107 protein-coding genes and 7 pseudogenes (2 of these 114 cut by a window edge) are annotated in these 113,744 nt (G+C 59.4%); 52 read left to right on the top strand and 62 right to left on the bottom strand.

Features of this window, described 5'->3' with window-relative positions:
• The 4 genes in view from ACGYKA_RS15980 to ACGYKA_RS15965 are tightly spaced (at most 12 nt apart) and all read left to right on the top strand, a layout consistent with a single transcriptional unit that may run on beyond the window.
• Nucleotides 1-693: the 3' portion of an SDR family NAD(P)-dependent oxidoreductase gene (locus tag ACGYKA_RS15980; RefSeq protein WP_028288564.1), read on the top strand. 162 nt of this gene lie to the left of the window's left edge; only the last 693 of its 855 coding nucleotides appear in the window; the start codon falls outside the window, past its left edge; the stop codon is at nt 691-693.
• Nucleotides 686-1,489 carry an enoyl-CoA hydratase-related protein gene (locus ACGYKA_RS15975; protein WP_028288565.1) on the top strand — a complete coding sequence of 268 codons (804 nt, stop codon included), beginning with the start codon at nt 686-688 and terminating at the stop codon, nt 1,487-1,489. The genes ACGYKA_RS15980 and ACGYKA_RS15975 overlap by 8 nt, the downstream gene beginning before the upstream one ends.
• Nucleotides 1,490-1,501: 12 nt before the next feature.
• A complete protein-coding gene (locus ACGYKA_RS15970) occupies nt 1,502-1,984 on the top strand; it encodes a PaaI family thioesterase (protein WP_027264417.1) in 483 nt (160 codons plus the stop codon).
• Complete coding sequence (locus ACGYKA_RS15965) at nt 1,984-2,385, top strand: PaaI family thioesterase (RefSeq protein ID WP_028093915.1); 402 nt, start codon at nt 1,984-1,986, stop codon at nt 2,383-2,385. The genes ACGYKA_RS15970 and ACGYKA_RS15965 overlap by 1 nt, the downstream gene beginning before the upstream one ends.
• Here ACGYKA_RS15965 and ACGYKA_RS15960 read toward each other — a convergent pair.
• A complete protein-coding gene (locus ACGYKA_RS15960; RefSeq protein ID WP_084178536.1) occupies nt 2,367-3,731 on the bottom strand; it encodes a TetR/AcrR family transcriptional regulator in 1,365 nt (454 codons plus the stop codon). The genes ACGYKA_RS15965 and ACGYKA_RS15960 overlap by 19 nt on opposite strands.
• Before the next feature lie 127 nt (nt 3,732-3,858).
• On the opposite strand from ACGYKA_RS15960, the gene ACGYKA_RS15955 reads away from it, so the two are divergent.
• The 6 genes and pseudogenes from ACGYKA_RS15955 to ACGYKA_RS15930 all read left to right on the top strand — a co-directional run bounded on the left by ACGYKA_RS15955 (nt 3,859) and on the right by ACGYKA_RS15930 (nt 9,515).
• A complete protein-coding gene (locus ACGYKA_RS15955) occupies nt 3,859-4,620 on the top strand; it encodes a glucose 1-dehydrogenase (RefSeq protein ID WP_027264415.1) in 762 nt (253 codons plus the stop codon).
• Between the two features lie 113 nt (nt 4,621-4,733).
• Nucleotides 4,734-6,671, top strand: coding sequence for an AMP-binding protein (locus ACGYKA_RS15950; protein ID WP_394439198.1), 1,938 nt, complete (start codon nt 4,734-4,736; stop codon nt 6,669-6,671).
• On the top strand, nt 6,668-7,522 hold the full coding sequence (locus ACGYKA_RS15945; protein ID WP_028288567.1) for an SDR family oxidoreductase: 855 nt from the start codon (nt 6,668-6,670) through the stop codon (nt 7,520-7,522). The genes ACGYKA_RS15950 and ACGYKA_RS15945 overlap by 4 nt, the downstream gene beginning before the upstream one ends.
• A 4-nt stretch (nt 7,523-7,526) precedes the next feature.
• On the top strand, nt 7,527-8,231 hold the full coding sequence (locus ACGYKA_RS15940) for a helix-turn-helix domain-containing protein (protein WP_229669253.1): 705 nt from the start codon (nt 7,527-7,529) through the stop codon (nt 8,229-8,231).
• A gap of 21 nt (nt 8,232-8,252) precedes the next feature.
• Entirely contained in the window at nt 8,253-8,708 is a 456-nt protein-coding gene (locus tag ACGYKA_RS15935; RefSeq protein WP_027264411.1) for a PaaI family thioesterase, read from the top strand.
• A 305-nt stretch (nt 8,709-9,013) separates the two neighbouring features.
• A pseudogene (locus tag ACGYKA_RS15930) lies at nt 9,014-9,515 on the top strand (DNA-3-methyladenine glycosylase I).
• Nucleotides 9,516-9,602: 87 nt separating this feature from the next.
• On the opposite strand, the gene ACGYKA_RS15925 reads toward ACGYKA_RS15930, so the two are convergent.
• Nucleotides 9,603-10,031, bottom strand: a complete 429-nt coding sequence (locus ACGYKA_RS15925; protein ID WP_043753647.1) for a MarR family winged helix-turn-helix transcriptional regulator — start codon at nt 10,029-10,031, stop codon at nt 9,603-9,605.
• Between the two features lie 98 nt (nt 10,032-10,129).
• Here ACGYKA_RS15925 and ACGYKA_RS15920 point away from each other — a divergent pair, with 98 nt between their 5' ends.
• The gene (locus tag ACGYKA_RS15920; protein WP_028288569.1) at nt 10,130-10,564 is read left to right on the top strand and encodes a DoxX family protein; all 435 of its coding nucleotides are present in this window, start codon (nt 10,130-10,132) and stop codon (nt 10,562-10,564) included.
• The gene (locus ACGYKA_RS15915) at nt 10,561-11,265 is read left to right on the top strand and encodes a glutathione S-transferase family protein (RefSeq protein WP_028288570.1); all 705 of its coding nucleotides are present in this window, start codon (nt 10,561-10,563) and stop codon (nt 11,263-11,265) included. Before ACGYKA_RS15920 ends, ACGYKA_RS15915 begins: the two co-directional genes overlap by 4 nt.
• A gap of 461 nt (nt 11,266-11,726) precedes the next feature.
• Here ACGYKA_RS15915 and ACGYKA_RS15910 read toward each other — a convergent pair whose 3' ends face one another.
• Both ACGYKA_RS15910 and ACGYKA_RS15905 read right to left on the bottom strand, forming a co-directional pair.
• Nucleotides 11,727-13,247: a class I adenylate-forming enzyme family protein gene (locus tag ACGYKA_RS15910; RefSeq protein WP_028288571.1), complete on the bottom strand. Its 1,521-nt coding sequence runs from the start codon at nt 13,245-13,247 to the stop codon at nt 11,727-11,729.
• A 26-nt stretch (nt 13,248-13,273) separates the two neighbouring features.
• Nucleotides 13,274-15,274, bottom strand: coding sequence for an NADPH-dependent 2,4-dienoyl-CoA reductase (locus ACGYKA_RS15905; protein ID WP_036540255.1), 2,001 nt, complete (start codon nt 15,272-15,274; stop codon nt 13,274-13,276).
• A 126-nt stretch (nt 15,275-15,400) separates the two neighbouring features.
• Here ACGYKA_RS15905 and ACGYKA_RS15900 point away from each other — a divergent pair, with 126 nt between their 5' ends.
• The 18 genes from ACGYKA_RS15900 to ACGYKA_RS15815 all read left to right on the top strand — a co-directional run bounded on the left by ACGYKA_RS15900 (nt 15,401) and on the right by ACGYKA_RS15815 (nt 36,147).
• Complete coding sequence (locus tag ACGYKA_RS15900) at nt 15,401-16,582, top strand: acyl-CoA dehydrogenase family protein (RefSeq protein ID WP_028288573.1); 1,182 nt, start codon at nt 15,401-15,403, stop codon at nt 16,580-16,582.
• A complete protein-coding gene (locus ACGYKA_RS15895) occupies nt 16,579-17,358 on the top strand; it encodes an enoyl-CoA hydratase/isomerase family protein (protein WP_028288574.1) in 780 nt (259 codons plus the stop codon). Before ACGYKA_RS15900 ends, ACGYKA_RS15895 begins: the two co-directional genes overlap by 4 nt.
• A 9-nt stretch (nt 17,359-17,367) precedes the next feature.
• Nucleotides 17,368-18,528 (top strand): acyl-CoA dehydrogenase family protein, encoded by a 1,161-nt coding sequence (locus tag ACGYKA_RS15890; protein ID WP_028288575.1) that lies wholly within the window; start codon nt 17,368-17,370, stop codon nt 18,526-18,528.
• 27 nt (nt 18,529-18,555) lie between these two features.
• Nucleotides 18,556-19,947 carry a phenylacetate--CoA ligase family protein gene (locus ACGYKA_RS15885; protein ID WP_028288576.1) on the top strand — a complete coding sequence of 464 codons (1,392 nt, stop codon included), beginning with the start codon at nt 18,556-18,558 and terminating at the stop codon, nt 19,945-19,947.
• Entirely contained in the window at nt 19,944-21,551 is a 1,608-nt protein-coding gene (locus ACGYKA_RS15880) for an acyl-CoA carboxylase subunit beta (RefSeq protein ID WP_028288577.1), read from the top strand. Before ACGYKA_RS15885 ends, ACGYKA_RS15880 begins: the two co-directional genes overlap by 4 nt.
• Nucleotides 21,552-21,561: 10 nt before the next feature.
• Nucleotides 21,562-23,568, top strand: a complete 2,007-nt coding sequence (locus tag ACGYKA_RS15875; RefSeq protein ID WP_088626351.1) for a biotin carboxylase N-terminal domain-containing protein — start codon at nt 21,562-21,564, stop codon at nt 23,566-23,568.
• Between the two features lie 4 nt (nt 23,569-23,572).
• Nucleotides 23,573-24,532 carry a hydroxymethylglutaryl-CoA lyase gene (locus ACGYKA_RS15870; protein WP_028288579.1) on the top strand — a complete coding sequence of 320 codons (960 nt, stop codon included), beginning with the start codon at nt 23,573-23,575 and terminating at the stop codon, nt 24,530-24,532.
• Nucleotides 24,533-24,544: 12 nt separating this feature from the next.
• Nucleotides 24,545-25,459 (top strand): SDR family NAD(P)-dependent oxidoreductase, encoded by a 915-nt coding sequence (locus ACGYKA_RS15865; protein ID WP_028288580.1) that lies wholly within the window; start codon nt 24,545-24,547, stop codon nt 25,457-25,459.
• Complete coding sequence (locus ACGYKA_RS15860) at nt 25,459-26,253, top strand: citryl-CoA lyase (protein WP_100160969.1); 795 nt, start codon at nt 25,459-25,461, stop codon at nt 26,251-26,253. Before ACGYKA_RS15865 ends, ACGYKA_RS15860 begins: the two co-directional genes overlap by 1 nt.
• 3 nt (nt 26,254-26,256) lie before the next feature.
• Complete coding sequence (locus tag ACGYKA_RS15855; protein WP_028288582.1) at nt 26,257-27,420, top strand: acyl-CoA dehydrogenase family protein; 1,164 nt, start codon at nt 26,257-26,259, stop codon at nt 27,418-27,420.
• 10 nt (nt 27,421-27,430) lie between these two features.
• The gene (locus tag ACGYKA_RS15850) at nt 27,431-28,270 is read left to right on the top strand and encodes a MaoC family dehydratase N-terminal domain-containing protein (protein WP_028288583.1); all 840 of its coding nucleotides are present in this window, start codon (nt 27,431-27,433) and stop codon (nt 28,268-28,270) included.
• Between the two features lie 211 nt (nt 28,271-28,481).
• Nucleotides 28,482-29,261 carry an ABC transporter ATP-binding protein gene (locus ACGYKA_RS15845; protein WP_028288584.1) on the top strand — a complete coding sequence of 260 codons (780 nt, stop codon included), beginning with the start codon at nt 28,482-28,484 and terminating at the stop codon, nt 29,259-29,261.
• Nucleotides 29,262-29,307: 46 nt separating this feature from the next.
• Nucleotides 29,308-31,263, top strand: coding sequence for an AMP-binding protein (locus tag ACGYKA_RS15840; protein ID WP_271690101.1), 1,956 nt, complete (start codon nt 29,308-29,310; stop codon nt 31,261-31,263).
• 15 nt (nt 31,264-31,278) lie between these two features.
• Entirely contained in the window at nt 31,279-32,163 is an 885-nt protein-coding gene (locus ACGYKA_RS15835) for a branched-chain amino acid ABC transporter permease (RefSeq protein WP_028288586.1), read from the top strand.
• Between the two features lie 3 nt (nt 32,164-32,166).
• The gene (locus tag ACGYKA_RS15830; protein ID WP_028288587.1) at nt 32,167-33,219 is read left to right on the top strand and encodes a branched-chain amino acid ABC transporter permease; all 1,053 of its coding nucleotides are present in this window, start codon (nt 32,167-32,169) and stop codon (nt 33,217-33,219) included.
• A 34-nt stretch (nt 33,220-33,253) separates the two neighbouring features.
• A complete protein-coding gene (locus ACGYKA_RS15825) occupies nt 33,254-34,492 on the top strand; it encodes an ABC transporter substrate-binding protein (RefSeq protein WP_271690102.1) in 1,239 nt (412 codons plus the stop codon).
• Nucleotides 34,493-34,553: 61 nt separating this feature from the next.
• A complete protein-coding gene (locus ACGYKA_RS15820) occupies nt 34,554-35,345 on the top strand; it encodes an ABC transporter ATP-binding protein (protein ID WP_028288589.1) in 792 nt (263 codons plus the stop codon).
• 13 nt (nt 35,346-35,358) lie between these two features.
• The gene (locus tag ACGYKA_RS15815; protein ID WP_028288590.1) at nt 35,359-36,147 is read left to right on the top strand and encodes an SDR family NAD(P)-dependent oxidoreductase; all 789 of its coding nucleotides are present in this window, start codon (nt 35,359-35,361) and stop codon (nt 36,145-36,147) included.
• Nucleotides 36,148-36,172: 25 nt separating this feature from the next.
• Here ACGYKA_RS15815 and ACGYKA_RS15810 read toward each other — a convergent pair whose 3' ends face one another.
• Nucleotides 36,173-37,348, bottom strand: a complete 1,176-nt coding sequence (locus ACGYKA_RS15810) for a CaiB/BaiF CoA-transferase family protein (RefSeq protein ID WP_271690103.1) — start codon at nt 37,346-37,348, stop codon at nt 36,173-36,175.
• 41 nt (nt 37,349-37,389) lie between these two features.
• On the opposite strand from ACGYKA_RS15810, the gene ACGYKA_RS15805 reads away from it, so the two are divergent.
• From ACGYKA_RS15805 to ACGYKA_RS15795, 3 genes are read left to right on the top strand one after another with little or no spacing between them, the layout of a single operon-like run.
• Nucleotides 37,390-38,178 carry an enoyl-CoA hydratase/isomerase family protein gene (locus ACGYKA_RS15805; RefSeq protein ID WP_028288592.1) on the top strand — a complete coding sequence of 263 codons (789 nt, stop codon included), beginning with the start codon at nt 37,390-37,392 and terminating at the stop codon, nt 38,176-38,178.
• Nucleotides 38,179-38,194: 16 nt separating this feature from the next.
• On the top strand, nt 38,195-39,433 hold the full coding sequence (locus ACGYKA_RS15800) for a thiolase family protein (protein WP_027264384.1): 1,239 nt from the start codon (nt 38,195-38,197) through the stop codon (nt 39,431-39,433).
• Nucleotides 39,434-39,449: 16 nt separating this feature from the next.
• Entirely contained in the window at nt 39,450-40,616 is a 1,167-nt protein-coding gene (locus tag ACGYKA_RS15795; protein WP_036051588.1) for an acyl-CoA dehydrogenase family protein, read from the top strand.
• Between the two features lie 10 nt (nt 40,617-40,626).
• Here the strand turns inward: ACGYKA_RS15795 and ACGYKA_RS15790 are convergent, their stop codons facing one another.
• Nucleotides 40,627-41,283 (bottom strand): SDR family NAD(P)-dependent oxidoreductase, encoded by a 657-nt coding sequence (locus ACGYKA_RS15790; RefSeq protein WP_051630973.1) that lies wholly within the window; start codon nt 41,281-41,283, stop codon nt 40,627-40,629.
• On the opposite strand from ACGYKA_RS15790, the gene ACGYKA_RS15785 reads away from it, so the two are divergent.
• Nucleotides 41,234-42,211 carry an FAD-binding oxidoreductase gene (locus ACGYKA_RS15785; protein ID WP_169739214.1) on the top strand — a complete coding sequence of 326 codons (978 nt, stop codon included), beginning with the start codon at nt 41,234-41,236 and terminating at the stop codon, nt 42,209-42,211. The genes ACGYKA_RS15790 and ACGYKA_RS15785 overlap by 50 nt on opposite strands.
• Nucleotides 42,212-42,436: 225 nt before the next feature.
• Here ACGYKA_RS15785 and ACGYKA_RS15780 read toward each other — a convergent pair whose 3' ends face one another.
• The 10 genes from ACGYKA_RS15780 to ACGYKA_RS15735 all read right to left on the bottom strand — a co-directional run bounded on the left by ACGYKA_RS15780 (nt 42,437) and on the right by ACGYKA_RS15735 (nt 51,547).
• Entirely contained in the window at nt 42,437-43,633 is a 1,197-nt protein-coding gene (locus tag ACGYKA_RS15780; protein WP_229669281.1) for a phenylacetate--CoA ligase family protein, read from the bottom strand.
• A gap of 27 nt (nt 43,634-43,660) precedes the next feature.
• The gene (locus ACGYKA_RS15775) at nt 43,661-44,470 is read right to left on the bottom strand and encodes an enoyl-CoA hydratase/isomerase family protein (protein WP_028095226.1); all 810 of its coding nucleotides are present in this window, start codon (nt 44,468-44,470) and stop codon (nt 43,661-43,663) included.
• Nucleotides 44,471-44,498: 28 nt separating this feature from the next.
• Nucleotides 44,499-45,650 carry an acyl-CoA dehydrogenase family protein gene (locus tag ACGYKA_RS15770; RefSeq protein WP_028284914.1) on the bottom strand — a complete coding sequence of 384 codons (1,152 nt, stop codon included), beginning with the start codon at nt 45,648-45,650 and terminating at the stop codon, nt 44,499-44,501.
• Nucleotides 45,647-46,771, bottom strand: coding sequence for an acyl-CoA dehydrogenase family protein (locus ACGYKA_RS15765; protein ID WP_088626186.1), 1,125 nt, complete (start codon nt 46,769-46,771; stop codon nt 45,647-45,649). Before ACGYKA_RS15765 ends, ACGYKA_RS15770 begins: the two co-directional genes overlap by 4 nt.
• On the bottom strand, nt 46,758-47,207 hold the full coding sequence (locus tag ACGYKA_RS15760) for a MaoC family dehydratase (RefSeq protein ID WP_027264320.1): 450 nt from the start codon (nt 47,205-47,207) through the stop codon (nt 46,758-46,760). The genes ACGYKA_RS15765 and ACGYKA_RS15760 overlap by 14 nt, the downstream gene beginning before the upstream one ends.
• Nucleotides 47,204-47,923 carry a transglutaminase family protein gene (locus ACGYKA_RS15755; protein WP_088626187.1) on the bottom strand — a complete coding sequence of 240 codons (720 nt, stop codon included), beginning with the start codon at nt 47,921-47,923 and terminating at the stop codon, nt 47,204-47,206. Before ACGYKA_RS15755 ends, ACGYKA_RS15760 begins: the two co-directional genes overlap by 4 nt.
• A gap of 63 nt (nt 47,924-47,986) precedes the next feature.
• Nucleotides 47,987-49,123, bottom strand: coding sequence for a CaiB/BaiF CoA-transferase family protein (locus ACGYKA_RS15750; protein WP_028284917.1), 1,137 nt, complete (start codon nt 49,121-49,123; stop codon nt 47,987-47,989).
• Nucleotides 49,124-49,133: 10 nt separating this feature from the next.
• Nucleotides 49,134-49,991 carry a MaoC/PaaZ C-terminal domain-containing protein gene (locus tag ACGYKA_RS15745; RefSeq protein WP_028284918.1) on the bottom strand — a complete coding sequence of 286 codons (858 nt, stop codon included), beginning with the start codon at nt 49,989-49,991 and terminating at the stop codon, nt 49,134-49,136.
• 23 nt (nt 49,992-50,014) lie between these two features.
• On the bottom strand, nt 50,015-51,166 hold the full coding sequence (locus ACGYKA_RS15740) for an acetyl-CoA acetyltransferase (protein WP_028284919.1): 1,152 nt from the start codon (nt 51,164-51,166) through the stop codon (nt 50,015-50,017).
• A gap of 3 nt (nt 51,167-51,169) precedes the next feature.
• The gene (locus ACGYKA_RS15735) at nt 51,170-51,547 is read right to left on the bottom strand and encodes a Zn-ribbon domain-containing OB-fold protein (protein ID WP_036538078.1); all 378 of its coding nucleotides are present in this window, start codon (nt 51,545-51,547) and stop codon (nt 51,170-51,172) included.
• 104 nt (nt 51,548-51,651) lie between these two features.
• On the opposite strand from ACGYKA_RS15735, the gene ACGYKA_RS15730 reads away from it, so the two are divergent.
• Together ACGYKA_RS15730 and ACGYKA_RS15725 are read left to right on the top strand one after the other, a co-directional pair.
• Complete coding sequence (locus ACGYKA_RS15730; protein ID WP_028284921.1) at nt 51,652-52,797, top strand: CaiB/BaiF CoA-transferase family protein; 1,146 nt, start codon at nt 51,652-51,654, stop codon at nt 52,795-52,797.
• Nucleotides 52,798-52,830: 33 nt separating this feature from the next.
• Nucleotides 52,831-53,997, top strand: a complete 1,167-nt coding sequence (locus ACGYKA_RS15725) for a CaiB/BaiF CoA-transferase family protein (protein ID WP_028284922.1) — start codon at nt 52,831-52,833, stop codon at nt 53,995-53,997.
• A gap of 21 nt (nt 53,998-54,018) precedes the next feature.
• Here the strand turns inward: ACGYKA_RS15725 and ACGYKA_RS15720 are convergent, their stop codons facing one another.
• From ACGYKA_RS15720 to ACGYKA_RS15615, 22 genes and pseudogenes are all read right to left on the bottom strand, one after another.
• Entirely contained in the window at nt 54,019-55,176 is a 1,158-nt protein-coding gene (locus ACGYKA_RS15720) for an acyl-CoA dehydrogenase family protein (RefSeq protein ID WP_028284923.1), read from the bottom strand.
• 207 nt (nt 55,177-55,383) lie between these two features.
• Nucleotides 55,384-56,310 carry an electron transfer flavoprotein subunit alpha/FixB family protein gene (locus tag ACGYKA_RS15715; RefSeq protein WP_028284924.1) on the bottom strand — a complete coding sequence of 309 codons (927 nt, stop codon included), beginning with the start codon at nt 56,308-56,310 and terminating at the stop codon, nt 55,384-55,386.
• Nucleotides 56,310-57,068 carry an electron transfer flavoprotein subunit beta/FixA family protein gene (locus ACGYKA_RS15710; RefSeq protein WP_271690106.1) on the bottom strand — a complete coding sequence of 253 codons (759 nt, stop codon included), beginning with the start codon at nt 57,066-57,068 and terminating at the stop codon, nt 56,310-56,312. The genes ACGYKA_RS15715 and ACGYKA_RS15710 overlap by 1 nt, the downstream gene beginning before the upstream one ends.
• A gap of 42 nt (nt 57,069-57,110) precedes the next feature.
• Nucleotides 57,111-57,893, bottom strand: a complete 783-nt coding sequence (locus ACGYKA_RS15705; RefSeq protein ID WP_028284926.1) for an enoyl-CoA hydratase/isomerase family protein — start codon at nt 57,891-57,893, stop codon at nt 57,111-57,113.
• Nucleotides 57,894-57,904: 11 nt separating this feature from the next.
• The gene (locus tag ACGYKA_RS15700) at nt 57,905-58,681 is read right to left on the bottom strand and encodes an enoyl-CoA hydratase/isomerase family protein (protein WP_028284927.1); all 777 of its coding nucleotides are present in this window, start codon (nt 58,679-58,681) and stop codon (nt 57,905-57,907) included.
• A gap of 79 nt (nt 58,682-58,760) precedes the next feature.
• A complete protein-coding gene (locus ACGYKA_RS15695) occupies nt 58,761-60,011 on the bottom strand; it encodes an ABC transporter substrate-binding protein (protein WP_028284928.1) in 1,251 nt (416 codons plus the stop codon).
• A 102-nt stretch (nt 60,012-60,113) separates the two neighbouring features.
• Nucleotides 60,114-61,352, bottom strand: a complete 1,239-nt coding sequence (locus tag ACGYKA_RS15690) for an ABC transporter substrate-binding protein (protein WP_028284929.1) — start codon at nt 61,350-61,352, stop codon at nt 60,114-60,116.
• A gap of 33 nt (nt 61,353-61,385) precedes the next feature.
• Nucleotides 61,386-62,195, bottom strand: a complete 810-nt coding sequence (locus tag ACGYKA_RS15685; RefSeq protein ID WP_088626190.1) for an ABC transporter ATP-binding protein — start codon at nt 62,193-62,195, stop codon at nt 61,386-61,388.
• An 11-nt stretch (nt 62,196-62,206) separates the two neighbouring features.
• Complete coding sequence (locus ACGYKA_RS15680; RefSeq protein WP_028284931.1) at nt 62,207-63,280, bottom strand: branched-chain amino acid ABC transporter permease; 1,074 nt, start codon at nt 63,278-63,280, stop codon at nt 62,207-62,209.
• 3 nt (nt 63,281-63,283) lie between these two features.
• A complete protein-coding gene (locus ACGYKA_RS15675) occupies nt 63,284-64,171 on the bottom strand; it encodes a branched-chain amino acid ABC transporter permease (RefSeq protein WP_028284932.1) in 888 nt (295 codons plus the stop codon).
• The gene (locus tag ACGYKA_RS15670) at nt 64,172-66,091 is read right to left on the bottom strand and encodes a long-chain fatty acid--CoA ligase (RefSeq protein ID WP_028284933.1); all 1,920 of its coding nucleotides are present in this window, start codon (nt 66,089-66,091) and stop codon (nt 64,172-64,174) included. It lies immediately after the preceding gene.
• Nucleotides 66,084-66,890, bottom strand: coding sequence for an ABC transporter ATP-binding protein (locus tag ACGYKA_RS15665; RefSeq protein ID WP_036538081.1), 807 nt, complete (start codon nt 66,888-66,890; stop codon nt 66,084-66,086). Before ACGYKA_RS15665 ends, ACGYKA_RS15670 begins: the two co-directional genes overlap by 8 nt.
• A gap of 37 nt (nt 66,891-66,927) precedes the next feature.
• Nucleotides 66,928-67,782 carry an SDR family oxidoreductase gene (locus ACGYKA_RS15660; RefSeq protein WP_028284935.1) on the bottom strand — a complete coding sequence of 285 codons (855 nt, stop codon included), beginning with the start codon at nt 67,780-67,782 and terminating at the stop codon, nt 66,928-66,930.
• Nucleotides 67,783-67,886: 104 nt separating this feature from the next.
• Nucleotides 67,887-69,053 (bottom strand): acyl-CoA dehydrogenase family protein, encoded by a 1,167-nt coding sequence (locus ACGYKA_RS15655; RefSeq protein ID WP_176441060.1) that lies wholly within the window; start codon nt 69,051-69,053, stop codon nt 67,887-67,889.
• Nucleotides 69,050-70,261, bottom strand: coding sequence for a CaiB/BaiF CoA-transferase family protein (locus tag ACGYKA_RS15650; RefSeq protein ID WP_088626191.1), 1,212 nt, complete (start codon nt 70,259-70,261; stop codon nt 69,050-69,052). Before ACGYKA_RS15650 ends, ACGYKA_RS15655 begins: the two co-directional genes overlap by 4 nt.
• Before the next feature lie 123 nt (nt 70,262-70,384).
• Nucleotides 70,385-70,807, bottom strand: a pseudogene (locus ACGYKA_RS15645) (transposase); the annotation flags it as partial.
• Nucleotides 70,808-71,009: 202 nt separating this feature from the next.
• Nucleotides 71,010-74,090 (bottom strand): efflux RND transporter permease subunit, encoded by a 3,081-nt coding sequence (locus ACGYKA_RS15640; RefSeq protein ID WP_088626193.1) that lies wholly within the window; start codon nt 74,088-74,090, stop codon nt 71,010-71,012.
• 27 nt (nt 74,091-74,117) lie between these two features.
• Complete coding sequence (locus tag ACGYKA_RS15635; RefSeq protein WP_394439180.1) at nt 74,118-74,807, bottom strand: efflux RND transporter periplasmic adaptor subunit; 690 nt, start codon at nt 74,805-74,807, stop codon at nt 74,118-74,120.
• Nucleotides 74,785-75,267 carry a biotin/lipoyl-binding protein gene (locus ACGYKA_RS15630; RefSeq protein WP_394439178.1) on the bottom strand — a complete coding sequence of 161 codons (483 nt, stop codon included), beginning with the start codon at nt 75,265-75,267 and terminating at the stop codon, nt 74,785-74,787. The genes ACGYKA_RS15635 and ACGYKA_RS15630 overlap by 23 nt, the downstream gene beginning before the upstream one ends.
• Nucleotides 75,254-75,793, bottom strand: a complete 540-nt coding sequence (locus tag ACGYKA_RS15625) for a TetR/AcrR family transcriptional regulator (protein WP_088626210.1) — start codon at nt 75,791-75,793, stop codon at nt 75,254-75,256. Before ACGYKA_RS15625 ends, ACGYKA_RS15630 begins: the two co-directional genes overlap by 14 nt.
• Nucleotides 75,794-75,872: 79 nt before the next feature.
• The gene (locus tag ACGYKA_RS15620; protein ID WP_043753118.1) at nt 75,873-76,481 is read right to left on the bottom strand and encodes a TetR/AcrR family transcriptional regulator; all 609 of its coding nucleotides are present in this window, start codon (nt 76,479-76,481) and stop codon (nt 75,873-75,875) included.
• 237 nt (nt 76,482-76,718) lie between these two features.
• Nucleotides 76,719-77,072, bottom strand: coding sequence for a helix-turn-helix domain-containing protein (locus ACGYKA_RS15615; RefSeq protein ID WP_229737775.1), 354 nt, complete (start codon nt 77,070-77,072; stop codon nt 76,719-76,721).
• Nucleotides 77,073-77,315: 243 nt separating this feature from the next.
• Between ACGYKA_RS15615 and ACGYKA_RS15610 the strand changes: the two genes are divergently transcribed.
• From ACGYKA_RS15610 to ACGYKA_RS15590, 5 genes are all read left to right on the top strand, one after another.
• Nucleotides 77,316-77,612, top strand: a complete 297-nt coding sequence (locus tag ACGYKA_RS15610) for a hypothetical protein (RefSeq protein WP_233145771.1) — start codon at nt 77,316-77,318, stop codon at nt 77,610-77,612.
• 123 nt (nt 77,613-77,735) lie between these two features.
• Nucleotides 77,736-78,494 carry a class III extradiol ring-cleavage dioxygenase gene (locus ACGYKA_RS15605; protein ID WP_271690108.1) on the top strand — a complete coding sequence of 253 codons (759 nt, stop codon included), beginning with the start codon at nt 77,736-77,738 and terminating at the stop codon, nt 78,492-78,494.
• Nucleotides 78,495-78,502: 8 nt separating this feature from the next.
• Nucleotides 78,503-79,000 carry a luciferase family protein gene (locus ACGYKA_RS15600; RefSeq protein WP_088626197.1) on the top strand — a complete coding sequence of 166 codons (498 nt, stop codon included), beginning with the start codon at nt 78,503-78,505 and terminating at the stop codon, nt 78,998-79,000.
• 42 nt (nt 79,001-79,042) lie between these two features.
• Complete coding sequence (locus ACGYKA_RS15595; RefSeq protein ID WP_394439175.1) at nt 79,043-79,945, top strand: NAD(P)H-binding protein; 903 nt, start codon at nt 79,043-79,045, stop codon at nt 79,943-79,945.
• A gap of 14 nt (nt 79,946-79,959) precedes the next feature.
• Nucleotides 79,960-80,592 carry a glutathione S-transferase family protein gene (locus ACGYKA_RS15590; RefSeq protein ID WP_043753153.1) on the top strand — a complete coding sequence of 211 codons (633 nt, stop codon included), beginning with the start codon at nt 79,960-79,962 and terminating at the stop codon, nt 80,590-80,592.
• A gap of 575 nt (nt 80,593-81,167) precedes the next feature.
• On the opposite strand, the pseudogene ACGYKA_RS15585 reads toward ACGYKA_RS15590, so the two are convergent.
• The 12 genes and pseudogenes from ACGYKA_RS15585 to ACGYKA_RS15530 form a co-directional block, all read right to left on the bottom strand.
• Nucleotides 81,168-81,410 (bottom strand): annotated as a pseudogene (locus tag ACGYKA_RS15585) (integrase core domain-containing protein); the annotation flags it as partial.
• A gap of 48 nt (nt 81,411-81,458) precedes the next feature.
• Nucleotides 81,459-82,055 (bottom strand): transposase, encoded by a 597-nt coding sequence (locus ACGYKA_RS15580; RefSeq protein ID WP_394418305.1) that lies wholly within the window; start codon nt 82,053-82,055, stop codon nt 81,459-81,461.
• A gap of 11 nt (nt 82,056-82,066) precedes the next feature.
• Nucleotides 82,067-83,254: an acetyl-CoA C-acyltransferase family protein gene (locus ACGYKA_RS15575; protein WP_088626198.1), complete on the bottom strand. Its 1,188-nt coding sequence runs from the start codon at nt 83,252-83,254 to the stop codon at nt 82,067-82,069.
• 143 nt (nt 83,255-83,397) lie between these two features.
• Nucleotides 83,398-84,084, bottom strand: coding sequence for an OmpW family protein (locus tag ACGYKA_RS15570; RefSeq protein WP_088635908.1), 687 nt, complete (start codon nt 84,082-84,084; stop codon nt 83,398-83,400).
• Nucleotides 84,085-84,177: 93 nt separating this feature from the next.
• A complete protein-coding gene (locus tag ACGYKA_RS15565) occupies nt 84,178-85,800 on the bottom strand; it encodes a long-chain fatty acid--CoA ligase (protein WP_088626200.1) in 1,623 nt (540 codons plus the stop codon).
• 150 nt (nt 85,801-85,950) lie between these two features.
• Nucleotides 85,951-87,579 carry a GMC family oxidoreductase gene (locus ACGYKA_RS15560; RefSeq protein ID WP_088635906.1) on the bottom strand — a complete coding sequence of 543 codons (1,629 nt, stop codon included), beginning with the start codon at nt 87,577-87,579 and terminating at the stop codon, nt 85,951-85,953.
• Nucleotides 87,580-87,610: 31 nt separating this feature from the next.
• Complete coding sequence (locus ACGYKA_RS15555) at nt 87,611-88,243, bottom strand: aldehyde dehydrogenase family protein (RefSeq protein WP_394439171.1); 633 nt, start codon at nt 88,241-88,243, stop codon at nt 87,611-87,613.
• Nucleotides 88,244-88,264: 21 nt separating this feature from the next.
• Nucleotides 88,265-88,489, bottom strand: a pseudogene (locus ACGYKA_RS15550) (ATP-binding protein); the annotation flags it as partial.
• A 9-nt stretch (nt 88,490-88,498) separates the two neighbouring features.
• A protein-coding gene (locus ACGYKA_RS15545) for an IS5 family transposase (RefSeq protein WP_132446007.1) occupies nt 88,499-89,256 on the bottom strand; the annotation gives its coding sequence in 2 pieces (ribosomal slippage) (nt 88,499-88,935 and nt 88,935-89,256; 759 coding nt in all).
• Nucleotides 89,257-89,523: 267 nt separating this feature from the next.
• A complete protein-coding gene (locus tag ACGYKA_RS15540; protein WP_366142376.1) occupies nt 89,524-89,637 on the bottom strand; it encodes a hypothetical protein in 114 nt (37 codons plus the stop codon).
• 5 nt (nt 89,638-89,642) lie between these two features.
• Nucleotides 89,643-91,496, bottom strand: coding sequence for a dihydroxy-acid dehydratase (gene ilvD / locus ACGYKA_RS15535; RefSeq protein ID WP_067626124.1), 1,854 nt, complete (start codon nt 91,494-91,496; stop codon nt 89,643-89,645).
• Nucleotides 91,497-91,717: 221 nt separating this feature from the next.
• Nucleotides 91,718-92,212, bottom strand: a pseudogene (locus tag ACGYKA_RS15530) (transposase); the annotation flags it as partial.
• A 50-nt stretch (nt 92,213-92,262) separates the two neighbouring features.
• Here ACGYKA_RS15530 and ACGYKA_RS15525 point away from each other — a divergent pair.
• From ACGYKA_RS15525 to rfbA, 10 genes and pseudogenes are all read left to right on the top strand, one after another.
• A complete protein-coding gene (locus ACGYKA_RS15525) occupies nt 92,263-92,973 on the top strand; it encodes an IS6 family transposase (RefSeq protein ID WP_271690109.1) in 711 nt (236 codons plus the stop codon).
• Between the two features lie 231 nt (nt 92,974-93,204).
• Nucleotides 93,205-93,624, top strand: a complete 420-nt coding sequence (locus tag ACGYKA_RS15520) for a hypothetical protein (RefSeq protein ID WP_271690110.1) — start codon at nt 93,205-93,207, stop codon at nt 93,622-93,624.
• A gap of 530 nt (nt 93,625-94,154) precedes the next feature.
• Nucleotides 94,155-94,631 carry a MarR family winged helix-turn-helix transcriptional regulator gene (locus ACGYKA_RS15515; protein WP_271690111.1) on the top strand — a complete coding sequence of 159 codons (477 nt, stop codon included), beginning with the start codon at nt 94,155-94,157 and terminating at the stop codon, nt 94,629-94,631.
• A 222-nt stretch (nt 94,632-94,853) separates the two neighbouring features.
• A pseudogene (locus ACGYKA_RS15510) lies at nt 94,854-94,991 on the top strand (IS5/IS1182 family transposase); the annotation flags it as partial.
• A 349-nt stretch (nt 94,992-95,340) separates the two neighbouring features.
• Nucleotides 95,341-96,369 (top strand): IS110 family transposase, encoded by a 1,029-nt coding sequence (locus tag ACGYKA_RS15505; RefSeq protein ID WP_271690112.1) that lies wholly within the window; start codon nt 95,341-95,343, stop codon nt 96,367-96,369.
• Nucleotides 96,370-96,656: 287 nt separating this feature from the next.
• A pseudogene (locus ACGYKA_RS15500) lies at nt 96,657-97,846 on the top strand (DDE-type integrase/transposase/recombinase).
• Nucleotides 97,847-98,060: 214 nt separating this feature from the next.
• On the top strand, nt 98,061-98,627 hold the full coding sequence (rfbC, locus tag ACGYKA_RS15495) for a dTDP-4-dehydrorhamnose 3,5-epimerase (RefSeq protein ID WP_271690113.1): 567 nt from the start codon (nt 98,061-98,063) through the stop codon (nt 98,625-98,627).
• Nucleotides 98,624-99,664, top strand: coding sequence for a dTDP-glucose 4,6-dehydratase (gene rfbB / locus ACGYKA_RS15490; protein WP_271690114.1), 1,041 nt, complete (start codon nt 98,624-98,626; stop codon nt 99,662-99,664). Before rfbC ends, rfbB begins: the two co-directional genes overlap by 4 nt.
• 4 nt (nt 99,665-99,668) lie before the next feature.
• On the top strand, nt 99,669-100,520 hold the full coding sequence (rfbD, locus tag ACGYKA_RS15485; protein WP_271690115.1) for a dTDP-4-dehydrorhamnose reductase: 852 nt from the start codon (nt 99,669-99,671) through the stop codon (nt 100,518-100,520).
• A complete protein-coding gene (gene rfbA / locus ACGYKA_RS15480; protein ID WP_271690116.1) occupies nt 100,517-101,386 on the top strand; it encodes a glucose-1-phosphate thymidylyltransferase RfbA in 870 nt (289 codons plus the stop codon). The genes rfbD and rfbA overlap by 4 nt, the downstream gene beginning before the upstream one ends.
• Before the next feature lie 216 nt (nt 101,387-101,602).
• Here rfbA and ACGYKA_RS15475 read toward each other — a convergent pair whose 3' ends face one another.
• The 12 genes from ACGYKA_RS15475 to ACGYKA_RS15420 form a co-directional block, all read right to left on the bottom strand.
• On the bottom strand, nt 101,603-102,373 hold the full coding sequence (locus ACGYKA_RS15475) for an SDR family oxidoreductase (RefSeq protein WP_271690117.1): 771 nt from the start codon (nt 102,371-102,373) through the stop codon (nt 101,603-101,605).
• A complete protein-coding gene (locus tag ACGYKA_RS15470; RefSeq protein ID WP_271690118.1) occupies nt 102,373-103,296 on the bottom strand; it encodes a dihydrodipicolinate synthase family protein in 924 nt (307 codons plus the stop codon). The genes ACGYKA_RS15475 and ACGYKA_RS15470 overlap by 1 nt, the downstream gene beginning before the upstream one ends.
• A gap of 8 nt (nt 103,297-103,304) precedes the next feature.
• A complete protein-coding gene (locus ACGYKA_RS15465; protein ID WP_271690119.1) occupies nt 103,305-103,964 on the bottom strand; it encodes an aspartate/glutamate racemase family protein in 660 nt (219 codons plus the stop codon).
• Nucleotides 103,961-105,418 carry an amidohydrolase family protein gene (locus ACGYKA_RS15460; RefSeq protein WP_271690120.1) on the bottom strand — a complete coding sequence of 486 codons (1,458 nt, stop codon included), beginning with the start codon at nt 105,416-105,418 and terminating at the stop codon, nt 103,961-103,963. Before ACGYKA_RS15460 ends, ACGYKA_RS15465 begins: the two co-directional genes overlap by 4 nt.
• Nucleotides 105,408-106,850 (bottom strand): ABC transporter substrate-binding protein, encoded by a 1,443-nt coding sequence (locus tag ACGYKA_RS15455; protein WP_271690121.1) that lies wholly within the window; start codon nt 106,848-106,850, stop codon nt 105,408-105,410. The genes ACGYKA_RS15460 and ACGYKA_RS15455 overlap by 11 nt, the downstream gene beginning before the upstream one ends.
• On the bottom strand, nt 106,847-107,881 hold the full coding sequence (locus ACGYKA_RS15450; RefSeq protein WP_271690122.1) for an ABC transporter ATP-binding protein: 1,035 nt from the start codon (nt 107,879-107,881) through the stop codon (nt 106,847-106,849). The genes ACGYKA_RS15455 and ACGYKA_RS15450 overlap by 4 nt, the downstream gene beginning before the upstream one ends.
• Nucleotides 107,878-108,873, bottom strand: coding sequence for an ABC transporter ATP-binding protein (locus tag ACGYKA_RS15445; protein WP_271690123.1), 996 nt, complete (start codon nt 108,871-108,873; stop codon nt 107,878-107,880). Before ACGYKA_RS15445 ends, ACGYKA_RS15450 begins: the two co-directional genes overlap by 4 nt.
• Nucleotides 108,873-109,745 (bottom strand): ABC transporter permease, encoded by an 873-nt coding sequence (locus ACGYKA_RS15440; RefSeq protein ID WP_271690124.1) that lies wholly within the window; start codon nt 109,743-109,745, stop codon nt 108,873-108,875. The genes ACGYKA_RS15445 and ACGYKA_RS15440 overlap by 1 nt, the downstream gene beginning before the upstream one ends.
• Nucleotides 109,746-109,755: 10 nt before the next feature.
• Nucleotides 109,756-110,721 (bottom strand): ABC transporter permease, encoded by a 966-nt coding sequence (locus tag ACGYKA_RS15435; protein ID WP_271690125.1) that lies wholly within the window; start codon nt 110,719-110,721, stop codon nt 109,756-109,758.
• 73 nt (nt 110,722-110,794) lie between these two features.
• The gene (locus ACGYKA_RS15430; RefSeq protein ID WP_271690126.1) at nt 110,795-112,354 is read right to left on the bottom strand and encodes an ABC transporter substrate-binding protein; all 1,560 of its coding nucleotides are present in this window, start codon (nt 112,352-112,354) and stop codon (nt 110,795-110,797) included.
• A gap of 78 nt (nt 112,355-112,432) precedes the next feature.
• On the bottom strand, nt 112,433-112,825 hold the full coding sequence (locus tag ACGYKA_RS15425) for a VOC family protein (RefSeq protein ID WP_271690127.1): 393 nt from the start codon (nt 112,823-112,825) through the stop codon (nt 112,433-112,435).
• Between the two features lie 93 nt (nt 112,826-112,918).
• Nucleotides 112,919-113,566, bottom strand: coding sequence for a GntR family transcriptional regulator (locus tag ACGYKA_RS15420; protein WP_271690128.1), 648 nt, complete (start codon nt 113,564-113,566; stop codon nt 112,919-112,921).
• Between the two features lie 125 nt (nt 113,567-113,691).
• On the opposite strand from ACGYKA_RS15420, the gene hydA reads away from it, so the two are divergent.
• Nucleotides 113,692-113,744: the beginning of a dihydropyrimidinase gene (hydA, locus tag ACGYKA_RS15415; RefSeq protein ID WP_271690129.1), read on the top strand. Its footprint extends 1,339 nt past the window's final position; the window shows 53 of its 1,392 coding nt (coding positions 1-53); it begins with the start codon at nt 113,692-113,694; its stop codon lies beyond the right edge, outside the window.

Below are 113,744 nucleotides of genomic sequence, written 5' to 3'. Positions count from 1 at the left end.
GAGACCGCCGAGATGATCCGGTCGGCGGGGGGCGAGGCCTTTGTCGTGCCCGGAGATACCCGCGACGAGGACAGTATCGAAACCGCGATGGGACGCATCAAGGACCACTACGGGCAGTTGGATGTCTTGGTGAACAATGCCGGCGGCCAGTATATCGCGGCCGCCCGCGATATCACCAACAAGGGCTTCGAAGCCGTGATCCGCAACAACCTGATAGGGTCTTGGCAAATGACACGCGCCGCTGCCGATCACTTCATGTACGACAATGGGGGATCGGTTGTGTTTGTCACCGCCATCTCGGCGCGCACCGCGCTTACCGGCTTTACACACACCGTCGCCGCCCGCGCCGGTGTGACGGGCATGATGAAAACGCTGGCCGCCGAATGGGGCGAATACGGCATCCGCCTGAACTGTGTCGCGCCCGGCACGATCAAGACCGATGCGCTTGGCCGCTATCCGATTCCGCCGGAACAGTGGAAAAAGCTGAACCGCTCAGTGCTAAACCGGATGGGGGCGGCCGAGGACATCGCTGGCACGATCATTTTCCTCGCTTCGAAACTTGGCGGTTTCATTACCGGCGAGGACATCTATGTAGACGGCGGTGAGACCTTGCATATGGGTCATGACGCGCGGGACATGATCAACCCCGCGATGTTCGAGAAACGCGAACGCGGAGATGGCAAGAATGAATAAACAGCCCGTCCTTCTGGAGATTTCCGACAGGATCGCCACGGTAACGCTGAACGACCCCGAGCGTCGCAATCCGGTTACCGGGAACGACATGATCGCTGCCCTTCTGGAGACCTTCGCCAAGGTGCAGGCCGATCCGCAGGTCAGCGTGATGATTCTGACCGGGGCCGACCCCGCCTTTTGTGCCGGCGGGGACATCAAGGAGATGAACGATCCCGACAGTGTGTTCCGCAAGGAGCCGCTGGCGGCGGCCCAGAGCTATGTTGATGGGGTGCAGCGGCTGCCGCTTGCGCTCTACAACATGGATATTCCGACCATCGCCGCAGTCAACGGCCCGGCGGTGGGCGCGGGGTGCGACCTGACCATGATGTGCGACATGCGCATCGCGTCGGAAAAAGCAAGGTTCGGCGAGGTGTTTCTGAATCTCGGAATCATTCCGGGCGATGCGGGCAGCTGGTTCCTGTTGCGTCGTCTGGGCCACCAGAAGGCCGCCGATCTGACCTTCTCAGGGCGCATGGTCGAGGCCAAGGAAGCGCTGGAGCTTGGTATGGTGCTTGAACTTGTGCCTCATGAAAAATTGATGGAACGGGCCCGCGAACGGGCCGCTGGCATCGCCGCGAAACCGCCGCGCGCGGTGCGGGTCGCCAAGCGTCTGATGCGCAATGCCGAACGGATGGACCTGCCGGATTTCCTGAATTCCGCGGCGGCCTATCAGGCGCTCATGCATCAGACCGAAGACCACCACGAGGCGGTTGCTGCGTTCGTCGAAAAACGAAAACCCAATTTCACGGGGCGTTAAAGGAAAGATCGCATGTCAGACATCACCCAAAAGAAGATGGAGCAAATCGCGCAGATGTGGAATGCGCGCGGCAAGGGTCTGATAACGCATATGGCGCTTGAGATCGAAGAGGTCTCGACCGAAGGTGTTCGGGTTCGGATGCCGTTCAATCCGGACTTTTGCGTCGATGCGGAACAATCGCTGCTCCACGGTGGTATCCTGACGGCACTTCTGGACAGTGTCTTTGGACTGGCGAACTTTGTTGCCATCGAAGGCGTCAGTACCATGGCCACTCTTGACCTCAGAGTTGATTACCTGCGCCCGGCCCGTTCGCGCGCGGATGTCATCGTTCAAGCGCATTGTTTTCGCAAGACCCGTCACATCGCCTTCAATTCCGGCAGCGTCTGGTTCGCGGGCCATGAGGATGCTGAAATAGCCAGGGGAACCGCCTCGTTTGCATTGACGCGCGGCGAAACCAGCCTGTTTGACGCAATGACAAAAGGAAAAACCTCGTGATGGACGTGCAAACTGTCAATGCCAATGTATCCCGGGTGCCGTTCTTCCGATTTCTCAACTTTGAGGTCAGAAGTCTAGACAGTCTCCATGCTGAGGCGGAAATGACCTTTGATGACCGCCATATCGGTAACCCGATCATGGAGTACTACCATGGCGGCATAATCGCGAGTTTTATGGAGGCCACTGCCGCCATCGCGGTACAGCCCGATTTCGCCGACGTTCCGGCCAAGCCGATCAACTTGACCGTCGATTACCTCAGACCCGGTGTGAAGGGACCGCTTTTTGCGCGCGCTAACGTCACGCGCAAAGGCAAGCGGATGGCAAGCGTCAGCGTGCTCAGCTGGCAGACGGATCGGGAAAAGGCGGTTGCCGAAGGGCTGTATCACTTCCTTCTGGTCTGACCGGGGCAACCGCTTTCAGGGTTACCTTGTCCTGTGGACGGGGCCGCTTCCCGGTTACAAATGCCTTCCAGTAACAGATTGATGAGCATGCTGGAGAATTCAGGCAGTGATAGATATCCTTCCACTCCTGCCTTGTTCGGGTCGAACCATTCCACCGTCCAGTTTAAGGCACCCAACATCACCTGGCGCAAGGGGACGATCTTGATATCCGACCGTATGGCACCGTCGTCCTGAGCTTCACGGAGTATCCAATCCCAGAGTTTTCCATACTCATGGCGAATACCCCTGTGCCTCTCCCTGAAATGATTGGGGAGCATTCCATAGCTTCTGATATTCGCCGAGGTGAATTCGCTTGCCTTGAAGAGGAAATCCAGGTGCGCCCAGATTGCAGTCGCTATCCTGGCGTGATGATCGTACGGGGCATCGAATTTCCGAACGGCGGCTTCGACACCTGCTAGCAAGTCCCTCAGTCCGGCGTTTAGAACTTCGTCAACGATCGCTTCCTTGGAGTTGAAATGGTAATAGACGCTTCCCGCTTTCATGTCCGCTTCTTCCGCGATCTTTCTCAGCGTGGTCGCCTTGTAGCCATTGTCCCTCAGAACGCGCGCTGCGGCCTTTAGAATTTCTGCACGGGTCTTAGCCGCCTTGCCGTCGGGATCCGGGGTTTTGGCGGGAGTGGCGGGGCACAGCTTCAAGCCTCCGGTACCCGCCTTGCGATGTGGACACATTCCGTCAAGTATCAGCTTACTCATTCGTTCCGCGAGGATGCGCACCGGATACTTGTCGACATCGTACCATTCTACGGTCCAGTTCATGGCACTTAGGATGAACTGGCGGATCACAGCAGTGGATATGTCGCTTCGAAGGTGGCCGGCGCGTTTGGCGTCATTCAGGAATTTGCCCCAGGCCCCTGCATATGATGCACGCAATTCGCGATGCGGGGCGCGTGTTTCGTCCGACAACATCGGATAGTTCCGAATATTGGCTGACGTGAAGTCGCTGTCGGTCAATAGGTAGGTAAGGTGTGTTTCAATCAGCAGTCTGAAAGTCTTGCGAAAATCCTCCGAACTTGTCGGTGCCGACCGAACGATTTCACTGACCGCCTGATATAGTTGACGGACGCCAAGATCGAGAACATCGCTCAGAATCTGGTCCTTGGATTGAAAATGATAATAAATGCTGCCGGCCTCAATGCCAGCTTCCTGCGCGATGTCGCGCATAGTCGTTGCGTGATAGCCTTCATACCGAAAAAGTCGCGCAGCCGCCGAAAGGATACCCTCACGTGTCCTCTCAGACTTGCTCAAGTCTTCGCTCAGTGTCCTGGGTGGGTCAGTCTTGTGTACCATTCCATTTCGATACTTGCGGGACACGAGACTGTCCATTGCATTAAATCTAACAAATGTTAGAATAACGCAAGGAACGTTCCGAATCAAGTTCTTTGCCAAGATGATAGCGGAAGAGGAGGACCTCCATATGCGAGGGTTGAGTGGAAAACGCGTGATCGTGACCGGCGGCGGCAGCGGCATCGGGCGCGCGGTGTGCGAACGGTTCGGCGAAGAAGGTGCCGAGATTGCGATCTTTGACATGAGCGAAGACGGGGCGAAGGAAACGGTTCGCCTGATCACCGAGGCCGGCGGCAAGGCGCAGGCCTTCAAGGTGGACATCACCGACCGTGCCCAGGTCGACAAGGCTGTAGCCGAGTTCGAGGCCGGGGGTCCGGTCGATGTGCTGGTGAACAATGCCGGCTGGGACGTGATCAAACCGTTCCTCGACACCGATCCCGACCTTTGGAAAAAGGTCATCGACATAAATCTTTACGGTCCGCTGAATATGCATCACGCGGTGCTTCCGGGCATGGTCAAGAACGGCGGCGGCCGTGTGGTCAACATCGCGTCCGACGCCGGACGCGTCGGATCATCCGGCGAAGCCGTGTATTCGGCCTGCAAGGGTGGCATCATCTCGTTCACCAAAACCGTAGCGCGCGAACTGGCGCGTAAAGGTATTCAATTGAATGCGGTCGCCCCCGGCCCGACCGATACGCCGCTGTTCGCTCAGGTTGCCGAGGGCGAGGCCGGTCAAAAGATCGCCGAAGGTCTCAAGCGGGCGATTCCGATGAAGCGTCTTGCGCAGCCGACGGATTACCCTGGCATCATCTGCTTCCTGTCGTCGGACGACGCAGGGTTCATTACCGGCCAGGTGATTTCGGTTTCGGGCGGCCTGTCCATGCACGGTTAAAACGCTGGCAGCAGCGCCGGACTCAAGGCGCTGCTGCCATACCGTGCCAAGAGTTACCTCCCCGACTGGCCGCGCCTTATGTGCGGCCCTTTTTCATTCTAGAAAGGTTGCGAATGTTTCAGCCAGGCTCTGACATCCAGCGGACAAGCACGCTGACCTCATTTCTGAAGGGCCGCGGCATTGACAGTTACGAGGAACTCGTCCGCCGTTCGAATGAAGACCCAGACTGGTTCTGGGGCCAGATCATTGACCATGCCGGGATACGGTTCGCGCGGCCCTACAGCCGGTTGCGAGATATCTCCGAAGGGCCCGAATCGATCCGGTGGGCCGTCGGGAGTACTTTGAATCTGACGGAAACCTGTCTTGACGCCCGAATTGCCGATGGCTTGGGCGACAAGGTCGCAATCGACTGGGTCGGCGAAGACGGAAGCCGCCGCCGCTGGACCTATTCCGACCTTACCGCCGAAGCCTCCCGCGTCGCCTCGGCCCTTGCCACGCGCGGTGTAAGGCCCGGTCAGGCGGTGGGCATCTATATGCCGATGATCCCCGAAATCGAGGCCGCGCTTCTGGGCATTGCCCGGCTGGGCGCGGTTGCGGTGCCGCTGTTTTCCGGTTTTGCGCCCCATGCCATCGTATCGCGCCTGAACGACGCGGATGCCGTGGCGGTGTTGACGGCGGATGCCACACCCCGGCGAGGCAAGCCGGTCTGGATGGAAGCGACCCTTGCCCAGGCTTTGACCGACGTACCATCGGTTCATACCGTGATCAGCCTGCGACGGTTCGGCGATGCGGTGGCCGATCCGGCCCGCGATCTGGACTGGACCGAAACAGTGGGCCGCGCCAGTCCGGAGTTTGCCGCCGTTCCCGTCAGTGCCGATGACACCTTTCTCATCGCCTACACATCGGGCACCACCGGGCGGCCCAAGGGTGTCGTGCATACCCATTTGGGCGTGCAGGCCAAGGCCACGGCCGATTTCCTGCTTTGCCTCGACATGAAACGGGATGACCGGCACCTCTGGATGACCGACATGGGGTGGGTCATGGGACCGCTCACCCTTTTATCGGTGCTCTTGTCCGGTTCGACTCTGGTGCTGGCCGAGGGCGCACCATCAATGCCCGGCGATCCCTTCAGGCTGCTGCGTCTTGCGTCCGAGATGGAGGTCACGCATCTCGGCGTGGCCCCGACCCTGGTACGGCAGTTCATGACGCAGGATACTGAATCTTTGTCGGGCTACGACTTGTCGTCCCTGCGCATCCTCGCCTCGACCGGCGAGCCCTGGACCGAGGATGCCTGGCTCTGGCAGCTCGATCATATCTGTCGCCGCCGCGCCGTGCCGCTGAACATCTCGGGCGGGACCGAGCTTTTTGGCGCGATCCTGACCTCGACCGTGCTGCACGAGCTCAAGCCCGGCGGATTTTCGGCCCAGGCCCTGGGTGTCGGGGCCAAGGTTCTGCGCCAGGACGGCAGCGAAGCCGCACCGGGCGAGGTCGGCGAACTGGTCGTGACCCAGCCGCCTCTGGGTCTGACCCCGGCCATCAGGGGGGACCGCGATCGCTACCTTGACACCTACTGGTCCACCTTCCCCGGCCTCTGGCGGCACGGCGACTGGGTGCGCTGCGATCCGGACGGGACATGGTATATCCTGGGCCGGTCGGACGACACGCTGAACATCGCCGGCAAACGCATCGGCCCGCCCGAGATCGAGGCGGCCCTGACCGAAACCGGAGAGGTGGTGGACACCGCGGCCATCGCGGCACCTGATGACATCAAGGGCGTGGCTGTCGTCTGCGTCTGCGTGGCGGCACCAAATGTGTCGCCGAACGCGGAGCTCGTGAACCGGCTCAAGGATCGTGTCGGGGAGATCGTCTCGAAACCCTTCCGCCCGCGCGAGATCCACTTTGTCGAAGCGCTGCCCAAGACCCGCAGCATGAAAACCATGCGCCGTGTCGTGCGCGCCGCCTTTCTCGGTGAAGATCCAGGCGATCTGTCGTCGATCAGCAACCCGGAAACCATTCAGCCCATCGCAGACCTGCAAAAGGAAAAGTCATGATCACTGTTTTCGGAGCCACGGGCACGACTGGTGCGCCCCTCGTCGACACGCTTCTGGCAAAAGGCGCGACCGTGCGCGCTGTCACCAGCGACCTCTCAAAGTTAGACGCGCTAAAGGCCAAAGGATGCGAGGCGGTCGTCGCGGATTTCACGGACCCTGCCGCGCTGGCGCGGGCCTGTGACGGGGCAGAAAAGATATACCTGGTCACGCCTGCCCATCTGAACATGCGCCAGTGGAAGGCGAACGTGATCGAGGCGGCCAAGGCCGCGGGCGTGCGCCATATCGTTGTGGCCACGGGGCTTGGCGCGTCGCCCAAGGCGGGGCTGACCTTTGGAAAGTGGCATTCCGAAACCCAGGAGCTGCTGAAGCAAAGCGGCCTTGACTGGACCTTTGTCCAGCCGACCTATTTCATGCAGAACCTGCTATGGCAGGCCGGTAACATTGCAAAGGACGCCGTGTACTATGACGATCTGGGCGGCCCCGTGGCCTGGATCGACGCCCGCGACATCGCGGATGTCGCCGCCGAGGCGCTGACCGCTCCGGGTTACGAAGGCAAGGCTCTTGGTCTGACCGGGCCCGAAGCTCTTACCGGAGAAGATATCGCCGCCCTCCTGTCCAGGGTGACCGGGCGCACTGTCACCTGCGCACCCCTGTCGGCCGAAAATGCCAAGGCGGGCATGGTGGCTGGCGGAATGCAGGACGAGGTCGCCAGAGCCATGGTCGAATTGGCTTCCATCGCGCCCAAGGGCTACCTTGCCGGCATCGAGACCACGGTCAGCGATGTGATGGGACGCCCGGCGCGCCGATTTGCCGATTTCGTCCCCGAGAACCGGGATGCTTTCGTCAAGTAACCTGATGGCGGCGCCGCTTTATCTCGAACTGGCGCCGCCTGAGGAAGCGGCCAAACAGATCGACCATTTGTTCGTGTTCCGCGATACCGGTGTGCTGAGCGGTGGTGGACGCGGGCGGTTCGCAACCGACCTCTTTACCCTTTCGGTAACGCGCGACGACAGCGGCGGCGGGCGCGTATCGCTGGCAGAACCGCGCCCCTATTTTTCGCCCCGCCCAAGGCCATTCCAGGGTGTCGTGGCCGGGCTGCGACTGTCGTCACGACCGCAGCGATTTCCCGACTCCAAAGGGCTGGACATGCTGGCCTCAGAACTGGCCCGGGTTCAGACCGGGGACGATGACCTGCCTGCGCTCATCGCGGTGCTTGACGGCCTTGCGAGAGACCTGCGCTTTGCCGCACCACCCGGAGCTTACAGCGACCGGACCAAACGTCGAAAGGTGCGGGCGGAAACCGGCGTGTCGCGGCGGCGGCTTGCGACCTTGCGACGCTTTCGCCGGGCTCTCGGGCAGCTTGCGTCAAAGACCCTGCCGCTGAGCGATCTGGCGCTGGACGCCGGATATTACGATCAATCTCACTTGTCCGCCGCTTGCCGGATCTTCGCCGGCAAACCGCCCGGCGCGTTGCGCGCTCTGTCTATTCCGCGTCGTTTTGACCTTTCGCTACAAGATACGCGCCTCAAAGACCGCCTAAGATTGGTCATTGACGAATGAAATCGAAGAGGAAGACCCGCCATGACACAATTCAAACCGAAAAACCCCGACTATGACGCACGCGTGCGCAACAGTTTCGATCGCCAGAAGGTGATGAACACGTTGGGGATCAGCATTGCCGAGTTGTTACCCGGCCGCATCGTTCTGGAAATGGCACATCAGGTTGCACTGACCCAGCAGCATGGGTTTTTGCATGCCGGAATCGTGTCGACAGCGCTGGACAGCGCCTGCGGATACGCGGCCTTTTCGCTGATGCCAGCGGACGCGGCAGTGTTGACGGCCGAATTCAAGATCAACCTACTCAACCCGGCGGACGGCGAACGGTTTCGCTTCGTCGCTGACGTGGTGAAACCAGGCAGGACGCTGACCATATGCGAGGCGCGTGCCTATGCCGTGAAGGGCCAGGATGAAAAGCTCGTCGCAACGATGACCGGAACGCTCATGGCGCTGATCGGGCGGGCGGGGGTCGCGGACTGAGCGCAACCCGGCCGCAGCACATCCGATCCGGGCGGCCGGGCCGATTATTCAGACAGCTGGATCAGCTGTTCCAGCGGCTCGCGACCTCGGCCAACCGTTTCCCGTAGGCGCGCGCGGTATCCAGGTCGCCGCCAGCAGGTTCAGACCTGTCAAGCGGGAATGTTAGCTTTTAGCAGTGCGGTCGCCGATTGTCCGTCGTCAGGGTTTTTCGGAGAGCTGAGACTGTATCGTAACGGAGGATCTGGTTCGGTTTCTGTTCAAGTTTATGCGGCAGCGGCCTGATGCTGCAACCGTAATTGGAACGGATGGACGCCCACGGTGCCGATGGGCTGCCGTCACGCCGGAGTTTCCAGTCAGGGCTGAGCTGGCGCACCATTCTGGCCAAGCGCGAGAACTTTCGTGCTGCCTTCGCCGGGTTCGACTTTCGGGGAGTTGCGAACTTTGACGACAACGACATTGAGCGCCTACTTGCCGATGAAGGAATTGTTCGCTATCGAGGCAAGATCGAAGCCGTGATCAACAACGCTCGCCGTACTTTCGAGGTCGTCCAAGAGGAAGGCTCCTTCGCCGCATTCATCTGGCTATATGAACCCTGCCAAGGACGACGCACTGCCACAAATGCGGTCCAAATCAACAGCGTCCGAGACCCTTTCCAAAGACCTACGAAAGCTTGGCTTCAAATTCGTGGGACCGACCACCGTATATGCATTCATGCCGGCCATGGGATGTATCAACGATCACGCAGAAGTCTGTTGGATGCGAAAGGACGTCGAAACAGCCCGAAATACCCTTCGCACACCGACATAGGCAACTGTCGGCCAATTAACGTGAAAAAATTCAAGGCCACTTAGCGTGGAAAGTCACAGACAGGTTTCGCGTCAGTCGACCGAGACTTCAGAGCCTTGAGAGTAGCGTGGCCAATTGAGCGGCGTCTTTGGGTTTCAGCTTTGCGCCGATCCTTTCCGACAGAACCCGTTCATAGATCGGCCACATCGCCCTCCTGACAGATTTACCCTTTTCAGAGATAGAAATGTTTTGACCTCGCCCATCTTCCGAGCAGTCCCGTCGGTCCACCAGCCCTGCTTTCACCATGCGGTCCAGCAACCGCGACGTACCGTATTGGGGTAACAATATCCGGTCTTTGAGTTCGAATGGACGGAGTCCGTCCGGGCCTGCCTTCTCGAGTTCGAGAAGCGCGTCATACCATGCAAGTGGCGGGTATCCTGCCGATTTCAGAGACGATTCGACAGCCTCAAGCAAAACGCGGCTTTTAGTCATGAGGGCTGTCCAGGCGGCCTCAGTAGCATGGTCAATCTCGTTCATATCCAGCACCTATCATGTGCATGCAAGTGCATCAACCTTGACGTCGCATGTAACGCGCTATATATAGATGCAAGTGCATCGACATATAGGATCATATCATGTCAAAATCGCACCTCACAGAATTTGGGATATTCCTGCTCCGTATAGCACTCGGTATCATGTTCCTGGCGCACAGCCTGTTTCTCAAGCTCTTCATTTTCACACTTCCCGGAACGGCGCAGTTCTTCATTTCGATCGGGCTGCCCGGCTGGTTTGCTTATATGGTCTTTGCAGTCGAGGCGATTGCCGGTGCCTTTTTGGTCCTCGGCATACAGGCGCGGTGGGTCGCGTCGGCGACCGTGCCCATCCTGGCCGGAGCGACCTGGGCTCACTCCGGAAACGGCTGGATGTTCGGATACGAGAACGGCGGGTGGGAATACCCGGCCTATCTGACGCTGCTTGCCATCGTGCAAGGGCTTCTGGGCGACGGCCGTTTCGCCCTCAGCCCTTCCTTCGCGCCCGGTAACGTGCAGATGGAGGGAGAGACAACATGAGCCTCCACCTCATTAGCCATGCGCTCTGCCCATATGTGCAGCGCGCGGCGATCTCGCTCACTGAGAAAGGTGTCACGTTCGAGAGAACTGACATCGATCTTTCGAACAAGCCCGACTGGTTTCTTGCCATATCTCCGCTGGGCAAGACGCCTGTCCTGGTTGTGGACGGGACGCCGATTTTCGAATCTGCGGTTATCCTCGAATATCTTGAGGATACACAACCCCACGCGCTTCATCCGCACGACGCTCTCGATCGCGCCCGCCACCGTGCCTGGATTGAATTTGGATCTGCTGTCTTGAACGACATTGCGGGGTTCTACTCGGCGCCGAACGAGAAAGCGTTGGAAGAAAAAGTGGCGGCGCTCCGCGCAAAGTTCCTTCGGCTGGACGCGGAGCTTGGGGAGGGACCATGGTTCGATGGCCACCGGTTCAGCCTCGTCGATATCGTATTCGGCCCGGTCTTCCGCTATTTCGACGTTTTTGACACCATCGGAGAGTTTGGCGTCTTCACAGGGCTTGCCCGTGTAAGGGCCTGGCGACATGAACTGGAGCGTCGGGTTTCTGTGAAGAATGCCGTCAGTGAAGATTACCCGACCCTTCTGCGTGACTTCATCAGACGGCGCAATTCTTACCTGTCCCAGATCATGCAGACAGGAGGGCCGAAGAAGACAGTTACACAGGTGCGATCGGCTGACCGCTGATCACTTGATATCGTTTTGTCGGGCCGCAGTACAGAACCGGACGTTTGAGGTCGCTTGGCGAATGTCCGCTTTGTCCCGCACATCGGATAGTCGCCGACTTTCCCTTGAAGGCCCGCAGCAGCCCCAACCGGCAATTGCCGGCAGTCCATGCCCGTCCGTGCGATGCGCAGGGTTACTGCTGCCCCCACAGCGAAACCGGGAACAAACCACCGATCGCATTGATGAATGGCTCAGGGATCTACGAATCCTCCTGAGCTCAAACACCCGGAAAACCCTAGCCGTGTAGTCCGACAGAGGGCTGCGCTTCAATCGCGGGTCAATCTATCCCAGATGGTGGATCACTTTCAGGGGGTTACTCCAAAGGGCGGGGATAAGAAACTCGTGGCAACGAGGATAAGAACGCTTTTATCGCTATTGGGGCGAACTGGCGTGGCTGGCTGACGATCGGGTCAGAGCGAAAATTAATCTGCGAGCCGGGCTTCGAGGATATGCCGCTGGATCTTGCCGCTGGTCGATCTGGGAAAATCCTCGAACGCGATGAAGCGAATTTCGCGTGGTCGCTTATAGCCAGCGAGGCTTTCGCGGCACAAGTTCAGCAGCGCCTCGGCATCCGGCCCGTCATCGTCACAGGCGACAAAGGCCACCGGGCTTTCCCCCCATTTCGCGTCGAAGGCCCTTACCACGGCGGCATCGATCACATCGGGATGAGAAAGAAGCACACGTTCGATTTCCGCCGGATAGACGTTTTCACCTCCGGTCTTGATCAGGTATTTCGCCCGATCCACAAAGTCGACGGTGCCGTCCGCATTGCGCCGGAACAGATCGCCCATGTGGAAAAAGCCGTTGCGAAAGTCACGGGCATTGGTGTCGTCGGCGTTCCAGTACCCGGAAAACAGCGTCGGACCCCGAAGCGCCATTTCGCCCGGCGTTCCATCGGGGACTTCGCGGTCGTCGGGATCGACCAGCCGCACCTCGCAAAAGGCGCTGATGCGCTTGGACAGCCGGTCCGGGGTCACACCCGGCGCGATCAGATCGGCGGTTCCCGGCGGCAGGCCGGTTTCGGTCGCCCCGAAGGAATTCAGATAGGGCGTGTCCAGAAGACCGGTCAGTTCCGCGATCTGATGCGGCGGCACCAGATCAGCCATTGCGCCGCAAACCTTGATCCCCTTCAGCGGCAAAGGGTTGGCGTGCCGTTCGTTAATAAAAGCCTCCAGTGCCCCGGGCATCATCACGAACCAGCCGATCCTGTGGCGTGACAGCGCCTCGTTGATGACGGCGGGCTGCAGCCCGTCCACCATCACCACGGTCCCACCCCGCAGGATCGTTGCCAGCGCATGATCGGTGGAGGCCATGTGGAACATCGGCGCCCAGGCGATGAACCCGTCGCCGGGATCCAGCGCCAGCTGGGCCGCAAAAACCATGGATCGGGCGATATGCGCGCGGTGGCTGATATGCGCCCCCTTGGGCAGGCCCGTGGTCCCCGAGGTATAGAGGATCGTCAGACCGGCCTCGGGGTCGTCAACCATGGTTCCGGTGCGCGGGTCCGGCTCGACCCCGGCAATGGCCGTTTCCAGGTCTGGCCCGACGGTTAGACAGGGTGTCGACGCGACGGCGCGGTAAGCTTCTGAAAGTTCCGGTTCGACAACCGCGAGAACCGGCTCGACCAGATCGATGCAGTGCCGCAGTTCATCGGGGGCAAGCCGCCAGTTCAGACAGGCGACGATCGCGCCGATTCCCGCTGCTGCAAGTTCGACCTCCAGATATTCTGAGCGGTTATGCGACAGGATCGCGATCCTGTCTCCGGGCGCCACGCCTCGTGCCAGAAAGACAGCCGCCAGACGATCGACCCGCTCCAGCAGTTCTGCATAGGTCAGTTTCCTGCTGCCGTCCTCGATGGCGAGGGCGCGGGCGCAGTCATGTGCGCGGGTTCGAAAGATCGAATACAGATCAGCGCGCCCCGCGCGGATGACGCCGGTCAGCATAGTTTCCCCCTTGCCCGAGCCTCGGTTCAGAGATCCTGCGCCAGGCGCACGCCCTCATCAATGGCGCGCAGCGCATCCAGTTCGGCGGCCTCCTTTGCCCCGCCGATCATCGTAACCAGGACGCCGCGCGCTACAACCTCTTTGGCCAGGGCCCGTTCCGGTTCCTGACCGGTGCACAGCACAATTGTATCGGCTGCGATGACCGTCGGGTTTCCGTCCGCGACGATGTGCAGCCCCGCATCGTCGATATGTTCATAGGTCACCCCGCCCATTGCCTCGACCCCATGTTTGCGCAGCGCGTTGCGCAGGATCCACCCTGTCGAAACACCAAGCCCCGCGCCCGGTTTAGCGGTCTTGCGCTGCAGCATGACGACCTTGCGGCGCGACGGCTTCGGTGCCAGAGGGTCGCCCGCCAGGGCACCCGAGGAGACAAATTCGGGGTCCACTCCCCAGGTTTCGCAAAAGACGTCGGAATTCGCGGTCTCGGCGGGTTTGGTCACTAGGAACTCGGCCACATCATGACCGATGCCCCCCGCCCCCATCACCACGACACGGTCGCCCGCCTCGCGGTCACCGGACAGAATTTCGGCGTAGGTCGCGACGCTGGGATGGTCGATACCCGGCAGGTCGGGAATGCGCGGCGTGACCCCGGTGGCGATGACCACATGGTCAAATCCCTCAAGATCGCTCGCCTCTGCCCGCTGTCCCAGACGCTGCGTGACCCCGTGTTTCTGCATCTGACCGGCATAATACCGCAGGGTTTCGTCGAATTCGTCCTTGCCTGGTGCGGCGCGGGCCAGATTCAGCTGACCGCCCAATTTGTCCTGCGCTTCGAACAGGGTGACATCGTGGCCCAGCCGTGCCGCCTCGGCGGCTGTGGCCATGCCCGCGGCACCACCGCCAACGACGGCCACTTTCTTTGGCGTGTCGGTTGGCGTATCCCGGAATTCCGTTTCACGCCCGGCCCTTGGATTGACCAGACATCCGACCGGCCGGTCCGAAAAAATGAAATCCAGGCAGGCCTGGTTGCAGGCAATGCAGGTGTTGATCTCGTCTGCGCGGCCCTCGCGCGTCTTTTTCACGAAATGCGGATCGGCCAGAAACGGGCGCGCCATCGAGATCATGTCCGCATCGCCAGAGGCAAGTATGTCTTCTGCAAGCTGGGGTGTGTTGATCCGGTTCGAGGCGACTACCGGGATCGACACCGCCGCTTTGACGTTGGCTGCCGCCTTGCGCCAGGCACCGCGCGGCACCGGGTAGGCGATCGTCGGCACGCGGGCCTCATGCCAGCCGATGCCGGTGTTCAGGATATCCGCACCCGCAGCCTCGATCTTGCGGGCCAGTGCGGCAATTTCATCGGCGGGCGCGCCGCCCTCGACCAGATCGGCCGCCGAAATCCGGTAGATGACCAGAAAGTCGGGGCCGCAACGTTCGCGCACCGCGCGCACGATATCGACCGGGAATCGGTGGCGGTTCGCGGCGCTGCCGCCCCAGTCGTCTTGGCGCTTGTTGGTGTGGGTGACGGTGAATTCGTTGATCAGGTATCCCTCGGACCCCATGATCTCGACGCCATCAAAGCCTGCGGCCAGCGCATTGGCGGCCGCCACGGCAAAATCCTCGATGGTACGGAGAATGTCGGCTTCGGTCATTTCACGCGGGATGAAACGGTTGATCGGGGCGCGGATCGGCGACGGGGCCACACACCCTTCGATCTTGGCATAGCGCCCGGCGTGGAGGAGTTGCGCGCAGATCAGGCTGCCTTCGGCCTGCACCGCCTCGCAGATCGGGCGCAGGTCAAGCGCTTCTTCCGGGTCATCGATTCTCGGACCTTCTGGATCGAATATGCCCTCGGCATTGGGCGAAAACCCGCCGGTGACCAGAATCGCCGCCTCCCCCCGCGCCCGCTCAGAGTAAAAAGCGACCTGTTTGGCTATGCCGTCAGGCTCGGTTTCCAACCGCGTGTGCATCGACCCCATGATGACACGATTTCGCAATGTATGCTGGCCTGCGCGGATGGGCGAGAGCATGGTTTCAAAGCTTCCATCTGGTCTATTTTTCACTTTGGTTCTCCTCCTCAAAACTGCACTTGATATACATTCTAACATTTGTTAGATTTTTGGAAAGAAGATTTTCGCTCACGAGGAGGAGCACCGATGCAATTCCAGCCTACAGACGATCAGAAGGCGTTTCGCGAGACCGCAAAGCGCTTCGCAACTGAAAGGCTTTCGCCCACATATCAAGAACGCGCCAGCGGCCATACATTCGACCGTGCGCTGATCAAGGAGATGGGCGCACTGGGGCTGATCGGGGCCGATCTGCCCGAGGAATTCGGGGGTCTCGGCGAAAGCTCTGTCACGTCAGGGCTGATCGTCGAAGAGATCGCCTATGCCGATTTCAACGCAAGTTACGTGCAGCTTCTGGGCTCTCTCATGGGCGGAATGGTTGCCAAACATGCCTCCAAGGACATCGCGTCGGAATGGGTGCCCAAGGTTGTTTCGGGTGATGCGGTCATTGGCCTGGGCCTGACAGAGCCGCGCGGCGGTTCGGATGCGGCGAACCTGATTCTGAGGGCCGAGAAATCCGGCAACGGCTGGCGGCTGAACGGTGAAAAGACATCCATGAGTTTTGCCAGTCAGGCGGATGCGGCGGTCGTCTTTGCCCGTACCGGCGATCCTGACGGCGGCTCACGCGGGGTCAGCGCCTTTTTCGTCGATCTGAACCAGGAAGGCATCAAGCGCACCCATTTTGACGACATCGGCACCAAGCCTGTCGGGCGCGGCTCGGTTTTCTTTGACGATGTTTTCGTGCCGGCTGAAAACATGATGGCGGAACAGGACCGTGCCTTTGGCACGATCATGGCGGGCTTCGACTATTCCCGCGCACTGATCGGGCTGGAGTGCCTGGGGGCCGCGCAAGCGTCGGTGGATGAAACCTGGGCCTACGTTCAGGAGCGCGAGGCATTCGGAGCCCCGATCGTGCAGTATCAGGGTGTCAGCTTTCCCTTGGCCGAGGCCGAGACCCAACTGACCATGATGCGCCAGCTTTGCTATTACACGCTGGACCTGCGCGACCGTGGCCTGCCCCACACCTCTCAGGCCGCCATGTGCAAATGGTACCTGCCCAAAACCGCCTGCGAGATCCTGCACCAGTGCCTGATCCTGCACGGACATTACGGCTACACCACCGACCTGCCCCACCACCAGCGCTACAACGATGTGCTCGGCTTGCAGATCGGTGACGGCACCGCGCAGATCCAGAAGCTGGTGATCGCCCGCGAGAAGGTCGGTCGCATGGCGCTGCAGTATGACAAGAAGGCGAAGGGAGCCTCGAAATGAGCGACCCCATCCTCGTCACTTCCGAGGGCAACACCGGCATCATCGAACTGGCCCGCCCCGAGAAATTCAATTGCCTGTCACTTGAGGTGCATGAGCGTATTTCTGTCGCGCGTGCGGAATTCGAGGCGAACCCCGCTATTCGGGCGATCCTCATCCGGGCGCAGGGCAAGCACTTTTGCACCGGTGCCGATCTGGTGGAAGTGAAAGGTAAATTGAACGATCCCGCCGCACTGGACCATTTCATCGCCTTTGGCATGAAAAACCTGCGTGCGCTCGAAACCTCCTCCCTCCCTGTCGTAGTCGCAGTGCAGGGGTTGTGTCTGGCCGGCGGGATCGAACTGATGCTGGCCTGCGACGTGTGCTTTGCGGCCGAAAGCGCCCAGTTTGGCGATCAGCATGCGCAATTCGGGCTGATTCCCGGTTGGGGTGGCTCGCAGCGGCTGACGCGGTTGATGGGGCAGCGCCGGGCGCTCGACCTGATGTTCTCGGCCCGCTGGCTCAAGTCGGACGAGGCCAAAGAGGCCGGCCTGGTCAACTACATCGTGCCGGATGCGGACCTGCACAAGATCTCGCTGGAATACTGCCAGAAGATCGCCACCCGCTCGCGTCCCGGCATCGCCGAGATGAAGCGGTTGGCGCGCGAAGGTGCGGACCTTGGTATCGACCAGCAGATGCGGCTTGAGCGCGATGCCGCGGTGCGTGCACTGCCCAGCGATGACGTGGCCGAGGGCCTCGACGCATTCGAGAACCGGCGCGCCCCCGAATTCAAGGCCTGAGGACGAAACATGGATTTCATTTTGAACGACGAACAACGCCAGATTTACGAGTATGGCGGCCAGCTGGCGCAGAAATACGACAATGCGTATTGGCTGGACCACGCGCGCAGGCATGAGTTCCCGCACGAGATGTTCAAGCAGATTGCCGATGACGGTTTCCTGGGCATCATGGTGCCCGAGGAATTCGGCGGCGCGGGCCTTGGTATGACTGAAATGGCCCTGTTCATGGAGGGCACCGCCAATCACGGCATTCCGCTTTTGATGATGGTGGTCGGGCCGACCATGTCGCTGGCCCATATCGCCAGCCACGGGAGCGAGTTCCACAAGAAAGAACTGCTGCCGGCCGCCTGCCGCGGTGATATCCAGTTCTGTTTCGCGATCACCGAACCGGGGGCCGGGTCGAACACGATGAAGGCCACTACGCTGGCCAAGCGTCGAGGCAACCGGTTCAGCCTGTCGGGCGAAAAGACCTTCATCACCGGGGCCGAAGTGGCCGACTACTGCCTCGTGGTGGCGCGGACCAAACCGCATACCGAGGTCAGCCGCAAGACCGACGGCTTTACCCTGTTCGCCGTGGATCTGAAGAAAAAAGGCGTCCACAAGCAGCGGGTGAAGATCTCGATCCCCCTGCCCGAGGAGCAGTGGACACTGTTCTTCGACGATGTGGATCTCGGCCCCGAGGATGTGGTCGGCGAGGTGGACGAAGGGTTCTCGATCCTGTTCGACAGCCTCAACCCCGAGCGTATTATCCTGGCCGCCTTGTGCTGCGGCATCGGCCGGTTCGCCCTGAACAAGGGCGTGGCCTATGCCTCCGAGCGCAATGTGTTCGGCCAACCCATCGGTGCGCACCAGGGCGTGCAGCATCCGATGGCCAAGGCGCATACGGCAGTCGAAATGGCCAGTCTGATGACCCGGCGCGCGGCATGGGAGTTCGACAACAAGCTGCCTGCCGGTGCGTCGTCGAACATGGCGAAATATGCCGCCGCCGAAGCCGGGATCGAAGCGGTCGACGCGGCGCTTCAGGCGCATGGTGGATCGGGCTTTACCGAAGATACGGGACTTTACGAAATGTACCCGCTGGTCCGCCTGCTGCGCACAGCGCCGGTGAACCGCGAACTGTGCCTGAGCTTTATCGGCGAAAAGGTCATGGGCCTGCCACGATCCTATTGATCGCCACGGCTAGGAACGGAGAACGACATGCAATTTGGAATGCGCTTCCGGCGGGAAGATGCCGCCGACAAGGTAAATGATCGCTTCTGGCACGCGATCGAGGGCACGCCGCTCGACGAGGTGCGCCGTATTCAGGAAGAGCGACTGCGCGATCAGATGGCCTATCTCAAGGCAAACTCGACTTTCTATCAGGAGAAGTTCGCGAAAGCCGGTGTGGAATTCGACGATATCCGCACCATCGAAGACCTGCAGAAACTGCCCTATACCTACAAGACCGAGATCCGCGAAAGCCTGGCCGCCGATCCGCCGTTCGGCAAACACCGCGCCGCGCCCATGTACGAGATCATCCAAATGCAGGCATCGTCGGGCACGACCGGCAGCCCCTCATATGTGGCCCTGACCGAATCCGACGCCGAAATGTGGCACGAGATGACGGCACGCTGTTTCTTTGCCAATGGCGTGCGGCCGGGCGACATGGTGCTGCACGCGTTTTCGCTCGCCAAGGGCTTTGTCGGCGGCATCCCCGTGATGCAGGGATTGCAGTACATGGGCACGATCGATGTCCCGGTGGGCGCCGATGGCGGTGCGGAACGGCTGCTGCGCGCCTGCGCCGACACCCGCACGCGTTGCGTGGTCGGCGCCCCGAACTTTGTGCTGCACCTGGCCGAAAAGGCTCCCGAGGTACTTGGCTGCAAGGCCAGCGAACTGGGTATCGAGCGCGTGATCGTCGGCGGCGAACCCGGCGGCGGCATTCCCGCAATTCGGGCAAAGATCGAAAAGGCCTGGGGTGCGAAATGCACCGAGATGCTGGGCGGCACCGATCTGGGCGTGACATACTGGGCCGAGTGCGACGCCCAGTCGGGTATGCACATGGTCAACATGGATTATGTCCTGACCGAGCTGCTCGACCCGGAGAGCGGCAGGATCATTCCCTGGAAAAAAGGCGCAGAAGGCGAGATGGTCTATACCGCGCTCGGCCGCCAGGCGAGCCCGCTCGTGCGGTTCCGGTCAGGCGATTATATCGAAGTGATCGATACCGAATGCTCCTGCGGCCGCACCGGACCGAAGATCCGCTGCACCGGCCGCACCGACGACATGCTGATCGTGCGCGGGGCCAATGTCTTCCCGTCGGCGATCAACAGCATCGTTACCGAAATGGTGCCGGACACCAACGGCGTCATGCGCATCGTGGCCGATTTCGAGGGCCATACCACGCAGGGCGCGCTGACGGTGATTGTCGAACGGGGCCCCGATCGCGATCCGGCCGATGACGTCACCCTCAAAAAGAAAATTGAGCAGCGGCTTCGCGACTCCTTGGTCTTCAAGGCCGACGTTCACCTGGTTGCGGCCGACACTTTCGAAAAACCTGGCGCCGCTAAGGTCGCCTTCGTTCTCAGGAAATATCCAGACCTGCCATGACTAGAATGAAATCCCTTCTCGACAGCGGGTCGGACGACTTCCGCGCCAACGACGTGTCTTACCGCGAAAAGGTCGATGAACTACATGCCCTCCGGCTCTTACAGCGCGTCGGCGGCCCCGAAATGGCGCGCAAACGTCATGTGGACAAAGGCAAAATCCTGCCGCGCGAACGGATCGAACGGCTGATCGACCCGGGCACACCATTTCTGGAACTCGGCGAGTTGGCCGGACTGAATATGCACAAGGGAGTTCCACCCGGCGCCGGCATCATTACCGGTATTGGCGTGATCGAAGGCCGTCAGTGCATGATCATCGCCAATGATGCCACCGTAAAGGGCGGCACCTATTTCGGGATCACCTGCCGCAAACACGTCCGGGCACAGAAAATTGCCTGGAAAAACCGCCTGCCCGTCATCACCCTCGTGGACTCCGGCGGTGCCTTCCTGCCCGACCAGGCCAACCTTTTCCCCGACGAAGGCCAGTTCGGCTCCATCTTTCACCAACAGATCGGCATGTCTGGCGATGGTGTGCCGCAAATCGCCGTGGTCATGGGGCCCTGCACCGCGGGTGGTGCCTATATCCCCGCGCTCTGTGACGAAGTGGTGATCGTGCGCGGTCAGGGCTTTATGTATCTGGGCGGACCGGAATTGACCTTTGCCGCAACCGGCGAAAAGGTCGAAGCCGAAGAACTGGGTGGCGGCAAGATGCATTCGTCCGTTTCCGGTGTGACCGACCATTTGGCCGAAGATGACGCCCACGCTCTGGCCATCACGCGCGAAATTGTCAGCCATCTTGGCGAAAAACCCCAACCCCGCAAGACGCCCGAAACGCCCCGTGCGCCCGCCTACCCGGTCGAAGAGATTTATGGGCTCATCAGCCGCGACCCCAAGGTGCCGACCGACAACCGCGAAATCGTGGCTCGGTTGGTCGATGAGAGCGATTTTCACGAATTCAAGCCGCTTTATGGCGACACGATCATGACCGGCTGGGGGCGCATCCACGGCCACGAGGTCGGGATCATCGCCAATACAGGCGTGCTTTTCGTCGAAGCCGCGCTGAAGGCGACGCATTTCATCAATCTCTGCGTCCAGCGTGATATTCCGCTGCTGTTCCTGGCCGATGTGAACGGCTTCATGGTGGGCCGCGAGGTCGAGCAGATGGGCATTGCCAAGGCTGGCGCCAAGATGATCACGGCCATGTCTTCGGCCCGGGTGCCGAAATTCACAATCATCACCGGTGGCTCTTACGGGGCCGGATACCTGGCGATGCTGGGCCGCCCGTTCCAGCCGGACGCAATGTTCGCCTGGCCGACGGGACGGTCGGCAATCATGGGGCCGGAACAGGCCGCCAGCGTGCTGGCTCAGGTCCGCGCGCAGATCAACGAACGCGAAGGCAAAAGCTGGACCCCCGAGGAGGAGGAAGCCTTCAAGGCACCGATCCGCAAGGAATACGAAGATTTTCAGGGAGCCTATAATTTTGCTTCCAACCTTTGGATCGACAGCGTGATCGAGCCCTGTGAGACCCGTGACGTCATGGCGCTGATGCTGGATGTGACATCGCGCAGACCCAAGGTCGATACCAACTTCGGCGTGTTCAGGATGTGAGGAGCGAACCGTGAAAATCAAAACGCTTCTGATCGCCAACCGCGGCGAAATTGCCTGCCGGATCGCGCGCACCGCGCGGGCCAGCGGTATCACCCCTGTCGGCGTGCATTCGCAGGCCGATGCCAATGCCCTGCATGTCCGCGAGATCGGCAAATCTGTCTGTATCGGTGCCGGGCCTGCATCCGAGAGCTATCTGAAAATCGACGCGGTGATTGCCGCTGCGCAATCAGTGGGCGCGGATGCGATCCATCCCGGTTATGGCTTTCTGGCCGAAAACCCGGATTTTGCTCGTTCGGTCGAAGCCGCCGGCATGATCTTCATGGGGCCGACGCCGGAAACGCTTGAACGTTTCGGCGACAAGGCCAGCGCCAAAGAGGCCGCCGTGGCGGCCAGCGTCCCGGTGATTTCGGGCGCCGAAGGTGCGCGGTCCGATCCCGAGCAGATTGCCGAGGAGGTGCGCCAAATGGGCCTGCCGGTGCTGCTCAAGGCGGTCGGCGGCGGTGGTGGGCGCGGACAACGGCTCGTCACTGACGAGACCACGCTGGTCGAGGACATCGAAGGCGCGCTGCGCGAAGCAAAATCCACCTTCGGCTCCGAAGGGCTGCTGTTGGAGCGTTTCCTGCCCGAGGCGCGCCATGTTGAAGTGCAGATCGCAGGTGACGGCAAGGGCCATGTGGTGCATCTGTTCGAACGCGATTGCACGCTTCAGCGCCGCCACCAGAAGGTCATCGAGGAAGCCCCGGCCTGGGGTCTGCCCCGAACGCTTCTGGACGACATCGCACGCGACGCGGTGCGCTTGGGCGAAACGCTGGACTATCGCGGGCTGGGCACGGTCGAATTTCTGGTCGCGGGTGGCGAGTATTTCTTCCTTGAGGTGAACCCGCGCATTCAGGTGGAACATCCCGTCACCGAAGCGATCACCGGGCTGGACCTTGTCGCGCTTCACCTGCGGATTGCCGAAGGCGCGGGCCTTGGACTGGTGCAGGACGATCTGACGATCAACGGCCACGCGGTCGAGGCGCGGCTTTACGCCGAAGATCCGGCGATGCAATTCGCCCCGTCGACGGGCACGCTCTCCACGCTCAGCCTGCCATCGGGCCTGCGCGTCGACAGCGGCGTCGAAGAAGGCGATGCCGTCACGCCCTACTACGACCCGATGATCGCCAAGCTGATCGTGCACGCGCCCGACCGGGAAACCGCATTGGCACGTCTGGCCACGGCGCTTGATCATGTCGCGGTCGAAGGTGTCGAGACCAATCGCGCCTTTCTAACGGCGCTGGCGCGAAACCATGAATTCGAACGGATGCAGGTGCATACCCGCTGGATCGACGGCAGGCTGGATGAGCTGACACAGGCACCCGGCCTGACCCGCCCAGATCTGTGGAAGGCGACCGCTGCCATTCTCTTCGTGACCCAGTCGCGCAGCGACACAGACGCCAATCCCTGGACCAACCGTGATGCCTTTACCGGCTGGCGGCTTGGACTGGGCGGCGATGCGATTGAAGCGGGGCAGCGCGTGACGCTTACCGATTCTGACGAGGTATCCGAAGAACTGCGCGTCAGTCCAGTCAAACCGGGTGCCAAGTACACCATCCATTCGGAGAAAGGCGAGGCGCTGATACTGTCGGCACGTGAACTGACCCCGGGCCGTTGGCGTGTCGGCGAAGGCGACACCGTCCATCTGATCGACGCGCGCCTGCACGCGGGCGTGATCGAACTGGATACGCCCGAAGGCCGCCTGGTCTTTCGGCCCGCCGCGCCCCTTGCCTTTGCCGGCGGCGATGCCGCGGCGGATCGCGCCGTGACCTCTCCGCTGACCGGCATGATTGTCGAAATCAAGGTCTCCGATGGTCAGAGCGTGGCCGAAGGCGACGTGGTCGCGGTCATGGAATCCATGAAACTCGAAATCTCGATCCGGGCGGCCGCGGCCGGGATCGCCAGCAATATATCCGTCTCGAATGGGGACATGGTCGATCGCGGCCAGGTCATCGCCGAGATCCTGCCATCCGAGGAGTGATGAAATGAGCGACTTTCCCAAATTCGTAGAATTTCGTGAAGAAGGCCCGCGTGAGGGTTTTCAGATCGAAAAGAAGATTTACCCGATCGAAGAGCGGATCGAACTGATCGACATGCTCAGCGAAACCGGCTTGAAACGCATTCAGGTCGGCAGCTTTGTCAGCCCGAAATACGTTCCTCAGATGGCGGACACCGGCGAGTTGTTCCAGCGTATCAAGCGCAAACCGGGCGTGAACTACACATCGCTGTGGCTGAACGACAAAGGGTTTCGCAAGGCCCTGACCGCGCATGAGGTCGATATCGACCCGCGTCTGCTGTTCTATCCTTCCGAAGCATTCGCCCAATCGAACAACAATTGTTCCTCGGCCGAGATGCGGGAAAAACAACGTGACTGGGTCCGTCTTTACAAGGAAGAGGGATATACCGTCGACGCGGCCTATGTGATGACCGCTTTCGGCTGCAACCTCGAGGGCCCCATCCCCCAAGAACGCATCTTGGACGATTTCCGCTTTATCCTTCAGCTATGCGAAGAAGAGAACATCCCCGTGCCGATCCTCGTGGTCGCCGACACCATGGGTTGGGGAAACCCCGAGGCGGTCAAACGGATGATCGGCGCCCTGCGCGAATTGGCGCCCGAGGCGCGCATCGGTATGCACATCCATGACACACGTGGGCTGGGGATCGCCAACGTTTATGCGGCCCTGTCGATGGGCGTGGACATGTTCGAAAGCTCCGTCGCCGGTCTTGGCGGCTGTCCTTTCGCGGGCCACGGCCACGCGCGCGCCGCAGGAAATGTCTGCACCGAGGATGCAGTGTTCCTGTGTCACGAGCTCGGCATCGAAACCGGCATTGATCTGGACAAGCTGATCGCAGCGGCGGTCAAAGCAGAAGAGATCATCGGTGTGCCGCTCATGGGCCGGGTCATGCACACCGGCGGGTTGGACAAATACCGCAAGTCACTCTGAGGGAGCAAGAAGATGACAAAAGCACTTGACGGAAAGGTCGTTCTGGTCACCGGGGCCGGCGGTGGGATCGGGCGTGATATCGCCTTGATGGCAGCTACCGAAGGCGCCGCCGTGGTGGTCAATGATCTGGGCGCATCCCTGAAAGGCACCGGTCAGACAGAAACTGCGGCGCAGAAAGTCGTCGAAGAGATCAGGGCCGCTGGGGGCGATGCCATTGCCGATGGCGGCTCTGTCACCGATCCCGATGCCGCGCGCGCGATGATCGAAGCCGGGGTCAAGGAATTCGGTCGCATCGACGCGGTGGTAAACAACGCCGGCATTCTGCGCGACGGTTACTTCCACAAGATGACCTATGAGGATTTCGACGCGGTGGTGAAGGTCCATCTTTATGGTGCCTTCAATACCAGCCGCGCGGCCGCCGACTATTTCCGCGAACAGGAAAGCGGCGCGCTCGTGCACATGACCTCGACCTCGGGGCTGATCGGCAATTTTGCCCAGGCGAACTACTCTGCCGCGAAGCTGGGCATCGCGGCCTTCTCAAAATCTGTTGCGCTTGATCTCAAGCGCTGGAACGTGCGGTCAAACTGCATCGCGCCCTTCGCCTGGAGCCGGATGATCTCGTCGATCAAGACAGACACCCCGGAACAGGTGGCACGGGTCGAAAAGATCAAGGAGATGACACCGGCCAAGGTTGCACCGATGGCCTGTTTCCTGATGAGCGACCGCGCGGCTGACGTGTCAGGACAGATCTTTGCGGTTCGCAAGAACGAGATCTTCCTGTTCAACCAGCCCCGCCCGGTGCGGTCGGTTCATTCCGGTGATGGCTGGACCGCCGATGAAATCGCCGATCGCGCCATTCCCGCGCTCAAATCGCAGTTCACGCCGCTCGAAGTTTCGGCGGATGTCTTTTCATGGGATCCGGTCTAATGGGAAAACGCAAAGAAAAAATCAGCTCCAGCATTGCCTGGAGCACCCCTGACAAGATCAGCGTGCGTGGCCTCGACCTGCCCAACGAGATCCTGGGCCACATGAACCTCGGCGATCTGGCGTTCCTGCAACTGACGGGCCGCAAGGCCACACCCGAGGAAAGCCGGGTGTTCAACGCCATCGTCATTACCCTGGTCGAACATGGTATCACGCCCTCGGCCCTGGCGGCGCGGATGACCTATATGGGGGCGCCGGAATCGCTTCAGGCGGCTGTGGCGGCTGGCTTGTGTGGGCTGGGCACCGTCTTTGTCGGTTCTATGGAAGGTGCCTCGAAAATGCTTTACGAGGCACTGCCACAGGACAAGTTGGGCACCGGTGTCGATCTGGATGCGCTGGCCGTCGAGACGGTAGAAAAATTCCGCGCCCGCAAGATGATCGTGCCGGGGCTCGGACATCCGGTGCACAAACCGGTCGATCCGCGCACCCCGCGCCTGTTCCAGATCGCTGCCGAGAACGGCAAGTCCGGTGAATACATCGAGTTGATCCAGAAAATTCAGGCCGTTGCCGAAGAAAAATCGGGTAAGATGCTGCCGATTAACGCCACTGGTGCGATCGGAGCGATCTGCTGTGAATTCGGCTTTCCCTGGAAGATCGTGCGGGGCTTTGGCGTCATGGCGCGCGCCATCGGCCTGGTCGGTCATATCCTCGAAGAGAGCGAAAACCCGATCTCCTATGAATTGTGGCAGCGCGCCGAAGAGGAAATCCTCGAAACCTCCGGCCCGGGAGCGGCTTGAACGATGCAGACGTCAGCCCCAGACACTCACACCGATCTGCGCGATGCCTTGCGCGCACTTTGCGCGCAGTTTCCGCCAGAGTATCATCGCAAGTTCGGCGAAGACGAAACCTACCCCGAGGAATTCGTCGATGCGCTGACCCGCGAGGGCTGGCTTGCCGCGATGATCCCAGAGGAATACGGTGGCTCGGGTCTGGGGTTGACCGAAGCCTCGATCATCATGGAGGAGGTGAACCGCTGCGGCGGAAACGCGGGCCATTGCCACGGGCAGATGTATAACATGGGCACGCTGCTGCGGCATGGTTCGGATGAGCAAAAGCAGACATACCTGCCCGGTATTGCCAGCGGCGCGTTGCGCCTGCAATCCATGGCCGTGACCGAACCGACAACCGGGACCGACACCACCAAACTGAAGACCATCGCAGTCAAGAAGGGTGACCGGTATGAGATCAATGGCCAGAAGGTCTGGATCAGCCGTATCCAGCATTCTGACCTGATGATCTTGCTGGCCCGCACTACGCCGCTGAGCGAGGTCAAGAAAAAGTCGCAGGGCCTGTCGATCTTTATGGTCGATCTGAAAGAGGCAATCGGCAACGGGATGGAGGTCCGCCCCATCGCCAACATGCCCGGCCACGAAACCAATGAAGTGTTTTTCGACAACCTGGAAATCCCCGCCGAGAACCTGATCGGCACCGAGGGGCGCGGGTTTTACCATATTCTTGACGGGCTGAACGCCGAACGGACCCTGATTGCGGCGGAATGCATCGGTGATGGATACTGGTTCGTTGACAAGGCCCGCGCCTATGCCGGCGACCGCGTGGTCTTTGACCGTCCCATCGGCCAGAACCAAGGTGTGCAATTCCCTATCGCCAGGTCCTATGTGAACATCGAGGCCGCCAATCTGATGCGCTTTGAAGCCTGCAGGCGGTTCGATGCCGGACTGGATTGTGGTGCACAGGCGAACATGGCCAAGCTGCTGGCTTCGGAAGCCAGCTGGGAAGCGGCCAATGCCTGCATCCAGACCCACGGCGGCTTCGGTTTCGCACGGGAGTACGATGTTGAGCGCAAGTTTCGCGAGGCGCGCCTCTATCAGGTCGCCCCGATCTCGACCAACCTGATCCTCTCCTATGTCGGCGAACATATCCTCGGCATGCCCCGATCCTTCTGAGGCCAGAAACATGGGTGAGATCGACCTTGACGCGCTGGCGCCCTGGCTGGGACGCACCGAGACCAAGGAAGATGTTCTGACGCAGGGGCTGATCGACAAATTCCGCGCCACGCTCGGTCCGCATCTTTGGGACGAAGCCGGCGATGTCCCGCTGGGGGTTCATTGGTGCCTTGCCCTTGATACCGTGCCAGCTGCCGCCCTGTCAGAAGATGGCCACGCCGCGAGGGGTGGATTTCTGCCCCCTGTTCTGCTGCCCGCCCGCATGTGGGCTGGCGGCGATGTTACGCATATCGCGCCGCTGAAAATCGGCGAAACCATCACCCGACGCTCTTCGATCAGGAATATTGTGGCCAAGCAGGGCCGTAGTGGACCATTGGTCTTTGTGACCGTCGAACATGAGTATCTGAGTGGCAACCGGCTTTGTATCCGGGAGCAGCAAACGATCGTTTATCGTGAGATTTCCACCCCCCGCACGGGCGAGAGCGCAGCTGACGCGGGTGACCCCAACACGCTTAGATCGACGCTGACACCGGATCCTGTTCTTCTGTTTCGCTATTCGGCGCTGACGTTCAATGCCCATCGCATTCACTATGATTACGTCTACGCCACCGAAACCGAAGCCTATTCCGGACTTGTTGTGCATGGCCCATTGCAGGCCACGCTGCTTCTGAATCTGGCGGCGGGTGCGTTGAAAACATCGCCCCACCGGTTTTCGTTCCGTGGCCTCGCGCCACTCACCCTGCCCTGCGAATTGCAACTGCACAATGAAGGGACCGGCACCTCCGGGACAGTCTGGTGTCAGGATCAAAAAGGTCTTCGAAGCTTTTCCGCAGAGTACGCGGCCGTCTGATCGGTCTTCTTCGGTAGCGAATTCAGTTGTTGACCAATTTTTCTAACATCTGTTAGGCTTCGCGGAGAGACTTGGTAAATAAACCAGGCAAACCTCTGAATTTAGAGGTGGGAGGAGGAACAATGCGAGGAAAACTCGTAACCAACGAAAAACCGTGCGGTCAGGCTATGCGCGCCTCCATGAGGTGTGGGGCAAAAGCACGGGCCGCAACATGACCACGAATAACGGGCACGTATCCTCACCGCTTGCGGTGCGTGGTGCAACTTTGAAATTTGGCGGTGTGACCGCGCTCGACGATGTGAGCATTTCTGTGGCCGACGATGAATTGCTTGCAATTATCGGACCGAACGGAGCCGGAAAAACATCACTTCTAAACGTGACTGCGGGCTTCTACCGTCCGCAGAAGGGCCGTGTCGAATTGTCCGGGCAGGACGTGACCGGCCTGCGTGTTGACCAGATCGCCCGGCGCGGTCTGGCGCGGACGTTTCAGGGCACCCATCTTTTTGCCGGGCAGACGGTGGTGGAAAACATTATGATCGGCCGCCACATGCTGATGAAATCGAATGTAGTCCAGGCTTTTTTCCAGTTCGGTCCCGTGATGCGCGAGGAATCGGAACATCGTGAAGCCGCAGAGGAGATCATCGATTTTCTCGAGATCGAGGCAATCCGCAACCGGCCCGTGGGCACGTTGGGGTATGGGTTGCGCAAGCGTGTCGATCTGGGCCGTGCATTGGCGCAGGAACCGTCGATCCTGCTGATGGATGAACCGATGGCCGGCATGAACTCGGAGGAAAAAGAAGACCTGGCGCGCTTCATTCTCGATGTGCGCGAGGCGCGCAAGATTCCGGTAGTTCTGGTGGAGCACGACATGGGCGTCGTGATGGACCTTGCCGACCGGATCGTGGTGCTGGATTTCGGGCGGGTCATCGCTGAAGGCACCCCGGAAGAAATCCAGAAGGACCCGGCTGTCATAAAGGCATATCTGGGGTAGCGGCATGGTCAAACAACGGACAGCAATGGTCTTTTCGGACCCAGCAGTGACACATAGCGAAACCCTGCCGCAGGTTTTGCTCGCGCGAGCGACATCCACACCGACCAACCTCGCCGAACGGCACAAGCGCCTGGGCATCTGGCGTGAATTCACCTGGGCCGATGTTCTTGACAGGGTTCGCGCCCTGGCTCTCGGGTTGGAGAACCTGGGCTTGTCGGCTGGCGAATCCGTCATGATGATTGGCGAAAACGAACCCGAACATTTCTGGGCTGAATACGCCGTCCAGTCGTTAGGCGGCAAAGTCCTGTCTGTCTATCCGGATCAAAACGCTGAAGAGATTCTGTATCTGGCCGAAGACTCGAAAACGCGGATTTTTCTGGCACAGGATCAGGAGCAGGTCGATAAATGCATCGAGATTGCGGGCAAGTACTCGGGCGCCCTGGCGGTCGTTTACTGGGACGATTCCGGTCTGTGGGGCTATGATCATCCCCTGTTGCATTCGTTTGAAAGTGTGAGCGCGGCAGGGCGTCAGATCCACGCCAAGGAACCCGCCAGATTTGAAGAACACGTAAAACGTGGACGGGCGGACGATACCGCCTTGCTGTCCTATACCTCGGGTACCACGGGAAAACCCAAGGGCGTTGTCATCAGCCATCGCTACCTGTTCGACAATTGCTCGCGGGTGATGGGGGCAATCGAAATCGCGCCGGGCACCGAATACCTGACCTACATTTCGCCGGCCTGGGTCACGGAACAGATTTTCGGCCTGTCGATCGGTTTGATCGCGCCCATGGTCGTCAACTTCCCCGAAGGCCCTGAAGACGTACTGACCAACATTCGCGAACTGGCGGTCGACGCACTGGTGTTCAGCCCGCGCCAGTGGGAAAATCTCGCCTCCATCGTTCAGGCCCGGATGCTGGGGGCGGGTAAAATCCGCAATGCGATGTACAACTGGGGTATGAAGGTCGGCCACGACGTTTATGTGGAACGGCTGGAGGGGCGTAGCCCCAGCCTTGCCGCACGCCTGCAGCTTCCCTTTGCCGAAGCTCTGGTGCTGCATCACCTGCGCGACAATCTTGGCCTTGGTAAGGCCAAAAACGCAATGAGCGGCGGCGCCCTGATGGCACCTGACGTCTTTCGTATGTTCCACGCGATGGGGGTTAAGCTGCGCAACGTGTATGGCGCGACCGAAATCGGCCTTCTGACCGCGCATGTCGGCGAAAGCTATCAGCTGGAAACCAGCGGCAGCTGGATGCAAAGCAACACGAACTACGGCGAACCGCTGGAATACAGGGTCTCGGACGAAGGGGAGCTTCAGGTGCGTGGCGGATCGGGCTTCGGTGGCTATCACGGCAAGCCCGAAAAGACCGCAGAGGAATTGACCGAAGACGGTTGGTACAAGACCGGTGACGCGGTGTCGATGACCGACGACGGCGAGCTTTTGTTCTTTGACCGTGTCAAGGATATGCGCCGCCTGGCAAATGGGCACAGCTATCCGCCGCAATTCATCGAAACGCGGTTGCGGTATAGCCCCTTCATCAAGGATCTCATGACCTTGGGCGACGAAACCCGGAGCTTCGTCAGCGCGCTTATCAATATCGATATGGAAGTTCTCGGGCGTTGGGCGGAAGAGAACAAGATCAGCTTTTCGACCTACACCGATCTCTCGCAGAAACCCGAAGTTCTGGACCTTATCAAAGGCGAAGTGGCGCGCATCAATGCGCTCCTGCCCGAAGGCTCGCGCGTGGCACGTTTTGCGAATTTTCCCAAGGAACTCGACCCGGATGAAGGCGAGTTGACCCGCAGCCGAAAGCTTCGCCGGGCCTTTCTGGAGGAACGGTATGCCAAGCTCGTCGAGGCGATCTATGCTGGCGATGACGAGACAGATCTCGAAATCGCTGTGACCTATCAGGACGGCCGTCAAGGCGTTCTCAAGACCACGGTTCGCGTGTCGGATGTTGAAAACGCATCGAAGGCTGCCAAGCGGCAGTCCAAATCTTAAAGGAGGTCGGCGACAATGGTCTATTTCATCAATGACATCATTACCGGGGCTTTGATCGGCCTTCTGTATTCGCTGGTGGCCATGGGCTTTGTTGTGATTTACCGCGCCAGCAAGGTGTTCAACTTCGCGCAGGGCGAGCTTGTGATCATCGGCGGGTTCATCGTCTGGTTCACAACGATGCAAGCGGGGCTTAGCCTTTGGTTGTCGATACCCCTTTCGCTGGTTCTGGCCGGGCTGGTCGGGTACGCAATCGAACGGATTTTCCTGACAAAGCTGATCGGTGAATCGGTTTTCTCGATGGTCATGGTCACCGTCGGCCTTTTGATCCTGCTGCGCGGTTTGGTGCTGCTTGTGTTCGGTCCCGCGGTAAGACCCTTCCCGATCATTTTTCCGCTGAAACCCTTGTTCCTCGGCGATATGTTGATCCCGATGAACCTCCTGATAGGTGGGATCATCACCATTGTCGCGGCCGTCGGCCTGTCGTGGTTCTTCAACCGGACCCGGTCCGGCCTCCGTATGACCGCTGTGGCGGAGGACCACGTCGTAGCTTCCTCGATGGGCATTTCGGTGAAAGGCTCGATTGCCGTTGCCTGGGTTCTCGGGGCAATCCTGTCCACAATTGGTGCGATGATCTTTCTCAGCGGCAAATCGCTGACCTTCCTGGCCTCGGATATCGGGTTCGCGGCCCTGCCGGTGGCGCTCTTTGCCGGGCTGGAATCCATCGGCGGGCTTATCCTGGCAGGAATAATCATCGGCATCGCGCAGAGCTTGACCACCAACTACCTTGATCCGTTGATCGGTGGCTCGCTCGGCAGTGTCGTTCCATATATCATAATGCTTGCCATTCTGCTGATCCGGCCGACCGGCCTGTTCGGCTGGCGCACAATCGAACGGGTGTAATCCATGGATCCTTCTGGCGTATTCCCGACAAGCTATCGCAGTGACAGACGTTTGATCCGAACGCGCTGGCAGTTTCTGGCCCTCGTCGTATTCATGGCTCTACTGCTGTTGGCGCCTTACCTGGTGAGCAGCCGTATCATCGCTATCCTGAATATGATGATGATCAGCGCCGTCATCGCCGTCGGGCTTCAGATCTGCACCGGCTATGCGGGCCAGATCAACCTGGGTCAGGCGGCGTTCATGGGGGTCGGCGCCTATACGGCCTCGATACTGGCCTCGAAGACCGGCCTTACGTTTCTGCTGACCATTCCTCTGGCCGGGCTCTCGGCTGCGCTGTTCGGCTTTCTCTTTGGCTTGACCGCGGCGCGGATCAAGGGGTTCTATCTGGCACTGACCACGATTGCAGCTCAGTTCCTGTTCCACTTTGCCGTATTGAACCTGCCGTCAACCTGGCTGGGTGGATCGAACGGTATCACCGTGCCCCCGGCCGAGCTTTTCGGGCAGCGATTTGTCAGCGAATCTTCGCAGTTCTATCTGAATTTCGCCGTGACCGCGATCATGGTGGCGGGCGCGTTCGGGATCGTTCGGTCACGCTTCGGCCGTGCCTTCGTGGCGGTCAGGGATGATGACGTGGCCGCGGGTATAATGGGGATCAATGTCGCGGCCACAAAGGCAAATGCCTTCCTGATCGGCGCTTTCTATGCGGGCGTCGGCGGGGCGCTTTGGGCCTATCTGATCCGCTTCGTGGGGGTAGACCAGTTCACCCTGTTTCACTCGATCTTCTTCGTCGCGATGATCATCGTCGGCGGGATGGGTTCAATCGTGGGGGCCCTGATCGGCGTCTTCATTATCCGCATCATCCAGGAAATTATCGCGACGGTCGGCCCCAATATCGCCGACTCGGTATCATTCCTTGGCGGTGACATCGTGTTCGCTGGCATGAATGTCGTTCTTGGCGGCGTGATCGCATTGTTTATGATCCTCGAACCCAAGGGGCTGATGCACCGCTGGAACATCCTGAAGTCGTCATACCGTATCTGGCCGTTTCCTTACTGAGAAATAGAGCGGCTCTAAACCTGGGAGGAAGAATATGACTTACCAATCGAATCGAGGTCTTCGCGGCTTACTGGCAGCGGCTGCCTTGGCGGCCGCGGCGACCATGCCTTTGAAGGCGCAGGCCGAAGAGACCTATAATCTGGCCCTGCTGTCGGACTTTTCCGGCCCTTATGCTGACATCATGCCCATCCTGGCAGGCGGACGCGAAGCTGTGTTCACCTGGTGGAATGAAACCCGCGGCAAGGAACTTGGCGTCACGCTGAACTACAAAAACTACGAAACCCGCTATGACGCGGCACAGGTGGCAAGTCTCTGGCCCGGGATCAAATCGGAACTGGACCCGATTGCGGTTGTCGGCCTCGGCGGGCCTGACGTCGCGGCCCTTTCCGAACGCCTGCCGGAAGACAAAATCCCGATGTTCATGGCCACAGCGGCCTACGGTTTTGCCTGGCAACCGGATGCCTGGATTTTCAACCCACGCCCGACCTATTCGCACGAAAGTGTCGGCTTTCTAAACTGGATGCGTGAACAGCGCGGAGGAGACGAACCGCTCAAGGTTGCGATCCTCGCCTCCGAAGCATCGCCTGCCTATGTCGACATGGCAAAGGGCCTTGAACTCTATGCCGAAGAGCACCCCGAGGAGATCGACCTCGTCGAGGTCATCTATACCGAAGTTCAACCCACCGATCTGACGGGGCAAATGCGCCGCGTTGTACGAGCCGGGGCCGAGGCGCTGGTAATCCAAACGAACACCTCTATCGTGGTTGCCGCGAAACGTGGGCTGCAGGCCAACGGGGCGAACATCCCGATCATGATGAGTTCGCATAACGGGCTTCCAGCCTCGGGTGGCGCGCTTGGCGGGCTTGAGCAAATGGAGGGGGACTTTGAAGCCTACGGCATGGCGATTGCGGCCGATGAGGACACTCCCGCGCGACAATTCTACGAGACATTGGTTGCCGATTTCGGACTCGAAGCACCTTGGAACGTCGTGACCGCAATGGGCGTATCTCAGGGTCTCTATACCGTGACCGTGATCGATCACGCGATCGAGGCGAACGGCGCCGAGGGCCTGACCGGAGAGATGGTACGTGAGGCGCTTTTTGCCAAACCGATCACCACCGAAGAAACCCATGGGTTCCTGCCGACCTTGTCCTTTACGCCAGAAGCGCCGTTCCCATTGGAAGGCCTCAAAGTGAATGTGGGCACCGTCAAAGATGGGAAAATCACCATCGCGGCAACGGGTGTCGACGTTCCGCAAGTTGAGAAATGGTGAATTAATCCGGGCGCCGCAGTCGCGGCGCCCGTTCTGATCCTTAGCCCCGGGCAATATGACCATGCTGGAACTCAACAACGTAGAGGTGACATATTCCGACGTCATCCTGGCGCTCAAAGGCGTGTCCATGACAGTCCGTGCGGGACAATGTGTTGCTCTGCTCGGTGGCAATGGCGCAGGAAAAAGCACGACGCTTAAAGCCATCTCGGGAACGCTCAAATCCGAGGATGGAACCGTTTCGGCGGGGTCCATCGTTCTGGACGGAACTCCCATTCAGAACATGGAAGCCTCGGAAGTCGTGAAGAACGGTCTCATCCATGTGATGGAAGGGCGGCGCGTTTTGCGGCATCTGACGTCAGAGCAAAACCTGATCGTCGGCGGGCACATGGTGCCCAACTCCGCCGAGCTGAAAAAGCGCCTGGACCATGTTTACACCTTGATGCCCCGGCTTGCGGACCTGCGCAACCGCACCTCTGGCTTCATGTCTGGTGGCGAACAACAACTGCTGCTGATCGGCCGGGCCATGATGGCCAGCCCCAAGATCATCGCGATCGACGAACCGTCGTTGGGATTGGCCCCGATGATGATCCGGGATGTTTATGAAGTGCTCAAGCAGCTCAAGTCAGAAGGCACGACCTTCTTCCTGGTCGAACAAAACAGCGCCGCGGCGCTATCGATCGCCGACTATGCCTATGTGATGGAGAACGGCCGGATCGTGATGGACGGCCCTGCCGACAAGCTCGCTGACAACGAGGACATCAAGGAATTCTATCTCGGCGTCACCGCATCGGGCGAGCGCAAAAGCTATCGAGATATCAAACACTATCGCCGCCGGAAGAGATGGCTGGGCTGAGGAGAAGGAATTCATGAGCACCATCCTGGATATCAAGGGCCGCACCGCGCTGGTGACCGGCGCCGGACAGGGCGTGGGCCGGCAGGTCGCGCTTTATCTGGCGGAACATGGCGCAGGCGCTGTTGTGATCAATGATTTTCACGCCGATCGGGCGGAAAGCGTTGCCGCAGAAGTTGAAGCAGCTGGCGCCAAGGCATTGCCAATCGCCTTTGACGTCTCGAACTTCGAGGCGGTCGGCGCAGCTTTCGCCGAGGCGCAATCCGCGTTCGGCGGCGTGGATATCCTGGTCAACAACGCCGGGAACGCGGGGCCGACCTCGCGGCTCGATGATCTGGTGCCCTTCTGGGACTCAGACCCATCGGAATGGAAGCGCTGGATGGCGACCAATTTCGACGGCGTGTTGAACTGCACCCGTCACGCAATGCCCCTGATGGTCAAGGGCGGCTATGGGCGCATCGTGACGGTCATCTCCGACGCGGGCCGCGTGGGCGAGCCGCATCTGGCGGTCTACTCCGGCGCCAAGGCCGGCGCGGCCGGCTTCATGCGGGCAATTGCAAAAGCCGGTGGTCGGTTCGGGATCACCGCGAATTGCGTCGCCTTGGGGGGCACAAGAACTCCGGCTGTCGCCGACCTGATCCCGGATGCAGAGACCGAGAAGCGGGCATTGTCGCAATACGTGATCCGCCGTCTGGGCGAGCCGGAAGACCCCGCCGGAATGATCCTGTTCCTCTGCTCGGATGCTGCCAGCTGGATCACCGGTCAAACTTATCCGGTGAATGGCGGGTATTCTTTTGCCTGCTAGAGCCGCCATCGGACGGCTGCCGCCTCTAGTTGGAGCTGTCCGAAAAAACGCTGTCATTATCTGCCCCGAGCTCGGGGGGCAGATCCGGTATCGCGGTTTCGAAACCATCGAATTTCAACGGCTGGACAATAAAAGTCTCGGCCTTGCCGCCGTCATGCGTAATCTTGCGCAGCAGCTGGCGCGCACGCACATGGGGGTCGTCCAACGTTTCGACCAGGGAATTGACCGGACCCCATGGCACCCCCGCCTTATCCAGAAGGTCGCCCCATTCGGCGCGCGTCTTGTTGACCAAAATCGCCGCGATTTCTTCGCGCAGCGCGGCCTTGCGGGCGACACGGTCGCGGCCTGTCAACGGCGCAAGATCCGCCCTGTTGATCACATCGCAGAACGGTTTCCAGAACCAGTCCTCATGCGCGATGGACAAGGTCAAGAGCTTGCCGTCTTTGCAGGTGAACACGCCATAGCCCGGCTCGGCGATAAATTCGCCCAGCGGTGTTCCATTGGCGGCGGGAACGAGGAATGCGGTCAACATCGAAACCACCGCATCCGACATGGACACGTCCACGTAACGCCCCTGCCCTGTGCGCTGGCTCGACACGACCGCCGACAGGATTGCGATCGCCGCGAACAACGCCGCGCCAACATCCGCAAGGGGGATCGGCGGCACAGGGCCGGGCTGCTTTGCATCGGCCTGATCGGCCAGCAAACCGCCAACCCCTTCATAGCTCAGGTCATGGCCAGCCCTGTCACGATAGGGGCCGTCCTGCCCGTAACCCGAAATCGATACATAAACCAGCCGCGAGTTGACACTACGCATGTCCTCGAAACCGGCACCCAAGGCCGCAAGCTTGCCAGGGCGGAACCCTTCGACGATGACATCCGATTCCTTGGCCAGTTCGCGAAACCGTGCCAGCCCCTCGGCCGATTTCAGATCCAACGCAACGCTGCGCTTGCCTCGGTTCAGTGCCCGGAACAAGGGCGGAAATTGCCGGGCCGGATCGCCGACACCCGGTCGTTCGATCATGATCACCTCGGCTCCCATGTCGGACAACAGCATTGTGGCATAGGGACCGGGAAACTGTTCGGCAAGGCTGAGAATTTTCAGGCCGGCCAGGGGTGCAGTGCTCATATCAATCTCCAGCTCTTTTGTTTTCCACGTGCGGGTCCGCCCGAGTGCAGCGCAAATCGCCGCAAAAGACAAGGCGAAAAACCAATAATATGTATAATTATCAGGAGCTTAGCATGAGTGAAGCAAAGCAGACGCTATTCGTTGAGCGGGTCGCAAAAACTGAATGGATTACCTTCCAGCGCACCGAACAGCTCAACGCAATGTCAACGCAGATGCTGCGCGAGATGGCGGCAGCACTGGAATCGGCGCTGGCCGACGATGGGGTGCGTACAATTGTCCTGACCGGCTCTGGCCGGGCATTCTGCGCCGGTGCCGATCTGAAAGAAGTTGCTGGCGCCAAACATGCACCAGGCGAGCCGGATCTTCTGGATCTTGTCGATCACACGTTTGGGCTGATGCGACATGGCCCGAAACCGGTGATCGCCGCAGTGAACGGGCTGGCGATGGCGGGCGGTTTGGAAATGGTGATGGCCTGCGATCTGGTCTTTGCCGCCGAAAGCGCGCAACTGGGCGACGCACATTCCAACTTTGGCGTCTTTCCCGGGGCCGGCGGTGCGGCGATCCTGCCGCGTAGGATTGGCCTGAACCGCGCGAAATACCTGCTGTTCTCGGGCGAGAACGTTTCGGCACGGGACATGATGGACTGGGGACTGGTGAACAAGGTCATCGCGGACGAAGACCTGCGACAAGCGGTGCAGGCCTTTACCGACAGGCTGGCAGAAAAAAGCCCGGCGGTCTTACGCCGCATGAAGACGGTTGCCAATCGGTCGCTGGACGTGGACGAAACCGCCGCGCTTTCCGAAGAGATGCTGAACCTGCGCGCGCACATGCGATCCTGGGACATGCACGAGGGTCTGTCGGCGTTCAATGAAAAACGAAAACCGCAGTTTCGCGGATACTAGGTCAGGAGGACAAACGATGCAGGACATTTACATCGTTGGCATCGGGATGACGCCGTTCGGAAAGTTCCGGGACAAAACCATCAAGGACATGACCGGCGAGGCCGTCGCCGCCGCGCTTTCCGATGCCCGAGTGACGGCAGATCGTATCGACGGCGCATTCTTCTCGAACGCGGTGCAGGGCCACATGGAGGGCCAGCACATGATCCGCGGCGAAATCGCGCTGCGTGAAATGGGCATTCAGGGCATTCCGGTGGTGAATGTCGAAAACGCCTGCGCCAGCGCCTCGACCGGGTTCAAACTGGCAGTCGATTTCCTCAAGGCCGGCAATGGCGACTGCTGTCTCGCCGTGGGCGCCGAAAAGATGTATTCTGACGACCGTGCGTTGATGTTTTCGGCCTTCGACAGCGGCTGGGACGTCAGCAACAGCGAAGAAGTCGCGCAACGGCTGGCCGATCTGGGTGCAGGGGTCGAGGAACCCGAAGGATCGAAATCGCCCAAGCCCTACAGCGTGTTCATGGATGTCTACGCAGGCTTCGCCCGGCTGCACATGAAGACCTTTGGCACAACTCAGGAACAGTTCGCCGCCGTCGCCGCCAAGAACCATGCGCATTCCGTGCATAATCCACTGGCGCAATACCGAGAAGCCATGAGCGTCGATCGGGTATTGGCCGCGCCGCCGATCACCTATCCGCTGACCCTGCCGATGTGCGCCCCGATCTCGGACGGGGCCGCTGCGGCCGTTTTATGCACCGGCGAGGGGATAAAACGTCTGGGCCTAGATCCCGCGCGCGCGATCAAGGTCAAGGCCGCGATCCTGCGCTCGGGCACCGATCGTCCGCCGGAAGATTACAAGAACCACCTGACCCGGCTTGCCGCGCTTGAGGCCTATGAACAGGCCGGGATCGGCCCCGAGGATATATCGGTGGCCGAAGTGCATGACGCCACGGCCGTGGGCGAAGTGATCCAGATCGAGAACCTCGGATTTGTCGAATTCGGCGAGGGCGGTCCCGCCAGTCTGCGCGGCGAGACAAAGATCGGTGGACGCATTCCGGTGAACCCCTCGGGCGGGTTGGAATCCAAGGGCCACCCGGTCGGTGCCACAGGGATAGGGCAGGTTTTCGAACTGGTCACGCAACTGCGCGGCGAAGCTGGCGCGCGTCAGGTCGAAGGGGCAAAGAACGCCATCGCCGAAAACGGCGGGGGGTTGCACGGGGTAGAAGAAGCGGCCGCCTGCGTCACCATTCTGGGCCGTTGAAACAAGGAGACGAACCATGGAAAACGTGATCGCCGCCGCTCAGGCAATCTATACAGATGAGCAACGCATGTTGCTGGAAAACTTCCGCAAGATGGCCGAGGCAGAGTTCGCGCCGCTGGCCGAGAAATACGAGAACCTCGGCCACCCCCCCGATGCGAAAACCCTGAAGTCCCTGTTCGCCAAGGTCGAGGAATTCGGGCTGATCAGCGGCCTGATCCCCGAAGAGGACGGCGGTGCCGGAATCGACCGCATGACCTATGGCATCCTATACGAGGAACTGGCCCGGATATGGGCCGATCTGGCAATCGCGGTGCTGATTCAGGGTCATGCCGTGTTCGCGGTCAACCTCTTGGGAAATGTGGCGCAGAAAGAGGCCTATCTGAAGCCGCTCCTGCGCAGCGAACGGATCTGTGCCACCTGTATTTCCGAACCAGAGGTCGGTTCGAACGTACGCGAGGTCAAGACACGTGCGGACCGCGAGGGCGATAAGATTTTCGTCACTGGCCAGAAGCTCTGGATTTCCAATGGGGCCCAGTCGGATTTCGCCATCGTTGTCTGCAATCTGGACGACGGTATTTCCATGGTCATCGTCGACCGCGATACCGGCAACTACGAGAGCCGCGAATTGCGCAAGCTGGGGCTTGTCGGTGCATCGACCTGCGAATTGTTTTTCGACCGTGCCGAAACCAGCGCTGACCATGTTCTGGGTAATGCAGGCGGCGGCCTGTTCCAGACATTGAAACTGTTTGAGAGCGCTCGCGTGTTTGTCGGCCTGACGAGCATTGGCATAGCGCAGGCGGCGTTGGAATGTGCCGTCAAATATGCGCAGGATCGCCAACAACATGGTAAGCCGATCGGCGGGCACCAGTTGATTCAAGGCTACTTGGCCGACATGGCCACGCACCTGGATGCCGCGCGCCTGTTGTGCCAGCGCGGGCTGCAACTTCTGGACCTGGGCGTGCGCTGTGACACCCAGACCTCGATGGCGAAATGGTATGCAACCGAAATGGCCGTCGAAATCGCCGGCAAAGCGGTGCAGATCCACGGCGGCAACGGCATCACCAAAGAGTTCCCCGTTGAACGGCACTTCCGCAATGCAAAGGTCATGCCGATTCCCGATGGCACCACCGAAATCCAAAAACTGGTCATCGGGCGCAACCTGACCGGGCTTAACGCGTTCTGAAATCGTGACTCTAAGAATTGCGGCCGGGGATTCCCGGTCGCCTTATCGTAGGCCCCCGGTCCGGGGGGGCGGCCAACGGATCATGCCCCAACCGGCGCTGCGGGACGCGTTTGATCAATGCCTGTCCCGCGTCAGTGGCAAAAAACTCACGGTTCAGGTCGGTTTCGATATAACCGGGGCAGATGGCATTCACCCGGATGCCATTCCGCGCCCATTCAAGCGCCAGAGACCGGGTCAGTTGAATCAGCCCTTCCTTGGACGCGGCATAGGCGGACACATGGCTGGCCACCCGTGTGCCCAGAATCGAGGCGACATTGACGATACAGCCCCCGCGTCCGGCATCAATCATCGCTTTGGCGGCGATACGTGCGACATGAAATGCGCCCTTGAGATTTGTGTCTATGATCGCGTCGATTTCGGCCGGCCCGTGTTCCAATGCGGGAAGAGATGCCGTCGTTCCGGCATTGTTGATGACAGTGTCAAAGACCCGTCCCTTCAGCGCGGCTTCCACCGACTCCGGGTCCGCCACGTCCATCTCTATCACATCGGCCTGCCCCCCTTCCGCCGCTATCTTTGCGGAAAGCTCAGACAAGCGGGCGACGCGGCGGGCGGCCAATGTGACGTCGACATCCTGCCCCGCCAGCAGTTCGGCGAAATGCTCGCCCAATCCCGAAGATCTGGCGGACGACTATCAATTCATCCCGGGCCAGTACGTCACGCTGCGCCGTGCCGGTGATATCGATGGTGTGCGGCGATGCTATTCGGTCAGCTCCGGCCGAGACGATGGCGAGTTGCGCGTTCTGGTCAAGCTGCTGGAAGGCGGAGCGTTTTCCTCTTTCGTTCATAGCGAACTGCCACCGGGCACCGAACTTGATGTCATGACGCCCGAAGGCACATTCGGATCAAAGATACGACAAGGCGGACCACGCACCTATCTCGCCCTGGCCCCGGGCAGTGGAACTACTCCAATCATTTCGATCATCCGCTCGGTGCTTGCCACCGAGGCCGGGGCCAACTTCATCCTTTTTTACGGCAGTCGAACGCTAAGTTCCATCATCTTCCGCGACGAATTGAACGATCTCAAGGATACCTATCCCGGACGGTTCTCTCTTTTTCATACACTGACGCGCGAAGGCACCGATTCCCCACTATTCTCGGGCCGGCTTGATGCGGAAAAGCTGCGCAAGTTCTCCGGTGCCCTGTTCGCTCCGGCAGAAATAGAAGATGCTTTTCTTTGCGGCCCCGCCGAGATGATTCAGGAACTCAAGACCGCGCTCCGCGACCTCGGCGTTGAAGAGAACCGTTTTCATGACGAGCTGTTCGCTCCCGCCGATGCTGACAATACCGCCACCGTCACGCTTGCGCCGCTTACGGCGGAAGCCGCCACTGGAGAAGGAGTTCAGGTCACGGCGATCCTTGATGGCACCGCCCGCAGCTTTGTGATGACACCTGATCAGGAAAGCGTGGTCTCCGCCGCCGCAGCAGGTATCGAACTACCCTATTGCTGCAAGGGCGCAATGTGTTCCACCTGCCGCGCCAAAGTTATCGAAGGCGAGGCAGAGATGACGCTGAACTATGCTTTGGAGCCTCGGTAGTTGAAGGAGAACTTTGTCCTGACCTGCCAGGCCCGTCCGAAAACCAAAAAACTGACAGTCGATTTCGACCACGTTTGACCTGTGCCGCTTTCCGCGACACCCCACGGGCGCGCGGGGCCGGGATCCCCAAGACCTCCGCCAAGTTGAAAGTCTTGGGTCCACGAAAACCCGCGTGCCAGTGTCGGCTAAAAGGTCGGATTCAGGCAAAGCGCACAGAACCCGATCTCAGCGGTCTTTTTGGTTGACGATCAGTTCTGCATTTTCGGGTAGTTCCGAAACAATGTTCACCTCGTCAGCACGAATTCGTGCATGCAGTTTGAAGGTATCAGCGGCGGCTGCTTCTGCGGCGGAAGCGTCGGCACCGTCTTCCAGCACAAGCGAGAGGCGGATCATGTCGCGATCGTTCTCGCGCGTTACCACGGCCTGCGCGGCCTTTGCGCCCGGCGTGCCGATGACAACTTCTTCAACCACGCGCGGATAAACGAAAATCTCGCGCACTTTGACCGCTGCCCCGACCCGTCCCTGCAATGCTGAAATCCGGCTGACGGTGCCATCCGCGTTGCTTTCCAGGGCAAAGGCGCTGTCGCCGGTGCCGAACCGGATCATCGGCCAGGTGGAATCGCGCGCGGTCACGACAACCTCGCCAGGATCGCCATGAGCGACCTGTTCGCCGCTGACCGGATCGCAGATCTGCACCACGCGGTCGGGATGAACCAGGTAGCCTTCGCCGCCATCCTCATAGGCGACAAGGCCCAGATCGGCGGTGGCATAGGCGGCCCAGGTGGACACGCCGTATTCGGCCTCGATCCGGCGGCGCTTGGCCATCCAGTCGCCCATCTCACCGCCGAGGAAGGCTGTCTTCACCTTCCATGCGTCGCGGCCATAGGTTTCGATCACCTTGTCCGCCAGCGTCAGGAAAAACGCGGTCGAAGCGCAGATCGAAGTCACGCCGGTTTCGGCGATGATCTGTGCCTGAAGCTCCGTATTGCCGACGCCTCCGGGGATCACCGTGGCGCCTGCGGCCTGTGCCGCTTCGTCGAACAAAAGCCCCGCGGGCACCAGATGATACATCCAGGTGTTCAGGATGATATCCCCCGGCCCCACGCCTGCCGCCTTGAACAGCCGGTCAAGGCCGTGGCCGCCACCGTCCGAAAGGGCCGGTTCGAAAATCGGGCCGGGGGACACGTAGATCCGCCCGACATCCTTCAGATCCGAGGCCAGGAACCCGCCAAAGGGCGGGTTCTCGCGCTGGATCTTCAGAAGCTCTTCTTTTTTCATCACTGGAAGACGCGAGAGGTCCGCCACCGATGTGACAGCTGCCGGATCGAATCCGGCAGCCGTAAATCGCGATTTCAGGCCAGGAGCTTTTTCGGCCGCAGCGGCATAGGCTTGAGCTATATCTTTGTAGATATCATCAGACATTTCCATGCCTCCTCGTCCAATCTGGTGTTAAAGCGGGCAGTCCTTACGGAAGTTCGGCGCGCGCTTCTCGCGGTGCGACAACACACCTTCCTTGACGTCCTCGCTCATGAAGCCAAGCATCTCCAGCGCGGTCGACGCATCAAAGATCGGCCCGGCCTGGCGCAGCCAGTTGTTCAGCGAATACTTGGTCCAGCGAATCGCGCTTTGCGAGCCGTTGGCCAGTTCGACGGCTGTATCCAGCGCGATCTGCTGCAGCTCGTCATCCTCGACGCACATTGATACCAGACCGATACGCTCGGCCTCTTCGCCCGACACCGGCTTGCAGGTCATCAGATAGTATTTCGCCTTGGCCATCGAGGTCAGCAGCGGCCAGATAATCGCCGCGACGTCACCGGCGGCAACACCAAGGCGGGGATGACCATCGACAATCTTGGCCTTCTTTCCGGCGATCGAGATGTCGGCCAGGATGGCAACCACAAGGCCTGCGCCGGCCGCAGGGCCATTGATCGCGGAAATGATCGGCTTGTTGCAGTTGATGATGTTATAGACGAGATCCTTGGCTTCTTTCCACGTCTTCATGATCTCGTGCGAATTGCCAATCATGTTTTCGATAAGGCTGAAATCACCCCCGGCGGAAAATGCCTTGCCCGCACCGGTCACGATGACCGAATTGATGTCTGGGTCACGGTCGATATCGATCCACATGTCCGTCATCTGGGTGTGGGTTTCGGCATCGACCGAGTTGAATGTCTCGGGCCGGTCGAACGTGATGCGCAGGACGCGATCCGCCGGGTAGTCAAATTTCAGTTTATCGTATTTTGCATAACGATCCGACATGGTTCTATTTCCTCCGTGGGGTATTGAGTCAGCCAGGCAGTCCCAGGACGGCCTTGGACAGGATGTTTCTTTGGATTTCGTTCGATCCACCGTAGATCGTGGTAGGTCTGGCCTTGTAGAAACTCGCCAGAACATCGACACTTACGTTGCCGACCTGAAGCGGCCCGATGGAGCCGCCATCGGGACCGGCTGCTTCGATCATCAGCTCGGTGATGCGCTGGAAGCATTCAGTCACCCAAATCTTCAGCATGGACACATCCGCACCGAGCGTCTCGCCACGTTTGAGCTGATCTGCAAAACGGGCATAAAGCGCGGCATGATCTTCCACATCCAGTGCCGCCTGGGCAAAGCGGTCACGGAACACCGGATCGTCAAACGCGCCACGGCCACGGGCAAAGCTTTCAAGCTGTCCCAGAGCGTTCTGGGCCAGACTTGGCGAACCGATGAAAATGCGTTCGAAGCTCAAGAGAGCCTTGGCCATCGTCCAACCCTTGTTCAGCTCGCCCACGAGGTTCTCGCGGGGCGTCCGTGCATTGTCAAAGAAGACCTCGCAAAACTCGGTCTCGCCCGACAGGGTCGTGATGGTGCGCACCTCGACTCCGGGTTGATCCATCGGAGCGAGCAGGAAACTGATGCCCTGCTGTTTCTTCGGCGCATCGGGATCGGTGCGCACCAGCATGAAAATATGCGTGGCGTCATGCGCCATCGTGGTCCAGATCTTCTGTCCGTTGATGACAAAGTCGTCGCCGTCAATCTCTGCGCGTGTGCGTAGGTTCGCCAGATCGGACCCGGCGCCGGGTTCCGAATAGCCCTGACACCAGATATCTTCGCAACTCAGGATACGCGGCAGCCAGTAATCTTTTTGTTCCTGGGTGCCGAATTTGATGATCAGCGGCCCGACCATCTGCACGCCCATGTCGCGGCCGCGATTGACGCCCCAGCGCTGCTGCTCTTCGTAAAAGATCAGCAACTTGGCGGCGTTCAGCCCCATACCGCCGAATTCAGCGGGCCAGGCTGGCGCGACCCAGCCCTTGGCGTGAAGCTTGCGGTGCCAATGTTCGATCTCGGCGAACTTCGGTCGGTGCGGCAGGTGACGCAGCTCCTCGGGATATTCCGCCTCGAAGAACTGGCGCACTTCTTTGCGGAACTCTGCATCGGTCATAGCGCTCCAGTCGGTCATTGTGCTGCCCCCTCTGCTTCGCGTGCCTCGAACCATATCCGCCTGTGATAGGCATCGTCGCCCAACCAGGCCGACAGCACCAGCGCCCGGTTCAGGTAGAGCCCGATATCGAACTCATCCGTGTACCCGACGGCCCCGTGCAGCTGGATGGCGTCGCGGGTGATTTTCTTGGCGGCCGTGACGGCGCGCGCTTTGGCGCGGCTGGCAATCGGGGCCCGAACCTTCGGATCGGTTTCGCTGTCCATCTGCGCAAGCGCCTCCCGCACTCCGGCCTGCGCGACCTCGCACATCACGTTGAGGTCGACGGCACGGTGCTGGATGACCTGGAATGATCCGATCGGCTTGTCGAACTGCTCCCGCGTCTTGATGTAGTCGAGCGTGATCTCGAAGGCGCGCTCGCTCAGGCCGACAAGCTCGGCCGCGGCAAGCGCCGTTGCATCGGCGACAGCCTCGGCCAGTGCAGTGAGAACCGCACCGCTGCTGGCCAATTCCGCGGCCGGAGTTCCCGAAAACGAAAGCTCGCCCAGAGAGCTGCCATCCGCCTGCGTCTGCTTGTCGATGACAAGCCCCTGCGCGTCTGCCTCAGCCAGAACCAGAACCGGACCATCATCCTGTTCGGCCACGACAAGGAACCCGTGCGAACCGATCGCACCGACGACCCAGGCCTTGCCACCGGTCAGCTTTCCGTCCGCGTATCGGCAGGTCGCATCGGCAGGCGCCCCGTCGGGGCCGCGTTCCTGCCAGGCAACCGCCAATGAAATTTCGCCGCCGATGAGCTGTGCCATCTTCGGATGATCCGGACAAAGGCGGCGCAGAAGGCCGAGGCTCAGACCGATCGTCGACACGACCGGTTCCGGGGCAATCACACGGCCGACTTCCTCGGCGATGACACCCCCGGCGGCTAGGCCCATGCCAAGCCCGCCCTGATCTTCGGGCACCGCCACGCCGAAAACACCGGCCTCGGCGAGTTCCCGGACCATCTCCGCATCGAAACCGCCCCTGGCATCACGAAGTTTTCGGGCTCTGTCACTTCCGCCCGCCCGTTCAAACAACGTGCGCGCGCTCTCGCGCAACAGGCGAAGGTCTTCTTGTTCGCTGAAAAGGATATCAGTTTGTGTCATTTTGTTTTCGCTGGATCATCACGGGGGTGTCGGTCGAAAAAACGACCTCGCCCTCGGGGTTTTTGGCGCTGAGCGTATAGTGCAAAACACCTCTGTCGGGCTTGCTTTTTGACGGTGTGACCGAGTTGACCGTCAGTTCGACATCAAGGGGTTCGTTCGGGTGCACAGGCCGCAGCCAGCGCAAATTGTCAAAGCCCATGCCGCCGATATTGGCAACATCGACCATCATCTCGGTCATGACCGGCTTGAACACCTCAAGCATGGTCTGAAAGCCCGAGGCGATCAGGCTGCCATGTATGGCGGTTGCATAGTCTTCATCGGTGTGCAGCCGCTGCGGATCCCATTCCTTGGCAAAGGCCTTTATTGAATCCGCGCTCATCGGAGCGCTGCGAAAGCGATAGACTTGGCCCGGCGAGAAGTCTTCCAGATACCTCAAGAGGCACCCTCCTTTGCGAAACCGTCATCGTATCCGCTCGCATCCTTGGATATCCGGATGCGGTTGAATTCTTCCAGCTTCGGATAGGTTTCCTTGAACGCCACCAGGAACTCACCCATCGGCGCGTCGAAATAGAGACCACGGTCGTTCACATATTCCATGTGCCGGTGATTCTGTTCGTCGAACTCATGAAAGAGCGCGTCGTGATAGCCGTCGAAGACCAGGGGTTTGACCCCGAATCTTTCACACAGTTCCATGTTGAATGCAGGTGTCACCTTGTAGGCCTCATTCCCCAACCACAGCTGAACATAGCCGTGGTAGATAAAGAGATCGGTCCCCATCAACTCCTGCAACTTGGGTGTATTCAGGTGGTTGCGCACATCCGCGAACCCCAGAGCGGCGGGGATACCCACAGCACGCAAACAAGCCGCCAGAAGAATTGCCTTGGGAACGCAAAACGCCGCTTCCGCCCCAGCGATACGGCTGGCACGGTAAGAGTCCTCATCCAGCGCAAAACAATAGGGATCATAGCGAATATCGTCGCGCACCGCTTCGAACAGGCGGATCGCCTTGTCGCGATTGGTTGCGCCCACAGGGAGATCACGCAAAGCCGATGTCACGAAACCCTGCACTTCCAAGCTATCGCTTTCCACAAAGCGCGATGGCATGACATAACGCTCAGCTTCAGTCGGCAGGTTATCGTCAGACTTGTCCATTGGCCCCTCCTTTTTTCTAACAAATGTTAGATTACCGATTCAAAACCTGCCCGTCAACGGGATTTACTCTGTCTTTGGTTGGTCCACGCCATAACGCGTATTGTCTTCGCCCAGAGTGGCTGCAACTCCGACCGAATTTCCGGAAGAACGGAACTCCGGCGCAATTGGCAGCGGCAAAGCAGGCGCGTCCCGGCCGGAGATTTTTACTGTCCGCCCGAACACGTCACGCGCTTTGAAATGCGGGTCATGTGCCGCCTCGGCGGGCGTTTTCACGACCGAACAGCAGCAATCTGCCGCTGCCAGCAAAGGCTCCCAATGGGTCGAGGGATGTTCCCTCAGACGACGTGCAACCTCCGCGGCACAGGCATTTGGATCGGACCAGTCATCGCGAAGGGCCACCGGCAAACCAATGACATCGCAGAACAACTGCCAAAACTTTTCTTCCAACGCGCCGACGGCGATCTGACGCCCATCCGCAGCCGAATAAAGCCGATACCGGGCCAGGCCACCCGTCAGACGGCTGCCACCGCTTTCGATGTTCTGCCCGGCAATCACACCTTCGGCATGGGCCCAATAGGCAAAGGCGAACGCCCCCTCGGCCATTGCGATATCCAGATGCGTCCCCTGCCCGCTTGCCTGGCGCGCAATCAGGGCCAGCAGGATATTCATCACCGCAGGATAGGTTCCGCCTCCGATATCGGCGACCAGCCCGAACGGGGCCGTTGGCTGGTCATCCGGTCCGCGACTGAGCGACAGGATACCCGCATCACCGACGTAGTTGAGATCGTGGCCGGCGGCGCTGGCCTTTGGTCCGGTCTGGCCATAGCCGGTGATCGAACAATAGATGAGACCGGGATTGATCTTTCGCACCGCTTCATAACCAAGCCCCAGCCGGTCCATCACGCCGGGACGGAACTGCTCTACCAGAACATCGGCCCTCTCGATCAAGGGGCGCAGACGTTCCACTGCGCCCCTTGACTTGAGGTCGATGGCCACCGATCGCTTGCCGTGGTTCAACACGGCAAATCCGATGCTCTCTCCGTCGATCTTGGGCTCGGTTTGGCGCGCGTCCTCGCCGACTCCGGGACGCTCGAACTTGATCACTTCGGCGCCAGCCTCGGACAGCATGAGCGTCGCCATCGGACCGGGAAGAAGTGTGCTGAAATCCAGCACCAGGATATCCTTGAGCGGTTGAGCCATCTTCACTGCCTCAGGCGAAGCGCGCCGCGCCGTTGTTCAGAACAACCACGTCGCGTGCCGGAATAGATGCTCGAAACCGGGCCTCGCCGTCCTCTTCCCAGATTTCGAACCGCACGGTTTCGCCGGGATAGACCGGAGCTGAGAACCGAACATCCAGACCGACAAGCCGGGCAGAATCATAGTCAAGCAACGTCTTTAGAATCGCCCGGGCCGCCAGCCCATAGGTCGCCAGACCATGCAGGATCGGGCGGTCGAACCCGACAGAACGGGCCACATCCGGGTCAGCGTGAAGCGGATTGAAATCACCGCTGAGACGATAAATAAGGGCTTGGCGCGGCAGGGTATCGATATCACATATATGATCAGGCGCCCGATCAGGCAGCACTGCGGGTGCCGGACCCGCCTGGTTTTCACCGCCAAACCCCCCATCACCGCGACAGAAAGCCGACATCGCCACGCGCGCTAGTTTTTCGCCGCTGTCCGCGTCGATAATATCGCGGCTTTGGTAAATGACGGCTCCCTTGCCCTCGCCCTTGTCGGCGATGAAGTCGATCTTGCTACGGCCGACAAGCCGGGCATGTGTCGGCAGCGGCTTGTAGATGTCGAGCCACTGTTCGCCGTGCAGCACTTTCTGCCAGTTTACGCCGGTCTTGGGATCGCGCAGCCAGAAGCCGGGATACCCCAAAATAACCGCCATCGAGGGAACTGCCTTCAGCCCGTCTTCATAGACATAGGCCAGCTCCTTTTTGTCGGTCGGATCCTCACCGAACCCAAGGCCGAGTGCATACAGGATGGTATCCCGCTCGGTTAGCGTCTGTTCGATTTCCTCAAAGTCCCAGTTCGACAGTGCATCGAAATCCAATGGCATTTGCTTTCCTCCCTTAGTTGCCGTCAGAGCGTGTTTTGAGATCCAAGTATGGCCGTGACCTGACTGGACAGCACACCGCCGTTGCCATGCGCCAGCGCCAGATCAATATCCTTCAACTGAATGCCTGGCGCGTCGCCACGGATCTGGCGGGCAGCCTCGATCACTGTGAAGATGCCGTACATCCCGGGGTGCACACAGGACAGGCCGCCGCCATTCGTGTTCACCGGCAAGACGCCGCCAGGCGCGATGCGTCCGCCCTCGACAAAGGCCCCTCCCTCGCCCTTGGCGCAGAACCCCAGATCTTCAAGAAACAGGATGGTATTGATGGTGAAGGCATCATAAAGCTCGACCGCCTGGATGACCGCAGGGGTCACGCCGGCCGCAGCAAAAGCGCGCGCGCCCGAGGCGCGGGCGGCGGTCACGGTGAAATCCTTCATTTGCGAAATCTGCCGGTGCGAGCTTTCCGCAGCACTGCCCAGCACATAGACAGGCGCCTTCGGGAAATCCCGGGCGCGGTCCGCGTGGACCATTACGATCGCGCCGCCACCGTCGGTGACAAGACAACAGTCGCGCACGGTCAATGGATCGCCCACCATGCGCGCACCCAGCACGTCCTCGCGGGTCAGCGGGCCGCGCTCGAACGCTTCGGGGTTGCGCTGCGCCCAGGCCCGCGCGGCAACGGCCACGTCGGCCAGCTGTTCGCGGGTGGTGCCGTATTCATGCATGTGCCGCGCCGCGGCCATCGCGTAGGCCGAGATCGGATAGCGCGGATTATACGGCGCCTCGTAGGCCGGCGGACGTGAAGCGGTCACCAGTCTGCCCGATGCGGTGCGCTGGTTGGAGCCATAAACAATCAGCGCGACATCACACAGACCGGCATCAAGGGCCATGGTCGCGGACGTCAGGTAGTTTACGAAGGACGAACCGCCCGACATTGTGCCATCAATGAAACGGGGCTGGATGCCCAGATACTCCGCCGCCATAAGCGCCGGCATGCTGTCTTCCATCATGGTGCAAAACAGCCCGTCGACGTCGGACAGGTTCAGCCCGGCATCGCCAAGCGCCGCAAGCGCGGATTGCGCCATGACATCATAGGCCGTCAGGCCATGGGCTTCTCCGAAACCGGCATGACCGGTTCCCACGATGGCGGATTTTCCCCGAAGTTCAGTGGTCATGGCTTATCCCTCCGACGGCTTGAAAAGCACGGCCGGAACACCCTCGGCCTCGCCCACGAAGGCGGTTACGGGCATGTCGATGGCGACCTCACCCGGAGCAATGCCCTCGACCCGGCTCATCATCCGGACACCCTCATCCAGCTCGACGACGCATACGTTGTAATCGCCGCCCCGTTCGGGCTTTCGGCGCACAACTGTTGTGGTGTGGACCCGTCCCTTGCCGCTAGCCTTCTTCCAAGAAATCGCGCTGCCATGACAATGGGGACACAGGACTCTCGGGAAAAAGTGATATGCCCCGCAATCATCGCACTTGGGCAGCAGGATCTCTCCCTCTGCCAGCGCGCGTTGGAAAAACTGGTCTGGTCGTTTGGCGTCCTGCACCGGCGTTCTCCTTCAAGCGATCCAGTCTTTGTCTAATCGTATTGATTATGTTTCTAACAATTGTTAGATTTAGTCAACCTTTCAGGATCAATTGAGAGAAACTCATGTCAGGTTCAGACTTAGCCCCCCTTTCCGGCAAACTCGTCGTTGCGTTGGAACAGGCAGTCGCCGCGCCTTTTTGCTCCTCGCGGCTGGCCGATGCCGGCGCGCGTGTGATTAAGATCGAACGCAAGGGAGCCGGCGATTTCGCCCGCGCCTACGATACCGCCGCCAACGGCGAAAGCGCCTATTTCACATGGTTGAACCGGGGAAAGGAATCGGTGGCGCTGGACATTAAAGCCGACGAAGACCGTGAAATCCTGCTCAGGATGCTGGAAAACGCGGATGTGTTTATTCAGAACCTGCTGCCGGGCGCGCTGGCCAAGCTCGGGCTCGATTCCGCAAGTCTGCGAGAGAGGTTCCCGCGTCTCGTGACCTGCGACATCACCGGATATGGCGAAGACGGCCCGATGCGCAACGCCAAGGCCTATGACCTTCTGGTGCAATGCGAGAGCGGTCTGGCATCAGTGACCGGCACTGCGGACGGACCGGGACGGGTTGGAGTGTCGGTCTGCGATATCGCAACCGGTATGACAGCCCATGCCGGAATCTGCGAAGCACTGGTCGGGCGAGATCGCACCGGCAAGGGCAGCGGCGTTTCCGTGGCAATGTTTGATGTGATGGCCGACTGGATGTCGGTTCCGCTGCTATATCACGATTACCTTGGCAAGCCGACACCCCGTGTCGGACTGAACCACACGGTCATCTGCCCGTACGGGGCCTATGAATGCAAGGACGGTCAGCTTGTCGTCATTACCGTGCAGCACAGCGGCGAATGGCAAAGGTTCTGTGAACACATACTGGGCGACGCGGCTCTGGCAACCGACCCCCGTTTTCAGGACAACACATCGCGCATCAACAACAAACCCGCGCTCGAAGTGCTCATCAAGGCCGTGTTCGCCTCGCATGACCGCGCCGAGATGCTGAAGCGGCTTGACGCTGCGGGCATTGCCTCGGGCGCGGTGAACGACGTGGCGACCCTGTCCGGTCACCCCCAGCTTGACCGATCCGTGATAGGCACACCCTCGGGCGAGATCAACGTCCCGACACCCCCGATCCGGCGCAGCGTCGGCGAAACGACACTGCGCCCCTGCCCGGCCTTCGATGCGCAAGGTAAAGCCATTCGCGCCGAATTCGGACCCCGTTCATGAAAACGGTGGACAACCAAAAGGGTGGACAATCAAATGACCGCTGAGAACAAACCGGCGATCCTTCAAGGCGTGAAGATCGTCGATCTGACTTCTGTGGTTTTCGGACCTTTGGCGACGCAGATGCTGGGCGATCTGGGGGCCGATGTGATCAAGGTGGAAGGCCCCGAGGGCGATCTTCTTCGCCAGGTCCAGCCATCGCGCAACAAGCTGATGGGGGCCGCTTTTCTGGGGACCAACCGTAACAAGCGCAGTGTCGTACTCGACCTCAAAACACAAACTGGTCGCGATCAGTTGCGCAAACTGCTCATCGATGCCGATGTGATGATTTCGAGCATCCGGCCTGCGGCGCTGGCCAGATTGTCTTTGGATCCCGAAACTCTACGCCAGGAAAACCCGAACCTGATCACGGTATCCGCCACCGGTTTCGGGCAGGACGGGCCCTATGCCGCCAAGCCTGCATTCGACGATTCCGTCCAGTCGGTGTCGGGATTGGCCAGCCTGGCAACCTTGCGCGACCCCGAGGCACCGCCCGCTTATGCCCCGACAATTCTGGCCGACAAGCTTGGCGGCGTGACCGCCGCCTATGCCGTGATGGGCGCCCTGTTCCACCGCGAGCGTACGGGACAGGCCCAGCATGTCGAAGTTCCGATGTTTGAGACGCTGGCCGCCTTCCTGCTGGCCGAACACATGGATGGCGCCACCTTCGAGGAGACTCCGCAGGATTTCGGCTATGCCCGCATGCTGGTTCCGCACCGGCGTCCGGTTCAGACCGCAGATGGCTACATCACCATTCTGCCCTACACCAACGTGCAATGGGCGCGGTTCTTTCAGGCGGTCGGGCGCGACGACATGATCGACCATGTCTGGGTCACTGACATGGATGCCCGAAGCCGCAACATCGGCGCAGTATACGATATGGTGGCGCAGATTGCGCTGACCCGGACCACGGATGAGTGGCTTGACCTCATGGAGCAGGCCGACATACCCGCCATGCCAGTGCGCAACCTGTCAGATTTGCCGAACGATCCCCATCTTGCCGCAACCGGGTTCTTTCAACGGATTGATCACCCGACCGAAGGTGCGATCTGGACGACACGCCCGCCGGCTCGATTTTCGGCGACCCCTGCGCGACATGATCATCGCCCGGCCCCGCGACTTGGGGAACACAGCGACGAAATTCTGGGGCCGGGCAGGGAGTAGCCCCACCCGGCACCGGACGGATCAAACATCCATCGAGCGTGCGATCAGTTCCTTCATGATCTCGTTGGTGCCGCCATAGATCATCTGGACCCTGCTGTCGGCATAAAGTCGCGCGATGGGGTATTCCATCATGAAACCGTAACCGCCGTGCAGTTGCAGGCATTCATGCATGACCTCGTTCTGCGTCTGGCTGCCCCACCATTTCACCATCGAAGCCGTGGCCGCATCAAGTTCGCCCGCTTCAAGACGCGCGAGCCCGTCATTTACGAAGGAACGTAGCAATTCGGCCTTGGTTTTGCATTCCGCCAGTTTGAAGCGTGTATTCTGGAAGTCCATGATCCGGCTTCCAAATGCCTTGCGGTCCTGAACATATTTCACCGTTTCATCGATCGCAAAATCAATAAAACCGAGCGCGGTAATGCCGATCATCAGCCGCTCCCAAGGCAGCTGCTTCATCAGCTGGTAGAACCCCTGCCCCTCTTCCGGACCAAGCAGGTTCGCCGTGGGCACGCGCACATCCTCGAAGAACAGCTCAGCAGTATCCGAACCTTTCATACCCAGTTTCTTCAGGTTCCGTCCCCGGCGAAAGCCCTCGGCGCCCTCGGTTTCCAGAACGATCAACGAAACGCCCTTGGCGCCGGCGTTGCGATCGGTCTTTGCCACGATAACAACGAGATCCGCCGTGTGCCCGTTTGTGATAAAGATCTTCGAACCGTTGATCTTGTAGTGGTTGCCATCCTTTTCCGCGTAGGTTTGTACGTTCTGGAGGTCAGAGCCCGTTCCAGGCTCGGTCATGGCAATCGCCGCAACGCTGTCGCCGCTGACCAGTTTCGGCAACCACTTTTTCTTCTGTTCCTCACTGCCATATGCGTTGAGATAATGGATTACGATGGACTGAATCCCATAGCCCCAACCCGTATCACCGGTGCGCCCCTGCTCGTAGACGGTAATCGCGTCGAACCCGATGCCGCCACCGAACCCACCATATTCTTCGGCAATCGAGCCACCCATGACACCCTGCTGACCGACTGTTTTCCAGAAGTCGCGGTCAACAATTCCCTGCTCCGCCCATTTTTCAATCTTCGGAGCCATCTCTGCATCGAAAAGCCTGCGTGTACTATCGGCGAACATCTTGTGTTCATCCACTGCCCAACTCGGGGAGTTCTTGATCAGAGACATGTTTTATTCCTATCGGTTCATGCTTGCATTGAAGAAATCTAACAAGTGTTTTATTTCCTGGCAATGAACCCGAGGCGTTCTGACGGGGCGTCACAAGGCTTCGGACCGTGCGCATCCGGATTTATCCAATCACGCGCCGCCCATTCGGCTCGTACAAAAAAGGCCCGCCAAAACAGGCGGGCCTTTTTGTAATTTTTTCGCAATGACTTACAGCCTGTCGGTCAGTTCGGGCACGGCGTCGAACAGGTCGGCAACCAGACCGTAATCGGCAACCTGGAAGATCGGGGCTTCTTCGTCCTTGTTGATCGCGACGATGATCTTGCTGTCCTTCATGCCGGCCAGGTGTTGGATCGCACCCGAGATGCCAACGGCGATATACAGGTCAGGCGCGACCACCTTGCCGGTCTGGCCAACCTGCCAGTCGTTCGGTGCAAAGCCCGAGTCGACGGCGGCGCGGGATGCGCCAACGGCGGCGCCCAGCTTGTCGGCCAGTTTCTCGATCAGGGCAAAGTTCTCTTCGGAGCCGACGCCGCGCCCACCGGACACGACCACACCGGCCGAGGTCAGTTCGGGACGATCCGATGCGGCGACCTTGTCTTCGACCCATTCCGACAGGCCGGGGTTGTCCCCGGCACCGATGCTTTCGACCGAGGCAGACCCGCCTTCGCCAGCGGCATCAAAGGTCGAGGTGCGGAAGGTGATGACCTTTTTCGCATCCGACGATTTGACGGTTTGAATCGCGTTCCCGGCATAGATCGGGCGCTCGAACGTTTTGCCATCGACAACGCCGGACACGTCCGACAGGACCATCACGTCCAGCAGCGCGGCAACGCGCGGCATGACGTTCTTGGCGTCCGTGGTGGCCGGGGCGACGATATGTTCATAATCACCGGCCAGCGATGCGATCAGCGCGGCGGTCGGTTCGGCCAGGCGGTGACCCAGCGATGCGTCTTCGGCGACCAGAACCTTGGCCACACCGTCGATCTTGGCGGCGGCGTCGCCTGCGGCAGCAGCAGAGGCGCCCGCGCACAGAACGGTCACATCGCCCAGGGCCTTGGCCGCGGTCACGGCCTTGGCGGTTGCGTCGATTGCCAGTTCACCATCGGTGACTTCTGCGAGAAGAAGAACAGCCATTATACAGCCCCCGCTTCTTTGAGTTTTGCGACCAGCTCGTCCACCGAGCCGACCATGATACCGGCCGCGCGTGCCACGGGCTCGGAGGTTTTGACGATTTCCAGACGCGGCGTGACATCAACGCCGTAATCATCGGCGGTTTTCTCATCCAGCGGCTTTTTCTTGGCCTTCATAATGTTGGGCAGCGACGCATAGCGCGGCTCGTTCAGGCGCAGGTCCACGGTGACGATCGCGGGCATCTTGACCTTGATGGTCTGCAGGCCGCCGTCAACTTCCCGGGTCACGACGGCACTGTCACCGTCGATGTCCAGTTCCGAGGCAAAGGTACCCTGCGACCAGCCCAGCAGGGCTGACAGCATCTGGCCGGTGGCATTCATGTCGTTGTCGATCGCCTGCTTGCCGCAGAGAATCAGACCAGGCTGTTCCTCTTCCACGACCTTGGCAAGGATTTTGGCCACTGCCAGCGGCTCGATATCATGGTGCACGTCATCCGCTGCAAAGACCAGAATGGCGCGGTCGGCACCCATGGCCAGTGCGGTGCGCAGGGTTTCCTGCGCCTGTTTGACGCCGATGGATACCGCGACCACCTCTTCGGCCTTGCCGGCCTCTTTCAGGCGTATCGCCTCTTCGACGGCGATTTCGTCGAAAGGGTTCATCGACATCTTAACGTTGGCCAGATCGACACCGCTTCCGTCCGCTTTGACACGAACCTTCACGTTGTAGTCGATCACGCGTTTCACAGGCACGAGTACCTTCATTGGCGTGGTCTCCTTGAGTTTTGCGATAAGGTTTCAACCGAGCTAACGGTCTTTGAATTCTGGAGTTCTTTTTTCCGAAAACGCTTTCATGGCCTCAGGAAAGTCATGCGCGCACAGCAAAACGCTTTGGGCATCGCGCTCGATATCCAGCGCCTCGAGATAGCTGCACTCGGCTGCGGCGCGCATCACACGCTTGGCGGTCTGAACGCCAAACATCGGGTGCGTTGCAATCTCGCGGGCAATTTCCAGCGCCCGTACCTCGACCTGGTTGGCCGGCACGCATTCTTCGACAACGCGCAGGTCCCTGGCGGTGCGCCCGTCGATTTCACGGCCCGTGAGCACAAGCATCCGGGCAACGCCCGCACCGGCGCGCTGCTGAAGCAGCCAGCTTGATCCCGTGTCGGGACAACCGCCGACGCGTGCAAATACTTCGCACAGCCGGGCATCTTCGGCGGCAACGACAATGTCCGCCGACAAGGCCAGGCTGAGGCCCGCGCCAAAAGCCACGCCGCATACCGCGGAAATCAGAGGTTTGCGAAACAGATAGGCCGCGCGTCCGCCATCGTGAACCAGGTCCACCATTTCCGACGTCGCCCGCGCGCCTTTGGCGATCTCGGACTGAAACCCGACAAGATCGCCGCCGCTGCTGAAATGATTGCCACCGGTCATAACAACGACACGGATCGTAGCGTCCCGTTCGGCTTCGCGCAGAAGCGCCACCAGTTCTTCGACGAACCCGATGCTGTAAGGGTTGCGTTTTGTCGGCTGAAGAAAACGCAGGATTCCGACAGGGCCTTCCCTGTCCAGGCGAATAAGCTCAGTCATTCAAGTCTCCATCAGGTCCCGGTCCAGACGGGTGCCCGCTTTTCAGCAAAGGCCTTTGGGCCTTCAATCGCGTCGTTGCTGGCGTAAACCACCTCGTGAAGGCGCTTGCCCTCTTTCAGGCCACCCGCACAGCCCAGGTCCATGGTCGCGCGAACGCCGCCTTTCGCGGCAACAACCGACAGCGGGGCCGCGCTGGCAATGCGTTTGGCAAGGTCAAATGCCCTTGCGCGGACAGCATCGGGAGTGTCTTCGATATAGTTGGTGAACCCGTATTCGTGCAGGCGCTCGATCGGCATCAAGTCGCCGGTCAGAACGATTTCCATAAGGATGGGCTGCGGTAGCATGGACAGTGCCGGCGATGCCCAGGGCGATCCACGACCGATCTTTACTTCGGTGATACCGACCTTGGTCCCCTTGAGACCGACCCGCAGATCGCAATTCAAGGTCAGCATCATGCCGCCCGCCATCAGCGACCCTGTCATCGCCGCGATGATCGGTTTCTTGCAGGCGCGCATGGTCTCGTGAAACGGGTCGCGCATCTTGGTCAGAATATCGACACCCTCGTCGCGTGCGATTTGTGTGGCTTCCTTCAGATCCAGTCCGGCGCTGAAAACGCCGCAATCGGCAGAAGTCAGAATGGCCACACGAACGCTGTCATCCGCCTCGATCTTCTCCCAAGCGTCGGTCAGCCCGTTCGTCGCCGCCACGGAAAGCGCGTTTTTACGTTCTGGCCGGTTGATACAGACGGTCGCAATTCCGTCTTCGATCTTCACGTCAATGGGGCTCATGATACCTGCTTCGCTTTCTCGGGACAATCTAACTGCGGAAAGCTTCCCCGCGACATGTCTGCCGCGGGGAAGCTCTGTCTTATTCGACGGTGAACGTCGCGGAGCTGTGCTTGATGACATCCCAAACAACGTCAAGATAGTCGGCGCTCCAGTCGGTCAGCGGAACCCAGGTTTCGCCATTCCACTGCTCGACCCGGGTCTTGCCGCCACCACCGTGGTCTTTGTCGGTCAGTGTAACCGGGGCCATGATGCCGTTTCCATCGAAGTTCTCGATCGATTCATAGGCATTCTTCATGCTTTCCGGTGTGATCGGCCAACCGTTTTCAGTAATTGCGATCCGCGCGGCTTCGAAACCGGCCGAGTAGATCGCCATGCCCGTGTTGTAGTACACGTCGCGCACCAGGCTCTCGGGACCGCTGCCCTTGCCATTGGCATAGTAGGTGTCCAGCATCGTCTTGACGATCGGAACTTCCTGGCCACCGGCCACGTTGGTCCCGCGCAGGATGCCTTTCGCCTCTTGTGCGCCGATATTGGCGATATCGACTTCGTTCAGCCAGTTCACCGACAGATAGCGGTCGATCGGGAAACGGTTGCGGCGCATTTCCTTCGAGGCGACCACATGCCCGCCCGCCAGCAGCCAGCTGATCACGTAGTCAGGCTTGTCGCGGCGGATTTTGCTCCATGCGCCGGCCTGATCCGACCCGGGAAGCGGTACGGGATACAGCTCCAACTCGAACCCTTCCTTTTCGGAAAGCGTTTTCAGGATCTCGATCGGTTCCTGGCCAAAGGGGTAATCCAGATAGATGAACCCGATCTTCGCCTTGCTCAAGTCACCGCCCATCTGACCCTTGATGAAGGCAACGTCATTTGCCGCCTGCTGCCAGTACGTCGGACCGACCGGGAAAACCCATTCGAACACTTCGCCGTCCACCGCGTCTCCGCGGCCAACAAAAGACTGCATCAACAAGTTCCCGTCCTTCATCGCACGCGGCAGAACCGCGTTCGTGACCGGCGTGGACAGAAAATTGAATAGGAACACACCTTCGCGCTTGAGCTGCTCATAGCATTCCACACCACGCTGGGGTTCGTTGCCATGATCGCGAATGATGATTTCAACCGGATGACCTTCGATACCGCCATTTTCGTTGGTGTACATCGCCAGATCCTGGGCGGCCTGAGCCACCTGCGGCGAAATGAAAGTGTAGGATTTGCTAAGGTCGAAGCAGAGTCCGAAGCGGATCGGCTCCTTGTCCTGCGCTGCGGCCACAGTCGCGCTTGCTGCCAGCGCGGCAGTCAGTGCCACCGCCCTTATGTGCTGTTTGACTTTCATGTTCTCTCACTCCCGTTGGTTTGGTTTGGTTTGGGGCTGTGATACCGCTTTGCAAACGCCGCTGCCGCCCCGCGTAGCGTCGCCCTTCCTGCTACCAGTCTTTCACTGCTCGTATTTTGAGGAACTTTTTTTCACCACGTCCCACACGACGTCCGTGTACTCAGAGATCCAGTCGGTTTGCGGCACCCAAGTCTCCCCGTCCCACATCTCGATCCGGGTCTTGCCACCGCCGCCATGATCTTCGGCCGTCACCGTAATGGGGGCCATCAGCCCGTTCGCGTCGAATCCCTCAAGCGACTCCAGTCCGGCCTTGTAGGATGTCGGAGTGATCGGCAGCCCCTCGGCTTCCGCCGCCTTGCGCGCGGCTTCGAACATGATCGAATACATGGCCAGCCCGGTGTTGTAGAAAACGTCCTGCGTCTTCTCGATCGGGCCGGATCCCTCGCCCTTGTCATAAAGCTCGGCCATGATTTCCTGATACAGGGCAATATCCTGACCGCCCACGACATTGGTCCCGCGCTTGATACCTTTGGCGGCCTCTTTACCGATGTTGGCGATATCGACTTCGTTCAGCCAGTTGACCGAGATGTATTTGTCCATCGGAATGCGATTGCGCTGCATCTCTTTCGAGGCAACCACATGGGCACCGCCCAGCATCCAGACAATCACATGATCTGGGTTGTCCCGGCGCACCTTGGACCACACACCGGCCTGGTCGCTGCCAGGCAGTGGCACGGGGTACAGTTCAAGCTCGAAACCCTCTTTCTCGGACAGGGTTTCCAGGATCTCGATCGGCTCCTGCCCGAAGGGATAATCGAAATACACAAACCCGACCTTCACATCTGACAGATCGCCGTCATGCAATTGCTTGATGTAGGCGACATCGTTGGCGGCCTGTCCCCAATAGGTCGGCCCGATCGGATAGACCCAATCGAAGACGGTGCCATCAACGGCATCGCCGCGCCCGACAAGCGACTGCATCAGGATACGCCCGTCTTCCATGGCCCGCGGCAGGATAGCCAGAGACACCGGAGTGGACAGGGTATCGAAAACAAAGACGCCCTCGCGGCTGAGTTTCGAGTAGCACTCGATTCCGCGCTGCGGTTCGTTCCCGTGGTCACGCACGATGACTTCGACCGGTTCCCCACCGATGCCGCCCTTCATGTTGATGAGCTTGGCAAGGTCCATCGCGGCCTGCGAAACCTGCGGCGTGGCAAAGGTATAGGCCTTGCTGAGATCGTAGCAGATGCCGATCTTGAATGGCTCGGCCAGCGCCTGGGTGCCGAACAGCGCCCCGCCAACCATTGAAAATACAGCCAGCGCTTTGGTAAGTTTCTTCATTTTTTCCTCCCTGAACAGTTTTCGAATAGTACGTTAGCTCAGCCAACGTTTGCGTCGGCTGTAGTGCTTGACGTTGTGAAAATCGGTCTCTCCGCCGCCTAGATAGAACTCCTGAATGTCGGAGTTGGATTTGAGCGCCTCGGCCGTGCCGTGCATAACGACGCGGCCGTTTTCGATAAGATACCCTTGCGAAACGATCTCCAGAGCTGCCAGGGCGTTCTGTTCCACCAGCAGGACGGACAGCCCCTCATCCTTATTGATCTTTTGCAGGATGCCGAAGATTTCCTCGACCAGGAACGGAGCAAGCCCGAGACTTGGTTCATCAAGCATCAAAAGCTTCGGCTGGGTCACGAGGGCCCGCCCAATGGCAAGCATCTGTTGCTCACCACCCGACAAATAGCCTGCTTGCGAATTTTTGCGTTCGGCAAGCCGTGGAAAATAGGCGTAAATCTTGTCCTTTTCCGCATTCAGCGTCGATCGGGACATTCCGCGCGGCGCGGCGGCGGTCAGGTTCTCGTCGGGGGTCAGATGTTCAAAGACCCGCCGCCCTTCGATGACATGACAGATGCCCATCTCGACGCGTTTTTGCGCGAGCGCTTCGGTAATGTCCGTTCCTTGGAACGTTATCTCACCTCGGCTGATGCGTCCGCGCTCGGCTTTCAAAAGACCGCTGATCGCTTTCAACGTGGTGCTTTTTCCCGCTCCGTTCGACCCCAAAAGCGCGATCATCTCGCCTTTTGGAACCTGGACCGATACACCTTTGATCGCCAGCATTACATTGTCGTACAGCACCTCGACACTGTTCATGGACAGAATGTTCTGGGCTTCAACTTTTTCTTGCATCGGCATTTCCCTTATTTCTTGAACTGATCGAAGGGCCAGACCATCAGGTAGTCTCTGATGTTGCCGTAGAGTTTTCCCAAACCAAGCGGTTCGATCAGAAGGATAATGACGATCAGCGCGCCATAGACCGCGTTGGGGATGTGGGCGAGCGTTTCAACGTTGATCTGCATGCCAAGCCCGTCACTCAGCGTGACGACGAGACCGTTCACGATACCCGGAACAAGAAGGATCAGGGCAACACCGAAATAGGAACCGATAATGCTGCCAAGGCCGCCAACAATCACCATCGCAAGAACCTGGATCGAAACGGCAACCGAGAATTGCTCGGGTGCGGCGAGAAAGAAAAAGGTGGCAACAAGCAACGCACCGCTGACGCCTGCGATGAACGAAGAAGTCGCGAATGCGAGGATTTTGTAGTAGAAACTGTTCACACCCAGGATCGCGGCGGCAAAGTCTTTTTCCCGGACAGCGACCAAGGCGCGACCGAGTCCAGTACGCTTGAGATTAAGCATGAAGATCGTCACCAACACACACCAGCCGAAGGCGACATAGTAGAAGCCAGTATCAGTGGTAATCTCTTGCCCCAACAACGCCAGCGTCGGCGACTGGAGCGATGCGTGTGAGCCCCCCGAGATCGCCGGCGAGTGGGTCAGAACCCAGTCCATCACGAACTGCATCGCAAGAGTGGTAAGGGCGAGATAGAGGCCCTTGACCCGCAAAGCGGCAAAAGCGAACAGGCTGCCGATCACGGATGACGTCAACCCGCCAATGATCAGGGCGAATTCCCACGGCACCCCGAAACGCGCGGCATGGATAGACGAATACGCTCCGACGGCCATGACCGCAGCATAGCCCAAGTGCAGTTGGCCGGCCCAACCTGTCACCAGGTTCAGCCCCAAAGCGGCGGCCGTCCAGATCAGCCAGGGAAGCATGTAGCTGTTCAGATAAAGCGACGGGATGATGAATGGCGCGGCAAGGCCGATCAGAAAGATGAAAGCTGTCAGATTTCTGTCGGCAGGCACCTTGAAGATACGGCTGTCCGAAACGTAGTCGGCGTGATGGACGCCGGAAAGTCTGTAAAACATGCCTTACACCCTTTCGATGTCGTGACGACCGAACAGCCCGTGCGGACGGATCATGACGGTAAGAATGAGCACGGCGGCGACGATAAGCTCACGGCTTCCGCCTCCGACAAGCGGATCGAGGAAATCAGCGCCAACGTTTTCGACGACGCCCAGGATGATGCCTGCGATCACGGCGCCAAGGATACTGTCGAGACCACCGAGAACGGCAACCGTCAGACCTTTGAGAAGCAACAGCGACAGCGCCTGATCGACACCCTGAATCTCACCCCAGATGACGCCAGCGGCGACGGCAACAACGGATGCCAATGCCCAGGATAACCCAACGCCGCGCTCAACCGAGATACCTACCGACCACGAAGCCATGTAATCATCCGCGATCGCCCGCAACTTGATCCCGGTCCGGGTTTGGAAGAACAGCATGAAGCCGACAAACAAGGCAAGCGCGACACCGGCACCGACCAGATGGATGCGGCTGATGAAGATGTCGCCCAGGAACAGCGGATCATAGCTGACGCCCAGTTCCATCGAACGCGACGTTCCGCCCCAGATGGCAAGTGTCGTACCCCGCAGGAATATGTCGAGGCCAAGTGTCAGCATCAGGATCATGACGACCGGGCGACCCGCGAGACGACGCAGGGCAACACGCTCGATGCCGAACCCAAGGCCGAACATGACAACCGCAGCCAGAGGAATGGCCAGCCACAAGGGCAAACCCACATCGCGCGCCAGCGCCAGGACCACATAGGCACCCACCATGGTCAGCCCACCCTGCGCCAGATTGGGCACCGAGGACGCTTTGTAAATCAGCACGAGGCCGATGGCGAAAAGCGAATATAACAGACCCGTCAAGGCTCCGTTGATCGCAAGCTCTGATAGAAAGACCCAGTCCATTTATACCTCCCTGACGGGAAGGCTTCTTTCGACCTTCCCTACTTCCCCGGTCTCGTAAGTCACCTGCGCGCTTACGTGGACCTCTTTTGAACCGTCGTAGAGCGCCGCGATCACGTCAGCATAGCGTTCCTGAACGACCTTGCGCCGCAGTTTTCGTGTCCGTGTGATTTCACCATCGTCCGGGTCGAATTCTTTCGGCAGACTGACAAAGCGTTGCAGGCGCAATGGCTCGGTGACGGCCTTGTTGACCCGTTGGAACGCCTCGCGAAGCAACGTCGCGACCTCTTCACGCTGAGAAAGATCGGCATATGACACGTAAGGTACGCCGTTCACTTCGGCCCAGTGCCCCACGGCCTCGAAATCCACGCAGACCATCGCCGTCAGTTCCTTCAGCCCGGCGCCAATCACGGCCGCATCCTTGATATACGGGCTGAATTTCAACCGGTTCTCGATGTAGTTTGGAACGTAACGTTCACCGTCGGCGGTGTGCATGACCTCGGATACACGCCCAAGAACAACCAGGTGTCCGTCGTCCTCCAGATAGCCGGCATCACCTGTATGCAGCCACCCGCCGTCAAGGGCTTCGGCGGTCGCTTCGGGTTTGTTGAAGTACCCTTCAAACACGCTGTCCGAGCGCACCAGGATCTCACCGTCTTCGGCAATGCTGACCTCGACGCCAGGCGCGGGTTTGCCAACCGTATGAAGACGGACCTCGCCCGGAGCCTGAATCGCGTTGATCGCGCTGTTCTCGGTCTGGCCGTAGAGCTGACGCAACTTGATCCCCAGGGCGCGGTAGAACACAAAGGTGTCTTCCCCGATCGCTTCACCGCCGGTGAACGCATTCTTGAGGCGGCTCATCCCGAACTGGTCCTTGATCGGACCGAAAACAATCGCCTCGCCCAGAAGCCGGCCCAATGGCTCAAGAACACCGCCGCTTTTGCCATTCAGCTTGCGCGTTTCCGCCGCGATGGCCCGATCCATGAAAAAATGGTACAGCCATTTCTTTAAAGGGGTCGAATTTTCGATACCAACCTGGATTGTCGTCAGCATCTGGTCCCAGCTTCTTGGCGCCGCCAGATAGAATGTCGGAGCGATCTCGCGCATGTCGCGCACGACCGTTTCCTGGCGCTCAGGCACATTCACGGTGAAACGCCAAAGGAGTGCCGCGGCAACGGTTATGGCGTAGTCTCCCACCCAGGCCATCGGCAAGTACGCGAGGATCTCCTCATTTTCGCCGAAGGCACCCGCCGCATGTCCATTCCGAGCAGCAGCAAGAACGTTCTTCTGACTCAGTACGATGCCCTTCGGCGCGCCCGTCGTTCCGGAGGAGTGCAGAAAAATGGCCGGATCTTCCGGCTTCGCACGACTAAGCAGTTCCTCACTCAGGCCCGGGGTTTCGTTCAGATCGTGCTGACCAACTTCGATCAGGTGATCCCAGGACAACAGCCCTTCAACCTCGTAGAAGCCAAGACCGCGCGCTTCATCATAAATGATGTGGTCGATGCCCTCGGCGCCCGCGTCCTTCAGTTCCAGGATCTTGTCAACCTGTTCCTGATCTTCGGCGATGGCCGCGACGATTTCGACTTCGCCAAGAAAGTGCCGGAGTTCTTCGAGCGTCGCGCCGGGATAGGCAGGCATTGCATAGGCACCCAGCAACGAAATAGCCAGCATTCCGCCATACAGCCGCGCCCGGTTGTCGCCCAGGATAAGCACCGCCTTGCCCGGTGTTACGCCGATTTTCTCAAGCCCGGCCGCGCAGGCCAGCACCTCTTCGGCGTATTCCGCCCATGTGGTTTCCTTCCAGATCCCACGCTCTTTTTCGCGAAGCGCGATTTCCGAACCGTGTTTCGAGGCGTTCCGCGCCAGAATTGCGCCGATCGTGTCGCCGCCCGAAGACTGTTTCTTCGTCAAATCAGTCATGCGACCCTCCGATATATGCCTCGATGACCCGCGGGTCCTTCACAACCTCCTTGGGGATGCCACTGGCGATCATTTCACCATAATTCAGGGCCAGCATCCGATCACAAATGCCGGTGATGACATCCATATGGTGTTCGATCAGCAGAACGCTGACGCCGCGTTCGGCACGGGCATCCAGAATGAAACGGGACATATACCCTTTCTCTTCCTGGTTCATGCCGGCCATCGGTTCATCGAGAATCAGCATCTGTGGCTCGGCCACCAATGCCCGCGCCAGCTCGACCCGTTTTTTCAACCCGATCGGAAGGCCATCGACCAACTCATGCCGGATGCTCTCGAGTTGTAGAAACTCGATCACCTCTTCGACGATCTTGCGGTTTTCGATTTCTTCACGCTGTGCTGCCCACCAGTAAAGCGCGGTGCGCAGAACGCCCGGTTTCATGTGGATGTGCCGCCCCAGCAGGATGTTGTCCAGAACGCTCATCCCGTTGAACAAGGCAAGATTCTGGAACGTCCGGGCGACGCCGAGCTTGGCAACCTTGTGAGGTGCCGTACCCGTGATTTCCTTTCCTGCCAACCGCACAGTCCCCACATTCGGTGGGTAGAACCCGGTAATTGCGTTCGTCAGTGTTGTCTTGCCGCTGCCGTTCGGGCCGACAAGTCCAAAGATTTCCCCCTGCCGAATGACGAGGTCCACACCGGTGACAGCGACGATGCCGCCGAACCGTCGCTCGACCCCGCTGCACTCCAGTATCGCCCCATCATCGGCTCCGATTGCTGTTTTAATCTTAGTCGTCATCTAGATATCATTGTCCCCCTAAGGTTCACGGCCAACATCAGGTAATCCGGAAGTAGTCCGGCCGCCCCGTTGGCCATGGATCCCCCCACAATTGCTGCCCACCGTCGATGTTCAGAACTTCTCCGGTTACGAATTTCCCTGAATTCGCCGCCATATAGACAACCCCTTCAGCGACATCCCATTCGTCCCCGGCGTGCCGCATCGGGTTGGAGTCCTGAAAGGTCGCAGAACCCTCCGGAGGGTAGTTCCCGAAACCGTTGCTTTCGCAGCAACCCGGCGCCACGCAGTTCACTCGGATACCGTGCGGGGCCCACTCCACCGCAACCGACTTGGACAGGTAAACTACTCCTGCCCGGGCCGCACAGGTATGCGCGATGCCGGGCATGCCGCGCCAGATATCGGCCACGATGTTGACGATGGAGCCCGATTGCTTGTTGGCAACCCAGTGGCGCGCCGTGGATTGCATCATCCACCACGTGCCGTTCAGGTTGGTGTCTATGACCGCATTCCAGCCCTTTGGACTAAACTCCAACGCTGCTTGCGGAAACTGACCCCCAGCATTGTTCACCAATACGTCAATCGCCCCGAACTCCTGGTTCGTCTTGGCGACAAAATCCTCGACCTGCTCAGGCTCCCGGATGGTCATAGGCACAGCGAAAACTTCGCCCCCGAAACTTTCAAGGAACTCCTTGGCCAAAGCCAGTTTCTCTTCGTTGCGTCCATTGATCGCCAGATTGGCCCCGAGCCTTGCGAACAAGGTCGCAATTGCCAGCCCCAATCCGCCTCCGGCCCCGGTCACCACAACGACTTTGCCGGTGAATAAACCGCTTGCGTAAACGGTTGCACGTTTTGATAGGTCCTCCCTCGAAGACCCAAACTGCGTCTTATTCACGACGCCTCCTCCCATTCCCATTAGGGGCAGCTGCCAGTAATCTAACGGGTGTTAGAAAATTGGTCAAGACAACTTTTCCCACCAGCCCCGCCCGTTATCTCCGATCAGTAAGACTTTGGAAGTCCAAGGGCTTTTTCTGCTATGAACGACAGAAGCATCTGCGGTGTCACCGGTACGATGCGGAACAGCAGAGCTTCACGTACCAGTCGCTCCACGTGATATTCCTTAGCATATCCGAATCCGCCAAACGTAATTTGCGCGGCTTCGGTCGCCTCGACCGCGGCGTCGGCGGCCAAAAGCTTGGCGGCGTTCGCCTCGACGCCGCAGGGTTCTCCCGCATCGTAGAGGGCTGCAGCGTGCATCACCATGAGATTGGCAGATTCCACTCGCGCCCAGGCTTTGGCGAGTGGATGCTGAACACCCTGATTTTGGCCGATCGGGCGGTCAAAAATCACACGTTCGTTTGCATAATGCGCCGCTCGCGCCAGTGCGTTGCGCGCAATACCGATGCATTCACCGGCCACCAGGATGCGTTCGGGATTCAACCCGTGCAAAATTTGCCTAAAGCCTTTGCCCTCCTCCCCGATCAGGTCCTCAGCCGGAATCGGCAATCCATCGATGAAGACTTCGTTCGAATCGACAGCCTTTCGACCCATCTTTTCGATCTCTCGCACGTCAACGAAATTTCGGTCGAGATCTGTATAGAACAGGCTCAGCCCTTCGGTCGGGCTGCTCACATCCTCTAGCCGCGTTGTTCTGGCCAGAAGCAACATCTTGTCCGCCACCTGCGCGGTAGAAATCCAGACTTTTTGTCCGTGCACGACATATCTGTCCCCCTGCCGCACCGCCATGGTCTTCAGCTTTGTGGTGTCTAACCCGGTCGTCGGTTCGGTTACGGCGAAACAGGCCTTTTCATCGCCTGCTATTAGAGGGCCAAGCATACGCGCGCGCTGCTCATCGGTCCCAAACTTCACCACCGGGTTGAGCCCGAAAATGTTCATGTGGATGGCCGAGGCTCCGCTTGCGCCGGCCCCCGACTCGGCAATTGCTTGCATCATTATGGTCGCCTCGGTGATCCCCAGACCGGCGCCGCCGACAGCTTCTGGCATGGCGATACCTAGCCAGCCGCCATCGGCCATTGCCCTGTGCAGATCATGGGGAAAACCACCGTTGCGATCCCGATCCAGCCAATAGTCGTCGTCGAACCCTGCGCAAATCCGCAGAATCTGGTCGCGAATCTCTTGTTGGTCGGCGGTCAATCGCAATGTCATAGCGCGCGCCCTCCCTCCAATCTTACGAGCCCAGCCTCACATAGGGCAGCGATCCGCTCATCGTTAAAACCAAGATCACGCAGAATGCTTTGGCTGTCTGCGCTAGGCGGTCGTCCCAGCCAACGAAGCTGACCGGGCGTCGCGCTGAGATGAGGGACCGGACCAATGACCTGGGTCTGTTCGCCGTCGACCGACACGATGTCCCCACGATGGCGTATCTGCTCGTTCGTCATGATCTCTTCGACGCTCAACACACGCGAGGCAACCGCATCATGGCGGGCGAATACCGCTTCCACTTCCTTAGCCGTGTGCTGCGTGACGAAATCATTGATCGCGTCAAAGACCACCGTCATGTGCCGCGACATCTCGCCCAATGTCGCGAACCGCGGGTCATCGGCGAGGGCATCGCCTCCGACCGCCCGCAACAGGCGCTGCGCGGTTTCCGCGCTCCCTGCCGAAACGCTCAGCCACACCCCATCGGACGTTCGGAACATCCCCCCCGGAGCAAAGTCCATCGGCTGGCGCAGCCCATTGCGTCGCGGCGAGAGGTTCGCGCCAGTCAATGCGGGAACAGGATAATCCATCAACCGAAGCAGGGCCTCGAATACTGCAATATCGACGACCTGACCGCGTACTATCCCCTTTTCGCGAGCAAATAGCGCGATCATGATTCCCAAAGCGCCCATTAGCCCTGTCGTGCTGTCAGCCGCCGGAAAGCCGGGGTGCATCGGCGGCCCGTCGGGAAAACCGGTCAGATGCGCTAATCCACTCATGGCCTCCGCAGCACGCCCAAACGCTGGCAGGTCGCGCATCGGACCGTCCTGTCCGTAACCTGAAACCCGCAAGACAACCAAGTCCGGGTTCCAATCGTGCAAGACGTCTGGCCCAACACCAGCACGTTCCAGCACACCCGGTCGGAAATTCTCGATCAGCACGTCGGCATCTTCGACCAACTTTCGCAGGATGTCCCGGCCCTCGTCGGACTTCCAGTCCAGACCTAGTGTTTTCTTGTTACGGCCCAAAGTCTTCCACCAGACGCCCACCCCATCCTCTGCCTTGGGTCCAAGGTCGCGCATCATATCCGTCCGGTTGGGGGCTTCGATCTTGATGACATCTGCACCAAAATCCGAGAGTAAAGCTGCCGCAAGTGGTCCGGCAATTACGTGACCAAGTTCTATAATCTTCAGTTGATCAAGGGGTCCAGACATCTGCACTTTCGACTTTGCTAATTTTCTAATGGTTGTTCGATTCCTAGCAAAGGCGAAGTCGGATCTCAAGATTCAAAGGTAATCACCTCCCCGAAAACGTAACCGCCCGGTTGTTACCATGGATCAGTTCATTGGCGTCCAGTTCCATGGAAGCGGTTCGTTGAGCGGGTTGGTCATGTGATTGTGGATGCGGTCGAGGATTTCGGCCAGCCAGGCTTGCCGATCGAGGCCGTTCATCTTGGCTGTCTCGACAAGGGACATCGCCCGGGACAGCGTTTCGCCACCGCTGTCGGAGCCTGCAAAAAGCCAGTTTTTTCGCCCGATGCTGATCGGGCGCATGACGCGCTCGGCGGTGTTGTCGTCGATGCCGACGCGGCCATCTCCAAGGAAGAGCTCGAATGACGGCCAGCAGCTGAGACCATAGCGGAAGGCCTTCGCGAGATCGCCCTTGCCGGGAATGCGTAGCAGTTGGGCCTCGGTCCATGCCTTGAAGGCCTAGACCATGGAGCGGGAGTGCGCCTGGCCTGCTGCCAGCCGCAGTTCCGCTGTATTTCGTGCCCTCACGAATTATGGCCAGCCGTGCGTTCTTTTAGGCCTGCGGGACGAAGCGCTCGTCTTTGGCGGCACCGAAGTGGCTCCGACATTCGGCGGTTTTCCCGAAGGCGCGCTTGAGGCGGCGGAATATGCCTACACCGTCCTTAAGATGGGTCGAGGGCGCTCAGAGAAGCGCTTATAACTGCATCTGCGTTCAGGCTGTCGCTGGGGAACCTGAAGGAGCGTTTTCTTTTTTGGGCGGCTTGATCCGGAAGAACAGTGCATAAAATACCGGAACCGCGACCAGCGTCAGGATCGAGGCGAACGCGAGGCCACCCATGATCGTCACGGCCATCGATGCGAAGAAGGCGTCTGGTAAGAGCGGAATCATACCGAAAATCGTTGTGCCCGCAGCCAGCACGACGGGCCTCAAACGGCTGACCGAGCCATCGATTACCGCCTGATAGTCCTCGACACCTTCGGCGCGTTGCTGATCGATTTCTTCCACCAGCACAATGGCATTCTTCATCAGCATCCCGGAAAGGGACAAGAAGCCGAGAAGCGCCGTGAACGTGAACGGGAGCCCCGTGAACAGCAGACCGAGAACCATGCCTGTGACCGACATTGGTACGACGAGCCACAATATCAGCGGCTGGCGCACCTTGTTGAACATCAGGATCGAGATCGTCAGCATCACGATGAGGCTGATCGGAAGCTGCTTGCCGAGACTTTCATTGGCCATCTGCTGGCTTTCGTATTCGCCACCCCACTCCATCGAATAGCCGTCGGGGAGCCGCATCGCTTCGATGTCGTCGCGCACGCTGTTGAAGGCTTCGTTCGCAGTCAGATCCGGTCGCGCACCGCCGAGGACCGTTATCGTACGCTCACGGTCGCGGCGGTGGATAAGGGCCTCGACGAGGCGGGGCTCAAAGCCGGAGACGAGGTTGGCCATCGGCACGTAATCATTTGCACCCGGCGACCAGACGGAGAGATCGCGCAAACGATCCAGCCCGTCGCGCTCGACCTCGGGAAGCCGCAGATACATCGGGATTTCGGCATCGCCTTCGCGCAGGGTGCCGACCCGCAGGCCCGAGGTGCCGTATTGCACGGTGTCGGCGATCGAAGCGCGAGTCGAACCGGCCAACCGCATGCGAGCCTCGTCGACGATGGGTTCGACGAGAATTTCGCGCTGCCGCCAGTCTGTGCGCGAGTTTGTGATCGTGCCGGCCTCGTCGAAGATCGCAAGCGCGTTATCCGATAGCTGCCGAAGGACCACCGGATCGGGTCCGGAAAATCGCACGGCGACATCGGCCCCGGCAGGAGGACCGAAGACGATCTCCTCGACGCGGATAAGAGCATTGGAGAATTGCGCCGGCAGTTCGCGATTGAGACGCGCCGCAACATCGGGGATGAGTGTGGCATCGGTCGCACGCACGATCAGCTGACCGTAGCTCGCATCGGCCTGCTCAGGGTTGTAGGTCAGCATGAAGCGGCTGGCCCCTCGCCCGACCAGTGATGTCACGTCCGTCACGATCTCCTCGCCTAAGAGGATCGCCTCCAGCCGAGCGATTTCTTCATTCGTGACTCGAATGTCCGTGCCTTGCGGCATCTGGAATTCGACGTAGAATATCGGGGTGTTCGACGCCGGAAAAAAAGCCTGTTTGACCTGACCAAAGGCCATGACCGACCAGACCGTGATTCCGACGATCGTCAGGACGACGAGCACGCGGGCGCGCAGCGCCAGCCAGAGGAAACCGCGATAGGCCGAATAGATGAAGCCGCGATAGGGGTCCTTGGAGGTGTCTTTCGGTGCCTTCAGAAGGAGCTTACCCAAATAGGGCGTGACGGTCACGGCGAGTATCCAGCTCATCAGCAGCGAAATCGCGATGACCGCGAAAAGCGAGAACAGGAACTCGCCGGTGGCATCTGGCGACAGTCCAATTCCAGAGAACGCCATGATCCCGATCACGGTGGCCCCGAGCAGGGGAAACGCTGTCGCGGTCTCGGTATCGGCGGCGGCGTCTTCGGCGGACTTGCCCCGCGCCATGCCGATCAGCATGCCTTCGGCGATCACGATAGCGTTGTCGACCAGCATACCCATGGCGATGATCAGCGCCCCGAGACTGATCCGTTCCATCTCGATGCCGAAGACAGACATGAAAAACAGCGTGGAAAACACCGTTAGGCCCAGCGTGGCACCCACGACCAAACCCGCGCGCCAACCCATGGTCAGCATCAGCGCCCCGATGACGATGGCCACGGATTGACCGAGGCCGACGAGAAAGCTCGAGACCGCTTCGTCGACGACCTTATGCTGTTCATAGATTGGTACGATCTCGACGCCGTCCGGCAATTCGGTCTTCAGCTGGTCCAGCCGTGCCTCGACCGATCTGCCGACCTCGACAACGTTACGGTCCACGAGCGCCGAGACCCCGAGGGTGAAGGCCCGCGTGCCATTGTGACGCACGATCTGGCTCGGCCGCTCCGTCTCCTCTCGGACCACGCGGGCAATGTCGTAGAGCGCAATCTGCCCGACCTCTCCGGGGGCGCCGAGCCGCAGCGCCTCTATGCCCTCGACGCTGACAAAACCCGGCGGAACGGACACACCTAGCCGAGAAAGCCCCTCGCTGATCTCGCCGTTGGAGAAAACCTGGTTCTCGTCAGCGATGATACCGAGGATCTGGTCAGGCGGCAGACCCAGTTCGGTCAGTCGCGCCGAAGGGATCGAAATGATGATCTCCTCTTCAGCCAGTCCCCGAACCTCGATCTTGGCCACCCCGTCGACGGTGACAAGTCCGCGACGCAATTTGGTCGCGAGGTCTCGCTGTTCCGTGGCGCTCAACCCATCGGCCGTCACGGCATAGAACATGCCGTAGACGTCGCCGAAATCGTCATTGATAATCGGAGACTGCGCACCGGAGGGAAGCTCTCCTTCGATGTCGCGGATACGGCGGCGCATCTCGTCCCAGACCTGCGGGATCTCGTCGGGCCCATAGGTCATCTCGATCTCGACCGTGATCTGGGCCATGCCCGGCATGGATTTCGATTCCACCCGGTCGAGCTGCTTCATCTGTTGGAGTGCGCTTTCCACGACATCGGTGACTTCCTCTTCCACCTCCATCGCCGTCGCGCCCGGATAGGGCACGAAAACGAGCGCCGTCTTGAGCGTGAAACTCGGGTCTTCGAGGCGTCCGACCGTGTTCAGCCCCCACAAACCGCCGAGAAGGCAAAAGATAATTGCCAGCCAAACGGCGACCGGACGTCGGATGCTTGCGCGGGAAATACTCATTGTCATGGTTTCGGTTTTCCGGTCCAGGATCGTTCAGAGGCCGCGAACCGCGACTGTTTCGTTTTCCTTCAGGCGCCACCACCCGCCGGACACAACCAGTTCGTCTCCGGAGAGCCCCTCAAGCACGACGATTTCGTCGTCGTTTGGCAGCCCCAGGCGGATCGTCTTACGGGACACCCGGCCGGTCCCCTCGTCATACAGCCAGATGGACGGCTCGCTCCGGCTCGTCGTGTCGATCGCTGAGACCGGGACGACTACCAACCGCGATTGCGCACCCTCCGCGGCGGCGGCTACGCGCACATTCGCCGTCATTCCGGGCAGCAATCTCGGGTCGATGGCGCCCTCGATTGCAAACTCGACGTCATAGGTTTGGGCTGTGGGGTCTGCATCGGTCACGAATGTCCGCAGATACAGAGTTGCGTCATATCCCGGCACAGCGGGGAAAGAGGCGGTTACCCTGAATGCATCGGGCTGGGCCCGTGCGATCGCGGCGAGTTCCTCGGGCAGCGAAATCCGCACCCGCATTTCACTGATGTCCTGCAACCTGGCAATCGGAGCCGCAGGGGTGACGTTCGAAAACTCCTCCAGAAAGATGCGCGCGACAATGGCCTCGAAGGGCGCCGAGATCGTGGCTTGAGCCAGACGACGCTTCGCTTCACGGAGGGCGACTTCTGCCTGGGCAAGCTGCGCGCGGTTCGTTTCAAGTCGGGCGTCGGTCGCCACCCCCCCTCTCGGTCAGACTCAACGCACGATCGTATTCGGATTTTGCGAGGTCGAAAGAGGCCTGTGCCCGGTCCAGAGCCAATTCGAAATCTACCGGGTCGAGCGCGGCGATTAAATCGCCTTTCTCGACCCGAGTCCCAGCATCTACCGCGAGGTCGGAAAGCTGACCCGAAACCTGAAAGGCAATATCCACGGTCCGGGCGGGCTCCACGCGGCCTGCCAGGCTGCGCGCCCTATCGCTATCGCGAAGCTCGGCACGCGATACTTCGACCGTGACCGGTTGGGCGATGTCTTGCTCGGCGCTCCCTTGCGCATCGGCACCGGAAACCTCATCCGTAGTCTGCGCGAAGACCTTGGATGCGAGGTTCGGGCCGAATTGCACGAGAAGGACAATGGCGAGAAGGAGGGCGACCAATCCGGCGACACCTCCTCGGAAGTATCTGGTTCTATTCGAGCTCATCGATCATGTCCTTGAATCTATCGATGGTGGCGTCTTGCTGATCGGCATCACCATCCGCGAGGCGAAGGAGCCTCTGGAAACGAAGACCCTGGATCGCCAAAAAGAGAACCATCGCCGCAGTGTCGTCCTGCGCGTCCGAACGGATGCGCTCGACATCACGGGACAGTTCTTTTCTCAGCGGGTCCAGAAGATTCGGATCCGACGCCGAAACCGCGAGAATAGCCATCGAAAGGTCATCATCGGTGCTTCCGGCTTGCAGAACTGTCTCGAGATGACCGCGCAGGGTGCGGGAACTGTGCCCTTCCGGGACCGACGCCAGACGTTCGCGGTGCTCCGCGAGCATTTCGTCGAGCAGCCCGGCCAGAAGCGCTTTCTTGGTGGCGAAGTTGTACAACACCCCACCCTTGCTGAGGCCGGATTCCCGAGCGACGGCGTCGATCGTGATCCTTCCCGCGCCTTCTCGCAGCGCAATCGCCCGCGCAGCGCCGAGAATCTTCGGCGAGGCGTTCTTCGGTTGCTTTTCCACTTGTGCAGTCACCCTGTACCGTCCGGTCGGTTAAGTCATTGGGCGAGCTAATGCGCTGCCCCGTATTTGGCAAGCGAGCTCAATCTGAAAATTTGTCTCTGTGGCCGCTACCGTAAAGTCGCAGGAATGCAGCGACCGCTTCGCGCGCATGTTGCTCGCGGTGGACAGCTCGTTTCACTGCGAGAAGGCGCGGCATAAGTAGCCCCGAAACGCAAAGGTGTATGAAGTGATCGGACGCGCGCCGGTCGTCATCGACATCGAGCGCGCCTTCGCGCGTAAGGCGCTCCAGAATCCTACCGACGAGTTCGCGAGCAGGTTTCGGGCCTGCGCGAAAATAAACCTCACCCACTTCGGGCAGTGCCTCGGAGGCGCCAACGCACGTTCGCAGGAGACGGATGTAGGTGTCGTCCAAGGTGAGGTCGACCATGCGAAGGGCGAGTTCTTCCAACTGGGCGCGCGGCTCCAAAGACGCGATCAAGGGCCGGAGGATTTCGTCCGCAAGCCGACCGCATTCGGATTCAACCACGCTCAGGAACAGTTGCTCCTTGGTCGGGTAATACGAATACATGGTTGCCTTCGACACTTTTCCTTCAGCGGCAATCGCATCGACCGTGGCTCCTTCGTAACCGCATCGGAAGAAAACCTCGCGCGCACCAATCATGACGTCGGCCATTTTTCTCACGGGCATCTCGTTCTCTCTATCCCAGGCAGGACTAGGCGGTTACAAGCTTTACTGTACCGTCTAGTGAGTATAGTAGATAGAAGTTGATTTAGCAGCAAAACGTAAAGCTGTGCGGATCTACCCCACCAAGCGCCGCTTGGCGGCTTTTTCTAGCGCCGTTTTCAATTCGTCATGGGCTTCGGGTCTGATTCTGCCTGAGTTGTTCTCGGGCGAGGGATTATCCCGCGAACAGGAGGGGTACCGTCATTCTGCCGCGCTTGCGGTCCCGACAAAGGCACCCTCGGCCTCCCAGCGGCGTGCGATCGAGCCAAGCTTGTCCAGCACGCCGCGCAGTTCCGCGCCGCGCTCAGTCAGCCCGTAGGTGACAGCGGGTGGGATGGTCATGGCCTGCTCGCGCCATACAACGCCAGCATGTTCCAGCATTCTCAGCCTCTCGGTCAGGACCCGGGTGGAAATGCCGGGCACCAAACGCTTGAGCGCGCCGAAACGCTGCGGTCCCTGCTCGGACAGAACCCAGAGTATATAGATCGTCCAAGGGCCTGTGATGACACGCAGAAGCGCCTCCATCGGGCATGAGGGGGGCTGGACGCTCTTCATCGTGGATTATCCTCGCGGTTAAAGTAATCTAGTTACTTTTAAGTGCCTACTTTCACGGACGATGCAAGACACCTAAAGGTACTTAGAGCGGAAACTGCGGCTGAACAAGCCCTTGCAAACAGGGAGTGCGGTGATGAGTGACAACGTGGCAAAGTATGTCTACTGGATCGCGACCGGCCTTGTGGCGCTGGTCTATCTGGGTGGGCGACTTTCTACATCTCATCCCACGATATGGTCGCGGGCATGTATCGCGAGGTGTTGAGCTATCCCACATACATCATCTGGCCGCTCGCGATTTTGAAGATTGTCGGCGCGGTGGTGATTCTTTGGCGCCCTTCGGCGATGCTGGCGGACTGGGCTTACGCGGCGATGTTCTGGCATCTGGTGTTGGCGTTCGGGGCGCATGTGGGCGCGGGCGATCCAGGCTGGCCACCGGCTCTTGCGACCTGGGTGCTCCTGATCGCCTCGTGGATGACAGCCAATCGCGTGCGTGCGGTAAAGTCGGCATATGCGCCGACGTTTCCGACAGAGACGAATTAATCCGATGCGGAGTTGCCACGGCGCTGGCCATCCACCCTCGGGCTTGGGGTTCAAAAGGACGACAGAATGACCGAAAGGCAGCCGACAGTGTTTGTTCCCCAAGGAGGCGGCCCTTGCTTCTTCATGGACTGGAACCCGCCTGACACCTGGGACAGGCACCGCAGCTTCCTTGAGGCTTTGCCTGCGAGCCTGCCGGCAAAGCCCAAGGCGCTTCTCGTGATCTCAGGCCATTGGGAGGAACGGGTGTTTACCGTGCAGACCAACTCCGCGCCGCCGCTGCTGTTCGACTATCAGGGGTTTCCCCCCCATACTTATCAGCTGACCTGGCCCGCGCTAGGCGATCCTACGCTGGCGGCCCGTGCAAGCGAGCTATTGAATGGCGCGGGTTTTGAAACCCGGGCCGACGCCACGCGTGGCTTCGATCATGGGGTGTTTGTTCCGCTAAAGGTGGCTTTGCCTGAGGCCGACATACCTACCGTCCAACTGAGCCTGCGCGACGATCTCGACGCTGAGGCGCATCTTGCTGCTGGTCGCGCGTTGGCGCCCTTGCGAGACGAAGGTGTTCTGATCATCGGGTCCGGCAACACCTATCACAACATGGGCAAGATGATGCGGGCGATGAGGGGCGGACCCGATGGCCCGGTGAACGGCGGCGACTTTGACCGATGGCTCACGGGTGCGGTGACCTATGAAGACCCCGGGGCGCGCCGCGCCATGCTGGCTGCTTGGGATCGGGCACTCGGCGCACGCGACGCCAATCCGCGCGAGGAACATCTAATTCCATTGCACGTCGTGGCCGGCGCCGCGCTTGCGGATCGGGGGGAAAAGACCCTCGAGGATCACGTATTGGGCGCGGTCGAAAGCGCGTTCAGATTTGGATAGGACCAGATATGTGCTTCGAACTTCCCTTGCGGCAGGGTCCGCGCCCCGAAGCCACCGAGTGCGCCCCGCATGAGCAAGTGTCGCAGAACTCCTCGGCCGAGATTCACGCATTGTTCAAGCAGAAGGCCTTCGCCCTGCCCTTCGTCGAGCGTTGCCGATCGGGTATTTCGGTCCCCGGCGCCGAGGCATTAGTCCTGCCGCGGCCGCATGCCTGCGGCCCGCGCGAAGCCTTCATGATCGGACGCGAATTTGAGCATGTGCATCCCGCCTATGACGGTTCGTCGCACATGATGCTGCCGCTGCCGGCGATTGAGGAACTCATCGCGAAGGGATGGGGCGAACAGCACCCGATGGCCTCGGCCGGATACATCCCGGCCAATGCGATCATGGCCTTTGCTCCACGCGATGAGGCAGAGGTCGATGTGATGATCAAAATCCTGACCACAAGCTGGGGTTTCGCGCGCGGCAAGCTGGCGAATCCCGCCCCCACCCAAATCCACGATTGATCGCAAGCGCGCTTGCAGAAACATCAAGATAAGAGAGATACCATGTCCAACATCCAGAACGGCCCCTTCATCGTGACCGGCGCGTCCGGACAACTTGGCCGGCAGGTGGTCGACCTGCTGGTTCAGGCAGGTGCCGGGCCGGTCATCGCGATCTCGCGCACTCCCGACAAGCTTGCCTATCTGGCGGGAAAAAGAGTCGAGGCGCGCGAGGGCGATTTCAACGACCCGGCTTCTCTTGAAGCAGCCTTCGCGGGCGGCAAGCGTCTCCTCATCATCTCCACCGACGATCTGGAGCCGGGCAAGCGGCTCGCAGCTCATTCCAATGCGATTGCTGCGGCCAAGACGGTAGGTATCGACCACATCGTCTATACCTCCTTCGCAGGCCCAGTCGCGGAAAGTCCAATCGGATTCGCTCAAGACCACGAAGGGACCGAGAAGCTGATCACGGAAAGTGGGGCGGATCATTCGATCCTGCGCAACAATATGTACACCGACTTTCTGTTGATGGGCGGCCAGCAGAGCGTCGCCATGGGCACGCATTTCTCCGCCGCAGCAGATGGCAAGACCGGATATGTGACACGCGCGGATTGCGCCCGTGCCGCAGCCGCGGCGCTAATGAAAGCTACGGGAAGGAAGACCCTCGATATCACCGGGCCGGAGACGGTCAGCCAGGCCGAGGTCGCGGCGATCTTGTCCGAAATTGCGGGTAAGGAAATCCCCTATGTCGCCCTGCCCGCCGAGGATCTGGTGCAGGCGATGATCGCAAATGGACTGCCGGAGTTCATGGCGAGGGTCTTTGCCTCCTTCGACGAAGCAATCGCGCAGGGCTATCTCGATGTGGCCAGCGGCGATCTCGAATCGCTCACCGGCAAGCCCGGACAGTCGGTGGCCGATTTCCTGGCCGCTAACCGCGCGGCGCTTCTTCAGGCGCCGCAGGAACAATAATGCTGGAAAATGTCATGAGGCTTTACAACGCGAACTTCTCACCGAATGCGCTGCGTGTACGGGCGGTGGCGCACGAACTGGGCGTGGAACTCGAAATCGTCGAGGTCGACATCCGTGCCGGGGACAACCGCGCGGCGGAATTTCTTGCCCGCAATTCAAATGCAAAGGTGCCTGTTTTGGAGGACGGGAATTTCGTGCTCTGGGAGTCCCGGGCGATCTGTGCCTATCTGGCCGGGATCCGGCCCGAGGCAGGGCTCTATCCTGATGGCCTCAAGACGCGGGCCCTCGTCGATCAGTGGGCCTGGTGGCAAGCCATCCACCTTGGCCCGGCGATGCAGAAGTTGTCCTTTGAGCTGTTCCTCAAAGAGAAATTCGGCATGGGCGATCCTGATCCTACTGTGGTCGAAGTGGAACGGAAAGCCACCGATCAGTTCCTTGCCGTTCTGGAAACCGGACTCGACGATAAGGATTGGATTGCAGGCGCACTCAGCCTTGCCGACTTCTATCTGGCGACCACATTCATGTATCGCGACCAAGCGGGGATTTCGCTGGACGAATTCCCCAGAATCGCGGGCTGGATCGGACGGCTTGAAGCGCGTGACAGCTGGCAGAAGGCCGTAGCACCGCTTCTTGCGCTCTTCGCCTGACATCGCGCTCGCCGCGATGATTGAACGATCTGCATCACGTCCGGCGATCGGCCCGCTATCAGATTTAGACATGAGCAGGAAGCGTCGCATGACAGAAATTAGCCGCAGACAGCCGCGACAACCAACCTGACAAGAGTTCCTCCGGAAGCAATGCGGCGGTTTTGGGATGTAAATGCTGTGTCTCATCCCGATCTTTAGAGTTTTCGCGCGGGGTGTATTCATCAGGTCCGATAACTCAGCATCCGTCGCGCCAATGGAGCACGTGCCGTTCGTCCAAGACAAAGACTGATCTCACAGCCTCCGCGAGCGGGATGCCGAGCACAGTGTAACCGTGCAGGACAGCTATGCGGGTGTCACTGTTCCCTTAATTCTTGGACGCTGATGTATGTGACCGTTCAGAACGCGGGGTCATGCTGCCCTGAGCAAGGGTGGTGTAGGACTTATGAAGCTCGCAATGTTGCCTGCAATAGGCTGCTTCGGGGCTTCATATTTCGTTCGTTCGGACAGGTCCCCGTTCAGCACGGAAGCCAAAACAGTGAGCTGCTCCCCAACGCTTGGACAGTTTCCTGGGTGATTTAAGCTACTCTCTGCCCCTGCTGGTCGGTTTTGATTTGGTTGAAGTAGACCACGGCGGGTGGCTGTCCGCCATGGGCGGCGTGGGGCCGCTGGTGGTTGTAGAAGGTGATCCATCGGCCAACGCCGGCCTTGGCTTGCGAACCGGTCTCCCAGGCGTGAAGGTAGACGCACTCATACTTCAGCGATCGCCAGAGGCGCTCGATGAAGATGTTGTCGAGGCAGCGCCCCTTGCCGTCCAGGGAGTGTCCTGAACTCTGTGTATCTGGCCCGGTCCATGCGGTTTCAGATACTCAAGCGTCGAAGCGCTCGCCGAACATTATGGCGAACTGGTTGCGGGATGCAAACCATTCCCGGACATTTCGGCCATCCTTCTCGAATTTGCGGATTGCCAGGTAGATCAGCTTGGTTGCGGCCTCGTCGGTCGGGAACGAGCCGCGCGTCTTGATCGATTTTCGGATCACGCGGTTCAGACTTTCTATGGCATTCGTCGTGTAGATGATTTTCCGGATCGCCGGATCGAAGCCAAAGAACGGGATCACCTCGGCCCACGCCCGGCGCCAGGCCGGGGCGATGGAGGCGTATTTCCCGGCCCATTTTTCCTCGAAGCCATCGAGCTCGGCCTCGGCCAAATCGGCGGTCGGGGCGTAAAACCCGAGTTTGGTCCTTTGTCCGAGCCAGCGGACTTCGACGTATTTCACCAATAGCGGACAGGGTCGGTATTTGCTGGCGGCGAGCCCGTCGTTAAGCACGCCCATGGAGAGTCCGGGTCCGATGGACCCCATGATCGAGACCATGTCGCCAATGATCAGGTTCGAGCCCATCAGCTGACTGAGCTGGGCGATCGGCGTGGCCAGAACAACCCCGTAGCCATCGGCAAGCGTGTTCAAAAGCGGCACGTTTACGTCGAAGGCCTGATAGCTTCCATAGCAACCGCGATGCCCTGCCCACCACCAATGCACATGGTTACCAGAGCCCGTTTCAAACCTGTACGCTCTAGCTCGTAGAGCGCCTTTAGAAAGATTATAACCCCCGATGCCCCGATCGGGTGTCCAAGAGCTATTGCGCCACCATTGGGATTCACCTTGTTATTGTCCAAACCAAGAGTCTTGCTCACAGCTAAAGCTTGCGCCGCAAAAGCCTCATTCGACTCGATCACATCAAAATCTGAAATTGTCAGTCCTGTTCTCTTTAGAAGACCTGATACCGCTGGAATTGGCCCAATCCCCATGATGTCCGGACGCACGCCTGCTATATGATAGCCGAGCAGCCTTGCTCGCGGTATCAATCCCGCTCTGGCTGCAGTATCTGCAGTCGCTAATACAACTGCGGCGGCCCCGTCATTTAGGCCCGAAGCATTTCCCGCCGTGACGGTACCATCCTTCTGGAAGGCTGGGCGCAGGTTTCCAAGCGATTCCAGTGTACTTGCCTTAGGATGTTCATCAGTATCAAAAGACACCATGTTGCGTTTGACCTTCACCTCGACGGGAACAATCTGGGATTTGAAATACCCGTTATTGATCGCGTTCAGGGCGCGCTCCTGACTTTGCAGTGCAAACTCGTCTTGAACCTCGCGGGTAATTGCATATTCTGAGGCAACATTTTCCGCCGTGACCCCCATATGCCCTGTGCCAAACGGACAATTGAGTGCGCCGAGCATCATGTCGGTTGCACCAGTGTCGCCCATTTTTTGCCCCCAGCGGATGGCCGGCATGATATACGGCGAGCGGCTCATGCTTTCGCTGCCACCGGCAAGTGCTATGGCCGCATCTCCCTGAATCAACGACTGCGCCGCAGACACGATGGCTTGAAGCCCAGAACCGCAGAGCCGGTTTACGTTCATTGCAGGCGCTTCTTCTGGCACTCCGGACCCAATTGCGACCGCGCGGCTAAGATACATATCACGCGGCTCAGTATTAATAACATGACCAAACACCACATTTTCAATTTGCCTGCCATCGATGCCAGAGCGAGCAATCGCCTCTTTCGCCACGATCTCCCCAAGCTCGATGGGCGGCGTGTTGGCAAGAGCCCCTCCAAAGGTTCCGATGGCTGTTCGCGCACCGTCCAATACTACGATATCTTTCATTTTTTCACCGTTGCTTCGTTCTGCATCAAAAAGACCGCGTTGGTCCGTTGCCCAGTACAGAAATCATTTTTCAAGAAGTTCGGAAGTAAATGTTCCGAGGCGCGACACGCGCGCTCCGGGTTACTTCCGTCAGAAACGACACCTTAAAACCGGTAGGCAACACCGATATTCAAGATTGTTGGGTCCACCGAAACTTTGCCTCTGACCGGCGCCCCGCCGAGTGTCCCAGAGATATCTGTTTCGAATGGGGTATAACGTATATCAGCATTGGCAAACCAATTGTCGCTCATTTGATAGCGCATTCCAACTTGGAGAGCAGGCGCCCAGGCGTCTTTCAAGTCGAAGTCCGCGAGAGCATCCCCTTGTTCTTCCAGAAACAAGATTCGAGCGATACCGGCACCAACATAAGGGCTAACGGATGAATTAGTCGAAAAGTGGTATTGAAGGGACAATATGGCAGGGCCGTATTTTGTCTCTCCGACGGTCATCCCCCCCAAGCTGCCGGTTCCTGTAAGATCGGCGGTTGCAGGAAAACCACCAAAAAAATTCAATGCCAAAGATGAATTCAAGAAATAAGAAACATCGAAACTCAGTGTGGTGTCATCGGAGATATCGATACCAGACCCCGGTATTGGCGCACCGCCCGCGCTGATTGAATCCAACGTTTCGTTCGTGAATACTTTCGCCGCATTCAGGCCAAAAAGCCAGTCGCCTTTGGAGTAAAGCGGTTCCGCATTTGCGACGCTGAACGACGAAAAGCAACCAAGCATCGTGATCAACACAAACTTCGAGGCAAAAGACCCCTTGGATTTTACCTTATATTGTTTCATTTATTCCTCCCTTTTGGTCGTTTTTCCGCGCATTTTGCTCGGTCTCAAGGAGGCGGAACATGCGATCTGCAAATCCGCCTGCCTGTTTTCAGGCTACGCCAGAAGCACGTCTCCATATGCTTCCCGCAGCTTGTTCTTCAGCACCTTGCCAGTTGCGTTTCGTGGAAGTTCATCCACAAAAACGACCGCATCCGGGATCTGCCATTTGGCGACTTTGTCGGAGAAGAAGGAAATCACATCCTTCTCTGACACTCTTGCTCCTGGAGCCTTTACAGCGACAAGGACCGGCCGTTCGTCCCATTTTACATGCTTCGCTGCAATTGCTGCGGCATCTGCAATACCGGGATGACCGACCGCGATTCCTTCAAGTTCGACGGTGGAAATCCATTCCCCGCCCGATTTGATGATGTCCTTGGAGCGGTCTCGAATCGTCATGAACCCATCAGCATCAATCGAGGCCACATCGCCGGTTTCAAACCATCCATCGGATTCCAAAGTCGTGCCCGGTTCCACACCGAAATAGCTGTCTACGACCCAATGGCCGCGAATGCGAAGATTGCCTTGCGCCGCCCCATCCTCGGGAATTGTACTGCCTGCATCGTCGACGATCTTGAGTTCCACACCGTAGGGCGGGCGGCCCTGGCTTTCGCGCACTTTCGCCTGTTCTTCCACGGTCATGCCCGCATGGCGTTCCAGCAAGGCATTCGCAGTCCCCAGAGGCGAGGTTTCTGTCATGCCCCAGGCGTGCACGACTTCGGTGCCATATTTGTCGCGGAATTCAGCGATCATTGACGGGGGACAAGCCGACCCACCGACCACCGTCCGTGTGAGGGTCTCGGCTTTGGAGCCAAGCTTGTCGAGCGATGCAAGCAGCCCCTGCCAGATTGTAGGAACACCAAGCGCGACCGTCACGCCTTCGTCGTCGATCAGCCTTGCGAGGCTGTCACCATCAAGCCCCGGACCGGGCAAGACCAGCTTGGCGCCGACCATCGCGGCGGCATAGGGGATGCCCCAGGCATTGACGTGGAACATCGGAACCACCGGCATCATCACTTCGCGCGCTGAAATGTTCAGCGTATCGGGAAGAGCCGCGCCCAAGGAATGCAAAACCGTAGAGCGGTGCGAATAAAGAACGCCCTTGGGATTTCCGGTGGTGCCGGAGGTATAGCAAAGGCTGGAGGCGTCATTTTCGTCGACATCCACCCAATCGGCGTTTTCGTCCCCCGTGGCCAGGAAGTCCTCGTAGAATATAAGTCCGGGGATCTTGCTGGCTGCCTTTTCGTCACGCGCGGACATGAGAACGAAGGTGTCGACAGTTGTCAGCTTCTCTCTGATCCCTTCGATGATCGGCAGGAACGTCTCGTCAAAAAATATGACCCGGTCTTCCGCGTGGTTGATGATATAGACAAGCTGTTCGGGGAAGAGGCGCGGATTGATCGTGTGGCACACCAGTCCACCGCAGGAAATGCCGAAGTAGCATTCCAGATGCCGCGCGTTGTTCCACGCGATCGTCGCCACGCGATCCCCTTTGAAGAGCCCCAGCTTTGTCAGCGCGGAGCCGAGCTGACGGGCTCTATCCGAAATCCCTTTCCAGTTCGTCTTTGTCTTTGTGCCATCTGTTTCCACCGACACGATCTCGGTGTTGCCATGATAGCGAGCGCCGTGATCAATGAGTGAGTGTATTGTGAGGGGCATCGCCATCATTTGTCCGCGCATTTAGCTTCCTTTCCGGATTTGTGTTTGGGAGCGGCTATTTGGTCGGTCTGGTAGGCTCGCAAGCCGCTAGTCGCGGCTTGCAGTTTCTTACAACAAATCCCATCGCATCCTTGGCAACTGGCTGTTTTTTCATGATTTTCGTAAGATTTTTTAGGCAACAGACCGGCTCCTGTTAAAAATACGCACCTGCCCCAGAATGATCTCGGCCGCATTCTCAGCGATGACCATGGTCGGGGCGTTGGTGTTTCCAGCGACAAGGCTTGGCATGATGGATGCGTCCACCACTCGCAGCCCTGATACACCGCGAACCTTAAGCTCGGGGTCGACCACAGAATCCTTGTCCGCACCCATTCGGCATGTACCAACCGGATGATAGATTGTTTCTGCGCTTTCCCGAATGAATGCCGCGATCTCATCGTCGGTCTGTACAGATTTACCGGGGTGCACTTCGTATTTGCTGTGCACAGACATTGCCGGCGCTTCGAGTATCCTGCGCCCAGCTTTGAAGGCTGCAATCATCGTTCCCATATCTTCCGGATCGCTAAGATAATTCGGCTGAATCAGAGGATCGTCCATCGGATCCGGGCTTTTGAGGCCGATATAGCCGCGGCTCTTGGGCAAAAGATCGCAGATGTGAAGCGTATAGCCATAACCAAAAGCGATCTTGCGGCCATGATCTTTCAGATATGTGGGCAGGAAGTGAAACTGAACATTCGGCCTATCGCGTTCAGGGGACGACTTAATGAACCCACCGCTTTCCGCAACATTTGACGTGAGAAACCCTTTACGTCTGAAGATGTAGGAAAACAAACCACCAATGCCACGCGGCAGAAAGCTGGGCGCGACACCGATCGGGCGCCGTGAGCTAGCAGCATGCATAATCGTTACATCGAGGTGGTCGGCCATGTTCTTGCCAACCTCGGGAAGGTCGTGAACGACGGCTAGACCATGCCGTTTAATTTCTTGGGCATCCCCGATACCCGACAGAAGGAGGAGTTGAGGCGAATTCACGGCCCCGCCAGACAGGATCACTTCGCCTCCGTCGTTGAGACGCAGTTGGCGATATTCGCCACTTTTCTGTAAGGTGACACCGGTTGCCGTCTTTTCCTCCATGACAACGCGGGTCACGCGGGCGTCGGTGAAAATCTCAAGGTTGGACCGGGCTTCAGCCCCGCGCAGGAAAGCTTGCGCCGAGCTCCAACGCCGACCGTCCTTTTGCGTGACCTGATACATGCCCAGGCCCTCTTGTTCGGCGCTGTTGAAATCGCCGTTGTGGGGGATCTGCAGTTCGCGCCCAGCCTGTACGAAATCACGGCTCAGAGGGTTCACGGTTTTCAGCTCACTCACGGAGAGCTCGCCGCCCCTACCGTGGGTTTCGGTTGCACCGAACCGATGGTTGTCTTCGATGCGCTTGAACAGGTCGGTCATGCGGTCCCAGCCCCAGACATCCGTGCCTGCCTCGGACGCCCAGTAGTCGTAATCGGCCTTGTGGCCACGAATATATACCATGGCGTTGATGGACGACGACCCGCCCAGCGTCTTGCCGCGTGGCCAGAACAGTTTGCGGCCATTCAGGTGCTCTTGCGGTTCGGTGTCGAATGCCCAGTTCAGCTTTTTGCTGTTGGCCAGCAAGGCGATCCCCAATGGCATGTGGATCAGGGGGCTCTTGTCCTTTGGGCCTGCTTCGATAAGCGCGACGCGTTTTGCCGGGTTTGCCGACAGCCGGTTGGCCAGAACGCAACCAGCGGATCCGGCGCCGACGATGATATAGTCGTACATTTCTTCTCTCCCTATTGGTTACGGGCGGCTGTTATCCAAGCACCCGGACCACGATGTTGATAAGACGGCGTACAAAGCCCGTGTAAGGCGGGAAAAGCATATGCGTGATCGAATGCTTTTCCTCCAGAACGGCTTTTTCATGGGAAAAGGCCTTGAAGCCGTATTCGCCATGGGCCGCCCCAATGCGGGAGTTGTTGACGCCGCCAAATGGAAGGTTCGGGTGCAGGAAATGCACCACTGTAAGGTTTACGCCCACCGCGCCCGAAGAGGTGCGCGTGATGATCTGATCAGCGAAGCCCTTGCTTTTGTCGAAGATATACAGGGCAAGCGGCTTGGGGTTTGCGTTGATCTTGTCGATAACTTTATCCAGATCGACATATTCGATGATCGGCAAGATCGGCCCAAACAGTTCTTCCTGAGTGATTTCCATATCGTCCGAAACCTCGGAGATCAGCGTCGGGGCAACGAAATTCTGGGCCGCGTCTGTCTGCCCGCCCTGAAGGATGCTTGCGCCTTTGGCACGGGCATCCTCGATCAGGTTGCGAACCCTGTCAAAGTGACGTTCGTTCACAATCCGGCAATAGTCGGGCGTTGCTTTTTGAGCCTCGGGCGTGTTGATTGTCACCGAGAACTGACCCGGCATTTTCACCGAGACTTGACCCACCCAGTTGTTATGTTCTTTGCGTTATGATGGCGTCAATGCCGCTTTTTCCTTTCGTTTCTGTTTGGCTGTCGCGGAGCTGGCCTTGAACCGGTAGCTGTCATTGCCGGTCTCGAGAATGTGGCAACGATGTGTGAGGCGGTCGAGGAGCGCGGTGGTCATCTTTGCATCACCGAACACGCTGGCCCATTCGCTAAAGCTCAGGTTGGTTGTGATGACGACGCTGGTGCGCTCGTAGAGTTTGCTTAGGCTCAGGACTCATAGCCAGTAGATGACAGTGGCGGCGAGAGCGATGGCTGAGAGGAAGACCTTTGGGCATCGGTCGTAGCGAGTGGCAACGCGCCGCCAGTCCTTGAGTCTGCCGAACATGATCTCGATCCGATTGCGGCGTTTGTATCTGCGCTTGTCATACTTCACCGTCGCCTTCCGCTGTTTTCGTCCGGGGATGCAGGCGTGTATCCCCTTGTCTTTTAATGCTTCTCTGAACCAGTCGGCGTCGTAGCCGCGATCGCCGAGCAGCCAATCGACATCCGGAAGACTATCGCAAAGCGCTCGCGCACCTATGTAGTCGCTCACCTGTCCTGCCGTTACGAACAGGTTGAGTGGGCGCCCCCGGCTATCGCAGATTGCATGAAGTTTGGTGTTCATGCCGCCTTTGGTTCGTCCAATAAGACGTCCACGCCCCCCTTTTTGACGCCCAAACTGGACGCTGTGCGATGAGCCTTCAGGTAGGTAGCATCGATCATCACGGTATTCTTTTCGCTGTGCTCGGCAGCCAGTCCCACCATCATCTGTGCGAAAATGCCTTTGTCGCTCCAACGCTTCCAACGGTTATAGAGCGTCTTGTGGGGGCCATACTCCTTAGGCGCATCTCGCCATCGCAAACCATTGCGATTGATGAAAATAATCCCGCTTAAAACCCGCCGATCATCGACACGTGGTTTGCCATGGGATTTCGGAAAGTAGGGCTCCAGCCGCGCCATCTGCGCATCGTTCAGCCAGAAAAGATCAGACATATCACCGCTCCGTTTTCGGACGGTGAATCATGCGGCTCCACGATAATCAATGGGTCCTGAGCCTAAGACGAAATCAATGAATCAGCAACCTCAGGCCCGTTAATGTGACAACACCCATGACAGGTGGCAAAAAGCACAGCCGCCCGTCTTCGATAATGCTGAGGCGGACAAGTTCACCGCTGCGCTTTCCCAGATTGCTCAGGATAGACTGCACCAAGACCGTGATATCGTTCTGTTCAAGGAAGGTCATGCCAACGGACGGGAACTTCATCGACAGCAATACTCGCCAATGCCCCGAACTTGCCGAGGATATCCAAGTCTAACCAAAGTTGTCAGCAGCCAGTCGGTCGCACTTGGCGGGTAATCCAAATGTTCGGCCATCGCTTTTATTGGCCAGAGGTTAGCCTCGATATATCACGCACAGCTCCTTTCGCTGCACTGGTGGTTAAAGCGGCATAGGCATGCAACGCTTTTGAAACCTTGCGCTTGCGCGGTGACGCAGGATGCCAGCCAGTTGCGTCTTGTGCGGCGCGGCGAGCGACGAGCGTCGCATCATCAACTGCCAAGTGAATAGCGCGGTTGGGGATGTCGATTTTGATCGTGTCGCCATTTTCGACTAGACCGATGGCGCCACCCTCTGCCGCCTCAGGCGAGACGTGGCCAATCGACAGACCGGAGGTTCCACCCGAGAACCGCCCATCAGTGAGCAAAGCGCAGGCTTTCCCCAGCCCCTTGGATTTAAGGTAAGACGTTGGATAAAGCATCTCCTGCATGCCTGGCCCACCGCGCGGCCCTTCATAGCGGATCACCACTACGGCGCCTTCCTTCACCTTGCCGGTCAAGATGTCATTGACGGCGGCGTCTTGGCTTTCGCAAACATGGGCGGTGCCTGTGAATTTCAGGATAGAGGCATCAACCCCCGCTGTTTTCACAATGCAGCCTTCGGCTGCGATATTGCCGAACAGAACCGCAAGGCCGCCGTCCTGGCTAAAGGCATGGGCCTTAGACCGGATCACGCCCTTTTCACGGTCCCTGTCCAACTCCTTGAACCGGTTTCCCGTGCTGAAGGCCTTTGTAGTGCGCACACCGCCAGGGGCTGCTTTGAACAGACTTTCGGCCTCAGGATTGTTGGCGACCTTGATGTCCCAATTGGCAATCGCCTCACCCATCGTTGTGGCATGCACCGTGCTGCAATCGTTATGCAGCAGCCCGGCCCGCGACAGTTCGCCCAGAATAGAGAATATGCCGCCAGCCCGATGAACGTCTTCCATATGGACGTTTGCAATGTTCGGCGCCACTTTGCACAAGCAAGGCACCTTGCGCGACAGCCGGTCGATGTCGTCCATCGTGAAATCGACTTCGCCCTCGCTGGCTATGGCCAGCAGATGCAGTACCGTATTCGTCGATCCACCCATAGCGATATCCAGGCTCATCGCATTTTCGAACGCTTCGAACGTGGCAATCTCGCGCGGCAGCAAACCCTTTTCCTCAATTTCGTAATGACGTTTGGTGATGCTAACGATGCGGCGACCAGCCTCCAGGAAGAGGGATTTACGGTCGACGTGGGTGGCCAGTGTTGACCCGTTGCCAGGCAGCGCCAGCCCCAGCGCCTCGGCTAAGCAGTTCATCGAATTGGCGGTGAACATGCCGGAACACGACCCACAGGTCGGACAGGCGTTTTCCTCGATATGCTGGACCTGCGCGTCGGTCAGTGTCTCACTCGCGGCCGCAACCATTGCGTCGACCAGATCGATCTTGGTCATTTCAAGGTCCGCAAGGTCGATCTTGCCTGCCTCCATCGGACCGCCGGAGACGAAGATCACGGGAATATTCAAGCGCATCGCAGCCATCATCATGCCCGGTGTGATTTTATCGCAATTCGAAATGCATACCATTGCGTCAGCGCAGTGGGCGTTTACCATGTATTCCACGCTGTCGGCGATGATTTCGCGCGAGGGCAAGGAATAAAGCATACCGTCGTGGCCCATTGCGATGCCGTCGTCTACCGCAATGGTATTAAATTCTTTGGCGACACCACCCGCCTTTTCGACCTCCCCGGCGACAAGCTGACCCAAATCTTTTAGGTGGACGTGGCCAGGCACAAACTGTGTGAAACTGTTGACTATGGCGATGATCGGCTTGCCGAAATCGCCGTCCTTCATCCCCGTCGCGCGCCAGAGGCCGCGGGCACCTGCCATGTTGCGGCCATGAGTGCTAGTTCTTGATCGATAGTAAGGCATGTGGTCCCCCGGAAATGATTGGCAGACACTATTCCAACTTAGGAAAGGAATAAAAGTACCGCGGCCGAAAAAACGCCTTGTGCTATCGCGGGACCCCTCCCTTCTAGTGGAAGAAAGTCTAAAACGCTTAGATATGTCGCGCACGGGTTCTGTCGCAAACTTCTGGGTGTTGGTCACGTCCGTCAAGGTGGTGTAAATTGGGAGATGACCTGAGGGCATGATCAGGCGGCTTTTGTGGCAATGCTGAGAATGGGGTCGATCTCCTCCTTGTCGATCTGGGCGAAGGCCTCGACCAGCATGTAGCGGCTTGAGGTCTGCCATTCGTCATTCTGCTCGAACAGGACTGCTCCGATCAGGCGCATGATGGATGCCTCGTTCGGGAAGATCCCGACGACATCGGCGCGACGTTTGACTTCCTTGTTCAGTCGCTCGATCGGGTTGGTAGAATGCAACTTTGTGCGGTGTTGACGCAGGAAAGACATATCGGCCAGCACGTCGTGCTCGCTGGCATCCATGAGATCCGCAAGCTTGAGCCAGCGGGGGCGGACCTGATCGGCCACGCGATGCTATGTCTCGGCGGCATGGGCGCGGTCCGGCCGCTCGAAGGCCTGGCGGATTGCTGCGGCCACGACGGTGTGCTGGCCTTTGGAGACGTGGGCCAGCGCGTTGCGCATCCAGTGGACGCGGCAGCGCTGCCAAGTTGCTTCGAAGGCCCGAGGGCATTGCCAAGTTGTTGTGTCGTGGAGCCCCTGCTACAGGATCTCGGATGAAAATGCCGTCATCCATGCCGCGCCTGAAGGGCTTTCGCTTTCCCCGGGAGATCATTGCCTATGCCGTCTGGGCCTGGCACCGTTTTGCTTTGAGCACGGCGGACGTCGAGGACCTTTTGGCCGAGCGCGGCGTGATCGTGAGCCGCGAGAGCATCAGGCTTTGGGTCAACCGCTTTGGCGGGCATTTCTCGACCCGCATCCTACGAGACCGGCCAGCGCCTTCAGACAACTGGCATCTGGACGAGGTGGTTATCCCGATCCGTGGCAAGAAGCACTGGCTGTGGCGGGCCGTGGATGCCAATGGCGACACGCTCGACATCCTCGTGCAAACCCGCAGAAATGCCAGGGCGGCAAAGCGCTTTCTGGCAAGGCTCATCGCGCAGTTCGGCCAGCCCCGTGTGGTGATCACCGACAAACTGCGCAGCTATTTTGCGCCGATCCGGAAGCTCGCTCCCGACGCCGATCATCGGGCACACAAGGGCTTGAACAACCGGATCGCGGGCTCTCATAGACCAACGCGACGGCGAGAGAAAATCATGGGGCGCTTCAAGTCCCAACGACAGGCGCAGAGATTCCTCGCGGCCCATGATCAGATAAACACCCTCTTCCGTCCCCGTCGCTATCGTCTCACCGCATCTTCATACCGCCACGCACGGGCTGACGCCTTCAGCCTGTGGAACGACTATGCGCTCCAGATGACCGCATAAGCGCTCACGCCACGCCCCCTTGCGCCCACGATCACCCAACTTGGCAATGCCCTTGGGATTGTTGCAGGTGATACCAAAACAACAGAAATCCGGCGCGTCATCGATGCCTTCGCTCTGATCGCAGTCGCAGGTGAACTCGCCTCAACATGGGGGATCACCGGATGGCCAGAAGGCACTTCAATAGCTGCAGTACAGGAAGTCGCAAAGCGCTGGCTCGGTGATCGAGGCAATATGCCCTATGACCAGGTCAATATTCTTGAAAGCATTCGCGACTACCTTCTGCAGAACCAAGATCGCTTCATGACCATCGCGGAAGCCACCAATACCGAACACGATACAGCAAACATTCGCGGGTATCAGGATGACACTTACATATACCTGCATGCTTCAACCTTCGCACTCAGCCACGGCAAAGCCACATCCGACACAGCCGTTACGTATCTGCAGGATGCCAATTACCTTCACGCGGGCGGCGAAAGAAACAGCCAACAGTACAGGCTGCCTAAGATAAACGGCAAAAGGTCTCGCGCTTATCGTATCCACAAATCGTTGCTGGAATTTGCCGGCAAACAACAAGTTGCAGCGGAAACTTCAGCTCAGAATGTCGTCCAAATGCCGCGCGATACAGATAGGGCCGATCAAATTAAGTAAGCGTCGGGGGCTTCGCACGGCTTGCAAAACGCTTTGGCAGGCAGAGTACACCAAAAACAGCACCTTTAACACCATGCCCATCAACTCTCAGTAGAGAGCATTACTTGGTCTGCCTGCCCTCAGCCCATTCCACCAAGATACGTCGGATCAATTCCGGTCGCGTTGGCAGATCCTCCTCCGCCCGACGCGCCTCATCGAGAGCCTTTATTAACGCCGTCGGCATCCGGACAATGACTGGAGCGGTGTCTGCTCTGGGCCCTCCACGTGATTTCATAATATTACCTATTGAAGATATGATTACTTGGTATCATATATAAGTGCACGCCCGCATTCGAACCCGATGCCCTCCCATGGGAAGTGTCACCAACAGTAAGAAGAAGACTAAATACTAAACATAGCTAGCTCGGGAAAGCGGACCCTTAGGGGGCGCATGCCAATTAGCAAACTGACTTGCAGGCAGGGGCATTGAACTTGCGCTGCAACTGCTGGACCACTACTAAACCTATCTACGCTTATCTAGGGCAGGCAACATGCATCAACCGGTAGAGTCAGATACCCCATTTTTTCTGCTGCTTGATATAGCGCGAATGTTGCGAGCGGAGTTTGAGCATGAAGTACGCGAAGCAGATTTGGGTGTTACGCCCGGTGAGGCGAGAACATTAGCAAATATCGCTCGCTTCGGACCTTTGAGCCAGAATGATCTGGCTGAACTAAGTGGCTTTGGAGCGATGAGCGTGACGCGAGTAATAAAGAACCTTGAAACTGCAGGACTGATATACCGTAGCGTCGACCCAAATGACCGCCGTGCCAGAATGGTTCAAATATCTGATAAGGCCACGCCTTTGATGCACGAACTGAAAAAGATAGAGATGTCTGTGAAAGACATTACGTCTAGGAACGTCACCAGCAAAAACTGGCGTGCATTCGAACAGATTTTGAAAGTCGTGCGCGATAATCATCTAACAGCTTATCACGGAAGGCGCGCTATAGATATTGAAACTGAATGACCAAAGTAATTCTATAGCAATACCACATTAGCCTGAGGGTGGCGTGCAGAGATGTGAATTTTGCGGCAGGTTTACAACGAGCAGCGCCATTTTCTGGCATCACTGGATATTTCTTACTTTCGCCAGGTTTTCTCAGTTCTGTAACGCCGCTTAGGCGTAGCTTAGGAACAATTGTTTTCGCTCGCGCGGCATGATTCACCGCTCGGACAATGGAGCATTGGTATTAGCCTTTTTTTCTGGCGGACCGACGCGCAGATGGCCCATTTGGCTCCCTTCTTTCCCAAGTCGGAAGGAAAGCCTTGGGGCGATGACAAGAAGCTGCTAATCGGTATTATTTACATGAATCGCAATACCTTACGCGGTGCAATCGCTGTCAAGATCCTCACACGACATGGTGTGATTGCAGCGGTCGCTCTCAGGCGAAGAACGAGGTCCGGTATGCTGGTCTCAAGGATATAAGCCGAGAGGAGAACTACCTATGGAATACTACGTCGGTTTGGATGTCGCTGAAAGAGATTTCGATCTGCGTTGTAGACAGGGACGGCGCGAGTGTAGCACGTCGTATGAGATGGGGCGATGAACAGGCCCCCATTTCGAACAGACACCTTGGGCTGACCAAGGAGATGGGGTGGTTGCCGTCCTCCCCAAACGGCATCGTGTTGTGCCAAAATTGTGGCCGGCACAGCCCCAGAATAGAGAGGATGGCGACATGAAGGATACAATGATCGGGATTGACCTGGCCAAGAATGCTTTCCAGGTTCACGTGGCATCGATGACAGGTCATGTGAAGTGCCGGAAGAAACTGTCACGTGGACAATTCTTCCGATTCATCACGGAGCAACCGCCAGCACTTGTCATAATAGAAGCTTGCGGAAGTGCCCATTACTGGGCCCGCGAACTAGCCAAAGCGGGCCATGATGTAAAACTGATTGCACCGCAATATGTACGACCCTTCGTCAAACGCCAAAAGAACGATGCTGCAGATGCGGAAGCAATTGTTATTGCTGCGCGCCAGCCAGAGATGCGGTTTGTGCAGCCTAAGACTTCCGATCAGCAAGCACGGGCTGCCCTGTTCCGAGCACGCGAACGTGTGGTTCGTCAGAGGACGGAATTGGTAAACGCGCTTCGATCGATGCTTTACGAATACGGTCAAGTCATTCCACTCGGTATTGGTCGCATCAAGCAAATCAAGGCCGTGATCGAAGGGGACGAGATCGACCTCCCTGAGCTTGTTCGGGAAGAGTGCCACGATTTGTTAGCTCAGATTGGTGAGCAGACGGCGCGAATTGAGAAGAAAACGAAGAGGCTCACGGAATTATCCCGACATAGTAAGTCCGCGCGGCGGCTTCAGACTATGCCAGGCGTAGGTCCGGTGACTGCGTTGGCTATTGAAGCCTTCGCGCCAGCTATGGAGAACTTCCGCTGTGGTCGCGATTTTGCGGCCTGGCTTGGGCTCGTTCCCCGGCAATTTTCGTCTGGTGGTAGAGAAAGGCTAGGCCGGGTATCGAAAGCTGGTCAGGCTGATATCCGAAGGCTGCTAATCATCGGCGCGATGGCTTGTGTGAATTGGGCTAGCCGTAAGCCGCCTAAGTCGGGATCATGGTTGGCGCGCATACTGTCAAGGAAGCCACGGATGTTGGGGGCAGTCGCGCTGGCGAACAAGATGGCGCGAACGATCTGGGCTATGCTGATCAAAAACGAAGATTATCGAGATCCGGCCTTGGCTGCGGCTATGTGACATGCCGACGAACTAAAAGCCAAGCCCGGCAAGGAGGTGTGAGAAGTCGATGACCTGAATGGGCGCATGATCGAACAGATCCGGATTGTGGAAACCAGTTTAAGCCAAGGAGCGTCAAGCTCGCCAAGGAGATTTGGACCCAATCCGCGGATCACCATACCGGCCCGCGGCTCCGACCAAAGCAAAGCCGCAAATTTGAGGCCTGACACAAGACCGAACTCGATCACACGTTTAAAAGTCAGAATGGCTCTTGCACTACGGACGGCAACCACACAAGGCTTAGGGATATCCTTAGGCACGTACATATATCTGAGATGGAAAACATTGCTTATGGCGGACGCCGTCGACGCCCGTCGGCAGCAGAAAGCTGCGTATCGTTGAAGAGACCCTCTACGGCGGGGATAGCGTTTCCGTCGTTGGCCGTCGCAATGGCTTGGCCCCAATCTGCTGTATCGTTGACTTAGATTGATGCCCGAAGGAGGGAGGGTAGCCGTAACAGGGGATGACAGCGTGACCAGCAACAAAACTGTCCGAGATATGGAAGTCCGCGTCGGAGAACTCGAACGACAGCCGGGGTGCAAGATCCTGGAAGTGGAAAACTTGAAGGAAGCGCTGGATAAGCCCCGGTCAAAAAACCGACCTTGCTTGCGCACGCCTAGGGCACCTCAAACCGGGCGGTTCCCAATGACGGCTGTGGCACAGACGTTAGGTGTATCCCGTTCAAACCTGCATGGACGCCAGGGCGGAAGAACGGAGCCGTGTCGGAGCTATTATAGAGCTCGGGCCGCGGCGCTCTTGCCTCGTGTTGGGCGTTTGGTGGCGGAGCGCCCAATCTATGGCTGCTGCCGGAACTGTGCAGTACTGAACCGGGAGCTCAGGGCAGAAAGTCTTGCCCCGGCAAGCCACAAACGCGTCTATCGCATTGTGAAGGCCAATCACCTGCTGCTGGAGCTACCCGGCTTCGACCGGCCCGAACGCGCCTATGATGGCAAGGTCATCATGATGGGGTCGAACCTACGCTCATACTCTGATGGGCAGAAGTTCACTTGCTGAAATGGCAATGTTATTTGCGTGGCGTTTCTGCTCGATGCTCATGATCGCGAACTCATCGTCTGGCAGGCTGTCGCCAATGCCGGGATCAGTGGCTCGGACGTGCATGACATGCTTCTGGAGGCGGTCGATATACGCTTCGGCAGCTATCATGCGCCAGAGGTGATCGAGATCTTATCCGACAACGGAAGCGCTTACATAGCAAAGAAAACCCGCATTCTTACTCGCCAACTCGGCCTGACGTCATGCTTCACGCCAGTTTCAAGCCCGCAATCCAATGGTATGTCCGAAGCCTACGCTCAAGCGCAATTGCGCGCGCATCCTTCCACTACCCAACGCCGAAACCGATTTGAATTTGATAGGAGAATGGATCGAGGACTATAATGACAACCAATCACACAGTGGCCCAAGTTGGCGCTCGCCCTGAGAGTTTATCAGAACCAAGATCAAAACCGCTTAGGTGTCCAGTGAAACGGGGCCCGGTCCACAAAACCTATTCTCTATGTAAGTTGGGCCGACTAGTACCATTATCCCAAACCGGCTCGTTCTAGTGGTCCTATCTCACTCCCTACCTTCCTTCACATGACAAGACACCTTTTGCTTGCTAAGAAAAACAAGAAGCAGTCCGAGAATTAGCCATCATGCAAGTAAGCTATACCGTCCTACCGGGAGTCCTATTGTTGAAACCCACAAGGTTCGGCGATGCGCGAGGGTTCTTTTCCGAAAGTTGGAACCGCAAGACACTAGCGAAACATGGGATCGCGTTAGATTTCGTGCAAGACAATCATTCTATCTCTGCCGCAGTTGGCACCGTGCGCGGGCTTCATTTTCAGAATCCGCCCCATGCACAGGACAAGCTGGTACGCTGCGGGCAAGGCGCGCTGTTCGATGTCGCGGTGGATATCCGCAAGGGCAGCCCGACCTATGGCCAATGGGTCGGCTATGACCTAACCGCCGAGAACGGATTGCAATTGCTGATACCCAAAGGGTTCCTGCACGGCTTTGTCACGCGCGCGCCTTATACAGAGATCATTTATAAGTGCACCGATTACTACGCTCCCGAATGCGATAGGGCTGTGCGTTTTGACGACCCTGATATTGGCATAGATTGGGGCATAACCGGGGAGGCAATCTTCTCTGACAAAGACGCCAGGGCCATGCATTGGACAGCTTTCAACAGCCCATTTACTTACGGAAAGACGGCATGAAAATTCTGGTGACGGGCGGAGCTGGATTTATCGGTTCGGCAGTAATCCGGTTGGCGGTAGCGCGGGGGCATGAGGTCGTCAACCTCGATGCACTGACCTATGCGGGTTGCCTCGAAAACCTCGTCAGCGTGGCGGATGATCCGCTCTATACCTTTGAGCATGCCGACATCCGCGACCGCCCGGCGCTGGATCGTATTTTTACGGAGCATCTGCCAGATGCGGTGATGCATTTGGCCGCTGAAAGCCACGTGGACCGGTCAATCGACGGGCCCGGGGATTTCATCGAGACCAATATCATCGGCACCTATAACATGCTGGAAGCCGCGAGGAGCTATTGGGTGGCGCAGGGTAGACCGGAAGCGTTCCGCTTTCACCACGTCTCGACGGATGAGGTCTATGGTTCGCTTGGCGCAGAGGGTATTTTTACCGAAGATTCGCCTTATGACCCGCGCTCGCCGTACTCGGCCTCCAAAGCATCCAGCGATCATCTAGTCTGCGCATGGCATGAGACCTATGGTCTGCCGGTCGTGTTGACGAACTGCTCCAACAATTACGGGCCCTTCCACTTTCCTGAAAAACTGGTGCCGGTGGTGATCCTGAACGCTTTGGCAGGCAAGCCGATCCCGGTTTACGGTCAAGGGCTAAACGTGCGCGACTGGCTTTACGTGGAAGACCATGCAGACGCGCTGCTGCTGGTCTTGGAGAAAGGCGCCTCGGGGCGCAGATATAACATTGGCGGCGAGAACGAGGCCCGCAACATCGACCTTGTGAAGACCATATGCAGCATTCTTGATCAAAAGCGCCCCAAGGAAACGCGCTACGCCGATCAGATCACCTTCGTGCAGGATCGCGCGGGCCATGATCTGCGCTATGCCATTGATCCCAGCCGTATCCGTGATGAACTAGGCTGGCGCCCGTCGGTAACGCTGGAAGAGGGGCTGGAGCTTACTGTGCAGTGGTATCTCAATAATGAAGGTTGGTGGCGCGCGATGCAGAACTGCGATGGCGTGGGTCAGCGCCTTGGCACTAAGGGGTGAGAGCATGGCTATTCTCGTCTTCGGAAAAACCGGTCAGGTCGCGCGCGAACTTGCCGCCCTGGAGGGAACAGAATGCTACGGCCGTGACGCTGCTGATCTAGAGACTCCTGAGATCTGTGCTGACCTGATCTACCAAAAAAGCCCCGATGCGGTGATCAACGCGGCTGCCTATACGTCGGTCGACAACGCCGAGGAGGAGGAAACGCGCGCCACCATAATCAACGGGGCGGCCCCGGGCGCCATGGCCGGTGCCTGTGCGGCACTAGCCATTCCCTTCATCCAGATTTCGACCGATTATGTCTTCGACGGCAGCGGCGAGTTGCCCTGGCAGGCAGAGGATCAAGCTGCCCCTTTTAGCGCTTATGGCCGTAGCAAACTTGCCGGAGAGCAAGCGGTACGGGCGGCGAGCGGCACCTTTGCCATCCTGCGCACCTCTTGGGTGGTTTCCGCACATGGGTCGAACTTCGTCAAAACCATGCTGCGTCTCGGGGCAGAGCGTGACGCCCTCAACATTGTCGCCGACCAGATCGGCGGCCCCACCGGCGCTGCCGAGATCGCGGGGGCTTGTCATGCTATCGCGCGGCATCTGATAAAGGATCCGATCAAAAGCGGCACATATCATTTCGCCGGCGCGCCGGATGTCAGCTGGGCCGATTTCGCACGCGAAATCTTCGCTCAGGCGGGGCTGAACTGCGCGATAGAGGATATCCCCTCATCAGCCTATCCGACACCCGCCCAACGCCCGCTGAATTCACGGCTTGATTGTAGCGCTACAGGAACTGCCTTCGGCATCATCAGGCCGGATTGGCGCGAGACCCTGACGCATATACTCAAAGACCTTGGAGTCCGATCATGAGCAAACGCAAAGGCATCATTCTCGCTGGAGGCTCCGGCACGCGGCTTTACCCGATCACCATGGGGATTTCGAAGCAACTGCTGCCAATTTACGACAAGCCGATGATCTACTACCCGCTCTCGGTTCTCATGCTCGGTGGCATCCGTGACATCGCCATAATCACCACGCCGCAGGATCAAGAGCAGTTCATTCGGACGTTAGGCGACGGTAGCCAATGGGGGATCAACCTTTCCTACATCGTGCAGGAAAACCCCGATGGTCTGGCCCAAGCATATCTACTGGCCGAAGACTTTCTTGCCAGTGCGCCTTCGGCCATGGTGCTCGGTGACAACATATTTTTCGGCCATGGGCTGCCGGATATGCTGGCCGCCGCAGATGCGCGTATCGAAGGGGGCACGGTGTTCGGCTATCACGTCTCTGACCCAAAACGTTACGGTGTCGTCAGCTTTGATGCGGATGGCATAGCCAAAGAGATCATCGAAAAACCTGATGTGCCGCCTTCGAACTACGCCGTAACAGGTCTCTATTTCCTTGACGGAGATGCCCCGAAACATGCCGCAGAGGTTCAGCCATCGGCGCGGGGTGAGTTAGAAATCACCTCACTGCTTTGCCAGTATCTACAAGCGGGCAAACTGCAGGTCGAGCGCATGGGCCGTGGCTATGCTTGGTTGGATACTGGCACCCATGGCAGCCTGTTGGACGCAGGGAATTTTGTCCGCACGCTGACCGAACGGCAGGGTTTGCAAACCGGTTGTCTGGAAGAGATCGCTTTTAAATATGGTTGGATCAGCGAAGCGGCCCTCGCTGAGCGCGCCGAGATGTTCACCAAGAATGACTATGGCAGCTATCTTGCTACGTTAAAGTAAGCCTGCGCTCCTCAATCGCCCGCTGCGGTCAATGTACAGGTGCGCGCGCAAGCAACGAGATGTTGATGGCAGCCTGGCTAGCGCGATGGCATACCCTTGCGCGCGCTTAGCCGGCCTCTTTTGATGCGAACAGGCCTCGGGTGGTCACCCTGTTTGTAGCAACCATCGCGGCCTAAGCACCCTATTGGCGGCTTTGCTCTCGTTGATCGATCCTGATCAAACCCCTTTGATCGACCCGCCGTCGATGCGGATGCGCGACCCGGTGACGTATCCCGCGCGGGCCGAGGCGAGGAAGGTCACCACGTCCGCGAATTCCTCGGGCTTGCCGTAGCGGCCCGCCGGGATCGTGGCGCGGGACTTGGCGGCCACCTCGGCCACGACGCTGTCGGTACGCTTGGCGGCAGCGGCGTCGAGCTCGTCGACCCGCTGCGTGTGGATGCGCCCTGGCATGACCACGTTGACGGTGATGCCGTCGCCGGCGACCTCATTGGCCAGCGTCTTCGACCAGCCCACAACCGCCGAGCGGATGCCGTTGCTGAGCGCGAGGTTCGGAATGGGCTGCTCCACGCCCGAGGAGGTGATCGAGATGATCCGGCCCCAGCCGCGGGCCTTCATCTCGGGCAGAAGCCGCGTGTTGAGGTGAAAGAGGTTTGCCGCCATCGCCTCGAAATGCGCAAGCCACTGGCCGCGCTCGGCCGCTTGCGCTGAACCCGGGGGCGGGCCGCCGCCGTTGTTGACGATGATGTCCGCGCCGCCGTCCGAGAGCAGCTGATCGGCCAGCGCATCGACCTGGGCGAGGTCCGACAGGTCGCATTGCACCGGGTTCACGTTCTCCATGCCTTCGGCACAGTCGGCGATCTTGTCGCGGCTGCGCGCGGCGGCAAAGACGGTGGCGCCCTCGGCGGCCAGAGACTTGGCGATCGCCATGCCGAGGCCCCGGCTGGCCCCCAGTACGAGCGCGCGTTTGCCGTTCAGTTCGAGATCCATCAGTTCAATTCCTTCAATCGTTTTTCCTGTCGCGCGATCAGCCGGTCGACCTCGGCGCGGGTGGCTTCGCTCAGCGCGGCACCGGGACGGCGCTGCGCGTCATGGGCGATGATGCCGCGTTTCGCGAGCGTGTATTTGCGGATCGCCAGACCCAGGCCCGGCTGCTGCTCGAAACGTGCCAGCGGCAGGTAGGCGTCGAAGATGTCTTGCGCGCGGGCGGTCTCGCCACGGCTGCACAGATCGACCACCTGCACCATCATCTCCGGATAGGCGAAGCCGGTCATCGCGCCGTCAGCGCCGCGGCCCATCTCCTCGGGCAGGAACAGCCCACCGTTGCCGCAAAGGATCGACAGTGGGCGCTCCAGCATGCCCTCGGCCCGCAGAGCGGAGATCTTCTCCAGGCCCGGCCAATCCTCGTGTTTCAGGCAGACGCAGGTGGGCAGATCATTGACGATCCGGGCGATCACCGAGGGTGCGATCTGCACACCGGTCACGAGCGGGAAGTCCTGCAGCACAAAGGGCACGTCGCCCAGCACCTCGGCCACCTGCCGGTAGTAGTTCACGATCTGATCGTCAGTGCGCAGGCTTCCGGGCGGGGCCACCATGACACCGGCGGCGCCCAACTCCATCACCGCGCGCGTCAGCGTGTCGATCTGCGCGAAACCGGGGGCCGAAACGCCCACGACGACCGGCACACGGCCATCGACACGTTTCAGGATGCGGGCAACGACCTCCTGCGATTCCTCGACCGTGAGCTTCGGGGCCTCGCCCATCATGCCCAGGACCGTCAGGCCCGTGGCCCCCACCTCGAGATAGAAGTCGACCATGCGGTCGCAGCTTTCCATGTCGATGCGGCCATCGGGGTGAAAGGGGGTCACGGCGATGACAAAGACGCCTTTCGCCTCTGCTGTGAGTGCGGACATGTTTTCTCCTACCTTGTGTGTTGCAGGGCGACCCGGCCAATCGCCATGGCGGTGGCCGCCTGACAGGGCTCGATGACGGGCACGCCGAGGATTGTTTCAAGCTTACCGCGAAAGGCGGTCATCCCGGCGCAGCCGAGGATCAAGACATCCGCCCCCGCGTCGTCGCGCAGCGAGGTGCCGACGGTCTTCAACCGCTCGAAGGTGCGGGTCTCGTCGGCCAATTCCAGCACGCCCAGTTCCAGTGGTTCGTCGCCCGCAAGGCGGTCCATCACCCCCAAGGCGCCAAGGTAGCGCATGTGGCGCGGGATCGAACGCCGCAGGATCGAGATAATACCGAAGCGCTGGCCCAGCGTCATCGCCGTCAGCACCGCCGCTTCCGCGATGCCCAGCACGGGCTGCGCCGATTGTTCGCGCAGGGCGGCCAGACCGGGGTCAGAGAAACAGGCGACGACAAAGGCGCTCGCCTGATCCTCGAGGGCCGCGCAATGCGCCAGCATCGGGCCGACCACGCCGTCGACATGGGCCTGCGTCTCGATCCCCGGGGGGCCTTCGGCCAGCGTCCGCGCCACGATCGGCACCGAGGAGGCCGCGCGCATCGGGTCAACGGCGTGGTCGATGCCGTCGGTCACATGCTGACTGCTGTTAGGATTGACGATGTAGATGGTCATGCCTGGCCTTCCGTGCCGTGGTGGGCGCTGCCCCAGAAATCCGCGGGCAATTCGAGGTCCGCCGCGCCGCTGAGGCGGGCGATCATGAGCTCCGCCTGCGCGGTTGCCTCGCGCAGCACGGCACCCTCGTCGAGCCGTGTCGCGCGGGCGTCGCGCAGTACCATTTCGCCGCCCACCATCACGTTGCTCACGTCGTTGCCGTTGGCAAAGCAGACCATCCGGTGCACCGCCATGTTTCCGGGCTGAAGATGCGGACGGGCGAGGTCCATGGTTACGATATCGGCCTGTTTACCGACCTCAAGCGAGCCGATGCGGTCCTCCATCCCGATCGCGCGCGCCCCGTCGATGGTGCACATGGCCAGCACCTTGCCGATCGGCAGCACGTCGGCGTCACGGAAATGGCGCCGGTGGTAATGCATCGCCTGCTGCATGTGCCGGAACATGTCGCCCGAGCGGTCTGGCGCCGTGGCGTCCGAGCCGAGACCGACGCAAACGCCCATGTCCATCATCTCCACCGCCGGGCAACGCCCCGAGATCGAGGCATTGGCCGAAGGGTTATGTGCGATCTTGGTGCCTGTTTCGGCGACCGCGGCCATCTCGTCGTCATGCAGGTCGATGCAATGCGACAGCAACGCGTTAGGCCCCAGTGTCCCCAGTTCCTGTGCCCGCCGGATCGAGCCGCGCCAATGGCCGTCTTGCGTAAACACCAACCCCTTGTCGCGGGCATGGGCCTGCACGGCTTGGGTCTGCGCGCAGGCGGCGGCGTAATTTTCGGGAACCATATCGCGTTCGTGCTCGTCGCGCAGCACGGGGTAGAGCATGGCGATGTTGATCCGGCCCGCGTGGGTGTCGTGCCAGTCCTCGGCCACGGTTTTCGCGGTGTCGAACTGCTGCTCGAAGCTTACCGGGTAGGGCCGCCGTTCGCCGGTCTTCCAATCGGCATAGATCAGCGGGTGAGGCACGCGGGTGGGACCAATGGCCACGACACTGCGGGTGCCGACCTCCAGCACGCCCTCGCAGTGTGCGGCGGCATAGGCGGGATCGTCGCTGCGTATGATCGTGTCGCCGCCACCCAAAAGCGATACGCCGGTGGTCACGCCGAAGCGCAGCCGCTCAAGCGCCGCCAACCGCGCTTCGGCGCGCCAGAAATCGGGGGGCGAGATCTGCGTATAGACCTCGCCGCAGATCGCTTCCCAACGATCGCATGCGTGCATGCCCATGGTTTTGATCAGACCATGGCCGGCGTGGGCATGCACATCCACGAGCCCCGGAAAGACGACATGGCCGGTGCAGTTGATGACTTCAGCGGCCTCGACCTGTTCGCCAAGTTCGGCGGCCCGACCGATGGCCACGATCTTGCCGTCACGCACCGCCACGGCCCCCGCCTCGATCACCCGCCGGGCGGGGTCCATGGTGATGACCGTGCCGCCGGTAAGGAGCGTATCAGCCTGCATGGGCCACCTCCGGCAGATGCGGTAATGCGGTCACGTCGATGACCCCATCAGCGGGCATGGTGAAATCGGGATGCTCCCCCGCGATGCCGATCACCCGCAGCGGGTTATAGAGCGTGAGCCACGCGGGATCTTCCTGCAGCAGACGGTAGGCCTCTTGCCAGACCTGCGCGCGGGCGGCGCGGTCGGGCATGACGCGGCCCTTGTCGATCAAAGCCTCGATCTGCGGGTTGGCATAGCCCTGCCACCAGGAGCCGGCCACGCGGCTGTCGATCTTCTCGTAGAGCACGCGGTAGGTGCTCATCGGGCTGCTATCGAAGGCGCAGAGGTCGCGGATTTCCTTGCGGCGGACCATATGGGCGTAGTCTTCGCGCTCGGGGTGGATGTGCACGTTGAGGGTGATCCCCACCTCCTTGAGTTGTTCCCCAAGGGCGGCAGTCAACCGTTCGGCTTCATCCGGCAGGCGCGTCGGGCAATCGACGTCGAGCGTCAGGCCGTCACCATGCCCCGCCTCAGTGAGCAAAGCGCGGGCGGTGTCACGGTCCATCTGCGCGCCCTGCCCCGTCCCGGCGCCGAAATGGTTCGGGCTAACGAAACCGCGCAAGGGACGTGAAGCGCCCTGCATCACTGTTTGGATGATGGCCTCGCGGTCGACGGCAAGGCTCAGCGCCCGGCGGACGCGGGCATCAGCCAGCGGGCCGCGTGCGGCATTAAACAGGTAGATGATCGCGACCGGCGACAGGAATTCATGCCGCATGGTGCCGAGGCTGCGCGAGGCCGCGAAGTCGAGGCCATTGGCGACCTGCACCTTCCCCTCCGCCAGCATCGCCTGACGCTTGGCGGCATCAGCTTCCAGCAGCCATGTGACGCTCTCATTCGCCGGGCTGCCGGAGAAATGCCCCGCCACCCGTTCGGCACTTATGCGCTCGGGCGTGATCTCGGTGATCCGGTAGGGCCCGCTGCCGACCTGCGCAGTATGGTCGCCCGCATCAAGCGCCGCGAAAGCCGAAGGCGCTGCGATGAAGCCCTGCTCTAGCACGTCGAGCAAATCCGCCATCGGCGCGGTCAGCGTGACACGCAGCCGCGTCGACGCCAGAACCTCTAGCTTGGCTCCGCCCAGAAACTGCCGCCAGACTGCCGGCGCGCCCAGGGTATAGCCCTTGTCTTCCCGCGCCATGCGATTGAGCGAGGCGGCCACCGCCTTCGCATCGCAGGGGGTGCCGTCGTGGAAGGTCACGTCCGGTTGCAGGTCGAAGGTCCAGACCCGCGCGTCCTGCGAAACCTCCCAGCCCCGCGCCAACGCGGGGACGAAACCCTGCCCGTCGCGTTTCACCAGCGTGTCGTAGATGGCGTGCATCACCGTCAGCTCGTCATTGGCGTCGGTACAGTCATGCGGGTCGTGAAGGCCCAGCCGGGCCTGTGCGATCAGGGTCATGAGACATCCCTTTCCGGCTCATCAATCAAGTGGCAAGCGACGGTTTGGCCGTCGCCCACATCGCGCAGGGCGGGCCGTTCAGCCGCGCAGCGGTCCCATGCAAAGGGGCAGCGGGTGCGGAAACAGCATCCCGAAGGCAGCGAGAGCGCTGAAGGCACCTCGCCCGTAAGCTCGATTTCTTCTTTATCCCGATTTTCTTTGATGCTGGGTGCGGCCGAGAGAAGGGCGCGTGTGTAGGGATGACGCGGGCGCGAGAACAGCACGTCACGCGGAGCGTTCTCGACCATGAAACCAAGGTACATGACGCCGATCTTGTCGGCGATGTGATGCACGACCGAGAGGTCATGGCTGATGAAGAGATAGGCGAGCCCGAACTCGTCGCGCAGGTCTTTCATAAGGTTCAGGATCTGCGCCTGGATCGAGACGTCGAGCGCTGAGACAGGCTCGTCCGCGACGATCAGCCCCGGAGTGACAGAAAGCGCCCGCGCGATGCCGATACGCTGGCGCTGGCCGCCGGAGAACTGGTGTGGATAGCGCCCTGCGTGTTCGGCATTAAGACCGACCTTCGCCAGAAGCGCTTCGATCTTCTTCGGCACCTCGCGCCGTTCGGCAGTGGTCTTGGTCTGCTGCAGCAGCGGTTCCGCCACGATGTCGCGCACTTTTTGGCGGGGGTTGAGCGAGGCATAGGGATCCTGGAAGATCATCTGCATCTTTGCGCGGACGGGCAACATCTGCGCAAAGTCGTGCTCGGCCACGTCCTCACCATCAACGCGCAGTTCACCGCCCGTGGGTTTGTAGATGCGTGCAATGGTCTTGGCGACGGTAGACTTGCCACAGCCGCTCTCGCCCACGAGCGCCATAATCTCACCGCGTTCGATGGTGAAGTTCACCCCGTTAACAGCGCGGACTACAGGCTTGTCAATGCGAGGGCCCTTCTTGCCAAAGCGCAGTCGGTCGAGGACGGAACCGCCCAAGGAAAAATGCATTTCAAGATTGCGCACGTCGAGCATCGGTGCAGGGGCATCGGTCATGCGGTGTCTCCGGGGCTGAGAGGAAAGTGGCAGGCCGCCGATAGCGAGCCACGCTGCGGCATCAGATCGGGTTCTATCTCCGCACAAATGGCCTGCGCACGCGGGCAGCGGTCGCGGAAGTTGCACCCCCGGGGCAGGTTGCGAATGTCCGGTACGGTGCCGGGGATCTGTTTGAGCCGTTCGTGCCGGTTCGACAGATCGGGGATGCTGTCGATCAGTCCGCGGGTATAGGGATGCGCGGGGGCTTCGATTAGTTCGCGGGTGCGCCCGCGTTCGACCACGTTGCCGCAGTAGAGCACCGTAATGTGGTCGGCCATCTCCGACACGACGGCGAGATCGTGGGTGACGAGGATCATAGAAGCGCCCTTTTCGGCGATCTGGCGACGCATCAGTTTTAGGATTTGGCTCTGGATCGTCACGTCGAGCGCCGTCGTCGGCTCATCCGCGATGATCAACCGAGGCCGCGCTAGCAAGGCGATGGCGATCACTACGCGCTGGCGCATCCCGCCCGAGAACTGATGCGGATAGGCTTTCAACCGCTCTGCCGCGCGGCTGATGCCGACGCTCTCAAGCATCTCGACACAGGCTGCGTGACGCGCCTCAGTGTCCAAGTCGCTATGCAGACGCAGCACCTCGTCCATCTGCCGGCCCACCGTATGCAGCGGGTTGAGCGAGGTCATCGGGTCTTGGAACACCATTGAGATATCGCGCCCCCGGATCTCACGCAGCCGCGCCTCACCGGCCTTCACGAGGTCTTCGCCGTTGAGCAGGATCTCCCCGCCCTCGATCTTGCCGGGGCTGTCGATCAACCCGAGGATCGAGAAGCCGACGACCGACTTGCCGCCGCCGCTCTCGCCCACGAGGCCCATGACCTCGCCCGCCGCAATGTCGAAGCTGACGCCGTTCACGGCCTTCACCGTGCCTGCGAAAGTGTGAAAATGGGTCCTGAGGTCGCGGACCTCGAGCAGTTTCTGCTGTACCGTATCGCGCATCATTTCAGCCTCGGGTTTAGTTCGTCGCGCAGGAAATCACCAAAAAGGTTGATCCCAAAGACCAGCATCATGATCGCCACGCCGGGAAAGACGCTGGTCCACCACAGGCCCGAAAACAGCACGTCGAAACCGTTCTTGATCAACAGCCCCAGCGACGGCTGGGTAATCGGCACGCCCACGCCGAGGAATGACAGCGACGCCTCGATCAGCACGAAGGTGCCCACCTGGATCGTCGCGATGACGATAAGGGGCGTCAGCACGTTGGGCAGCACATGTTTGCGGATGATCTTGTGGTTCGGCAGACCCGCGACCTTGGCGGCCTGCACGTATTCCTTCTCGATCTCCGAGAGGGTCGAGCCGCGCACGGTCCGGGCATAGACCACCCAGCCGACGGCCGTCAGCGCGATCAGCACCTTATCGATGCCGGTGCCCACAGCGGACATCAAGAACAGCGCGATCAGGATCGAGGGAAAGGAAAGCTGGATGTCGGCAATGCGCATGATGACGCTGTCGACGAGACCGCCATAGAACCCCGCAATCAAACCCAGTAGCGTGCCGATGAAGCAGGACGCCACCATGGCCACCAGCCCGATGAACAGTGAAATCCGCGCGCCGTAGAGGATCGAAGCCCAGACGTCGCGCCCCTGCCCGTCGGTACCGAGCCAGAACTGCGGGTCGCCCCCTTCGAGCCAGACGGGCGGCTTGTAGCTGTCCATCAGGTTCAGCGCGGCGATGTCATAAGGGTCCTGCGCCACGATGAAGGGGCCAAGCAGCACCGCGAGGGCAAAGAACGCCATCAGCGCACTGCCGATCATTGCCGAGGAGCTGCGGCGGTAATTGTAGAAAAACTCGGATTGGAAAAGTGCCGTCATGTTACCGCCCTCATTTCAACGTGATGCGCGGGTCGATCAGCGTGTAGACGATGTCGACAAGGAAGTTGATCACCACGAAGATCAACGCCACCAGCATCAGGTAGACGACGATCACTGGGCGGTCGGCGCGGTAGATGCTGTCGATCAAGAGCTTGCCCATGCCGGGCCAGGAAAAGATCGTCTCGGTGATCGTGGCAAATGCAATGAGATCGCCCAGTTGCAGGCCGAAGATGGTGATGACTGGAATGAGCGCGTTCTTCAGCCCGTGTTTGTAGAGCACATCGCGGCGCGGCGCGCCCTTGGCGCGGGCGAACTTCATGAAGTCCTGCCGCCCCACTTCCATCATCCCCGCGCGGGTCATGCGCAAAAGGATCGCCATGGTGGCGAGCGAAAGCGTCACCGCCGGAAGAATGATGTGGTGCCAGCCGTCGGCGGTCAACAGGCTGATGCGCAGCCCGAAAAGCTCGGCGGTGTCACCTCGGCCCGAGGAGGGGAAGATCCCCCAATGCACAGCAAAGAGGAAGATCAGCACCATGCCAACCCAGAAACCGGGCAGCGAGATGCCTAGGAGCGAGCCCGCCATGATCGTGCGGCTGATACGGGAGTTCGGGTTGGCCCCAGCATAGACGCCAAGCGGGATGGCCACCGCAAGCGCCAGCGCCATGGCGACCAGCACCATCTCGACGGTGGCGGGGAGACGCTCCAAAATCAACGTCATCGCGGGCTGGCGGAAGACATAAGAATTGCCGAAATCGCCCTGCACGAGGCTCGAGATGAAGCGACCGTATTGCACCAGCAGCGACTGGTCGAGCCCGAGGATGCGCCGCGCCTGCGCGATCTCGGCATCGGTCGCGTCGATCGGCACGACCATGAACACCGGATCGCCGGTGAAACTCATCATCAAAAAGACGATTACGGAGACGATCCAGAGGACAAGCGTCATCTGGATCAGACGTTTGAGCAGATATCCGAACATCGGCGGCTACAGTCTTTCGGCAAGGAGAAGAAAGACCCCGGCAGCGCAGACCGCCGGGGTCGGAGGCTGCGGCTTACTCCGCCACGTCCATGTCATAGGCCCAGATAAACTTGTCCACGCGCGGCTCCAGCATCACGCCGTCACGCTTGGCGTAGATGTCCTGCTCGTAATGCACGGGGATCATCGGGATGTCCTTAAGGAGCAGCTTTGAGGCTTCCTGCAGATACTGGTCACGCTCCTCGATGCTGGGGGTGGCGTCTGCCTTGTCGACCAGCGCGTCGAGCTCCGGATTAGAATAGGAGCCGCGGTTGACCTGACCGTAGCCTTCCTTCTTGTCGCGGGTGTAGAACAGGGCGCCATACATAGAGCCGGCATCGCCCGCCGGCACGTCCCAGCCCGACATGATAAAGCTGGACTGCTCCGTCGGCACGCGGATGTAGCCCCAGAAGTTCGATTTCGGCATGATGTTCAGTTGCAGGTCGATGTTGATCTTGGCCAGCATCGAGGCCAGCGCCTGCGCGATCTGCGCGTCGTTGACGTAGCGGTTGTTGGTGGCGTCCAGCGTCATTGTGAAGCCGTCGGCATAGCCCGCCTCGGCCATCAGCTCTTTCGCCTTTTCGATGTCCACCGGGTACATCTCGCGGAAGCTCATGCCGTCGGCATAGCCGATGTGGCTTTCCGGAACGAATTGGTCACTCGGGGTGGCCAGACCGTTCATGACGATCTTGTTAATCGCATCGGTGTCGATGGCCCGCGCGATCGCTTCACGCACCCGCTGGTCGGTCATCGGGTTGTCGCCTTCAATGGTCGGGGATTTTTCGCGGGTGTCCATGGCCAGCACGACGTTCAGAAGGCTCGGCCGGGTGACGACCTCAAAACCCTCTTCGCGTTTGACCCGGTCCACATCACGCACCGCGAGGTCTTGAATCACGTCCACTTCACCGGTTAGCAACGCTGCGGTGCGGGTCGCGGGATTGGTGATCGGACGGAAGGTGACCGTGTCGATCTTAGGCTCGCCGGCCCAATAGTCGTCATTGGCCGAAAGGGTCAGTTTCTCTTCCTTGATCCAGCTCTCCAGCTTGTAAGGACCGGTGCCCATCGGCTCTAGGTCCATCTTCTCGTCGCCAGTAGCTTCGGTGTATTCACTGTCGAGGATCAGCAATTCAGCCAGATCATTGGGCAGCACCGCATAGGGTTTGGGCGTCTTGATCTCGACTGTGTGGTCATCGACTGCGGTGATTGAGGCGATGTTAGCCACGAGATCCGGCCGAATCGACTCGCGCGTTTTTTCGACTGTGTAAACGACGTCCTCAGCGGTGAATTCGTTGCCATTGTGGAACTTCACACCTTCGCGCAGCTTGAAGCGCCATGTGGTGTCGTCGACATTTTCCCAGCTTTCCGCAAGGCCGGGGCAGAAGGACAGATCAGCGCTGCGCTTCACCAGCGGATCGTAGAGGTGGTAGTACATGATGTTAGACGACAACTCCTCACCCGCCAGCGGGTAGAGGTGGCTTGGGTCCGCGGTAAGGCCAATGGTGACCGATTTTTCAGCCAATGCCGCGCCCGCCGTCGTGGCCATTAGGGCCAGACCGAGGGCACTGCCACGCAGCGCGGTTTCACTGAGGTATTTCATGGGTAGCTTCTCCACTGTTGGATGGGTGACGGGGCCACTTGGCGGGCCCTCATTCATTATGGCGACGGTTGATCGGTGTCAGTGGCCCGGGCGGGCAGTCTGCACCTCGATCTGATAGCCCTCGGGATCGTTCATAGCGAAGGCGCGGATGCCCAGCTCATCACTGTCAAACATCTTGGTCCGCCCGGCGACCTTGTTGGCCTCGGCCCAAGCATACCAAGCGTCGACATCCGGCACGCGCAGGCAAAGCTGAACGGTCTTCTTCTCCTGCCATTTCTGCATGCCGCGTGCCTCATCCACGAGACCGACATGGGCTTGGCCGTCGATCCGGTAGATCTTGGACCACCCCTGATCAATGGCGAGCGTCAGTCCCAGCACGTCCTCATAGAAGCGCATCGCTGTCGGCAAATCGCGGTAATACTGAAAGGTGATCGCGAGAACGATACCGCCCTCGGGTCGTTGCGCCTGCATGGAATCCCCACTGCGTTCCTGATTGGTATCCATACGGTATACACTCGGAATGCTGAGTCAACCACCTTTCCGCCGGTGCTGCCCTGCGGGGGATCAGAATGGATGATAAATGTGCGAAATGATCGATTCTCGAACATTGCTGAGATGTAGCTTCATCGCAGCGCTGGCGGCGTCGGGCTCCTTGGCGATGACCGCATCGATCAAAGCGATATGCTCCTCGCACCCCGGCACCAGACGATCAGGGATCGAACCTTGATCATACATGCCGGTTTTGACCTTAAGGCTTTCGATCAGCTCCAGCAAAAGATTCGATCCCGCCATCTCGGCAAGGATGAAATGCAGCCGCATATCCAGAGCCGAATGCTCTGCCGCTGTGGGGCGCGGGCCATCTATAAAACCTTGAATTTTATTGCGAATATCGATCAGCTCGGTGGTGGACTTGCCCGAGGACGCGGCTTTGCGTGCCGCTTCACATTCCAGCAGGCTACGGACGTGGAGGATCTCCATGATCTCATTCAAGGACACGCTCGAAACCACCGGCGCGCTACCTGCGCTGCGTTTGGCAAGTCCTTCGCTGACCAGTTGACCGATTGCCTCTCGCACTGGTGTGCGCGATACGCCCAAATGGTCGGCGAACTTCTTTTCGCTTAGCCGCGTGCCCGGTTCAAGCGTGCCGTCCAGGATCATCGCCTTCAGCCGCTTGAAGGTGGCATCCCCGAGTGTTTCAGTTTTTTCGGTCATGTTGCCTCCTCTCGGGGCTAAGAGCCCGCCTCCGCCCCGATATACCTTTTATCGGTATACCATATGGTATACACATAGTATGATTATTTTCACCACCCCAGATACTGCATATCGTCGAGGTTGCCATGCAAAGCAAACAGATTGACACCGTCATTCGTGGCGGGACCGTTGTAACACC

Origin of the sequence: Sulfitobacter sp. 1A15106 (assembly GCF_043556995.1) — a bacterium.
In the GTDB taxonomy this organism is placed as follows: domain Bacteria; phylum Pseudomonadota; class Alphaproteobacteria; order Rhodobacterales; family Rhodobacteraceae; genus Sulfitobacter; species Sulfitobacter faviae.
Note: the sequence above shows the minus strand (reverse complement) of the source record. Positions and strands in the feature narration are given on the sequence as shown.

Excerpts from the sequence above, each read along its gene's own strand:
- rfbD (WP_271690115.1), top strand. The coding sequence starts at position 99,669 with ATGGCTATTCTCGTCTTCGGAAAAACCGGTCAGGTCGCGCGCGAACTT.
- ACGYKA_RS15910 (WP_028288571.1), bottom strand. The coding sequence starts at position 13,247 with ATGCTGACCGGCGTCATCCGCGCGGGGCGCGCTGATCTGTATTCGATC.
- ACGYKA_RS15515 (WP_271690111.1), top strand. The coding sequence starts at position 94,155 with ATGCATCAACCGGTAGAGTCAGATACCCCATTTTTTCTGCTGCTTGAT.
- ilvD (WP_067626124.1), bottom strand. The coding sequence starts at position 91,496 with ATGCCTTACTATCGATCAAGAACTAGCACTCATGGCCGCAACATGGCA.
- ACGYKA_RS15945 (WP_028288567.1), top strand. The coding sequence starts at position 6,668 with ATGATCACTGTTTTCGGAGCCACGGGCACGACTGGTGCGCCCCTCGTC.
- ACGYKA_RS15800 (WP_027264384.1), top strand. The coding sequence starts at position 38,195 with ATGCAGGACATTTACATCGTTGGCATCGGGATGACGCCGTTCGGAAAG.
- ACGYKA_RS15690 (WP_028284929.1), bottom strand. The coding sequence starts at position 61,352 with ATGAAGAAACTTACCAAAGCGCTGGCTGTATTTTCAATGGTTGGCGGG.
- ACGYKA_RS15425 (WP_271690127.1), bottom strand. The coding sequence starts at position 112,825 with ATGCAGGCGCAACGACCCGAGGGCGGTATCGTTCTCGCGATCACCTTT.
- ACGYKA_RS15650 (WP_088626191.1), bottom strand. The coding sequence starts at position 70,261 with ATGTCTGGACCCCTTGATCAACTGAAGATTATAGAACTTGGTCACGTA.
- ACGYKA_RS15925 (WP_043753647.1), bottom strand. The coding sequence starts at position 10,031 with ATGAACGAGATTGACCATGCTACTGAGGCCGCCTGGACAGCCCTCATG.
- ACGYKA_RS15610 (WP_233145771.1), top strand. The coding sequence starts at position 77,316 with ATGTATCGCGAGGTGTTGAGCTATCCCACATACATCATCTGGCCGCTC.
- rfbC (WP_271690113.1), top strand. The coding sequence starts at position 98,061 with ATGCAAGTAAGCTATACCGTCCTACCGGGAGTCCTATTGTTGAAACCC.
- ACGYKA_RS15860 (WP_100160969.1), top strand. The coding sequence starts at position 25,459 with ATGGGAAAACGCAAAGAAAAAATCAGCTCCAGCATTGCCTGGAGCACC.
- ACGYKA_RS15795 (WP_036051588.1), top strand. The coding sequence starts at position 39,450 with ATGGAAAACGTGATCGCCGCCGCTCAGGCAATCTATACAGATGAGCAA.
- ACGYKA_RS15700 (WP_028284927.1), bottom strand. The coding sequence starts at position 58,681 with ATGAGCCCCATTGACGTGAAGATCGAAGACGGAATTGCGACCGTCTGT.
- ACGYKA_RS15605 (WP_271690108.1), top strand. The coding sequence starts at position 77,736 with ATGGACTGGAACCCGCCTGACACCTGGGACAGGCACCGCAGCTTCCTT.
- ACGYKA_RS15825 (WP_271690102.1), top strand. The coding sequence starts at position 33,254 with ATGACTTACCAATCGAATCGAGGTCTTCGCGGCTTACTGGCAGCGGCT.
- ACGYKA_RS15420 (WP_271690128.1), bottom strand. The coding sequence starts at position 113,566 with ATGACCGAAAAAACTGAAACACTCGGGGATGCCACCTTCAAGCGGCTG.
- ACGYKA_RS15450 (WP_271690122.1), bottom strand. The coding sequence starts at position 107,881 with ATGACCGATGCCCCTGCACCGATGCTCGACGTGCGCAATCTTGAAATG.
- ACGYKA_RS15615 (WP_229737775.1), bottom strand. The coding sequence starts at position 77,072 with ATGAAGAGCGTCCAGCCCCCCTCATGCCCGATGGAGGCGCTTCTGCGT.
- ACGYKA_RS15620 (WP_043753118.1), bottom strand. The coding sequence starts at position 76,481 with ATGCCCGTGAGAAAAATGGCCGACGTCATGATTGGTGCGCGCGAGGTT.
- ACGYKA_RS15540 (WP_366142376.1), bottom strand. The coding sequence starts at position 89,637 with ATGGCCGAACATTTGGATTACCCGCCAAGTGCGACCGACTGGCTGCTG.
- ACGYKA_RS15595 (WP_394439175.1), top strand. The coding sequence starts at position 79,043 with ATGTCCAACATCCAGAACGGCCCCTTCATCGTGACCGGCGCGTCCGGA.
- ACGYKA_RS15505 (WP_271690112.1), top strand. The coding sequence starts at position 95,341 with ATGAAGGATACAATGATCGGGATTGACCTGGCCAAGAATGCTTTCCAG.
- ACGYKA_RS15470 (WP_271690118.1), bottom strand. The coding sequence starts at position 103,296 with ATGTCCGCACTCACAGCAGAGGCGAAAGGCGTCTTTGTCATCGCCGTG.
- ACGYKA_RS15915 (WP_028288570.1), top strand. The coding sequence starts at position 10,561 with ATGAGCCTCCACCTCATTAGCCATGCGCTCTGCCCATATGTGCAGCGC.
- ACGYKA_RS15520 (WP_271690110.1), top strand. The coding sequence starts at position 93,205 with ATGCCCTATGACCAGGTCAATATTCTTGAAAGCATTCGCGACTACCTT.
- ACGYKA_RS15560 (WP_088635906.1), bottom strand. The coding sequence starts at position 87,579 with ATGTACGACTATATCATCGTCGGCGCCGGATCCGCTGGTTGCGTTCTG.
- ACGYKA_RS15710 (WP_271690106.1), bottom strand. The coding sequence starts at position 57,068 with ATGAAGGTACTCGTGCCTGTGAAACGCGTGATCGACTACAACGTGAAG.
- ACGYKA_RS15570 (WP_088635908.1), bottom strand. The coding sequence starts at position 84,084 with ATGAAACAATATAAGGTAAAATCCAAGGGGTCTTTTGCCTCGAAGTTT.
- ACGYKA_RS15655 (WP_176441060.1), bottom strand. The coding sequence starts at position 69,053 with ATGACATTGCGATTGACCGCCGACCAACAAGAGATTCGCGACCAGATT.
- ACGYKA_RS15705 (WP_028284926.1), bottom strand. The coding sequence starts at position 57,893 with ATGACTGAGCTTATTCGCCTGGACAGGGAAGGCCCTGTCGGAATCCTG.
- ACGYKA_RS15745 (WP_028284918.1), bottom strand. The coding sequence starts at position 49,991 with ATGCCATTGGATTTCGATGCACTGTCGAACTGGGACTTTGAGGAAATC.
- ACGYKA_RS15445 (WP_271690123.1), bottom strand. The coding sequence starts at position 108,873 with ATGCGCGATACGGTACAGCAGAAACTGCTCGAGGTCCGCGACCTCAGG.
- ACGYKA_RS15675 (WP_028284932.1), bottom strand. The coding sequence starts at position 64,171 with ATGGACTGGGTCTTTCTATCAGAGCTTGCGATCAACGGAGCCTTGACG.
- ACGYKA_RS15955 (WP_027264415.1), top strand. The coding sequence starts at position 3,859 with ATGCGAGGGTTGAGTGGAAAACGCGTGATCGTGACCGGCGGCGGCAGC.
- ACGYKA_RS15850 (WP_028288583.1), top strand. The coding sequence starts at position 27,431 with ATGGGTGAGATCGACCTTGACGCGCTGGCGCCCTGGCTGGGACGCACC.
- ACGYKA_RS15475 (WP_271690117.1), bottom strand. The coding sequence starts at position 102,373 with ATGGATCTCGAACTGAACGGCAAACGCGCGCTCGTACTGGGGGCCAGC.
- rfbB (WP_271690114.1), top strand. The coding sequence starts at position 98,624 with ATGAAAATTCTGGTGACGGGCGGAGCTGGATTTATCGGTTCGGCAGTA.
- rfbA (WP_271690116.1), top strand. The coding sequence starts at position 100,517 with ATGAGCAAACGCAAAGGCATCATTCTCGCTGGAGGCTCCGGCACGCGG.
- ACGYKA_RS15670 (WP_028284933.1), bottom strand. The coding sequence starts at position 66,091 with ATGACTGATTTGACGAAGAAACAGTCTTCGGGCGGCGACACGATCGGC.
- ACGYKA_RS15970 (WP_027264417.1), top strand. The coding sequence starts at position 1,502 with ATGTCAGACATCACCCAAAAGAAGATGGAGCAAATCGCGCAGATGTGG.
- ACGYKA_RS15435 (WP_271690125.1), bottom strand. The coding sequence starts at position 110,721 with ATGTTCGGATATCTGCTCAAACGTCTGATCCAGATGACGCTTGTCCTC.
- ACGYKA_RS15750 (WP_028284917.1), bottom strand. The coding sequence starts at position 49,123 with ATGGCTCAACCGCTCAAGGATATCCTGGTGCTGGATTTCAGCACACTT.
- ACGYKA_RS15830 (WP_028288587.1), top strand. The coding sequence starts at position 32,167 with ATGGATCCTTCTGGCGTATTCCCGACAAGCTATCGCAGTGACAGACGT.
- ACGYKA_RS15880 (WP_028288577.1), top strand. The coding sequence starts at position 19,944 with ATGACTAGAATGAAATCCCTTCTCGACAGCGGGTCGGACGACTTCCGC.
- ACGYKA_RS15865 (WP_028288580.1), top strand. The coding sequence starts at position 24,545 with ATGACAAAAGCACTTGACGGAAAGGTCGTTCTGGTCACCGGGGCCGGC.
- ACGYKA_RS15740 (WP_028284919.1), bottom strand. The coding sequence starts at position 51,166 with ATGACCACTGAACTTCGGGGAAAATCCGCCATCGTGGGAACCGGTCAT.
- ACGYKA_RS15845 (WP_028288584.1), top strand. The coding sequence starts at position 28,482 with ATGACCACGAATAACGGGCACGTATCCTCACCGCTTGCGGTGCGTGGT.
- ACGYKA_RS15870 (WP_028288579.1), top strand. The coding sequence starts at position 23,573 with ATGAGCGACTTTCCCAAATTCGTAGAATTTCGTGAAGAAGGCCCGCGT.
- ACGYKA_RS15525 (WP_271690109.1), top strand. The coding sequence starts at position 92,263 with ATGAAAATGCCGTCATCCATGCCGCGCCTGAAGGGCTTTCGCTTTCCC.
- ACGYKA_RS15725 (WP_028284922.1), top strand. The coding sequence starts at position 52,831 with ATGACCGCTGAGAACAAACCGGCGATCCTTCAAGGCGTGAAGATCGTC.
- ACGYKA_RS15630 (WP_394439178.1), bottom strand. The coding sequence starts at position 75,267 with ATGAGCTCGAATAGAACCAGATACTTCCGAGGAGGTGTCGCCGGATTG.
- ACGYKA_RS15695 (WP_028284928.1), bottom strand. The coding sequence starts at position 60,011 with ATGAAAGTCAAACAGCACATAAGGGCGGTGGCACTGACTGCCGCGCTG.
- ACGYKA_RS15975 (WP_028288565.1), top strand. The coding sequence starts at position 686 with ATGAATAAACAGCCCGTCCTTCTGGAGATTTCCGACAGGATCGCCACG.
- ACGYKA_RS15940 (WP_229669253.1), top strand. The coding sequence starts at position 7,527 with ATGGCGGCGCCGCTTTATCTCGAACTGGCGCCGCCTGAGGAAGCGGCC.
- ACGYKA_RS15815 (WP_028288590.1), top strand. The coding sequence starts at position 35,359 with ATGAGCACCATCCTGGATATCAAGGGCCGCACCGCGCTGGTGACCGGC.
- ACGYKA_RS15765 (WP_088626186.1), bottom strand. The coding sequence starts at position 46,771 with ATGACACAAACTGATATCCTTTTCAGCGAACAAGAAGACCTTCGCCTG.
- ACGYKA_RS15905 (WP_036540255.1), bottom strand. The coding sequence starts at position 15,274 with ATGCTCTCGCCCATCCGCGCAGGCCAGCATACATTGCGAAATCGTGTC.
- ACGYKA_RS15575 (WP_088626198.1), bottom strand. The coding sequence starts at position 83,254 with ATGAAAGATATCGTAGTATTGGACGGTGCGCGAACAGCCATCGGAACC.
- ACGYKA_RS15565 (WP_088626200.1), bottom strand. The coding sequence starts at position 85,800 with ATGCGCGGACAAATGATGGCGATGCCCCTCACAATACACTCACTCATT.
- ACGYKA_RS15820 (WP_028288589.1), top strand. The coding sequence starts at position 34,554 with ATGCTGGAACTCAACAACGTAGAGGTGACATATTCCGACGTCATCCTG.
- ACGYKA_RS15855 (WP_028288582.1), top strand. The coding sequence starts at position 26,257 with ATGCAGACGTCAGCCCCAGACACTCACACCGATCTGCGCGATGCCTTG.
- ACGYKA_RS15715 (WP_028284924.1), bottom strand. The coding sequence starts at position 56,310 with ATGGCTGTTCTTCTTCTCGCAGAAGTCACCGATGGTGAACTGGCAATC.
- ACGYKA_RS15885 (WP_028288576.1), top strand. The coding sequence starts at position 18,556 with ATGCAATTTGGAATGCGCTTCCGGCGGGAAGATGCCGCCGACAAGGTA.
- ACGYKA_RS15935 (WP_027264411.1), top strand. The coding sequence starts at position 8,253 with ATGACACAATTCAAACCGAAAAACCCCGACTATGACGCACGCGTGCGC.
- ACGYKA_RS15465 (WP_271690119.1), bottom strand. The coding sequence starts at position 103,964 with ATGACCATCTACATCGTCAATCCTAACAGCAGTCAGCATGTGACCGAC.
- ACGYKA_RS15805 (WP_028288592.1), top strand. The coding sequence starts at position 37,390 with ATGAGTGAAGCAAAGCAGACGCTATTCGTTGAGCGGGTCGCAAAAACT.
- ACGYKA_RS15455 (WP_271690121.1), bottom strand. The coding sequence starts at position 106,850 with ATGACCCTGATCGCACAGGCCCGGCTGGGCCTTCACGACCCGCATGAC.
- ACGYKA_RS15440 (WP_271690124.1), bottom strand. The coding sequence starts at position 109,745 with ATGACGGCACTTTTCCAATCCGAGTTTTTCTACAATTACCGCCGCAGC.
- ACGYKA_RS15730 (WP_028284921.1), top strand. The coding sequence starts at position 51,652 with ATGTCAGGTTCAGACTTAGCCCCCCTTTCCGGCAAACTCGTCGTTGCG.
- ACGYKA_RS15430 (WP_271690126.1), bottom strand. The coding sequence starts at position 112,354 with ATGAAATACCTCAGTGAAACCGCGCTGCGTGGCAGTGCCCTCGGTCTG.
- ACGYKA_RS15680 (WP_028284931.1), bottom strand. The coding sequence starts at position 63,280 with ATGTTTTACAGACTTTCCGGCGTCCATCACGCCGACTACGTTTCGGAC.
- ACGYKA_RS15720 (WP_028284923.1), bottom strand. The coding sequence starts at position 55,176 with ATGTCTCTGATCAAGAACTCCCCGAGTTGGGCAGTGGATGAACACAAG.
- ACGYKA_RS15900 (WP_028288573.1), top strand. The coding sequence starts at position 15,401 with ATGCAATTCCAGCCTACAGACGATCAGAAGGCGTTTCGCGAGACCGCA.
- ACGYKA_RS15960 (WP_084178536.1), bottom strand. The coding sequence starts at position 3,731 with ATGGTACACAAGACTGACCCACCCAGGACACTGAGCGAAGACTTGAGC.
- ACGYKA_RS15770 (WP_028284914.1), bottom strand. The coding sequence starts at position 45,650 with ATGACCGACTGGAGCGCTATGACCGATGCAGAGTTCCGCAAAGAAGTG.
- ACGYKA_RS15665 (WP_036538081.1), bottom strand. The coding sequence starts at position 66,890 with ATGACGACTAAGATTAAAACAGCAATCGGAGCCGATGATGGGGCGATA.
- ACGYKA_RS15890 (WP_028288575.1), top strand. The coding sequence starts at position 17,368 with ATGGATTTCATTTTGAACGACGAACAACGCCAGATTTACGAGTATGGC.
- ACGYKA_RS15920 (WP_028288569.1), top strand. The coding sequence starts at position 10,130 with ATGTCAAAATCGCACCTCACAGAATTTGGGATATTCCTGCTCCGTATA.
- ACGYKA_RS15895 (WP_028288574.1), top strand. The coding sequence starts at position 16,579 with ATGAGCGACCCCATCCTCGTCACTTCCGAGGGCAACACCGGCATCATC.
- ACGYKA_RS15600 (WP_088626197.1), top strand. The coding sequence starts at position 78,503 with ATGTGCTTCGAACTTCCCTTGCGGCAGGGTCCGCGCCCCGAAGCCACC.
- ACGYKA_RS15460 (WP_271690120.1), bottom strand. The coding sequence starts at position 105,418 with ATGCAGGCTGATACGCTCCTTACCGGCGGCACGGTCATCACCATGGAC.
- ACGYKA_RS15965 (WP_028093915.1), top strand. The coding sequence starts at position 1,984 with ATGGACGTGCAAACTGTCAATGCCAATGTATCCCGGGTGCCGTTCTTC.
- ACGYKA_RS15755 (WP_088626187.1), bottom strand. The coding sequence starts at position 47,923 with ATGGACAAGTCTGACGATAACCTGCCGACTGAAGCTGAGCGTTATGTC.
- ACGYKA_RS15780 (WP_229669281.1), bottom strand. The coding sequence starts at position 43,633 with ATGTCTGATGATATCTACAAAGATATAGCTCAAGCCTATGCCGCTGCG.
- ACGYKA_RS15590 (WP_043753153.1), top strand. The coding sequence starts at position 79,960 with ATGAGGCTTTACAACGCGAACTTCTCACCGAATGCGCTGCGTGTACGG.
- ACGYKA_RS15835 (WP_028288586.1), top strand. The coding sequence starts at position 31,279 with ATGGTCTATTTCATCAATGACATCATTACCGGGGCTTTGATCGGCCTT.
- ACGYKA_RS15775 (WP_028095226.1), bottom strand. The coding sequence starts at position 44,470 with ATGTCGGATCGTTATGCAAAATACGATAAACTGAAATTTGACTACCCG.
- ACGYKA_RS15640 (WP_088626193.1), bottom strand. The coding sequence starts at position 74,090 with ATGACAATGAGTATTTCCCGCGCAAGCATCCGACGTCCGGTCGCCGTT.
- ACGYKA_RS15950 (WP_394439198.1), top strand. The coding sequence starts at position 4,734 with ATGTTTCAGCCAGGCTCTGACATCCAGCGGACAAGCACGCTGACCTCA.
- ACGYKA_RS15685 (WP_088626190.1), bottom strand. The coding sequence starts at position 62,195 with ATGCAAGAAAAAGTTGAAGCCCAGAACATTCTGTCCATGAACAGTGTC.